The sequence below is a fragment of the Mesorhizobium sp. RCAM 06353 genome, assembly GCF_059683585.1.
This window is the reverse complement of sequence record NZ_CM185031.1, coordinates 5347082-5458637: the sequence shown is the minus strand read 5'-3', so window position 1 is coordinate 5458637 and position 111556 is coordinate 5347082. Positions and strand designations below refer to the sequence as shown.

At 62.8% G+C, this 111556-nt stretch carries 110 protein-coding genes, 1 tRNA gene and 4 pseudogenes (2 of these 115 cut by a window edge); 62 read left to right on the top strand and 53 right to left on the bottom strand.

What is annotated here, in order from left to right; genetic code table 11:
- On the top strand, positions 1-740 hold the 3' portion of the coding sequence (locus AC56QX_RS26555) for a DeoR/GlpR family DNA-binding transcription regulator (protein WP_497111427.1). Its footprint begins 19 nt before the window's first position; 740 of the gene's 759 nt are visible here — the last part of the coding sequence; its start codon lies off the left edge, out of view; its stop codon occupies positions 738-740.
- Positions 741-878: 138 nt separating this feature from the next.
- Positions 879-2669, top strand: coding sequence for an aspartate--tRNA ligase (gene aspS / locus AC56QX_RS26550; protein ID WP_497117908.1), 1791 nt, complete (start codon positions 879-881; stop codon positions 2667-2669).
- A 119-nt stretch (positions 2670-2788) separates the two neighbouring features.
- Here the strand turns inward: aspS and AC56QX_RS26545 are convergent, their stop codons facing one another.
- Positions 2789-3979, bottom strand: a complete 1191-nt coding sequence (locus AC56QX_RS26545; RefSeq protein ID WP_497111426.1) for an aq_1923 C-terminal domain — start codon at positions 3977-3979, stop codon at positions 2789-2791.
- Between the two features lie 347 nt (positions 3980-4326).
- Between AC56QX_RS26545 and parC the strand changes: the two genes are divergently transcribed.
- Positions 4327-6564: a DNA topoisomerase IV subunit A gene (gene parC, locus AC56QX_RS26540; RefSeq protein WP_497111425.1), complete on the top strand. Its 2238-nt coding sequence runs from the start codon at positions 4327-4329 to the stop codon at positions 6562-6564.
- A gap of 247 nt (positions 6565-6811) precedes the next feature.
- On the top strand, positions 6812-8026 hold the full coding sequence (locus AC56QX_RS26535; protein ID WP_497111424.1) for an AI-2E family transporter: 1215 nt from the start codon (positions 6812-6814) through the stop codon (positions 8024-8026).
- A 117-nt stretch (positions 8027-8143) separates the two neighbouring features.
- Here the strand turns inward: AC56QX_RS26535 and AC56QX_RS26530 are convergent, their stop codons facing one another.
- The 3 genes from AC56QX_RS26530 to AC56QX_RS26520 all read right to left on the bottom strand — a co-directional run bounded on the left by AC56QX_RS26530 (position 8144) and on the right by AC56QX_RS26520 (position 10542).
- Positions 8144-9040, bottom strand: coding sequence for a DMT family transporter (locus AC56QX_RS26530; RefSeq protein ID WP_497111423.1), 897 nt, complete (start codon positions 9038-9040; stop codon positions 8144-8146).
- 128 nt (positions 9041-9168) lie between these two features.
- A complete protein-coding gene (locus AC56QX_RS26525; protein WP_010915563.1) occupies positions 9169-9933 on the bottom strand; it encodes an arginyltransferase in 765 nt (254 codons plus the stop codon).
- 138 nt (positions 9934-10071) lie between these two features.
- On the bottom strand, positions 10072-10542 hold the full coding sequence (locus tag AC56QX_RS26520) for an RDD family protein (RefSeq protein WP_497111422.1): 471 nt from the start codon (positions 10540-10542) through the stop codon (positions 10072-10074).
- 214 nt (positions 10543-10756) lie between these two features.
- Here AC56QX_RS26520 and sthA point away from each other — a divergent pair, with 214 nt between their 5' ends.
- Positions 10757-12145: a Si-specific NAD(P)(+) transhydrogenase gene (gene sthA, locus AC56QX_RS26515; RefSeq protein ID WP_497111421.1), complete on the top strand. Its 1389-nt coding sequence runs from the start codon at positions 10757-10759 to the stop codon at positions 12143-12145.
- 3 nt (positions 12146-12148) lie between these two features.
- On the opposite strand, the gene AC56QX_RS26510 is transcribed toward sthA, so the two are convergent.
- The 5 genes from AC56QX_RS26510 to AC56QX_RS26490 form a co-directional block, all read right to left on the bottom strand.
- A complete protein-coding gene (locus AC56QX_RS26510; protein WP_497111420.1) occupies positions 12149-13255 on the bottom strand; it encodes a type 2 periplasmic-binding domain-containing protein in 1107 nt (368 codons plus the stop codon).
- Positions 13255-13872, bottom strand: coding sequence for a 5-bromo-4-chloroindolyl phosphate hydrolysis family protein (locus AC56QX_RS26505; protein ID WP_497111419.1), 618 nt, complete (start codon positions 13870-13872; stop codon positions 13255-13257). Before AC56QX_RS26505 ends, AC56QX_RS26510 begins: the two co-directional genes overlap by 1 nt.
- 14 nt (positions 13873-13886) lie before the next feature.
- Positions 13887-15458 (bottom strand): substrate-binding domain-containing protein, encoded by a 1572-nt coding sequence (locus AC56QX_RS26500; RefSeq protein ID WP_497111418.1) that lies wholly within the window; start codon positions 15456-15458, stop codon positions 13887-13889.
- 11 nt (positions 15459-15469) lie between these two features.
- Positions 15470-16549 carry a toxic anion resistance protein gene (locus tag AC56QX_RS26495; protein WP_497111417.1) on the bottom strand — a complete coding sequence of 360 codons (1080 nt, stop codon included), beginning with the start codon at positions 16547-16549 and terminating at the stop codon, positions 15470-15472.
- Positions 16550-16722: 173 nt separating this feature from the next.
- A complete protein-coding gene (locus AC56QX_RS26490; protein WP_497111416.1) occupies positions 16723-17382 on the bottom strand; it encodes an alpha/beta hydrolase in 660 nt (219 codons plus the stop codon).
- A 231-nt stretch (positions 17383-17613) separates the two neighbouring features.
- Between AC56QX_RS26490 and AC56QX_RS26485 the strand changes: the two genes are divergently transcribed.
- Positions 17614-18825 carry an OpgC family protein gene (locus AC56QX_RS26485; RefSeq protein WP_497111415.1) on the top strand — a complete coding sequence of 404 codons (1212 nt, stop codon included), beginning with the start codon at positions 17614-17616 and terminating at the stop codon, positions 18823-18825.
- 12 nt (positions 18826-18837) lie between these two features.
- Here the strand turns inward: AC56QX_RS26485 and AC56QX_RS26480 are convergent, their stop codons facing one another.
- Positions 18838-19914, bottom strand: a complete 1077-nt coding sequence (locus tag AC56QX_RS26480) for a LacI family DNA-binding transcriptional regulator (protein ID WP_497111414.1) — start codon at positions 19912-19914, stop codon at positions 18838-18840.
- Positions 19915-20274: 360 nt separating this feature from the next.
- Here AC56QX_RS26480 and AC56QX_RS26475 point away from each other — a divergent pair, with 360 nt between their 5' ends.
- Positions 20275-20424, top strand: coding sequence for a hypothetical protein (locus AC56QX_RS26475; protein ID WP_497111413.1), 150 nt, complete (start codon positions 20275-20277; stop codon positions 20422-20424).
- 12 nt (positions 20425-20436) lie between these two features.
- On the opposite strand, the gene AC56QX_RS26470 is transcribed toward AC56QX_RS26475, so the two are convergent.
- The gene (locus tag AC56QX_RS26470; RefSeq protein WP_497111412.1) at positions 20437-20796 is read right to left on the bottom strand and encodes a DUF423 domain-containing protein; all 360 of its coding nucleotides are present in this window, start codon (positions 20794-20796) and stop codon (positions 20437-20439) included.
- 45 nt (positions 20797-20841) lie between these two features.
- Positions 20842-22095: a multidrug efflux MFS transporter gene (locus AC56QX_RS26465; RefSeq protein ID WP_497111411.1), complete on the bottom strand. Its 1254-nt coding sequence runs from the start codon at positions 22093-22095 to the stop codon at positions 20842-20844.
- 117 nt (positions 22096-22212) lie between these two features.
- Here AC56QX_RS26465 and AC56QX_RS26460 point away from each other — a divergent pair, with 117 nt between their 5' ends.
- The gene (locus tag AC56QX_RS26460; protein WP_497117906.1) at positions 22213-22878 is read left to right on the top strand and encodes a GntR family transcriptional regulator; all 666 of its coding nucleotides are present in this window, start codon (positions 22213-22215) and stop codon (positions 22876-22878) included.
- Positions 22879-22985: 107 nt separating this feature from the next.
- A complete protein-coding gene (locus AC56QX_RS26455; RefSeq protein ID WP_497117904.1) occupies positions 22986-23246 on the top strand; it encodes a DUF982 domain-containing protein in 261 nt (86 codons plus the stop codon).
- 54 nt (positions 23247-23300) lie between these two features.
- Here AC56QX_RS26455 and AC56QX_RS26450 read toward each other — a convergent pair whose 3' ends face one another.
- Complete coding sequence (locus tag AC56QX_RS26450) at positions 23301-23447, bottom strand: hypothetical protein (RefSeq protein WP_183458362.1); 147 nt, start codon at positions 23445-23447, stop codon at positions 23301-23303.
- Positions 23448-23644: 197 nt separating this feature from the next.
- On the opposite strand from AC56QX_RS26450, the gene AC56QX_RS26445 reads away from it, so the two are divergent.
- Positions 23645-24616 carry a glycosyl transferase family 90 gene (locus AC56QX_RS26445; protein ID WP_497111410.1) on the top strand — a complete coding sequence of 324 codons (972 nt, stop codon included), beginning with the start codon at positions 23645-23647 and terminating at the stop codon, positions 24614-24616.
- A gap of 67 nt (positions 24617-24683) precedes the next feature.
- Here AC56QX_RS26445 and AC56QX_RS26440 read toward each other — a convergent pair whose 3' ends face one another.
- A complete protein-coding gene (locus AC56QX_RS26440) occupies positions 24684-25727 on the bottom strand; it encodes an aldo/keto reductase (protein ID WP_497111409.1) in 1044 nt (347 codons plus the stop codon).
- A gap of 281 nt (positions 25728-26008) precedes the next feature.
- Here AC56QX_RS26440 and ppk2 point away from each other — a divergent pair, with 281 nt between their 5' ends.
- Positions 26009-26929, top strand: a complete 921-nt coding sequence (ppk2, locus tag AC56QX_RS26435; protein WP_497111408.1) for a polyphosphate kinase 2 — start codon at positions 26009-26011, stop codon at positions 26927-26929.
- Between the two features lie 207 nt (positions 26930-27136).
- Here ppk2 and AC56QX_RS26430 read toward each other — a convergent pair whose 3' ends face one another.
- The 3 genes from AC56QX_RS26430 to AC56QX_RS26420 form a co-directional block, all read right to left on the bottom strand.
- Positions 27137-27784 carry a dihydrofolate reductase family protein gene (locus AC56QX_RS26430; protein ID WP_497111407.1) on the bottom strand — a complete coding sequence of 216 codons (648 nt, stop codon included), beginning with the start codon at positions 27782-27784 and terminating at the stop codon, positions 27137-27139.
- 182 nt (positions 27785-27966) lie between these two features.
- On the bottom strand, positions 27967-28509 hold the full coding sequence (locus AC56QX_RS26425) for a glyoxalase superfamily protein (RefSeq protein ID WP_497111406.1): 543 nt from the start codon (positions 28507-28509) through the stop codon (positions 27967-27969).
- A 259-nt stretch (positions 28510-28768) separates the two neighbouring features.
- Complete coding sequence (locus tag AC56QX_RS26420) at positions 28769-29977, bottom strand: polyhydroxyalkanoate depolymerase (RefSeq protein WP_497111405.1); 1209 nt, start codon at positions 29975-29977, stop codon at positions 28769-28771.
- Between the two features lie 105 nt (positions 29978-30082).
- On the opposite strand from AC56QX_RS26420, the gene AC56QX_RS26415 reads away from it, so the two are divergent.
- Both AC56QX_RS26415 and AC56QX_RS26410 read left to right on the top strand, forming a co-directional pair.
- A complete protein-coding gene (locus AC56QX_RS26415) occupies positions 30083-30793 on the top strand; it encodes a glutathione S-transferase (RefSeq protein ID WP_497111404.1) in 711 nt (236 codons plus the stop codon).
- 134 nt (positions 30794-30927) lie between these two features.
- Positions 30928-31692 carry an imm11 family protein gene (locus tag AC56QX_RS26410; RefSeq protein ID WP_497111403.1) on the top strand — a complete coding sequence of 255 codons (765 nt, stop codon included), beginning with the start codon at positions 30928-30930 and terminating at the stop codon, positions 31690-31692.
- A 3-nt stretch (positions 31693-31695) separates the two neighbouring features.
- Here the strand turns inward: AC56QX_RS26410 and hemB are convergent, their stop codons facing one another.
- Positions 31696-32727, bottom strand: a complete 1032-nt coding sequence (hemB, locus tag AC56QX_RS26405) for a porphobilinogen synthase (protein WP_497111402.1) — start codon at positions 32725-32727, stop codon at positions 31696-31698.
- Positions 32728-33055: 328 nt separating this feature from the next.
- Here hemB and AC56QX_RS26400 point away from each other — a divergent pair.
- From AC56QX_RS26400 to AC56QX_RS26380, 5 genes and pseudogenes are all read left to right on the top strand, one after another.
- Positions 33056-34100: pseudogene (locus tag AC56QX_RS26400) on the top strand (enoyl-CoA hydratase/isomerase family protein).
- Entirely contained in the window at positions 34097-34519 is a 423-nt protein-coding gene (locus AC56QX_RS26395; protein WP_115139495.1) for a DUF6163 family protein, read from the top strand. The pseudogene AC56QX_RS26400 and the gene AC56QX_RS26395 overlap by 4 nt, the downstream one beginning before the upstream one ends.
- A 238-nt stretch (positions 34520-34757) precedes the next feature.
- Positions 34758-35273 (top strand): transcriptional regulator LdtR, encoded by a 516-nt coding sequence (gene ldtR / locus AC56QX_RS26390; RefSeq protein ID WP_013896002.1) that lies wholly within the window; start codon positions 34758-34760, stop codon positions 35271-35273.
- Between the two features lie 300 nt (positions 35274-35573).
- Entirely contained in the window at positions 35574-35894 is a 321-nt protein-coding gene (locus AC56QX_RS26385; RefSeq protein ID WP_497111401.1) for a hypothetical protein, read from the top strand.
- Positions 35895-36238: 344 nt separating this feature from the next.
- Entirely contained in the window at positions 36239-37492 is a 1254-nt protein-coding gene (locus AC56QX_RS26380; protein WP_497111400.1) for a L,D-transpeptidase family protein, read from the top strand.
- Positions 37493-37552: 60 nt separating this feature from the next.
- On the opposite strand, the gene AC56QX_RS26375 is transcribed toward AC56QX_RS26380, so the two are convergent.
- A complete protein-coding gene (locus tag AC56QX_RS26375; RefSeq protein ID WP_497111399.1) occupies positions 37553-38278 on the bottom strand; it encodes a helix-turn-helix transcriptional regulator in 726 nt (241 codons plus the stop codon).
- Positions 38279-38682: 404 nt separating this feature from the next.
- Here AC56QX_RS26375 and AC56QX_RS26370 point away from each other — a divergent pair, with 404 nt between their 5' ends.
- The 15 genes from AC56QX_RS26370 (at position 38683) to AC56QX_RS26300 (ending at position 54160) form a co-directional block, all read left to right on the top strand.
- Positions 38683-40326, top strand: a complete 1644-nt coding sequence (locus AC56QX_RS26370; protein WP_497111398.1) for a Na+/H+ antiporter — start codon at positions 38683-38685, stop codon at positions 40324-40326.
- A 193-nt stretch (positions 40327-40519) separates the two neighbouring features.
- Entirely contained in the window at positions 40520-41833 is a 1314-nt protein-coding gene (gene glyA, locus AC56QX_RS26365; protein ID WP_497111397.1) for a serine hydroxymethyltransferase, read from the top strand.
- Between the two features lie 100 nt (positions 41834-41933).
- Positions 41934-42512 carry an invasion associated locus B family protein gene (locus AC56QX_RS26360; protein WP_497117902.1) on the top strand — a complete coding sequence of 193 codons (579 nt, stop codon included), beginning with the start codon at positions 41934-41936 and terminating at the stop codon, positions 42510-42512.
- A gap of 32 nt (positions 42513-42544) precedes the next feature.
- A complete protein-coding gene (locus AC56QX_RS26355; protein ID WP_497111396.1) occupies positions 42545-42874 on the top strand; it encodes a GlpM family protein in 330 nt (109 codons plus the stop codon).
- An 80-nt stretch (positions 42875-42954) separates the two neighbouring features.
- The gene (nrdR, locus tag AC56QX_RS26350; protein ID WP_477221159.1) at positions 42955-43437 is read left to right on the top strand and encodes a transcriptional regulator NrdR; all 483 of its coding nucleotides are present in this window, start codon (positions 42955-42957) and stop codon (positions 43435-43437) included.
- A 2-nt stretch (positions 43438-43439) separates the two neighbouring features.
- Complete coding sequence (ribD, locus tag AC56QX_RS26345) at positions 43440-44570, top strand: bifunctional diaminohydroxyphosphoribosylaminopyrimidine deaminase/5-amino-6-(5-phosphoribosylamino)uracil reductase RibD (RefSeq protein ID WP_497111395.1); 1131 nt, start codon at positions 43440-43442, stop codon at positions 44568-44570.
- Between the two features lie 68 nt (positions 44571-44638).
- Positions 44639-45256 carry a riboflavin synthase gene (locus tag AC56QX_RS26340; RefSeq protein WP_497111394.1) on the top strand — a complete coding sequence of 206 codons (618 nt, stop codon included), beginning with the start codon at positions 44639-44641 and terminating at the stop codon, positions 45254-45256.
- A 109-nt stretch (positions 45257-45365) separates the two neighbouring features.
- The gene (gene ribH / locus AC56QX_RS26335) at positions 45366-45860 is read left to right on the top strand and encodes a 6,7-dimethyl-8-ribityllumazine synthase (RefSeq protein WP_027042316.1); all 495 of its coding nucleotides are present in this window, start codon (positions 45366-45368) and stop codon (positions 45858-45860) included.
- Positions 45857-46357, top strand: a complete 501-nt coding sequence (gene nusB / locus AC56QX_RS26330) for a transcription antitermination factor NusB (RefSeq protein ID WP_497111393.1) — start codon at positions 45857-45859, stop codon at positions 46355-46357. Before ribH ends, nusB begins: the two co-directional genes overlap by 4 nt.
- Positions 46354-47571, top strand: a complete 1218-nt coding sequence (locus AC56QX_RS26325; protein ID WP_497111392.1) for an MFS transporter — start codon at positions 46354-46356, stop codon at positions 47569-47571. The genes nusB and AC56QX_RS26325 overlap by 4 nt, the downstream gene beginning before the upstream one ends.
- Positions 47572-47751: 180 nt before the next feature.
- Positions 47752-48663 carry a glycine betaine ABC transporter substrate-binding protein OsmF gene (osmF, locus tag AC56QX_RS26320; protein WP_497111391.1) on the top strand — a complete coding sequence of 304 codons (912 nt, stop codon included), beginning with the start codon at positions 47752-47754 and terminating at the stop codon, positions 48661-48663.
- A 246-nt stretch (positions 48664-48909) separates the two neighbouring features.
- A complete protein-coding gene (locus AC56QX_RS26315; RefSeq protein WP_497111390.1) occupies positions 48910-50073 on the top strand; it encodes an ABC transporter permease in 1164 nt (387 codons plus the stop codon).
- Complete coding sequence (locus AC56QX_RS26310) at positions 50070-51008, top strand: ABC transporter ATP-binding protein (RefSeq protein WP_497111389.1); 939 nt, start codon at positions 50070-50072, stop codon at positions 51006-51008. The genes AC56QX_RS26315 and AC56QX_RS26310 overlap by 4 nt, the downstream gene beginning before the upstream one ends.
- The gene (locus AC56QX_RS26305; RefSeq protein WP_497111388.1) at positions 51005-51754 is read left to right on the top strand and encodes an ABC transporter permease; all 750 of its coding nucleotides are present in this window, start codon (positions 51005-51007) and stop codon (positions 51752-51754) included. Before AC56QX_RS26310 ends, AC56QX_RS26305 begins: the two co-directional genes overlap by 4 nt.
- A gap of 264 nt (positions 51755-52018) precedes the next feature.
- Positions 52019-54160: a sodium-translocating pyrophosphatase gene (locus AC56QX_RS26300; RefSeq protein WP_497111387.1), complete on the top strand. Its 2142-nt coding sequence runs from the start codon at positions 52019-52021 to the stop codon at positions 54158-54160.
- 442 nt (positions 54161-54602) lie between these two features.
- Here the strand turns inward: AC56QX_RS26300 and AC56QX_RS26295 are convergent, their stop codons facing one another.
- Complete coding sequence (locus tag AC56QX_RS26295; protein ID WP_497111386.1) at positions 54603-55118, bottom strand: outer membrane protein assembly factor BamE; 516 nt, start codon at positions 55116-55118, stop codon at positions 54603-54605.
- Positions 55119-55232: 114 nt separating this feature from the next.
- Between AC56QX_RS26295 and AC56QX_RS26290 the strand changes: the two genes are divergently transcribed.
- The 7 genes from AC56QX_RS26290 to AC56QX_RS26260 all read left to right on the top strand — a co-directional run bounded on the left by AC56QX_RS26290 (position 55233) and on the right by AC56QX_RS26260 (position 60065).
- Entirely contained in the window at positions 55233-55778 is a 546-nt protein-coding gene (locus tag AC56QX_RS26290; RefSeq protein WP_497111385.1) for a ubiquinol-cytochrome C chaperone family protein, read from the top strand.
- Positions 55778-56326, top strand: coding sequence for a YceD family protein (locus AC56QX_RS26285; RefSeq protein WP_497111384.1), 549 nt, complete (start codon positions 55778-55780; stop codon positions 56324-56326). The genes AC56QX_RS26290 and AC56QX_RS26285 overlap by 1 nt, the downstream gene beginning before the upstream one ends.
- A gap of 114 nt (positions 56327-56440) precedes the next feature.
- Positions 56441-57508, top strand: a complete 1068-nt coding sequence (gene plsX / locus AC56QX_RS26280; RefSeq protein WP_497111383.1) for a phosphate acyltransferase PlsX — start codon at positions 56441-56443, stop codon at positions 57506-57508.
- A 9-nt stretch (positions 57509-57517) separates the two neighbouring features.
- Positions 57518-58489, top strand: a complete 972-nt coding sequence (locus AC56QX_RS26275) for a beta-ketoacyl-ACP synthase III (RefSeq protein ID WP_497111382.1) — start codon at positions 57518-57520, stop codon at positions 58487-58489.
- Positions 58490-58577: 88 nt separating this feature from the next.
- Positions 58578-58913, top strand: coding sequence for an integration host factor subunit alpha (locus AC56QX_RS26270; RefSeq protein ID WP_464610932.1), 336 nt, complete (start codon positions 58578-58580; stop codon positions 58911-58913).
- Between the two features lie 212 nt (positions 58914-59125).
- Positions 59126-59665, top strand: coding sequence for a MerR family transcriptional regulator (locus AC56QX_RS26265; RefSeq protein WP_027042329.1), 540 nt, complete (start codon positions 59126-59128; stop codon positions 59663-59665).
- Between the two features lie 97 nt (positions 59666-59762).
- A complete protein-coding gene (locus AC56QX_RS26260; protein ID WP_497111381.1) occupies positions 59763-60065 on the top strand; it encodes a hypothetical protein in 303 nt (100 codons plus the stop codon).
- A 90-nt stretch (positions 60066-60155) separates the two neighbouring features.
- Here the strand turns inward: AC56QX_RS26260 and AC56QX_RS26255 are convergent, their stop codons facing one another.
- Together AC56QX_RS26255 and AC56QX_RS26250 are read right to left on the bottom strand one after the other, a co-directional pair.
- On the bottom strand, positions 60156-60434 hold the full coding sequence (locus AC56QX_RS26255) for a hypothetical protein (protein WP_497111380.1): 279 nt from the start codon (positions 60432-60434) through the stop codon (positions 60156-60158).
- A gap of 153 nt (positions 60435-60587) precedes the next feature.
- Positions 60588-61592 (bottom strand): ATP-grasp fold amidoligase family protein, encoded by a 1005-nt coding sequence (locus AC56QX_RS26250; RefSeq protein ID WP_497111379.1) that lies wholly within the window; start codon positions 61590-61592, stop codon positions 60588-60590.
- Positions 61593-61718: 126 nt separating this feature from the next.
- Here AC56QX_RS26250 and AC56QX_RS26245 point away from each other — a divergent pair, with 126 nt between their 5' ends.
- Positions 61719-62111, top strand: coding sequence for a hypothetical protein (locus tag AC56QX_RS26245; protein ID WP_497111378.1), 393 nt, complete (start codon positions 61719-61721; stop codon positions 62109-62111).
- Between the two features lie 148 nt (positions 62112-62259).
- Here AC56QX_RS26245 and AC56QX_RS26240 read toward each other — a convergent pair whose 3' ends face one another.
- Positions 62260-62874, bottom strand: coding sequence for a hypothetical protein (locus tag AC56QX_RS26240; RefSeq protein ID WP_497111377.1), 615 nt, complete (start codon positions 62872-62874; stop codon positions 62260-62262).
- Positions 62875-63159: 285 nt separating this feature from the next.
- Here AC56QX_RS26240 and AC56QX_RS26235 point away from each other — a divergent pair, with 285 nt between their 5' ends.
- Complete coding sequence (locus AC56QX_RS26235; RefSeq protein ID WP_497111376.1) at positions 63160-63444, top strand: helix-turn-helix domain-containing protein; 285 nt, start codon at positions 63160-63162, stop codon at positions 63442-63444.
- Between the two features lie 183 nt (positions 63445-63627).
- The gene (locus tag AC56QX_RS26230; RefSeq protein ID WP_497111375.1) at positions 63628-64089 is read left to right on the top strand and encodes a YbaK/EbsC family protein; all 462 of its coding nucleotides are present in this window, start codon (positions 63628-63630) and stop codon (positions 64087-64089) included.
- 105 nt (positions 64090-64194) lie between these two features.
- Here the strand turns inward: AC56QX_RS26230 and AC56QX_RS26225 are convergent.
- The 5 genes from AC56QX_RS26225 to AC56QX_RS26205 form a co-directional block, all read right to left on the bottom strand.
- A tRNA-Pro gene (locus AC56QX_RS26225) sits at positions 64195-64271 on the bottom strand.
- Positions 64272-64325: 54 nt separating this feature from the next.
- On the bottom strand, positions 64326-65585 hold the full coding sequence (locus AC56QX_RS26220) for an O-antigen ligase family protein (protein WP_497111374.1): 1260 nt from the start codon (positions 65583-65585) through the stop codon (positions 64326-64328).
- Positions 65582-67117: an undecaprenyl-phosphate glucose phosphotransferase gene (locus AC56QX_RS26215; protein ID WP_497111373.1), complete on the bottom strand. Its 1536-nt coding sequence runs from the start codon at positions 67115-67117 to the stop codon at positions 65582-65584. The genes AC56QX_RS26220 and AC56QX_RS26215 overlap by 4 nt, the downstream gene beginning before the upstream one ends.
- Before the next feature lie 89 nt (positions 67118-67206).
- Positions 67207-68337, bottom strand: a complete 1131-nt coding sequence (locus tag AC56QX_RS26210) for a glycosyltransferase (protein WP_497111372.1) — start codon at positions 68335-68337, stop codon at positions 67207-67209.
- 10 nt (positions 68338-68347) lie between these two features.
- Positions 68348-68911 (bottom strand): polysaccharide biosynthesis/export family protein, encoded by a 564-nt coding sequence (locus AC56QX_RS26205; protein ID WP_027042340.1) that lies wholly within the window; start codon positions 68909-68911, stop codon positions 68348-68350.
- A gap of 247 nt (positions 68912-69158) precedes the next feature.
- Between AC56QX_RS26205 and AC56QX_RS26200 the strand changes: the two are divergent.
- Positions 69159-71463 (top strand): annotated as a pseudogene (locus AC56QX_RS26200) (GumC family protein).
- A 10-nt stretch (positions 71464-71473) separates the two neighbouring features.
- Here AC56QX_RS26200 and AC56QX_RS26195 read toward each other — a convergent pair.
- The 6 genes and pseudogenes from AC56QX_RS26195 to AC56QX_RS26170 form a co-directional block, all read right to left on the bottom strand.
- A complete protein-coding gene (locus AC56QX_RS26195; protein ID WP_497111371.1) occupies positions 71474-72313 on the bottom strand; it encodes a GNAT family N-acetyltransferase in 840 nt (279 codons plus the stop codon).
- Between the two features lie 5 nt (positions 72314-72318).
- Positions 72319-73065, bottom strand: a complete 747-nt coding sequence (locus AC56QX_RS26190) for an aspartate/glutamate racemase family protein (protein WP_497117900.1) — start codon at positions 73063-73065, stop codon at positions 72319-72321.
- Positions 73066-73067: 2 nt separating this feature from the next.
- Positions 73068-73886, bottom strand: a complete 819-nt coding sequence (locus tag AC56QX_RS26185) for an ABC transporter permease (protein ID WP_497111370.1) — start codon at positions 73884-73886, stop codon at positions 73068-73070.
- A gap of 1 nt (position 73887) precedes the next feature.
- Positions 73888-74799, bottom strand: coding sequence for an ABC transporter permease (locus AC56QX_RS26180; RefSeq protein WP_497111369.1), 912 nt, complete (start codon positions 74797-74799; stop codon positions 73888-73890).
- A 92-nt stretch (positions 74800-74891) separates the two neighbouring features.
- Positions 74892-76180, bottom strand: a pseudogene (locus AC56QX_RS26175) (ABC transporter substrate-binding protein).
- A gap of 34 nt (positions 76181-76214) precedes the next feature.
- Positions 76215-77303 carry an ABC transporter ATP-binding protein gene (locus tag AC56QX_RS26170; protein WP_497111368.1) on the bottom strand — a complete coding sequence of 363 codons (1089 nt, stop codon included), beginning with the start codon at positions 77301-77303 and terminating at the stop codon, positions 76215-76217.
- A gap of 263 nt (positions 77304-77566) precedes the next feature.
- On the opposite strand from AC56QX_RS26170, the gene AC56QX_RS26165 reads away from it, so the two are divergent.
- Positions 77567-78280, top strand: a complete 714-nt coding sequence (locus AC56QX_RS26165; protein WP_497111367.1) for a GntR family transcriptional regulator — start codon at positions 77567-77569, stop codon at positions 78278-78280.
- 3 nt (positions 78281-78283) lie between these two features.
- Here AC56QX_RS26165 and AC56QX_RS26160 read toward each other — a convergent pair whose 3' ends face one another.
- Complete coding sequence (locus AC56QX_RS26160) at positions 78284-79513, bottom strand: GNAT family N-acetyltransferase (RefSeq protein WP_497111366.1); 1230 nt, start codon at positions 79511-79513, stop codon at positions 78284-78286.
- A gap of 91 nt (positions 79514-79604) precedes the next feature.
- Between AC56QX_RS26160 and AC56QX_RS26155 the strand changes: the two genes are divergently transcribed.
- Entirely contained in the window at positions 79605-80663 is a 1059-nt protein-coding gene (locus AC56QX_RS26155) for a polysaccharide deacetylase family protein (RefSeq protein ID WP_497111365.1), read from the top strand.
- Between the two features lie 20 nt (positions 80664-80683).
- Here AC56QX_RS26155 and AC56QX_RS26150 read toward each other — a convergent pair whose 3' ends face one another.
- Positions 80684-80899 (bottom strand): DUF2842 domain-containing protein, encoded by a 216-nt coding sequence (locus AC56QX_RS26150; RefSeq protein WP_258584317.1) that lies wholly within the window; start codon positions 80897-80899, stop codon positions 80684-80686.
- A gap of 152 nt (positions 80900-81051) precedes the next feature.
- Between AC56QX_RS26150 and AC56QX_RS26145 the strand changes: the two genes are divergently transcribed.
- Complete coding sequence (locus tag AC56QX_RS26145) at positions 81052-82143, top strand: COX15/CtaA family protein (RefSeq protein WP_497111364.1); 1092 nt, start codon at positions 81052-81054, stop codon at positions 82141-82143.
- A 21-nt stretch (positions 82144-82164) separates the two neighbouring features.
- On the opposite strand, the gene AC56QX_RS26140 is transcribed toward AC56QX_RS26145, so the two are convergent.
- The 4 genes and pseudogenes from AC56QX_RS26140 to speB form a co-directional block, all read right to left on the bottom strand.
- Positions 82165-82488: a hypothetical protein gene (locus AC56QX_RS26140; RefSeq protein ID WP_258584315.1), complete on the bottom strand. Its 324-nt coding sequence runs from the start codon at positions 82486-82488 to the stop codon at positions 82165-82167.
- A 94-nt stretch (positions 82489-82582) separates the two neighbouring features.
- Positions 82583-82786 (bottom strand): annotated as a pseudogene (locus AC56QX_RS26135) (aminoglycoside phosphotransferase family protein); the annotation flags it as partial.
- Positions 82786-83712: an N-acetyl-gamma-glutamyl-phosphate reductase gene (argC, locus tag AC56QX_RS26130; RefSeq protein ID WP_497111363.1), complete on the bottom strand. Its 927-nt coding sequence runs from the start codon at positions 83710-83712 to the stop codon at positions 82786-82788. The pseudogene AC56QX_RS26135 and the gene argC, both read right to left, overlap by 1 nt.
- Before the next feature lie 30 nt (positions 83713-83742).
- Complete coding sequence (speB, locus tag AC56QX_RS26125; protein ID WP_497111362.1) at positions 83743-84750, bottom strand: agmatinase; 1008 nt, start codon at positions 84748-84750, stop codon at positions 83743-83745.
- Positions 84751-84873: 123 nt separating this feature from the next.
- Here speB and AC56QX_RS26120 point away from each other — a divergent pair, with 123 nt between their 5' ends.
- Entirely contained in the window at positions 84874-86082 is a 1209-nt protein-coding gene (locus AC56QX_RS26120; RefSeq protein ID WP_497111361.1) for an acyltransferase family protein, read from the top strand.
- 96 nt (positions 86083-86178) lie between these two features.
- The gene (locus AC56QX_RS26115) at positions 86179-87237 is read left to right on the top strand and encodes a glycerophosphodiester phosphodiesterase family protein (RefSeq protein WP_497111360.1); all 1059 of its coding nucleotides are present in this window, start codon (positions 86179-86181) and stop codon (positions 87235-87237) included.
- A 105-nt stretch (positions 87238-87342) separates the two neighbouring features.
- Here AC56QX_RS26115 and AC56QX_RS26110 read toward each other — a convergent pair whose 3' ends face one another.
- From AC56QX_RS26110 to AC56QX_RS26095, 4 genes are all read right to left on the bottom strand, one after another.
- A complete protein-coding gene (locus AC56QX_RS26110; protein ID WP_497111359.1) occupies positions 87343-88134 on the bottom strand; it encodes a class I SAM-dependent methyltransferase in 792 nt (263 codons plus the stop codon).
- Between the two features lie 226 nt (positions 88135-88360).
- A complete protein-coding gene (gene rpsI, locus AC56QX_RS26105; protein ID WP_027042360.1) occupies positions 88361-88843 on the bottom strand; it encodes a 30S ribosomal protein S9 in 483 nt (160 codons plus the stop codon).
- Position 88844: 1 nt separating this feature from the next.
- Positions 88845-89309 carry a 50S ribosomal protein L13 gene (gene rplM / locus AC56QX_RS26100; protein WP_010915638.1) on the bottom strand — a complete coding sequence of 155 codons (465 nt, stop codon included), beginning with the start codon at positions 89307-89309 and terminating at the stop codon, positions 88845-88847.
- 215 nt (positions 89310-89524) lie between these two features.
- Positions 89525-89989, bottom strand: a complete 465-nt coding sequence (locus AC56QX_RS26095; RefSeq protein WP_497111358.1) for a PaaI family thioesterase — start codon at positions 89987-89989, stop codon at positions 89525-89527.
- 153 nt (positions 89990-90142) lie between these two features.
- Here AC56QX_RS26095 and AC56QX_RS26090 point away from each other — a divergent pair, with 153 nt between their 5' ends.
- The 6 genes from AC56QX_RS26090 to AC56QX_RS26065 all read left to right on the top strand — a co-directional run bounded on the left by AC56QX_RS26090 (position 90143) and on the right by AC56QX_RS26065 (position 94465).
- Positions 90143-90964, top strand: a complete 822-nt coding sequence (locus AC56QX_RS26090; protein WP_497111357.1) for an enoyl-CoA hydratase — start codon at positions 90143-90145, stop codon at positions 90962-90964.
- Between the two features lie 2 nt (positions 90965-90966).
- Positions 90967-91389, top strand: a complete 423-nt coding sequence (locus AC56QX_RS26085; RefSeq protein ID WP_497117898.1) for a VOC family protein — start codon at positions 90967-90969, stop codon at positions 91387-91389.
- Positions 91389-92171 (top strand): AAA family ATPase, encoded by a 783-nt coding sequence (locus AC56QX_RS26080; protein WP_497111356.1) that lies wholly within the window; start codon positions 91389-91391, stop codon positions 92169-92171. Before AC56QX_RS26085 ends, AC56QX_RS26080 begins: the two co-directional genes overlap by 1 nt.
- Entirely contained in the window at positions 92168-92689 is a 522-nt protein-coding gene (locus AC56QX_RS26075) for a CoA-binding protein (RefSeq protein WP_497111355.1), read from the top strand. The genes AC56QX_RS26080 and AC56QX_RS26075 overlap by 4 nt, the downstream gene beginning before the upstream one ends.
- Positions 92690-92833: 144 nt before the next feature.
- Complete coding sequence (locus tag AC56QX_RS26070; protein ID WP_475451158.1) at positions 92834-94114, top strand: O-acetylhomoserine aminocarboxypropyltransferase; 1281 nt, start codon at positions 92834-92836, stop codon at positions 94112-94114.
- 6 nt (positions 94115-94120) lie between these two features.
- Positions 94121-94465 (top strand): cupin domain-containing protein, encoded by a 345-nt coding sequence (locus AC56QX_RS26065; RefSeq protein WP_497111354.1) that lies wholly within the window; start codon positions 94121-94123, stop codon positions 94463-94465.
- Positions 94466-94577: 112 nt separating this feature from the next.
- On the opposite strand, the gene AC56QX_RS26060 is transcribed toward AC56QX_RS26065, so the two are convergent.
- From AC56QX_RS26060 to AC56QX_RS26050, 3 genes are all read right to left on the bottom strand, one after another.
- Positions 94578-95285, bottom strand: coding sequence for a transporter substrate-binding domain-containing protein (locus AC56QX_RS26060; RefSeq protein WP_497111353.1), 708 nt, complete (start codon positions 95283-95285; stop codon positions 94578-94580).
- 43 nt (positions 95286-95328) lie between these two features.
- A complete protein-coding gene (locus AC56QX_RS26055) occupies positions 95329-96288 on the bottom strand; it encodes a hypothetical protein (RefSeq protein ID WP_497111352.1) in 960 nt (319 codons plus the stop codon).
- Between the two features lie 136 nt (positions 96289-96424).
- A complete protein-coding gene (locus AC56QX_RS26050) occupies positions 96425-97675 on the bottom strand; it encodes a cytochrome P450 (RefSeq protein ID WP_497111351.1) in 1251 nt (416 codons plus the stop codon).
- A gap of 104 nt (positions 97676-97779) precedes the next feature.
- Here AC56QX_RS26050 and AC56QX_RS26045 point away from each other — a divergent pair, with 104 nt between their 5' ends.
- The gene (locus tag AC56QX_RS26045) at positions 97780-98883 is read left to right on the top strand and encodes an NAD(P)/FAD-dependent oxidoreductase (RefSeq protein ID WP_497111350.1); all 1104 of its coding nucleotides are present in this window, start codon (positions 97780-97782) and stop codon (positions 98881-98883) included.
- An 18-nt stretch (positions 98884-98901) separates the two neighbouring features.
- Here the strand turns inward: AC56QX_RS26045 and AC56QX_RS26040 are convergent, their stop codons facing one another.
- On the bottom strand, positions 98902-99492 hold the full coding sequence (locus AC56QX_RS26040; protein ID WP_497111349.1) for a hypothetical protein: 591 nt from the start codon (positions 99490-99492) through the stop codon (positions 98902-98904).
- Between the two features lie 337 nt (positions 99493-99829).
- Here AC56QX_RS26040 and AC56QX_RS26035 point away from each other — a divergent pair, with 337 nt between their 5' ends.
- The 4 genes from AC56QX_RS26035 to AC56QX_RS26020 all read left to right on the top strand — a co-directional run bounded on the left by AC56QX_RS26035 (position 99830) and on the right by AC56QX_RS26020 (position 105286).
- The gene (locus AC56QX_RS26035) at positions 99830-100459 is read left to right on the top strand and encodes an ATP-dependent Clp protease proteolytic subunit (protein WP_027028592.1); all 630 of its coding nucleotides are present in this window, start codon (positions 99830-99832) and stop codon (positions 100457-100459) included.
- Between the two features lie 295 nt (positions 100460-100754).
- On the top strand, positions 100755-102029 hold the full coding sequence (clpX, locus tag AC56QX_RS26030; protein WP_023759839.1) for an ATP-dependent Clp protease ATP-binding subunit ClpX: 1275 nt from the start codon (positions 100755-100757) through the stop codon (positions 102027-102029).
- 273 nt (positions 102030-102302) lie between these two features.
- Positions 102303-104714, top strand: coding sequence for an endopeptidase La (lon, locus tag AC56QX_RS26025; RefSeq protein WP_497111348.1), 2412 nt, complete (start codon positions 102303-102305; stop codon positions 104712-104714).
- A 299-nt stretch (positions 104715-105013) separates the two neighbouring features.
- A complete protein-coding gene (locus AC56QX_RS26020; RefSeq protein WP_023798342.1) occupies positions 105014-105286 on the top strand; it encodes an HU family DNA-binding protein in 273 nt (90 codons plus the stop codon).
- Positions 105287-105366: 80 nt separating this feature from the next.
- On the opposite strand, the gene AC56QX_RS26015 is transcribed toward AC56QX_RS26020, so the two are convergent.
- A complete protein-coding gene (locus AC56QX_RS26015) occupies positions 105367-106389 on the bottom strand; it encodes an aldo/keto reductase (protein ID WP_497111347.1) in 1023 nt (340 codons plus the stop codon).
- Positions 106390-106539: 150 nt separating this feature from the next.
- Here AC56QX_RS26015 and AC56QX_RS26010 point away from each other — a divergent pair, with 150 nt between their 5' ends.
- Entirely contained in the window at positions 106540-107106 is a 567-nt protein-coding gene (locus AC56QX_RS26010; RefSeq protein ID WP_497111346.1) for an SIS domain-containing protein, read from the top strand.
- Positions 107107-107109: 3 nt separating this feature from the next.
- Entirely contained in the window at positions 107110-107853 is a 744-nt protein-coding gene (locus AC56QX_RS26005; protein WP_497111345.1) for a creatininase family protein, read from the top strand.
- On the opposite strand, the gene AC56QX_RS26000 is transcribed toward AC56QX_RS26005, so the two are convergent.
- The 4 genes from AC56QX_RS26000 to AC56QX_RS25985 all read right to left on the bottom strand — a co-directional run.
- The gene (locus tag AC56QX_RS26000) at positions 107850-108164 is read right to left on the bottom strand and encodes a hypothetical protein (RefSeq protein WP_497111344.1); all 315 of its coding nucleotides are present in this window, start codon (positions 108162-108164) and stop codon (positions 107850-107852) included. The genes AC56QX_RS26005 and AC56QX_RS26000 overlap by 4 nt on opposite strands.
- On the bottom strand, positions 108161-109078 hold the full coding sequence (locus AC56QX_RS25995) for a carbohydrate ABC transporter permease (RefSeq protein WP_027042383.1): 918 nt from the start codon (positions 109076-109078) through the stop codon (positions 108161-108163). Before AC56QX_RS25995 ends, AC56QX_RS26000 begins: the two co-directional genes overlap by 4 nt.
- 11 nt (positions 109079-109089) lie before the next feature.
- Positions 109090-110211 (bottom strand): carbohydrate ABC transporter permease, encoded by a 1122-nt coding sequence (locus AC56QX_RS25990; protein WP_477437705.1) that lies wholly within the window; start codon positions 110209-110211, stop codon positions 109090-109092.
- Between the two features lie 98 nt (positions 110212-110309).
- Positions 110310-111556: the 3' portion of an ABC transporter substrate-binding protein gene (locus AC56QX_RS25985; RefSeq protein ID WP_027042385.1), read on the bottom strand. The gene runs 421 nt beyond the window's last position; 1247 of the gene's 1668 nt are visible here — the last part of the coding sequence; its start codon lies off the right edge, out of view; its stop codon occupies positions 110310-110312.

The window sequence follows — 111556 nt, the reverse complement described above, 5'->3', positions numbered from 1 at the left end:
ACCAGCTTATCCGCGACCGTCTTGCGGCAGAGGGAAGCGTGCTGGCCGGCGAACTGGCGAGCCGCTTCGGCGTTTCGGAGGACACGGTGCGCCGCGACCTCAGGGAACTGGCGAAAGCCGGGCAATGTCGCCGGGTCTATGGTGGGGCGGTTGCGGCCGCACCCTTTGCCGCGGCTCCCATTGGTCAGCGCGGCGGCCATGCGGTCGAGGAGAAGGCGCGGCTGGCGAGCGCGGCCGTGGCTTTGCTCTCCGGCAAACAGACCCTGTTCGTCGACGGCGGCAGCACCAACGCTGCCATTGCCAAGGCCATTCCGCGCGACCTCGAACTGACCATTGCCACCAATTCGCTCGGTGTTGCCTCGGCGCTGTCCGACCATCCCCTGGTCGAACTGATCGTGCTCGGCGGCAGGTTTGTCCGCGACCTTGGGACCTGCGTCGGCGCCGACACGCTGGCCGCCATTGCGCAGCTTGGCGCCGATCTATTTTTCCTTGGCTCCTGCGGCCTCGATGCCTCACGCGGTGTGACGGCGTTCGATTCGGCCGAGGCCGAGGTCAAGCGGGCCATGGCCAGGAACAGCGCCGGCATCGTCATCGCCGTCACCAACGACAAGCTCGCCACCGCGGCACCCTATCGCGTCGCCGGGGCCGAAGCGATCCGCCACCTGGTGGTCGAAAAGACCGCGCCGGCCGCGATCCTTGCCGATTTCGAACGCCAGGGCGCCGAAATCCACTTCGCCTGAACGCTCGGCTGCTTGCCGGGCACGGGGATCGCCCGCTTGCCTTGACAAATCCGGCCTCCCATGCGCTTTTCGCGCAAATTTTGGGCCGGGCTTTGATGCTTCGGCCGCAACCCAGCACCCCGGACTTTAGCAATGACCATGCACCGTTACCGCAGCCATACCTGTGCCCAGTTGAGAAAGAGCGATGTCGGCTCTTCCGTTCGCCTGTCGGGCTGGGTGCATCGCGTGCGCGACCATGGCGGCCTGCTGTTCATCGACCTGCGCGACAATTATGGCCTGACCCAGATCGTCGCCGATCCGGATTCGCCGGCCTTCAAGGTTGCCGAGACCGTGCGTGGCGAGTGGGTCATCCGCGTCGACGGCGAGGTCAAGGCACGCTTGCCCGAGACCACGAACGCCAATTTACCGACCGGCGAGATCGAGATATTCGCCCGCGAGATCGAGGTGCTGTCGGCGGCCAAGGAATTGCCGCTGCCGGTGTTCGGCGAGCCGGACTATCCCGAGGACATCCGGCTGAAATACCGTTTCCTCGACCTGCGCCGCGAGACGCTGCACAAGAACATTATTGCTCGGACAAAAATCATCGCCGAAATGCGCAGGCGCATGGGCGAGGTGGGGTTCACCGAATTCTCGACGCCGATCCTGACTGCTTCATCGCCCGAGGGCGCGCGCGACTTCCTGGTGCCGTCGCGAATCCATCCCGGCACCTTCTACGCGCTGCCGCAGGCGCCGCAGCAGTACAAGCAGCTGATCATGGTGTCGGGCTTCGACCGCTATTTCCAGATCGCGCCCTGTTTCCGCGACGAGGACCCGCGCGCCGACCGTCTGCCAGGCGAATTCTACCAGCTCGACCTCGAAATGAGCTTCGTCGAGCAGGACGATGTGCTGTCGACCATGGAACCGGTGATGCGGGGCGTGTTCGAGACCTTCGCCAACGGCAAGCCGGTGACGCAGAAGTTCCAGCGCATCCCCTATGACGTCGCCATGCGCAAATACGGCTCCGACAAGCCGGACCTGCGCAACCCGATCGAGATGCAGGCCGTCTCCGAGCATTTTCGTGATTCCGGCTTCAAGGTGTTTGCCAACATCCTGGCCAACGACCCGAAGGCCGAGGTGTGGGGCATTCCGGCCAAGACCGGCGGCAGCCGTGCCTTCTGCGACCGAATGAATTCATGGGCGCAAGGTGAGGGCCAGCCGGGGCTGGGCTACATCTTCTGGCGCAAGGAGGGCGAAAAGCTCGAAGGCGCCGGCCCACTCGCCAAGAACATCGGCGAGGAGCGCACCGAGGCGATCCGGCAGCAGCTCGGTCTTGCCGACGGCGACGCCGCCTTCTTCGTTGCCGGCGATCCGAAGAAATTCGTTTCCTTCGCCGGTGCGGCGCGCACGCGTGCCGGCGAGGAACTGAACCTCGTCGACCGCGAACGTTTCGAACTCTGCTGGATTGTCGACTTCCCGTTCTTCGAATGGAACGAGGAGGAGAAGAAGATCGACTTCGCCCACAACCCGTTCTCCATGCCGCAGGGCGGCATCGATGCGCTGAACGGCGAGGATCTGCTCGGCATCAAGGCGTTCCAGTACGACATGGTCTGCAATGGATTTGAGATCGCCAGCGGCGGCATCCGCAACCATCTGCCCGAGACCATGGTCAAGGCGTTCGAGACGGTCGGGCTGGACCGTGCGACGGTGGAAGAGCGTTTCGGTGGCCTTTACCGCGCCTTCCAGTATGGCGCGCCGCCGCATGGCGGCATGGCGGCGGGCGTCGACCGCGTCGTCATGCTCTTGGTTGGCGCCAAGAACCTGCGCGAGATCACCATGTTCCCGATGAACCAGCAGGCCTACGATTTGCTGATGAACGCGCCGTCGGAAGCGAGCCCGCAGCAGCTTCGCGAACTGGCGCTGCGCGTTGCACCGACCAAGAAGGACGCCTGATCGCAAGCTTCGGGCGGCGCTTTTAAAGAACCGCCCGAACCGATTCTTTCGATTCGCTAATCCAAACAAAAAAGCCCGGCGTCGCTGCCGGGCTTTTTTCGTATCTTGAGGCCGTTCGATCAGTCTTCGTTGGCCTTGACATGGACGCCGAGCGTCTTCGGCAGGTCGAGCGGGTTGGACATGGCACCCGCCATGATCAGCGCGAACGGCACCGATGCCGGCGGCTCGGCCGAGACTTCGAGGCTCTTCGGATCGTCGAGATACTTGCTGACCGCAGCCGTCACTTCGGCCGTCAGTTCCGGATTGTTGAGCTGCGTCATGCCGAAGGGCACGATCGCCTTGGCCTGGTTGGCGATGTCCTTGGCCGACATGCCTTGCTGCTTGCCAACGTATTCCAACACCTTGCCGGTCAGCGAATCGTCGTCGAAGCGGATCGAGGCGCTATTGAACGACAGCTGCTGCAACAGGCCGAGCATGGCCATGCCTTGCGCCGAATTGTCGGCGCCTTCCGGCTGCGCGGCCATCTTCTTCTGCATTTCCTGCAGCGACTTGATGAAGTCGATCGTGTAGCCGCCGAGGTCGAAGGTCATGCCGAGCGTGCCGGCGTTCTCGACGGAGACGTCGTATTTCGACAGTTCCATCTTGCCATCCGAGGGCTGCCAGGTGCCGGCCATTGCGAAATTGCCGGAGATGTTCTGGTAGCCGAGCGCGTCGATGACTTCCTTGGACTTAGGGTCGTCGACCAGCGACAGATCGGCCGAGAATTTCTCCGTGTTGCCGGTGAATTCCATCGCCTTGCCGTCCGCCGGCGGTGTGATCTGGATGGCAAGCCCGTCCATCGAGAAGGCGGTCTTGTCGGCGACCTTGACCGTCATGTTGGAGAGTTCGGCGGACTTGTACATCATCAGCGAGCCAAGCGGGCCGGTGGAGCCATCGGCCGGGACCGTCATGTCATGGATGATGAAGGGGCTGAGATTGAGAGTGACGCCGTCTTTGCTGTGTTCGAAGGCCGAGGTCGAAACGGTGCCGATGTCGTAGCCGCCATTGGCTTCGGTGACATTCTCGAGCTTGACGTCGCCGATGGTGAGGGCTTCCTTTTCCGCCGCCGGCTTGATGGCAACGCCCTGCAGCACCATGCTGGTGTTGTCACCGGTCACGCCGGTCCAGGAGATGTCGACGCCCTGGGCGCCAAGCGTTGCCTTCAGCCGGTCGGCGACCGCCGCGTCCTGGGCAAGGGCGGCATTCAGCGGCAGTGTGAACAAGAAGGTCGAAAGAGCGAATTTCCGGAGAGTTGAGCGTTTGATTGTCATCGCAAGGTCCCTGAGAGTGTCCTGAAATTGTTTTTCAATTCTTCGCGCCATCACCATTCCGTGACGAACTGGACGGGAAAAAGGCATGTCCCGGCACAATGGTCGAAAATCGCAGTGAAAGGCAAACCCGAACCGTATGCTATTGGAGAATGCAGTGAATTTGGCATGAAGGCCGTCGAGCGTTATCGTGCTTCGCAATAGATGTGGCATGTAACAGATTGATGTTGGCCGGCAAGCTGGACCTTGCGGTTTCCTGTTGCACAACAGCGCGCAAGCCGATTGGTCCGGCACGCGCCTCTTGCCGCGAATCACCCGCTCGGCTAGTCCCAGCCCATGGCAAAAGGGTTTTGCCGCCTCAAGATGGCGGTGGCGATCACATCGAACCGGTCGATCTGAAGAAGGCGCTGGAAGAGCGCTATCTTGCCTATGCGCTGTCGACCATCATGCACCGGGCGCTGCCCGATGTTCGCGACGGGCTGAAGCCGGTTCACCGCCGCATCATGCACGCCATGCGCCTGCTGCGCCTCAATCCCGACCAGGGCTTCGCCAAATGCGCCCGTATCGTCGGCGAGGTGATGGGCAAGTTCCATCCGCATGGCGACCAGTCGATCTATGACGCGCTGGTGCGGCTGGCGCAGGATTTTTCGATGCGCTATCCCCTGGTCGACGGGCAGGGCAATTTCGGCAACATCGACGGCGATAACGCCGCCGCCATGCGCTACACCGAAGCGCGCATGACCGACGTGGCGACCGAGCTGCTGGCCGGCATCACCGAGGATGCCGTCGACTATCGGCCGACCTACAATGAAGAGGACGAGGAGCCGGTGGTGCTCCCCGGCGCCTTCCCGAACCTGCTGGCCAACGGCTCGTCCGGTATCGCGGTCGGCATGGCGACATCGATCCCGCCGCACAATGCGGCCGAACTCTGCGACGCGGCACTGCATCTGATCGAGCATCGGGACGCACCGGTGGCCAAGCTGATGGACTTCGTCCAGGGCCCCGATTTCCCGACCGGCGGCATCATCGTCGACAGCCGCGCCTCTATCCTCGAAGCCTACGAGACTGGGCGCGGCGGTTTTCGCGTGCGCTCGAAGTGGATCCAGGAGGACCAGGGCAGGGGCACCTGGAGCATTGTCATCACCGAAATTCCCTATGGCGTGCAGAAAGCGCGGCTGATCGAGAAGATCGCCGAGCTGTTGATAGCGCGCAAGCTGCCGCTGCTCGAGGACATCAGGGACGAAAGCGCCGAGGATATCCGCGTCGTGCTGGTGCCCAAGAGCCGCTCTGTCGATCCCGGCATCCTGATGGAATCGCTGTTCAAGCTGACCGAGCTTGAAAGCCGTTTCCCGCTCAACATGAATGTGCTGTCGCGCGGCAAGGTGCCCAACGTGCTGTCGCTGAAGGGCGTGCTGCAGGAATGGCTCGACCACCGCCGCGACGTCCTGATCCGCCGCTCGAAACATCGCTTGGGCGAGATCGAAAGACGGCTGGAGATCCTTGCCGGTTACCTGATCGCCTATCTCAACATCGACGAGGTGATCAGGATCATCCGCGAGGAGGATGAGCCCAAGCAGGTCATGATGGCCCGCTGGTCGCTCACCGACACCCAGGCCGAAGCTATCCTCAACATGCGCCTGCGCGCTCTGCGCAAACTGGAAGAATTCGAGATCCGCAAGGAATTCGATGGCCTCACCACCGAGAAGAAACAGATCGAGGCGCTGCTGGCATCCGATGCCAAGCAGTGGGCGACGATCAAGTGGGAAGTCACCAGCATCCGCGACAAGTTCGGCCCGGAAACCGAGCTCGGCAAGCGCCGCACCCAGTTCGCCGATGCGCCCGAGCACGACCTGACCGATATCGCCCACGCCATGATCGAGCGCGAGCCGGTCACCGTGGTGGTTTCGGAAAAGGGCTGGCTGCGGGCGATGAAGGGGCATCTGGCCGATCTATCGACGCTGACCTTCAAGGAAGGCGATAGCTTGAAGCTCGCCTTCCACGCGCAGACCACGGACAAGGTGCTGGTCTTCACCACCGGCGGCAAGTTCTACACCATCGGCGCCGACCGGCTGCCGGGTGGGCGCGGCCATGGCGAGCCTATCCGCATCATCGTCGACATGGACAATGATCAGGACATCGTCACCGCCTTCGTCCACGATCCAAAGCGCAAGCTGCTGTTGGCCTCATATGACGCCAATGGCTTCATCGTGCCGGAGGAGGAAGTGGTCGCCAACACCCGCAAGGGCAAGCAGGTGATGAACGTCAAGGCACCAGACGAAGCCAAACGCTGCATCCCGGTCACTGGCGATCATCTCGCCATCGTCGGCGAGAACCGGAAAATGCTGGTGTTCGCGCTCTCCGAAATCCCGGAGATGGGCCGTGGCAAGGGCGTTCGGCTGCAGAAATACAAGGATGGCGGCCTGCTCGATCTCAAGCCTTTCACCTTGGAGACAGGCCTGTCCTGGCAGGATTCGGCCGACCGCACGTTTACCAGGTCGCGCGAGGAACTCGCCGAATGGATCGGCGCCCGGGCATCGGCAGGGCGTATGGTACCGAAGGGTTTCCCGAGAACGGGCAAGTTCGGGTAGCGTCGAATCTCCCCCTCGAGGGGGAGATGTCGCCGAAGGCGACAGAGGGGGGCGGTTCGACCGGACGCGACCTCCTACTTCGACCTCATACTTTGAACAGAGAACGTGGCGCTCCACGCGGCGACCCCCTCTGGCCTGCCGGCCATCTCCCCCTCGAGGGGGAGATATCCAACCATTTGGAGTATCGTCACGATTGCTGCACTATATCAGTGCATAACGGCGAAGGGTGTTTGGGAGACACGGGCGTTTGAAGGAATCCAAAATCCAGAAACCGGAGCGCCACCAGCGCCTGTTCGGGCTGTCGACGCCGTTGCGGTCGGCTGTCATTCCGCCGCTGTCGGCAGCGCGCTGGCTGCTGGTACTGATCGTCGCCGCTGGCGTCTATTTCTTCCATGGCTTCCTGTTCCCGGTGCTGGCCGCGCTCGTCATTGCCTTCGCCAGCTGGCCGCTCTACCGCCGTCTGCTTGTTGCCGTCGGCGGCAACCGCACCATCGCCGCGACCTTTGCCATCCTGTTCATCCTGGCCTTCCTCGTCATCCCGATCGCGCTCGCCGGCACCTATGCCATCAATGAGGTGCGCGAATGGGTCGGCTGGGCAATCGAGACCAATCGGCATGGTGCCACCACACCGCACTGGATCGCCACGCTGCCTGTCGTGGGCGAGTGGCTGAACGACCAGTGGTCGACCAATATCGGCCATCCTGGCGGCATCGGGGAACTGATCCAGCTGGTCAGTGGCGCCAACATCGGCAGCATCTATCGCGGCGTGCTCGCCGCTGGCGGCAGTGCTTTCGGCCTGCTTCTGACGCTGCTGTTCATGATGATCGCGCTGTTCTTCGCCTATCGCGACGGCGAGCATTTTGCCGGCCAGGTGGATCGTCTTGGCGAGCGCATCCTGCCGACGCGATGGGAGCGGATTTCGCGCGTCGTGCCGGCGACCATTTCCTCGACGGTGACCGGCATGACCGTCATCGCCATCGGCGAAGGGTTGGTACTGGGCATCGCCTACTGGCTGGCCGGCGTGCCGTCGCCGGTGACGCTCGGCGCCCTGACCGGCGTCATGGCGCTCATCCCCGGCGGCGCACCTTTGTCCTTCACCCTTGTCTCGATCTACCTCGCGGCCAGCGGCTCGCCCATGGCAGGCCTGGTGCTGTTCCTGTGGGGCGCGGTCGAACTGTTCATCGTCGACAAGACGCTCCGCCCGAAGCTCGTCGGCGGCCCGATAAAACTGCCCTTCCTGCCGACCTTTTTCGGCCTGATCGGCGGCGTCAAGACCATGGGATTTCTCGGCCTGTTCATCGGCCCGGTGCTGATGGCGTTGCTGGTCGCCATCTGGCGCGAGTGGCTACGCGAGGTGGAACTGGTCGATGAGATGGCCGCCGGCGAGGCGGTCGAAATCGAAGCCGATCCGCAGATCGAAATCCTGCCAAAACCTGGCGCGTCGAAGAAAGCCAGCGCCTGATCCCTGAAGCTTGTTCTGAAGCAATTCCAGGAAAAGTGTGAAGCGGTTTTCCGTACGGAATTGCGCCGAAACAAGCCGCTAGAGCGGCTCGCCGTTTCCCTGAAACGGTGGGCCGTTCTAGACCGGATGGTGCACCGCGAGGTCGCCGCGGTGCTTGCGGCCGTCATGCAGCTGCCATAGCGAATGAGCGACCAGCGTGACGATCAGGATCGCGCCGCCGATCAGGCTGTTGCGGGTTGGTGCCTCGGCAAAGATCATCCACACCCAGACCGGCGCCAGCACGGTTTCGAGCAGGTAGAACATCGCCACTTCCGGCCCCGAAATGTATTTCGGCCCGGCGGCGAGGCAGAAGAACGAGATCGGCATGATGACGGCGCCGTTGAAGATGATCCACCAGGGTGCGTTCACGTGAAAGCCTTCGCCGGACACCATGAAGGCGGCCAGGGCCATCGGCAGAAGGACGCCGACGAGCGAGGTGAAACCCATGTCCTTGCCGCTGGCGCGCGAGATGGTGATGGCCACGGCGATGAAGAAGGCCGAGCAAAGCGCCATGAAATCGCCGAACAGCTTGCCGGTGCCGACCGAGCCGCCGACGATGACCAGCACGCCGAGAATCATGATCAGCATCGCCACGACGGTAGCCAGTTGTGGCCTTTGCCGCAGGAATATCCAGGACAGCAAGCCCGCGAACACGGTGTTGAAGGCCAGGATGAAGACCAGATCGGCGGTCGAGGTATGATAGACGGCGGTGACGAAGGTGATCCCGGTCAGCCCGTAGCAGATCGCCACGATCAGGCCGGACCAGCCGGGGATGAGCGGCGGTGCGTTCCGGCTGAGCGCGCGCCAGACCGACCAGATGACCATGCCCGCGACGAATGTGGTGCCGGTGCGTAGCAGCATGATCGTCCATGCGCCACCGTCGGCGAGGCGGATCAACGGTATGTCGACCGTCAGCGTCAGTCCGCCGAGGGCGGTTATCAAGAGACCCTTCTGGTGATCAAGGTGAGCGGACATGCAGGAACTTTCGCAATGAAATGCAGGCTGGCGGCCGGCCGGTGCAATGGCGCACTTTCTCCAGCCAACCGGCTGAAAGACCAGCATCTCCTGCCTTGAAACAGTTTAAGCGCGGATCGTGGAAAAACTCAGCGTGAAACCGCTTCGTTGGTGTAGCGCTCCCAGCCCTTGGGGCCGAGATGCTCCTGCGGCATGAAGCGCATCTTATAATTCATCTTGCGCGAGCCGTTGACCCAGTAGCCGAGGTAGACATGGGGCAGGCCCATCGCCCTGGCGCGGGCGATGTGGTCGAGGATCATGAACGTGCCGAGCGAACGCTCCTCGAATTCGGGATTGAAGTAGGAATAGACCATCGACAGGCCGTCGGCCATCTTGTCGGTGAGCGCCACAGCGATGAGTTCGCCCTGACCCTTGCCGGTGATGAAGGTATCGGGTCCACGCCGCCGGTATTCGATCACCTTGGTGTCGACATGGGTATCCTCGACCATCATGGCGTAGTCGAGCACCGTCATGTCGGACATGCCGCCGCGGCGGTGGCGGGCATCGAGGTAGCTGCGGAACAGCGAATATTGTTCGGTCGAGGGTTCGGCATTGTGCATGGCGCCGACGAGGTCGGAATTATGCTGCAGCACGCGCTTCATGTTGCGGCTGGCGGTGAATTCCTGGGCGAGGATGCGCACCGAGACACAGGCTCGACACGTCTCGCAGGCCGGCCGGTAGGCAATGTTTTGCGAACGCCGGAAGCCGCCTTGCGTCAAGAGGTCATTCATCTCCGACGCCTTGTCGCCGACCAGATGTGTGAACACCTTGCGCTCGAACTGGCCGTCGAGATAAGGGCACGGCGACGGCGCGGTCAGGAAGAACTGCGGCGACTGGGTCGGATGCTGCGTCATCGAGCCTTGGAAACACTCCTTCGAGTCGCTCTACCTTTGGCGCGGAAAGCGAAAAATTCAACAGGATTGTGAAGGCCCGAGCAAGCTAAGGCCTTCACATTTGCACCGACGAGGCGGGAGCGCTCTCGAAAAACGTCTTTAACGGCCGTTGCGGCTCACCACCGTGCCGAGCAGAAGGTCGTGCAGCGTGCGCTTGCGGTCGGAGAACAAGGTCACCAGCAGGACCAGCGGCGACAGGATGACATTGCCGGCCCAGAACAGCACGGAATGGACAACCGCGGTCAGTCCGTCGATTGGCCGGCCGTCGAGCCGGTCGAGGCGGATGCCCATCATCTTCATGCCCGTGGTGGCCTGGTCGGCGCTGCCCAGCGTGTTCCAGATGTAGAGGATAGCAACGGCCGGCAGCAGGACGCCGAACAGCATCCAGCCGAGACCGAGGGTCAAAAGCCCGAGGAAGAACACCAGTATGGCGAAAGGAATGGTGAGCAGCGCCACGATGATGTAGTCGACCACGAAGGCCAGGATGCGCCTTGTGCGCACGCCTTCATAGGCCCTGACATCGTCAAGCCGGGTGTTGATGATTTCGCCGTCGAGAACGCGCGCGTTCATGTCATTTCCTCGTAACAGGGCCCGACATAGGGTGCGGACCGCTCGATGATGAAATGGTGAAGGCCTGTGTCGGAATCAAGGTCGGGCTTCCGCAGCGCAAGGCTCGAGCGACGCAGGACACGATCCGAATCGGTTGAATTTGCCGCGCGGATGGCATTAGCTTGTTGCGGCGCAACAAAAGCACTCTGAAGCAGAGGCGAGGGGACGGGGAAATATGGACTACGACATGCTGGTCATCGGCAGCGGCCCTTCCGGCCGCCGCGCCGCGGTGCAGTCGGCCAAGCTCGGTAAATCCGTGCTGGTGGTCGATCGTGGCCGGCGTCTCGGCGGCGTCTCCGTGCACACCGGCACCATTCCCTCGAAGACGCTGCGTGAAACCGTGCTCAATCTCTCGGGCTGGCGCGAGCGCGGTTTTTACGGACGCGGCTATAGGGTCAAGCAGGATATTTCGGTCGGCGATCTGGTCGAGCGCCTGCACAAGACGCTCGATCACGAGGTCGAGGTGCTGCAGCACCAGTTCATGCGCAACACGGTCAAGAGCGCGCGTGCGTCGGTAAAATTTCTCGGCCCCAACAAGGTCAGCCTGACAGCCGATAATGGCGATTACAGCGAGGTCGGATTCGCCAACGCGCTGATCGCAGTCGGAACCAGGCCGCATCGGCCGCGCGACGTGCCCTTCGACAAGACCCGCGTCTTCGACAGCGACGAGATGTTGGAGCTCGACCGCCTGCCGCGCACGCTGACGGTGATCGGTGGCGGCGTCATCGGCGTCGAATATGCCACGATCTTTTCCGCCCTTGACGTGCCGGTGACGCTGGTCGAACCGCGCAACACCATTCTCGATTTCGTCGACCGCGAGATCGTCGACGATTTCATCCACCAGATGCGCGATCGCGGCATGACGATTAGGCTGGGCAGCGCGGTGAAGGAAATCCGCTCCAAGCCTGAGACCGCCGAGGTGGAACTCGCCGACGGCCGCACCATCCGTTCCGAGGTCGTGCTCTACGCCGCCGGCCGCACCGGCAATGTCGGCAGCCTGGGTCTCGACGTGGTCGGCATCGACGCAGACTCCCGGGGCCGCATCAAGGTCGACCCGCAGACCTTCCAGACCAGCGTGCCCAACATCTACGCCGCCGGCGATGTCATCGGCTTTCCGAGCCTTGCCTCGACCTCGATGGAGCAGGGCAGGGTGGCCGCCTGCCACGCCTTCGGCGTGCCGCTCCCGCCGCCGCCGGAAACTTTCCCCTATGGCATTTACGCCGTGCCGGAGATCTCCACCGTCGGCCAGTCCGAGGAACAGGTGCGTGAGAGTGGAGCCGCCTACGATGTTGGCGTGGCGCGCTTTCGCGAGACCTCGCGTGGGCACATCATGGGCGTCAATACCGGCTTCCTGAAGCTGTTGTTCTCGATCGAGACGCGCCGCCTGCTTGGCGCGCATATCGTTGGCGAGGGCGCCACCGAGCTCATTCATATCGGCCAGGCGGTCATCAATCTCGGCGGCACGGTCGACTTCTTCGTCAACAACACCTTCAACTACCCGACGCTGGCCGAAGCCTACAAGATCGCCGGACTGGACGCCTGGAACCGGATGGGACGCGGGTAAGCCTCAACCGTCCATCTGGTCGAGCAATGCCAACATGACATCGGCTGAAGGCATCGGCAGCACCGCTTCGATCTCCGCCGGTCTTACGCCGGCGATGGCGTCGGCGTCACCCGCCACGGTGCCGAGCGGTCCGCGGAACCCGTGCTTGGACCAGGCGAGTTGCTGCAGCTTCGGACTGGTCAGCGCCTCCAGCAGCCTGTCGACCGCTGGATCGATGACGATCAACGGGTGTGCGGAATACACAGTCGGTCTGGGGTAGAGGATTTCCGGCTTGGCGCCCATGCCGGCCTGCACCCTTTGCCAGCGTGCCGGGTCGGCGAGTGCCCATTCGACCAACTGGTTTTCATAACCGACCACCATCGGCTCGGCGCCAAGGCCGCCGGCGATATATTGGTCGAACAGTTTTCCCGACGACGATGATTTCAGGCCCATGCTGCGGAAGATCGCCTTTGCTTGGTCGCCATGCTTCGCCAGCAGCTCCTGCGTCGCCACGTCGCCGCTCATCAGGCTGAGCACCAGGCCGGCGAACATGAAGCCGGAATTGGAACGGTTGGGATCGGTGGAGACGATGCGGGCCCGGCCATAAAGCTCGTCAATGCCGAGATCCGACCAGTTCTTGCCGGCCAGAATGGCATCGAGCAAGGCCTTGAGATCGAGCTGATTGTAGCCGCCCTTGGCGGCGACCGTGACCAGCCCGCTCTTCTTCAACCCTTCGACCACCGGCCCCCAGGTGTAGACGACGATCGGCGAGTTCAGCACCACCTGGTCGTTGCGGATCGAAACGCCGCTCTTGCGGGCAAGATCGACCATGATCGAAGAGGATGGCCACAGGAATTGCGGTTTCTGCGACAGAAGGGCTGCTTCCCGCACCATCTCGACCGAGCCAGCGACACGGGCGTCGAGCTCCAGCCCGTAGCCAGCCAGTGCATGAACAACATCCGGATCGGCCAGGAACGCCTGCTTCTCGCCGCCGATGAAGCCGAACAGATGTGCCTTGTTGCCGAGATAGCCGCGGAATTCGGGGCGATCCTTGAGTGTCAGATAGCCGCCGGTGCCGGCGGCGGCGGCACCCAGCAGACCCAGTCCGAAAGCGCGGCGTGAAATGGCCATCAGCGACCAATATCCTCTTTCAGCGACTCCTGAATGAGTCGCAGGTCTACGTCGAGCGTGCCGAGTTCGGAGTCGGCCAGGCTGTCGGCATAATGCGTGAAAGCATCCTGCAGCTTGGTAATGACAGCGCCGATATTGGCGAGCCGCGCCTGGCTTGGCGCGCGCCGGCTGGCCAGCGCCGCATAGCCTTCCGACACCTCGGCCGCCTGCGGCACGTAGTAGGTGAGGAACCGCCGCACGGCGGGCGCGCTGTCGGGCTTGGCCTCGACCCTGGTAATGACATCGGCGGCGATGTCGGACAGGTTCTTCACCTTTGCCGCCATGTCCTTGTCGGAAATGGTCCGCGCGGTTGCCGCCAGGCGGTCCGCCGCCGGCTGGGCTTGCGCCAGCAACTCGCGCGCAAACGCGACCCGGCTGCCACTGAGCGAATTGAGGTCGAGCCCTTCAAACAGCTGGCGTGGCGCCAGGACGAACACAAGTCCGGCAAAGACCAACGCGGCGATGATTGCCGACACCAGGAACGGAAAATGGGTGAGGAGGCTCAGCCCGACCAGCAACGCCGCCGAGACAAGGCCCGCCACGATCCAGTTCCAGTCGTTACCGAACAAGCCACGCATCCTAGCCGCGCATCTCAGTTGTAGCCGCGGGCGGCGCGGAAGGCACCCGCCAGATCGCCGCTGCCATCGAATACGCGCGCCGAAGTCGCCTTGGCAAGGCTGTCGAGCTGGCTCTTGTCGGCGTCGCCGAAGGTGATGCCGAATACCGGCACGCGCACCGGGGCGCTACGCCACTGCTGAAGGAAGAAGTCGGCGCTGCCATCCGTCCTGCCATCGGTCATGATGATGATCGCCGGCAGGTATTTCGGCAGGTCAGGTGTCGCGGTGATTTGCTGCAAAGCCTGCTGGGCACAGGCATACATGTCTGTGCCGCCGCCGGCATGTTGGTCAGCGACGTCCGCCAGCAGCTGGGCTTGCCCGGCAACATCGCCGGTCGCCGCGAAATTGGCACGCACGGCGCTGTCGAACGGCAGCACGAAGATGTGGTCGGACGGCGTCCACTGCACCAGCACCTCGCTCGCCTTTTCCGGCGTGAACAGGAACTGTGCGGCGGCCTGCAGCTGTTTCTCGCCCTGGTCCTCCATCGAGCCGGAGAAGTCGAAGCACAGCGCTGTCAGCGAAGGCTTGCGCAGGGCCTCCTGGTAGAGATCGAGCGCCTTGCGGATCACCGCCGGCTCCGGCATCCGGATCGACGTCACCAGCTTGCCCGGATCGAAATTCCAGTCGGGCTCAGCCGCGGCCTGGATCGCCGAGCCACCAAGCGGCAGCCGCCGGCCTGTGTCGGCAATGCGCTTGCGCACGGCGTCCGATTGCAGATAGGCGAGCAGGTCGGTGAAGAACTTTTCGACCTCCGGGCCGCGTCCATGGTCGATGAAGCCAAGCGGCGAATCGCCGACCGCGACGCCGTCGGCCGGATAGACGGCATAGAGCGGCTCCTTGCCCATCTGCTTCAGTTTGTCGTTGGTCTCCTTCAGCGTCGCCTCATAGTTCCACATCGCGTCATAGACGGTGCCCTTGCTGGCGCTGTCGACATAGAGATCGGCGAGCCAGCCCGACGAGCCGGACGAACGCTCGACGCCTTGCAGCAGGGCGCTTACCGTTTCGCGCACGCTCGGATTGTCGAGATCGCCGGGCTCGATCACTTCCTTGCCGCCGAGCGCGCTGGACAGCATGGCCAGATAGGCACTGGCGCCGGAATTGGACTGTGTCGCCGACGTCATCAGGAATTTGAGCTTGCCGTCTTTCACCGCAGCCAGAATGTCCTTCATGAAAACCGGCTTGCCGATCCAGCCGAGCTCCGTGGCCTTGGATTTACGCACGCCCAGAATGACCGGCATCTGCGCGATCGAGGTCAGGTTGCGCACCTTGCGGCCGGAATCGAATAGATCCACCCACACGCTTGAGGCTGGCCAGACGGCGTCTTGGTCAAGTCCGGTGGGTCGTTGCAGGCCAAGGCCGATGTCGAGCGAGCCTTCATAGGCGAAGCTGCAGGTAGCGCCTTGCTTGTCGCAGAACTCCTGCACGATGGGCTGCAGCACCGTGTTCTCGGAACCGGATACAATCGAGAACTTGACGTTGCTCGAATTGCAAGCCGCCAAAATCATTGCGAGGGCCAGCAGCAGAACGGACGTCAGCGTCTTCGGCATGGCGGTTCCGATCAGCTTTGAGTAAGCGCTTTCTTGAGATCGAGCGTCATCTGGTCCATCTGCTTTTCGGCATCCGCCCGCTTCTGGCGGCCTTCCTGCTGGACCTTCAGCACGCCTTGCACCGTGTCGATGAGGTCGCGATTGGCCTGCGCCAGCGTTTCGACATCGACAATGCCGCGTTGCGCCTGCTCCTCGATCGAGATCGCCTGGTCCTTCATCATCTTGGAGGTCTGGCGGATCATCTCGTTGGTGGCGTCCGTCACCGTCTTTTGCAGTTCGAGCGCCGATTTCTGGTTGGTCAGGCCAAGCAGGATCACCATCTTCTGCTTCCAGGCCGGCACGGTCAGCGCCGAGGTCGCCTGCAAATTCTCGATCAGCGTCTCGTCGCCGGACTGGACGATGCGGATCTGCGGCAATTGCTGGATGCCGAGCTGGCGCGCCTGCACCAGATAGAAGACGCGCTTTTCCAGCCGGTCGAGCGCCTGCACCGCGTCTTGATAGGTTTGCGCTTCCAGCGTACCACCAACATCGCCGCCTCCGGCATCGGCGGCAGCCTTCAGTTTCGGCAGTTCGTTGGCGCGGTAGTCGTCAACGAATTTCTTGCCCGCCTGCACATAGGCATCGAGCTTGAGGATGGAGTCCTTGGTCTGCTCGTGCAAGTCGTCGAGCACGGCGATGTCGCGCCGCAGCGTATCCTTGTGACGGTCGAGCTCCAGGCCGATGCGGTCGATCTGCCCGGCCACATCCTCGTATTTTTCCTTGAAGCGCTCGAGCCGTGCCTTGAACGAGGAAAACAGATTGCTCAAAAACCCCTGATCCTTCAGCGAAGCCGGATCGAGGTTCTTGGCCTTCATGATGATGTCGGTCAGGAGATCGCCCGTGTCGCCGAGATCGCGATTGCGCAGCTGCGACAGGATCTTGTCGGCGTAGTCGCTGACGGATTGCTGGGCGCGGTCGCCGAAAACCGAAATCGCGGCGCGGTCGCGCACGTCGATGCTGTTTTCAATCTTGGCGATTTCAGCCGGATTGGCCGTAATGACAGGCAATTGCGAAGTGTCGTCGAGCAGAGTGATGCTGTTCTTGTCGGTCATGCAGACCTCCCCTCAGTGAACAGTATCTCGATAGGCCGGATGTGACAGACATATGTCGCCGCTGTGGACAATGGAAGGCCCGGGCCATTTCGTTGGTGAATAGTTGCTTTTGTCGCACTTATTCTGGTGATTCCTGCCGCGAAACAGGCTGCCTGACGCTCGGGCGGCTCCGCCTACGCCACGGCAGCCGATCCTGCCAGCCATTGCCTGACGATGGCGGCGTCCGGATCACCGATGTCATGGCCTGATGGGATGATCCGGGCGTCGATCTCGCTGCGGCGTTGGCTGAGCAGTGTGACCAGCGCCGGCGCGAAGGGTCCGTAGGTTTCGTCGACGGCGCCGGCGATGATCAGCGTCCGTGTTCCCGCAAGATCCGTCGCCGGCACGTCGTCAAGCACAGGCATTGGCCTCAGCAGTGCCGCCCTGCGGACGATGCCCGGATGGAGCAGCATCAGGCTGGAAACCAGATTGGCGCCGTTCGAATAGCCGAGAAAAGCAGCGCGGGTGAGATCGAGCCCATGGCGCTTGGCGGCCTCGTTTGCAAATGCCGAGAAGGCAGCCGTTTCGGTGACGATGCTCTTCTGTTCGAAACGCGTCGGGCTTATCCGCTCGAACCAGCGAAAACCGTCCTCCTGGGGGATACGGCCACGCGCCGCCACCAGCACGGCGCCGGGCGCGATCTGTCTTGCCAGCGGCACCAGAGTGGTCTCGTCGACACCCGACCCATGCAGCAGGAACAGGCATTCACGGCTGTCGCCGCCAGCGCCCAGGAGACGGTAGTGAAAGGCTAGATCCGTGAGCAGCGGGCCGCTTTCGACGACGACGCCAGTCATCCCGCATCCTCTTGATTATATGAGGTTCCGCTCAATTTGCCGGCTTCAAAACGCAATATGTTCGTGCTCCGCGAAAGTTGATTGAACCAGGCGCATTCCAGCCCGTTTCTGCGCCGATATACTCCACGTGGGAGGAATCGAAGCGGTGCGCCGGGGGTCGCATTGCTGGACATGAACAACCAGCTTTGAGGCCTTTTGTCGATGACTACCCCTGTTTTGTCGGATCGCAATATGCGTATCCCGGATCGCAATTTGCGTACCCCCGAACGCGACACGCGTATCCCGGATCGCGATACGCGTGTCGATGTGTTGCGCGCGCTTGCGCTCATCATCATTTTCATCGACCACGTGCCGGGCACGGCTTTCGAGGCCTTCACATACAAGAATTTCGGTTTCTCCGACGCGGCCGAGGCATTCGTTTTGATTTCCGGCATCTCGGTCGCGCTTGCCTATGGCAACAAGTTCCGGCCGGGTGGCCAGCTTCTGGCCACATTGAAGATGTGGCGGCGGGCAGGCATGCTCTACGTCGCCCATATTGTCACGACCATGGTGGTGATCGCCCTGTTCTGCGCCGTGGCGGTGTTCGCCAGGCGGCCGGAACTGCTCAAGCTGATCAACATCGAGCCATTGATGAAGAACACGCCGGAAGTGCTGGTCGGCATCGTCACGCTCGGCCATCAGCTCGGCTACAACAACATCCTGCCGGTCTATGCCGCGCTGCTTTTGATGGCGCCGGCCTTCGTCCTGCTGATCAGCTACAGGCCTGTCGCGGCGCTTGCCGCCTCCGGCGCGCTGTGGCTCGTCGCCGGCATCTGGCAGATCGCCCCGCCCAACTATCCCGAACCCGGTTTCTGGTTCCTGAACCCGCTGTCCTGGCAGTTCCTGTTCAACATCGGCTTGGCCAGCATGCTGCATGTCAGGCGCGGCGGCGTCATTCCGGTCAACCGCTGGCTGGTCGGCGCGGCCGCGGCCTATGTGGCGACGGCTCTGGTCTGGGTGCACAGTCCGCTCTGGGGGCAGATAACCTGGTTCAAGCTACCGGTGGTGATCGGTGGCTTCGACAAGACTTTCCTGTCGCTGCCGCGTCTGTTGCATATCCTGGCGGTCAGCTACCTCATCGTCGCCTTGCCGGCGCTGTCAAACCTGTTCCGCACCAGCCCGGACCATCCACTGGCGATACTCGGCAAGCGTTCGCTGCCGGTCTTCATCGCCGGCACGGTGATCGCCATGATCGCGCAGGTGATGAAACTGATCAATCCGGGCGGGCTTGCCTATGACAGCCTGCTGCTGTCGGCCGGCATCGCCATGCAGTTCGCGCTCGCCTTCTATCTCGAATGGCTGTCGACCATCGGCCGCGCGGGCAAGGTCCGTCCGACGCAAAAGGATGTCACGCCGGTCCGTGCGTCTTTCGGCGTCTCGGCCGTGGCACGGGCCAATCGCTGAGAGGGGCGCGGCTCAGCCGCGCGGCGGAGCCGACGAGGCGCGCACGATCAGTTCGACCGGCAGCAACTGCCGGCTGACCTTGCCGTCGTTTTCCAGGATCGCCTTGACGGCAAGGCGGCCCATATCGGCTATCGGCTGGGCGATCGTGGTCAGTGACGGCTCGGATACGGCGGACTCCGGAACACCGTCGAACCCGACGACGGAAACATCGGTGGGGACGTTGAGCTTGCGCGCGCTCAGCCATTCGAGCGTCACCAGGGCTATCTTGTCCGACATCGCCAGAATGGCCGTGGGCGGCTCCTTGGCCGCGAAGATGGTTTCGAGCCCGGCTTTCGCACTGGCCGCATCGTTGGCGGTCTCGTAGATGGGCACTTTGGATGTGTCGATGCCAACCCGCGAAAGCTCCCTGAGATAGCCGGTGAGGCGGTCGCGCGTTCCCGCGTAGGTCGCGGAGCGAACCTGCTCGGGTGAAACGAGACCTGTCCTGCCGTCGGCAAAAGGCAGTGCCAGAACGGCAAAGCGGCGATGTCCGAGATCGGTGAGATGGCGCGCAGCCAGGCTGGCGCCGGCGATGTTGTCGACACCGATCGCCGCGACCGCCCCATCCTCGGAGTCCAGGTCGAGCGCCACGAAGGGCAGTTTGCGCTCACGTGCCAGTTCCACTAGGCGCGAACCACCCTCGACGCAGAAGACGATGAAGCCGTCGACCAGGGCGCTCTGGATGTTCCAGGCAAGCTGTTCGTTGTTGGCGGCTGAAACCAGGGAGATCCCGGCTCCCGTTGCGTCGCAGGCCTGCGAGATGCTGGCCATCATGACCCGCGCGAAGGGATCGTCGAAGAAATAGGAGAGGGGTTCGGCCGTGGCGACGCCGATGGCGTTAACCTTGCCGGCCCGCAGCAGGCGACCTTTGGGATCCGGCCCGCCATAGCCCATCGCCTCGGCTGCGGCCTTGACCCGTTCGCGGACTTCCTCGCGAACGATCTCGGGGCGGCTGAACACATTGGATGCGGTGCCGTGCGAAACCCCGGCGGCCTTGGCGATGTCGGCCAGCCGGACGGGTCTTCGATTGCCTGCGGTGAGTGACGCCATTGTGCGTGCCTCCTGACATGCATTTAGCACGTTCCAGATTTGCATCTAGCACTTTCGTTGGATCGATTCAAATTTTGCTTGACCGAGGATGTGCGAAGACCTACGATTGAATCGATCCAAGAGGCAGATTTGCTCTGCGAAACGACCTAGGGAGGTGCGCCATGCATCCCGTCAATTATCTGTTCGAAGACATCTATCGCAACGACTGGAGTATCGGGTCGGGCGCCAACAGGCCCAGGCGCCGGGGCAGGACCGCCCCATGGATTCGCGACCTTCGCTTCCTTGTGGAGCGCAAGCGGAGCTGATCGGCGCCATTTTTTTGTGCCGATTGGATCGATTCAATTCAAAGGGAGAAAATCCATGCATCGCATCAACCATCTGTTCGAGGACATCTATCGCAACTACTGGGGCATCGCGCCGGCCGCCGAACGGCCGAAGGTGCGACGCCTGACAAAGCCGGCGACGCGCAATCGCGATCTTTGGGTTCGCACCGAACGTCCCCGGGATTGATCCTATTTGGCCTCAGGAGCGCGGGCGTACCAGGGCAGAGAATGCTATCCCCAGCCAGCCGGCGATGAGCAAGGTGCCGCCGATTGGCGCCGACATCGGGAACAGTCTCGATCCAAGGAAATCGCGGGCGAGAAGATCGCCCGCGAAAAGCAGGAGTCCGACAAGCAGGACGACGCTCGCAATCCGCAGGCAGCGATTCGCGCCGATGAGGCCGACGGCGAGGAAGACCGGCGCGTGCATCAACAGGAACGACGCGGCCGTGCCGGTGAAGGCGCCACCGCGATGCGCTGCGGCCGCCGACAGCGCCACACCCGCCGCGCCGACCAGGCCGCCGGCAAACACAAGGATACGGCTGGGTTCGGCGGCATTCATGTCGGCTAGCTCCTTGTTGCGTGAAACGGCGGACCGCTAACCCTTTCAGGACTCACTCGCCTCCAACGCCATATGCCGTGTCCGCCGCGACTGGACAATCCAGTTGTAGACGGCGCCGCCGGCCATCAGCACCGATGTGGCGAGAAACACCGCCCGCATGCCAAAATGGCCGCCGACGAAGCCGCCGGTCAATGGTCCTGCAACCTGCCCGACATATTGCGCCGAGATCGCCAGGCCAAGCACGTTGCCGCCGACGCCATCCGGGATGTTGTGGCGGATGACGCTGGTGATGCAAGGCAGCAGGCCGCCGAGCGCCAGGCCCATCAGGAAGCGCAGGCCGATCAGTTGCCAGCCATTGGTGACGAAAGCCTGCGGGATGAGCAGCAGGGCCGAGACGGCCAGTGCTCCGACGACGACGTTCCAATGGCCGACCCGATCGGCAAGCTTGCCGAGCCATGACGCCGACAGGATCGTGCCAAGGGCCGCCGCCGACATCACCACGCCGGCGACCATGGTCACCTCGCTCTGGTCCTCGATGAGCTGCTGCACATAGACGGTGATGATCGGCTCGATCGACATGGTGGCGAAGGCGAGCAGCATGCCGGTTGTCAGCATGGCCACCACCGGGCGCTTGTCCGGAATCTGCGACCAGCCGCTTTTCGGCTTCACGCATGACGTTGCCTTGGCCGCCTGCGGGCGGGGATTCTCCTTGATCAGGAATGTCGTCGCCAGAAAGGCGAGGAAGATCATGCCGCCCGACAACAGGAAGGTGGTGCGGATGCCGATCAGTGGCGGCAGTGCACCGCCGAGCAGGGGGCCGACCAGCGACCCCGCCGTGATCCCCGCCGACAGGACGCCCAGCGCCCAGCCGGAGCGATCCTTCGGCGTCTGCATCGCCACCAATATGGTCGAACCCGAGGAATAGCCGCCGGCAAAGCCGATCAGCAGGCGCAGCAGCACCAGTTGCCAGACCGTCTCGACCATGCCGGTCAGCGACATGCAGATCGCCATGCCGAAACTGGCGCGCACCAGCATCACCTTGCGGCCGTAGCGGTCGCCCAGCCGTCCCCACAACGGCGCGACCAAGGCCGCGGCGAAGAAGGTGGCGCCATAGGCGATGCCGGACCACTGCACGATCGCCGCATGGCCCTGCGCGCCAAGCTGTTCCACGTAAAGCGGCAGGAAAGGCAACAGCAGCGTCATGGCGATGAGCGTGCTGAACGAGCCCGCGAAACAAACGGCGAGATTGCGCCGCCAGTGGATGTTGTAGCCGCTTTGTTGCGTGTCCTGCTGTGCCATGTCCTGCCTGCCCGATATCAGCGCTTGTTGCGGATACCATTTTGGGATACCAAACCGGTATCCGTCATGAACTCCAACCTAGGCGGTGTCAATGCGGCCTGGGAAAAGGACAGCACAATGTCGCAGATGCAGAATGTCGAACGACAGTTGCGCGAGATGATCCTGGGGCTGGAGATCGGTCCAGGCGAGAAATTGACCGAGCGCTGGATCGAAGCCCGGTTCGGCGCCTCGCGTACGCCGGTCAGGGCGGCACTGCTGCGCCTGGAGACCGAGGGGCTGGTCGGCAGAGATGGCCGCGGCTGGACTGTGTCGCCCATCAACCTCGCCGAGCTCGAGCATATCGCGGTCTACCGCGAAGCGGTCGAGGTCGCGGCTTTGCGGCTGACATGCACGCGCGCCGACGCGAATGCCATCGATGTCATCGAGGCGATGCTCGATTCCTGCGACGAAAACACGCCACGCGAGGAATGGCATCGTGTCGGCATGGATTTTCACATCGAGCTGGCGCGCCTGTCGGGCAACGAATTCCTGTTCAGGGCCGTGCGCGATGCCATGACGCGCCTGTCGCGCGCCCGCTGGCTGGAGGTGCGAGACGAAGCAGCCCTTGGCCGCGCCTGGGCCGAACACCGCGCCATTCTGGCGGCAACGCGCCTTGGCGAGGCCGATGAAGCGGCGCGCCGGCTGTCGGCCCATATCGTCGGCAGCCGCGACCGGCTGGTGACGTCGCTCGCCAACGATCGACGCGGTCTTCGCGCCAGGGGATTTGCCGTCGTCGCCGCTTAGCGCGGTCTATGTGGGGCAGGGGCCTCTGTCGGCCAAAAAAAGGCGGCGTCTGATGCGACGCGCACTTTCGGCCTCGCTTCATGGACGCCGATGGCGTAAGAGCGGCGATGGAAAACAACCGATTTGAAATACCCGTGATCGTCAAGTCCGTCACGGCGGGAAGCACTCAGCTCTTGCGCACGGCTCGCGAAGCTTCCGACTACCTGCTCAACAGCTGGCCCGGCAAGCGCAGTCCCAAGCATCGCGCGGCGCTGCAGGCGTGCCATGACGCGCTGGCTGGTGACAAGCCGGCCATGAACGCCCGGCGCGCCTTCATCGCCGCGGCGCGTGAAGTGGACGTTTTTGTCAGCGACAAGGCGCCCGCCTGACGCAGGGCGACAACCTGGATTGAGGCAAGGCCCGCATATGCGGGCCTTTTGCCGTCATTCCGCGGTTTCGGTCTCGACCTCGCCCTCGGGCTTTGAACGTTCGCGCTGGGCAACCTTGGCCGCCAGCTTCTCGGCCTTCTTCGCCGCCTTCTGCCGGTCGCGTTCCTTGCGTTCCTGATCGTAGTTTGGTGCTCGCGCCATATCGGCTCCTTTTCATCGCCTTGCGGCTCTGACCCTGCCTAGGAGCATTAGCCGTCAAACACAACAGCTGAAGCGACTGTAGGCGGGCGCAACGTTGGAGATCCGCGGGGGGCTTGCCAGATCGGCGCCATAATGATGTAGGAAACGCGGGGCGCCAGCGTGTTGAGAGCTGCTCGTTTGTCTTGATCAAGTGAACCATGGCTACAATTGCGCGGACGTCGGCAAAGGTTTTCTACTATGCGCGAAACGCCGCGCGCGACGTCATCCCACAAGCCCTGTTTCGCCGCAGGCTGGCCGTTCACCTGGAAAAGGCCAGGCTTTGCGACGAGGCGGCGCGCCGACGGTTGAATTATTACAACAAGCTGCAGGATGGTTTCGCGCCAAGCGCCAATGCCATGCGCATCAGCAAGCTGCCCTTCACGCCGACCATGTACTATTACGACCTGAAGGAATTCGCCCGCTACTTCGATCCCGGATTGCTCATCGACATCGAATTCGGCGATGTCAGGAATGTGCCGAAGGTGCCGACGATCGTGAAGGACCGGCCAATCCGTGATGACGACGAGAACGCGGTCATCATGAAGCTCGACAAGTTCCGTCACTTCCAGATGCCGGCTGACGCCACCTCGTTCGCCGACAAGCTGCCGACCGTGGTCTGGCGCGGCGACCTCAACAATCCGATCAGGACACGGTTTCTGCAAGCGGTGCGCGACCTGCCGTTCTGCGATGCCGGCTCGCACAAGCCCAACGCGCCGGCCGAATACGCCAAGCCCTTTCTCAGCATCAGCCAGCACCAGCGCTATCGCTACATCGTCTCGCTTGAGGGCAATGACGTGGCGACCAACCTGAAATGGATACTGAACTCGAAGTCGCTCTGCCTGATGCCGCCGCCGACATACGAGACCTGGTTCGCGGAGCGGCAACTCGAAGCCAATGTGCACTATGTGCCGCTCGATCCGGATTTCGCCGATCTCGGCGAAAAGGTGGCCTATTTCGAACGGAACCCGGCGAAGGCAGAGCGCATCATCGCGGCCGCGAATGGCTATTGCCGGATATTCAACGACGAACAGGCCGAACAGGCGATCTCGCTTCTGGTGCTCTACAAATACTTCGTGCTGAGCGGCCAGATCAAACCTGACGCGGAGGTCTGGCGCTACATTATGGGATGAGCAATTCCCGCGTCAAAAACTGGAGACCGGCGAGCTTGGACCCGCCAGCCTCTCGTCAAACCTGTACCTATACGCCGCTTCGGTCAATCACGAGATCGGCAGCGCCAAAGCGAGCCTTCGCCGTCAATTGCTGGTGCCAATAGGGGTAGAGCAAAGGCGGCCGGCTGACCGCGTCGAGGCGCTGGCGTTCCTCAAGGCTGAGCTCCAGGCTTGCCGCCGCGAGATTGTCCTTGAGTTGGACATCGTTGCGGGCGCCGATCACCAACGAGGAGACGGCGGGGCGGCCGAGCAGCCAGGCAAGCGCCACCTGTGCCGCCGACACCCCGCGGGCCTTGCCGACCTCGACCAGCACGTCGACGATCTGCCAGAGCCGGTCCTCATCGCGGATCGGCGGCTCGGACCAGCCGGCGAGCTGCCGAGCGGTCGGGCTGTCGCGGCGGTATTTGCCGGACAGCAGGCCGCCGGCGAGCGGGCTCCAGACCAGCACGCCCAGCCCCTGGTCGACCGAGATCGGCAGCAGCTCGTATTCGGCTTCGCGGGCCTCTAGCGTGTAGTGGATCTGCTGGGTGACGAAGCGCTGCTGGTGGCGGCTGTCGCTAATCCCGAGCGCCTTCATCACTTGCCAGCCGGACCAGTTGGAGCAGCCGATATAGCGCACCTTGCCCTGGCTGACCAAAGTGTCGAGCGCGGCGACCGTTTCCTCGACCGGGGTAAGGCCGTCCCATTGGTGGACGAAATAGATGTCGATGACGTCGGTCTTCAGCCGCTTCAGGCTCTTTTCGCATTCGCGGATCAGATGGTGGCGGGACAGTCCTTCGTCGTTCGGTCCGCTGCCGATCCGCATGCGCGCCTTGGAGGCGATCAGCACGTCGTTCTTGCGCTTGCCGCCGAGCGCCTCGCCGATGATCTCCTCCGACAGGCCGTTCGAATAGACATTGGCGGTGTCGATGAGGTTGATGCCGGCGTCGATGCACATGTCGATCATCCGCTTGGCTTCAGTAAGATCGCTGTTGCCGACCGCGGCGAATGGCCCGGTGCCACCGAAGGTCATGGTGCCCAGGGTGAGTGTCGAAACCTTCAGGCCGGAACGGCCGAGAGTACGGTATTCCATGTCAGTCCTCGCGATTGTGTTGAATTGGGGCGCCGCCAAAGGGCAGCCCGGAATGCGACCAGGGATTTGTAGGACAATTTGGTCGGCTTGTCGCCATGCCAAGACGACGGATCGATCGTACCTCGCGGGATTGGCGGTGACGGCAATCGCGCTCGGGCTGCAATAAAACCGTCACTGCCGGCCTATATTGAATTCGGCTAAGGTGTTTCCATTCCAGGCCGCAGGCCAGCAGTTTGGGGTGCCGGACAAGAACCGACAGGCTTGCAAGCGGAGCGACCGATATGACCGAGCTGAGACAGAATTCTCCCGCCAAGGACTGGCTTGAAGCCGAACTCGCCGACACGCTCGACGAAGATTATGAGCTCGAAATGTCCGAGCCGGCGCTGTCGATGGAGATCGCCAAGATCTACAAGAACGCGCATCCGCCTTCGATCGACCGCATGCAGTATTTTCGCGACCTGATCAGCCTGCAGTCCGAATTGATCAAGCTGCAGTCCTGGGTCGCCTATCACAAGAAGAAGCTGGTGGTCATTTTCGAGGGCCGCGATTCCGCCGGCAAGGGCGGCGTCATCAAGCGCATCACCCAGCGGCTCAATCCGCGCATCTGCCGCGTCGTGGCGCTGCCGGCGCCGACCGAACGCGAGAAGTCGCAATGGTACTTCCAGCGTTATGTGCCGCATCTGCCGGCGGGTGGCGAGATCGTGCTGTTCGACCGCTCCTGGTACAACCGCTCCGGCGTCGAACGAGTGATGGGATTTGCCGATGGAGGCCAGGTCGAGGAATTTTTCCGCGACGTGCCGGAGTTTGAGCGCATGCTGGTGCGCTCAGGCATCACCGTGGTCAAATACTGGTTCTCGATCACCGACGAGGAACAGCAGATGCGCTTCCTGATGCGCATCCACGACCCGATGAAGCAGTGGAAGCTGTCACCGATGGATTTGCAGTCGCGCGTGCGCTGGGAGCAATACACCAAGGCCAAGGAAGAGACCTTCGCCCGCACCAACATTCCCGAAGCGCCCTGGTTCATCGTCGAGGGCAACGACAAGAAGCGGGCGCGGCTGAACTGCATCGACCATCTGCTCAAGCAGCTGCCATATGAAGAGGTGCCGCACGAGGAGATCACGCTGCCGGAGCGTGTCTTCAATCCCGAATACGAACGCCAGACGCTGCCGCGCGAGCTTTACGTGCCGGAGAAGTATTGAAATTAGCTCCCTTCTCCCCGTTTACGGGGAGAAGGTGCCGGCCGGCGGATGAGGGGCAGCGCGAACCTCGATAGGTTGCCAAATCGCGTTGCGCGAGCCAGACCATATTCCCATCGGCGGTGTTGTCGATAACGCAATCTTCAGCCGTCAGCACCGCCCCTCATTGACCTGCCGGGCATTTCTCCCCGTAGAACGGGGAGAAAGTGGCTAACCCCGCTTGATCACCACATGCGTGGCAAGCGCTGTCGCCACCTGCTCGGTGCACTCGTAGCCCAGCTTCAACATATCCAAACCGGCAAAAAGGTTCTCGCCCTTGCCAAGCAGCACGGGCGAGATTGCCAGATGCATCTCGTCGATCAAGCTCTCCTGCAGATATTGCCGGATGGTGGCGACGCCGCCACCAATCCGCACATCCTTGCCATCAGCTGCCGCCTTTGCCTGCTCGAGCGCCGAATGGATGCCGTCGGTCACGAAATAAAAGGTCGTGCCGCCTTCCATCGTGATGGGCGCCCGCTCGTGGTGCGTCAGCACGAAAACCGGCACATGGTAGGGCGGGTTGTCGCCCCACCAGCCTTTCCAGCTGTCGTCAGGCCATTCGCCGCGGATCGGCCCGAACATATTGCGGCCGAGGATCCAGGCGCCGACATTCTCGAAGCTGCGGGCCGCGAACGCCTCGTTGACGTCGGTGGTGCCGCCATCTTTTCCGAGCACCATCTCACGGAAGGTGCGGGTGTCGACAAACCACTTGTGCAAGGATTGCCCACCAACGCCGAGCGGATTTTGCAAGTCCTGATCGGGACCGGCGCCATAGCCGTCGAGCGATAGGGTGAAGGCGTTGACGCGAAGTTTGGGCATGGAGGCCTCCTAACCAATTATGTCTGCAAGCGGTCTCTTGTAGCAAACCGATTGCAATTCGCAAGCGGTGTTCCCCACGATGCAGACACGTCCTGACAACGTCGCCAAGTGACGTCCGGAATGTTGCGTAGTGATGCGCTGGGATAGTCAGTGGTGGCCGCCGAAGCAGACGCAATATCAGGCTATTCGCCGGTGAGTTCCATGAAGCGGATGTGGTTGCTGAACGGGTCGATGACCTCGACCGTCAGCCGTCCATCCTCCTGTTCCAGACCAGGCTTCATGTAGCGGTAGTGCTTGGCCGCAAGCTCTTTGTGAAAGTCGCGGATGCCTTTCATGTACACAACCATGTTGCCGCCCGGCGTCGCGTCGCCGGCATGTTCGGACAAATGCAGGACAAGGTTGCCGCGCGAGACCTGCGTGTACAGCGGGAAGTTCTCGCCGTAGCGATGCTCCCAGTCCACGGCGAAGCCGAGGTAGCCGAGATAGAATTCGTGCGCCTTGGCAATGTCGAAGATGCGCACGATCGGCGCCGTCCGTTCGAAGACGATTGTCTCCTGCCTGGCTGCGGGCGCATCGATTTTCGCCGACAGGATGTTCCAGGTCGCCAGTCCGAACTGGCGCGCGACGATCTCCAGGGCCTCGCTGTGGCTGATCGTCAGGTCGCGGGCGGCAAGCGCCTCCCGCATGGATTTCGCCATGGTCTTGGCATCACGATAGGCAAGCATGTCCGTTTCCTCGGGTCACGGCGAAGTCTTCGTCAGTGCCCGCATTGCCGACGCCTTCGCCCCGACGGTGAAACGGGTCAGGAAGCATCCTCTGGAGGCGTTCGCCATACCTCTTGGCGAGGTGCGGGCTGCCGGTCGCCTCCGACCGTGCCGCCATCATAGCCGGGTCACGCTGATCTTGTCAGCGCAAAAAATCGGTTGGATTTGCGGAATGTGGCAGGCTCTCGGTGGCAAGGGCCACGTGCCAAGGCGCGAAAAGCTATTCCATCGACAGGATGAGATTGCGCACGACCGGATAGATTTCACGCTCCCAGCGTTTGCCGTTGAAGACGCCATAATGGCCCACATTGGCCTGCAGGTGATGGCGTTTGAGATGCGGACGCAGTGACCGGCACAATTCATGCGCGGCCGAAGTCTGTCCGAGTGCGCAGATATCGTCGCGCCCGCCTTCGACGGTGAGCAGCGCGGTGTTGCGGATCGCGCCCGGATCGACCAGGCTGCCACGGAAAGTGTAGGTCCCGGTGGCGATCTCCGCCTTCTGGAGCACGCGGTCTATGGTCTCGAGATAGAATTCCTCGGTGAGGTCGAGCACCGCCAGATACTCGTCATAGAAAGTCTTGATCTTCTCGGCCTCGGCGGTCTCGCCGGCGGCCAGATGGTCGTGCAGTTTACGGTGCGCTTTCGTGTGCCGGTCCATGTTCATACCCATGAACGCGGCAAGCTGGAGAAAGCCCGGATAGACCCGGCGTCCACCGCCGGCATGGCGCCAGGGCACACCCGAGATGACGGAATTCTGGAACCAGGACAGCGACTTGCTGACGGCGAATTCGTTGACCTTGGTAGGACTTTCTCGTGGATCGATCGGACCCGCCATCAGCGTCATCGAGCGCGGCGTCGCCGGGTGCCTGTCCTCGGACATGACCGCGACGGCAGCAAGCGCCTGAACGCAGGGCTGGCAAACCGCCAGTATATGCGCGCCCGGGCCGATCGCCTGCAGGAAGCGGATGATGTAGTCGACATAGTCGTCCACCCCAAAGCGGCCAGCCGCGAGCGGCACGTCGCGAGCATTGGCCCAGTCGGTGATGTAGACCTCATGGTCAGCCAGAAGCGTTTCCACCGTACCGTGAAGCAGCGTCGAGAAATGCCCCGACAGCGGGGCAATCACCATCACCCGGGGCTGGCGCGTATCCATATCCTTGGCGAAGCGCAGAAGCTTGCCGAACGGCAGGTCGAGCGCCGTCTCGACGCTGACCGGCACGTCACGATTGCCGACCCTGACGGATTTGATGTCGAAATCCGGCCGCGCATGGGTGAGCTTGAAGCGGCCGATCATTTCCAGCCCGGCGGCCAAGCGCTGTTTCACGCCGTCGCCTGAAAACATGCCACCCATCGTCACGCGCATCAGATCGGCAAAAAAGCGCGTCGGACCGATCAGATCGTCCTGTAGCTGGTAGGCCTGGTACAGCATCGAATACGTCCCATTCCCAGCGGCCATGCGGCAGTGCAAAAAATCTAGTGCAAAATTTTGTGCATTGCGAGAGGATTGTTGCAAAGGGCTCGGAGGGTCGACGACATGACGAAGGCGGCCAAGAACAAGGTGGCCACGAGTAAGGCGCCCGTGGCAAAGGCGACCACGGCGACATTGACGATTTCGTCGAAGAACTATTCGTCCTGGTCGCTGCGCGGCTGGCTGCTGTGCCGCATGGCCGGGCTGGAGTTCGAGGAAAAGCGCGTCGACATCGACGATGCCGGGCAGCGGCAGGAGTTGCTGTTGCTGTCGCCATCGGTATTGGTGCCGCGTCTGACCCATGACGGGGTGACGGTGTGGGACACGCTGGCAATCGCCGAATATCTGGCCGAGACCATGCCCGGTGCCGGCCTGCTGCCGGCCGATCGGGTGGCGCGCGCGCACTGCCGCGCGGTATCCGGCGAGATGCATTCAGGCTTTCACAATTTGCGCTCGGCGCTGCCGATGAGCCTGAAAGCCCGGCACAAGAGCTTCAAGATCTTTTCCGGCGCGCGCCCGGATGTGGAGCGGATCAAGACGATCTGGTCTGAATGCCTGGCGACCTATGGCGGTCCCTGGCTGTTCGGTTCCTCGCCGACCGTGGCCGACGCGATGTACGCGCCGGTCTGCACCCGTTTTCGCACCTATTCTGTCGAGCTCGAAGCACCGCTAGCTGGCTATAGCGACATGATCCTCGACTGGCCGCTGATGCAGGAATGGACACAGGACGCGCTGGCCGAACCCGAGGACATCATCGAACTCGACGTGGAGTTTTAAGGCTGGAGCAGGGCAGCCGAAGCGCTGCCTATCCCTTCAGCATCGCCGGCCACCTCGGGCGCGAAGCAGGTGGACGGGTATTCTCAAGCGATTTAGTCTTGGACTAGAAGTCGGTAAACTGAGCAGGCGCGCACGTGACCATTATTTCACTCATTGCAAAACTGTTTGCCAACCGGAATCGTCCGCAGGCTAGGCTAGCTCAGGTCCCAGAGCGGGTTTCCCGCAAAGAGAAGAAATTCAAGAAACTTGGAAAATTCTTCCAGATCGGACCGACATATCGCGGCGGGTCCCATTGTCTTCAGCTGGAAAACGCCCAAGTTTTGGTGACGCCACCCAACCTACTGCTCGGGCCGCCGGGGTTTGAGGGATACGGCTTTCCTGAGTATCCGGAGACGCCCAGGCTGCGGCCTGAAGCGACAGACTATTGCAGGCCACCAAAAGACCTGGAAGATTTTCATTGTTACTGGCTTGTTTCCGAGCGCTTGAAGGACGTTCTGCAGTCAGTCGACCCGGATGGGGTCGTATTTAACGACTGCGACGTGTTCTATTTGAGCGGGAAGCCGATCGAACCAAAGCACTACCTTTGCGACATCGTTCGCAAGATTGATGCCGTGGATCTCGAATCGTCGAAGTTTAGGCTTTTGATCGGCGAGAATGGAGGCGTGTACTACGACAGGGCCGGAGGCGCCTGCTTCTATTTCAAGGAGGAGATTGTTGGCGATGCACACATCTTCAGACAGAAGAATATGGGCATCGTCATTTGCACCGCCAAATTGAGAGAAGCCTGTGTCGAAGCGGGCATCAAGAATCCCGATTTGTTCGAAGATATGTCGGTTTACGGGAGCGGTCGGCTGGATTTCGAAACAAGACATGTCAAAAAGAGTTTTGTGCTGGAGTGAAATTTAACCCTTCAGCATCTGCGCCACCTCGGGCGCGAAGTAAGTCAGAATGCCGTCGCAGCCGGCGCGCTTGAAGGCGAGCAGGCTCTCCAGCATCGCCTTCTCGCCGTCGATCCAGCCATTGGCGGCGGCGGCCTTGATCATCGAATATTCGCCCGACACCTGGTAGGCGAAGGTCGGCATCTGAAATTCGTCCTTCAGCCTGCGGATGATGTCGAGATAGGGCAGGCCGGGCTTGACCATCAACATGTCGGCGCCTTCGGCGATGTCCTGCTCGGCCTCTCGCACCGCCTCATCCGAATTGGCGTGGTCGATGTAATAGGTCTTCTTGTCGCCCTTGAGCAGGCCGGCTGTGCCGACCGCTTCGCGATAGGGGCCGTAGAAGGCCGAGGCGAACTTCGTCGCGTAGGACATGATCGCCACGTCCTGAAAGCCGTTGGCGTCGAGCGCGTCGCGGATGGCGCCGATGCGGCCGTCCATCATGTCGGACGGCGCGATGATGTCGGCGCCCGCCGCCGCCTGGATGACGGCCGCCGCCGCGACCTGTTCCACCGTTTCGTCGTTGACGATGATGCCGTCGCGCAGGATGCCGTCATGGCCGTGGCTGGTGAACGGGTCGAGCGCGGCGTCGGTGATGATGCCGATCCCGGGCACCGCGTCCTTGATGGCGCGGGTGGCGCGGTTGATGATGTTTTCCGGATCGAGGATGTGCGAGCCGGTCTGGTCGCGTAAGGCCAGTTCGACATTGGGGAAGGTGGCCAACGCCGGAATGCCGAGCTTGGCCGCGCGTTCGGCCTCCTTGACGGCAAGGTCGACAGACAGGCGGAAGACGCCGGGCATGGCCGCGATCGGCTCGCGCACATCTTTGCCCTCTACGACGAAGATCGGCCAGATCAAGTCATCGACGGTGAGCCGGTTCTCCTGCACCAGGCGGCGCGACCAGTCGGCCTTGCGCATGCGGCGCAGGCGGCGGCTGCCGGTGATGTCGTCGACGCTGCGCGCGCCGGCTGGCTTGGTCGGGGTGAATTTGTTCATTGCCAAAACTCTCGGCCAAAACTCTGGTTCGGCGGCTTTTACCACGAGCCCTTGCCACTGACCAATGCGACACGATTGTGCCAGCTTTCCTTCGGCGATCACAAGCCCGACCGTCAAAAGCCCGGCACGAACAGATCCGGACATGGCCACTGCCCCCCGAGGCCGTAAGCGCCGCAATATCGACGCTTCGCCTGCAACGGCGGCGATCTTCGTAGCATCGGCCACGGCCGCCCGCCAACACCGCGGGAACAGACTGCTGCCATTGACGCACCCATGCGCCGCCTTTAGCACTTCAGTCCCGCAGGCGCGGGGGAGGGATTCTCTGGCGATGGATTTTGGCGGCGGCGACGAAATCCGCTTCGAGCGGCTGGGCCGGGCCGGCGTCATCACGCTGACGCGGCCGAAGGCGCTCAATGCCATCACGCACAACATGGTCAAGGCGCTCGGCAAGGCGCTCGATGCCTGGGAGCAGGATCGGACCGTCAACGTCGTCATCGTCAAGGCGGAGGGCAGGGCGTTTTCCGCCGGCGGCGATATCCTGCAGGTCTACGAGGGTGGCCGCGCCGGCAAGCCGCAGGTCGATTTCTTCGCTGATGAATACAGGCTCAACGCCCGCATCGCGCGCTTCAAGAAGCCCTATGTCGCGCTGATCGACGGCATCGTCATGGGCGGCGGCGTCGGCATCTCCTTCCATGGCTCACACCGCATAATGACCGAGAATGCGCAGTTCGCCATGCCCGAGGTCGGCATCGGCTTCTTCCCCGATGTCGGTGCCAGCCACCTGCTTCCGGATCTTGGCGGCAGCTTTGGCATGTATCTCGGCTTGACAGGAGCGCGTATCCGTTATGGCGATGCGCTGTGGTCCGGCCTTGCCACGCACACGATCAAGGCCGACGATCAGGCAGGGCTGCTCGATGAGCTGGTAACCAGCAATGACCCGAACGCCGAGTTGCGCGATTTCTTCGTCCCCGCCAAACGCGAGACGGAACGGCAGGACCTCGATCTCGATCGCGCGCCATTTTTCGCAAGGCACGCTCGCCGGCATCATCGCCAGTCTTGAGGACGCAGCCGGCGGTGATGCCTTTGCCGAGAAGACGCTGGCGATGATCAGAAGCCGCTCGCCGACCAGCCTTCACATTGCCTGGCGCGAGATCGGTGCCGGCCAGACGCTGTCGATGGATGAATGCATGAAGATGGAGTTCCGCATTCTCAACCGCATGCTCGCCGGCCATGATTTCTACGAGGGCATCCGCGCCGCCATCATCGACAAAGGCTCGACCCCGCAATGGCGGCCGGCGAAGCTGGATGCAGTGAGCGCGGCCGATATCGATGCCTATTTCGCCCCACTCGGTGAACGGGAACTCTCGCTATGAGCGAGGTGACGTCGAGACGGGTAGTACTTCAGCCCTCGACGGTCGAGGTGATCTTCGCCTGGTTCCAGCGTGTCATCGCGGGCTACTGCCTGCTGTTCGGCATCCTGTACTGGATCAAGCTGATCGGCTTCTATCCGGGCTCGCTCTGGCGCTTCGACCTGATGCCGGTGCACTGGCAGGTGGCGGCGGTTATGCTCGCCGTGTTTTTCCCCTTTGCCGCGGCGGGGCTGTGGATGCTGGCCTCCTGGGGGCCGGTGATCTGGTTCATCTGCGCGGTCACCGAGACCGTCATGTATGCCGGTTTTCCCGAGCTTTTCGGTCATCGGCTGCTGATCGTCGTCTCGCATGCGGCGGTGGCGCTGCTCTACATCGTCTTTCGCGTCGTCATCTGGCTGCAGAAACGCCCTGTCCGGCACTAAGCCGTTGACGGCATTGGCGACTTGGCAAACGCCCGGATTGAGCCCTACGATAACTGCCTAAGCCTTTAGGTTAATTATCCTTGCTCGGGTGACCGTTCGTTAAGCCTCTTTCGAAACCTCTTACCGGTAAGCTCTTGTTAGCCCTAGCGTTTAAGTCGAATTTTATGAGTATTCGATAGTGTCGCGATCAAGGTGAAAAACAAAAAATCACCAGGGCGACAAACGAGAGGCAAAGACAATGATCAATTCGCGTCCGGCGGCGAAGACCGCCAACGTATCCGACGATCGCCGCGAGGCTATCCGTTCCCTGTACATGGAATCGCTGCAGCTGGTCGAGCGGCTGCACCGCCGCCTGCTTGACGTCATCAAGGACGAATTCGACCGCAACGGTCGTTCCGACATCAATGCCATCCAGGCGCTGCTGCTCTTCAACATCGGCAATTCCGAGCTGACCGCCGGCGAGCTGCGTTCGCGTGGCTATTATCTCGGCTCGAACGTGTCCTACAATCTGAAGAAGCTGGTCGATCTCGGCTTTATCAACCACCAGCGCTCGCGCATCGACCGCCGTTCGGTCCGCGTCTCGCTGACCCCGAAGGGCAACGAGGTGGCCGACGTCGTCGCCGGTCTCTATGAGCGCCATGTCGGCTCGATCGAGCAGGTCGGCGGCATCAACACCGACGAGTTCAAGCAGATGAATCGTGCCTTGCAGCGGCTCGACCGCTTCTGGAACGACACCATCGCCTACCGGATGTAAGCCATCCGCAGCAGATCTGGCCCGCGCCATAGAAGCGCGGCCGACATAGCGACCTTCAGTCACGGGCCGGTGCCGAAAAGCACTGGTCCTTTTTCTGATCATGGATAGCCAGCCGGGAGTTGAGCGAGCCGTCACTCGACGATTCCTGTTGCACCTGGATTGGCAGCCCTCGACTTCTGCCGCACGCTTTGCTTTCGTCACCACAATGCCTAATGTCGCCGCCCAAGGGGGGGCATGATGGGTCGAAGGAACTGCTTCAAGATCTGTTCGGTCGCAACGGTGCTCTTGCTGGCGCCGGAAATGGCCTTTGCAGAGGAATGGTGGAAAGATTCCTTCGCCACGGAAGGCAGCAGCTCGTGTGAAGGCAATGATTCCAGAGTGACGTTCACCGACAAGTCGGTGGAAATGTGGGAAGTTTGGTGCACGCTCAACAGGGTCCAGAAACTCAGAGGCCTGGATGCGATCGTCCTGGATATGACCTGCTCGGACGATGAGCAGAGTGTCGACAAGCGGCGCGCGCTATTGCTCAAGCTCGATGACAACAAAATATTGCGGTATCCCGAGTACCAGGTGCTGCAACGGTGTTCGGAGCTCGAGGCCAAGACCGGCCCACAGCCCTAGCTGTCTTTTGCTGTTCCCGCGCGCTGCATCCGGCCCTGACAACGACGGTGACGTGGGTTCGGTACCGAAAAACCACGCCCCTTTCATTTCGCCACTCTGGGTGGACCCAAATTGGGCGCAAGGCCACGTTGCCGCCATATTCCAATGGAACCGAGGGTGGCAGTGATGCTGTCGTGAAGACCATGCGTCCACCCGCAACCGTATCGCGCCTCGTGCGTTTCTCGCCAACGTGATACGGGCCATGGTTGGCTAATTGTTAAGATTGCCAATTTTAGAGTGCGGGCGAGATCGCCCGATGATCGACGCAGCAAGTGATCGAACCGTTACCTATGTCTGGAACGTCCATGAGAACCAGCCGCCGTTTTTTCCTTTCCGGAGCCTCCGCGCTCGCTGCCGCCGTGGTGGCCGGCCGTGTGAACGCGCAGGATGTGATCGGGGATATCCTGAAATCCTCGGCCCGCGGCAATTGGGATGACCAGTTCGACGCCCGCGCCAGCGAAGGCGGCAAGGTGGCTTCGACGCTACCGATCTTCAGCCCGCAGACCGTTGCGTTCACGGAGCAGGCGGTCGCGCAATATCAGAACATCGTCGGGCAGGGTGGCTGGGTAGACGTTCCCGCGACCAAGAAACTGCAACTCGGCGTCGATGACCCGGATGTGGTGCCGCTGCGCAAGCGCCTGATGATTGCAGGCGACCTGTCGCAGAGCGCCGGCATTTCGACGGCCTTCGATTCCTATGTCGACTCGGCGGTCAAGCGCTTCCAGTTGCGCCATGGTCTGCCCGCTGACGGCTCGATGGGCAAATATACCTACGCCGCGATGAACGTTTCGGCGCAAATCCGGCTCGGCCAGTTGCAGACCAATCTGCAACGGTTGAAGGAGAAGGCGGGCACGTTGGGCAACCGCTATGTGCTGGTCGACATTCCGGCGGCGCAGGTCGAAGCTGTCGAGAACGACCGCGTCGTGCTTCGCCACACGGCTATCGTCGGCAAGATCGATCGCCAGACCCCGATCGTCAATTCCAAGATCAACGAGATCATCGTCAATCCGTACTGGAACGCGCCGGTCTCAATCGTGCGCAAGGACATCATTCCGCTGATGCGGAAGGATCCCAATTATCTCAAGAACAGCCACATTCGCCTGTTCGCGCCGGATGGCAGCGAAGTCGATCCGATGAACGTGGACTGGTCGACCGACGACGCCGCCAAGTACCGGTTCCGCCAGGATCCTGGTTCGGAAAACGCCATGGCGTCGGTCAAGATCAATTTCCCGAGCCCCGATGGCGTCTACATGCACGACACGCCGCAGCAGAGCCTGTTCGGCAAGATGTTGCGCTTCGATTCCTCGGGCTGCGTGCGCGTCCAAAACGTGCGCGACCTCGTTACCTGGATCCTGCGCGACACGCCCGGCTGGGACCGCCAGCATTTCGAGGCGGCGATCAAGACCGGCGAAAACACGCCGATCCAGGTCACCAACCCGGTGCCGGTACACTTCCTCTATCTCTCGGCCTGGTCGACCGGACCCGGCGTCGTGCAGTTCCGCGACGACGTCTACGCGTTGGACGGCGCCAGCGAACTGCAGATCACTTCTTCGCTCTAAGCATCTGATAATTCTAGCGAAAAGGCCGCTCAAAGGGCGGCCTTTTTGTTTGCGGGAGCGTTAAATCAGCCGCTGATTGACCAGCCGCGCCACCGCTTGCGCGCGGTTGACGGCGCCGAGCTTGCGCCTGGCATTGTCGACATGGAAGCGCACCGTCGCTTCGGCAATGCCGAGAATAACCGAGATTTCCCAATCCGTTTTGCCTTCGGCCACCAGCGCCAGGCTGTCGCGTTCGCGCACCGTCAGCCGAACGGCTGCGGCGGGCGGTGGCGTCGTCAGGACCATCAGCCGTTCCGTCAGCACGAGACCGGCCATCTGGATGGCAAAGCTTTCGTCGGCCGTGAAGTCGCGTTCGTGAAAGCCGAGATGCAGCGAGGCTATGGCGCCGTCGGCGCCATAGGAGGTGGAACACAGCGCGTCGTTGATCCCGGCCTCGCCGAGCGCCTCCCAATAGACGCCGAACTCAGCGCGGTCGCGCGGGGCAAAATCAGAGAAGCGGTAGCGCGTGCGGCTTTCGCGGATAGCGCCGAGCAGCGGGTTGCACTCGAAGCAGACATAGTCGAAGGCCGGGCTGCCCGGCCAGTTCGCCGGCGCCAGCCGCGTGATGAAGCCGCCGGCCGCCCAATGGCTGGCGGAGGTCAGCGTTGCTGACGGCCTTCGATAGAGGCGGGTCTGCAGATAGGAAGCGCCGAAGGTTTCCATCGCCGCAAAATAAGCGGTGCTTGCGCCCTCGGCCGTTGCCGACGCCAAGGCCGGTTCGGCATGTGCCATGATCCGTGACAGCATCGATCGAACCCCCGCTCGTGAGCCGTAACGCAGCGTCGCACAGCCGAGTATGACCCGCAAGGCTGCCAGCCGGTGACAGCCATCTGTCAACCCCGCGCTATCGGGAGGTTGATGCTGGGCTATGCTCGCGTATCCAGAAAAGCGGCGGCGTTGGCTTCCGGAATTCACGTCCGATCTTCGGGCATCGGCGCTCTGCATACGCATGTCGACCGGGGGGCCGGCGTGCGGCCGGCCACCTGGTGCCCCTAGGCAGCCTTGCGCTGACGCCAGGTGCCGGCCTTTTTCCGACATAGGCAGCCGCTGGCCACTCTGTCTGCTGTCCCTCTCGGCCATCGCTCCGCCAGCGCTGTCTGGACGCAACGGCGATGATTGCGCATGGTCCCGCAAACAGCCGGAATCGAGCCATGCAAACCGCCATCTTCATCCTCGTCGTCCTCGTCTTCGTAGCTGTTTCCGGCGCGCTGGTGCGGCTGGTGCGGGTGCCGCTGCCGGTGCTGCAGATCGCTATAGGCGCCGCGCTCGCCTGGCCGGTGGGCGGCATCCATGTCGAGATCGATCCGGAACTGTTCCTGCTGGTGTTCATTCCGCCGCTGCTGTTCAGCGACGCTTTCGGCGCGCCCAAGCGTGAGTTGATTGCGCTGCGCGGGCCGATCCTCGACCTTGCCATCGGCCTCGTCTTCTTCACCATCGTCGGCTTCGGCTATGCCTTGCACTGGCTGGTGCCGAGCATTCCGCTAGTCGTTGCCTTCGCGCTCGCGGCGGTGCTGTCGCCGACCGATGCGGTGGCCGTGTCCTCGATCATCGACAGGAACGTCGTTCCGGCGCGGCTGATGCACATTCTGGAAGGCGAGTCGCTGCTCAACGATGCGTCGGGCCTGGTCATGTTCCGCTTTGCCGTAGCGGCGGCGTTGACCGGCAGCTTTTCCTTTGCTGCCGCTTCGCTGAGTTTCCTCTATGCCGTGGCGGTCGGCATCCTGGCCGGCGTGGCGGCCTTGTTCGTCGCCGCCAAGGCGCTGCAACTCTTGAACCGCATCGGCGGCGTGCCGGCCGAGGCGCAGGTGCTGATCACCATCCTGCTGCCCTTCGTCGCCTATCTCGGCGCTGAGCATTTCGGGGCCTCGGGCATCCTGGCTGCGGTGACCGCCGGTCTGTTGACCGGCAGCACCGGTATATTCCGCTTCCTCGGCGTCTCGGCGCGCATGCAGACGATCTCCTTGTGGACGACGTTTTCCTTCGTCTTCAACGGCGCGCTGTTCATCGTGCTCGGCCTGCAGCTACCCGAAATCATCCGCAAGGTGCCGCCGGAACTCACAGGCCACTATCCGATCATCCAGCCGGTGCTGACCGTGGTGGCGCTGACGTTCTGCCTGATCGCGCTCCGCTTCGTCTGGATCTGGGTTGGCGACATCGCGGCGACGGTTGCAGCGCGGCTCGGCAAGCGCGAAGCCGAGCCGTTCGGCCTGCGCGTGCGGCTCGCCGGATCGGTGGCGGGTGTGCGTGGCGCGATCACGCTGGCCGGCATATTATCGCTACCGCTGGCTCTGCGGGACGGCTCGCCGTTCCCCGCGCGGGACCTGGTCATCTTCCTCGCCGCCGGCGTCATCATCTGTTCCCTGCTGATCGCCAGCCTTGCCTTGCCGGTGATTGCGCAAGGCCTGGTCGAGCCGGGCGAGGATGCAGGTGCTGCCGAGGAGCGCCGGGCGCGTGTCGGCGCAGCCAATGCGGCAATCGCTCGCATCGAGAGCATGGCGGGCAGCAGCGACGACGACGGCGAGGTGCCCAGCGCCAGACTTGCCGCCGCCGAAAATATCGTCGCCGGCTACCGGCGCCGCATCGCCACCTCCGACGAGGCCGATGAAGCCAGAGCCGAGGCGCGCGAGGCCGGGCGGGTGGAGCTCGAAATGCGACTTGCCGGCATTGAGGCAGAACGCACTGCCGTGCGCGCCATGCTTCAGCGCGGCGAGATCAATGATCACACGGCGCGAGCGCTGTTCACAGAGATCACCCTGACGGAGGCCCTTTTGAACGGCAGGCAGGCGCGGAAATAGAATCGGCGATGCCCAGGGGCTGTGGATTTGCAGGCTCTGCCGCAAACCGGCCAGCAAATTTCGCGCTGCAAACGTGGCGGGTCGAAAACAACTGTGTTAATGGCGCGGCAATGCATGTCGCCCAAAGCTGTGCAGCGGTTTTGGGGCAACGATATGCATAAGCAAATTGCCCCCGAACCGAGGATTTCAGGCCATGGCAACAGCAGCGGCAGTGTCGAACAAATTCGAATCCTTCTTCGAAACCACGCTGGAAGACGCCGATCCGGAGATTTTCGGCGCCATCCGCAACGAGCTGGGTCGCCAGCGCCACGAGATCGAGCTGATCGCCTCGGAAAACATCGTTTCCCGCGCGGTGCTCGAGGCGCAGGGGTCGATCATGACCAACAAATATGCCGAGGGCTATCCGGGCAAGCGCTACTATGGCGGCTGCCAGTTCGTCGACGTGGCGGAGGAATTGGCCATCGAACGGGCGAAAAAGCTGTTCGGCTGCAATTTCGCCAACGTCCAGCCGAACTCCGGCAGCCAGATGAACCAGGCGGTGTTCCTGGCGCTGCTGCAGCCCGGCGACACGTTCATGGGCCTCGACCTCAATTCCGGTGGCCATCTCACCCACGGCTCGCCGGTCAACATGAGCGGCAAGTGGTTCAAGGTCGTCTCCTATGGCGTGCGCAAGGAAGACCATCTGCTCGACATGGACGCGATCGAGAAGACCGCGCATGAGACCAAGCCGAAGCTGATCCTGGCCGGCGGCACCGCCTATTCGCGCATCTGGGACTGGAAGCGCTTTCGCGAGATCGCCGATGCGGTCGGCGCCTATCTGATGGTCGACATGGCGCACATTGCGGGCCTCGTCGCCGGCGGCGTGCATCCGTCGCCGCTGCCGCACGCGCATGTGGTGACGACCACCACGCACAAGTCGCTGCGCGGCCCGCGCGGCGGCATGATCCTGTGCAATGACGAGGACATCGCCAAGAAGATGAACTCGGCCGTGTTCCCCGGCCTGCAGGGCGGTCCGCTGATGCATGTCATCGCCGCCAAGGCGGTGGCCTTCGGCGAAGCGCTGAAGCCAAGCTTCAAGGTCTATGCGGAGAGTGTGGCCGCCAATGCCAAGGCGCTGGCTTCGAGCCTCAAGGAGACGGGCCTCGACATCGTCTCCGGCGGCACCGACAACCATCTGATGCTGGTTGATCTGCGCCCCAAGAACGCCACCGGCAAGCGCGCCGAGGCAGCCCTTGGCCGCGCCAACATCACCTGCAACAAGAACGGCATCCCCTTCGACCCGGAAAAGCCCTTCGTCACCTCGGGCGTGCGCCTCGGCACGCCGGCCGGCACCACGCGTGGCTTCGGCCGGGCCGAGTTCCGCGAGATCGGCAAGCTGATCGCCGAAGTGCTGGATGGTCTCAAGGTCGCCAATTCGGACGAGGGCAATGCCGCGGTCGAAGCGGCGGTCAAGGCCAAGGTCGTGGCGCTGACCGATCGTTTTCCGCTCTATCCTTATCTCGGTTGACCGTCCCTAATCTCGATTGACCAGGCGCGAAGCGTCATCTCTTATTCGCCGGCGGTGCGTCACCCCTGAACGGGTGACGCATGGAACTGGAGACTTGATGATGCGCAATTTTCGTCCCGCCTCACTCGGCGTCGTCGGCTGGCTGGCCGTTTGCGGGTCCGCTTTGGCGCAGACCCAGCCCGCCCCGGACACGCCTGCCACCAGCACCTTCGGCAAATGGACAACCATCGTCGATGTGCTCGATACCGGCCAGGATGCGAGCAAGACCTGTGCGGCTTCGACGGCGTTCTTCGATGCGAGCGGCAATTCGGGCACGCTGACCTTGTCGATCTCGACCGGCGATGCGCTGCCGCCTGATGCCTATCCGGCCATCATGCTTACCGTTGACAACAAGCAACTGCCGACCGGCAAGAAGATCGCGGCGACGTTCGGCGATCCCGGCGTCAAGGTTTCGACGACGGTATACTCCAACGATGCCGTCATCGGCCGTCCGAGCTGGACGGTCGACAATCAGGCCAAGACCAGTCTCGCCCTGCTGCGAGCCATGCGCCAGGTCATCTCGCTCGATGTGACTTTCGGCAAGAACGTTGTCGCCAGCATCCCGATGGATGGCTTCACCAAGGCCTACCGCAGCCTCGGAACGTCCTGCGGCTTTCCGACCAAGGACGTCGCGCCGTGACGCGGACGGCCGGATCGGCATAGGCGGCGCGGATGGACATTGTCTGGAAGGGCGTGGTCGGCGGGCTGGTGACGGCGCTGATCGTCTGGGCGTCCAAGAGTGGCAATGTGCTGCCTGGGATACTGCCGCTGGCGCCGACCTTTGCCATCATAGCCTTGCTCGCCGTGGGCGCCAAGGGTGATCCGGGCGGCTTTCGCGATGCCTGCCTTGCCGGTATGAAGACAATTCCCGCCTATCTTGCCTTCCTCGGTGCCTGCTGGTTGTTCATCGACAAGGTTGACTATCGCCTGGCTGTCGCCGGCGGCATCGCCGTCTGGCTGGTGGCCGCGCTGGCAATCTTCCTCGCGCCTCGCTATCTCTGAAGAAACGGAACCGCTTCAATCCCGATCGGAAAGGCTCTAAGCCTTTCGCCTCACCAGATCTCGCGAACCCAAGGCTTTTCATGCGCTGTCCCTATTGCCAGTCCGAAGATACGCAGGTGAAGGATTCGCGTCCCGCCGAGGACGGCGCAGCGATCCGCAGAAGGCGTGTCTGCCCCGATTGCGGCGGCCGCTTCACCACCTTCGAGCGCGTCCAGTTGCGTGATCTGGTGGTGGTCAAGAAGTCGGGCCGGAAAGTGCCGTTCGACCGCGACAAGCTGCTGCGCTCGGTCGAGATCGCGGTGCGCAAGCGCAATGTCGACCCCGAGCGCATCGACCGCGCCGTGACCGGCATCGTGCGTCAGCTCGAAAGCTCCGGTGAGACGGAAGTGGCTTCCGGCGAGGTCGGCAAGCTGGTCATGGAAGCGCTGAAATCGCTCGACGACGTCGCCTATGTGCGCTTTGCCTCGGTCTACCGCAATTTCCGCGAGGCCAAGGACTTCCATGAACTGCTGGGCGAACTGAAGGGCGACGAAGACAAGAGCAATGAAGAGGAAGCCGGCTGAGCATGGCAGGATCGCAACGCAGCGAGGCTGAACAGGCAGCCCTTGATCGCCGTTTCATGGCCGCCGCGCTGCGGCTGTCGCGCCGCAATGCCGGCAGGACCTCGACCAACCCTTCCGTCGGCACGGTGATCGTGCGCGACGATGGCGCTGGGCCGATGATCGTCGGCACTGGTGTCACCGCCGTCGGCGGCCGACCGCATGCCGAGACCGAGGCGTTGGCCGAGGCCGGCGAACTCGCTCGGGGCGCTACGGCTTACGTCACTTTGGAGCCCTGCGCTCATCACGGCCGCACCCCGCCTTGCGCCAATGCGCTGGTCAATGCCGGCATTGCGCGCGTCGTGGGGGCTGCCAGCGATCCCGATCCGCGCGTCTCCGGCAAGGGCTATGCCATCCTGCGCGCCGCCGGTATCGAGGTGGTCGAAAAGGTGCTGGCCGGCGAAGCCGCCGAGCAGATGGCAGGTTATCTCATTCGGTCGCTCAGGAAGCGCCCGGAAGTGATTCTGAAGCTTGCGCTTTCGAGTGATGGCAAGATCGGTAGGCAAGGCGCCGGCCAGGTCGCGATAACAGGCGATATCGCCCGCCGCGAAGTCTACCTGATGCGGGCCGAGGCTGACGGCATCCTGGTCGGCATCGGCACGGCGCTGGAGGATGACCCGGCGCTGACGGTGCGGCTGCCGGGGCTGGAGAACCGATCGCCGGCCCGCATCGTGCTTGACCGGCAGATCAGGCTGCCGGAGTCCTCGAAACTGGCCTCGGGCGTGGATCGCGTGCCGCTCTACGTCGCCGCTTGCCTGGAGGCTGATCCGCACCGCCGGGCGGCGCTCGAGCGCGCCGGCGTGCGCTTCATCGGCACCGAAACGCATGAAGGCGGCGTGGCATTGCCGGAATTGCTCGAGGATCTGGCGGCACTCGGCATGGCAAGCGTGCTGGTCGAGGGCGGCGCCAAGGTGGCCAGCGCCTTCCTGGCCGATGGGCTGGTCGATCGTATCGTGCTGTTCCAGGGACCGGAAGCGATCGGTGATGACGGCATTGCATCGCCGATCGACGCCGACCATATCCCGGCAGGCTTTCGCAAGCTGCGCGAGATGCGCTTTGGTGAAGACAGTTACGCCGAGTGGGTACGAGACCTCTAGACCATGATCCCGAAAAGTGGGACCCGGTTTTCGGACAAGGTCATGGTCAAAACGGGAAGATAGCATCGATGTTTACCGGAATTGTCACCGATATCGGCACCGTCGCGGCCGTCAAGCCACTGAGCGAAGGCGTCGGCTTGCGCATCGATACCGCTTACAATCCCGAGACCATCGCCATTGGCGCCTCGATCTCCTGCGGCGGCGTCTGCCTGACAGTCACGGCTTTGCCTGACCATGGCTCCAACGCCCGCTGGTTCGAGGTCGAGGCTTGGGAAGAGGCCTTGCGGCTGACCACGGCCTCGAGCTGGAAATCCGGCACCAAGGTCAATCTCGAGCGGGCGCTGAAGATCGGCGACGAACTCGGCGGCCACATCGTTTCGGGCCATGTCGACGGCACCGCCGAGATCGTTGAGCGCAAGGATGAGGGCGACGCGGTGCGCTTCACGCTGGAGGCGCCGCGCCATCTGGCAAAATTCATCGCGCCGAAAGGCTCCGTCGCGCTCGACGGCACCTCGCTCACCGTCAACAAGGTCGAGGGCACCCGCTTCGACGTGCTGCTGATCCACCACTCGCTGACGGTCACCACCTGGGGCGAGCGCAAGGCCGGCGACCGCGTCAATCTCGAGATCGACACCATGGCCCGCTACGCCGCGCGGCTGGCGGAGGCGGCGAAAGAGGGGCTCTAGAAGTCTGCCGGACCGGCCGGTCCAAGGCGTCTCATGTACTTCCAGCAATCTTCCGCTTGCGATCAATCCGGCTTCGGCCTAAGTCACCGGCAACCCCCCGGAGATTTTTATGGCAGGCACATCCCAACACGGCAAAGCCTTCATTCGTCCGAAGGCGAAGGCGCATCTGCTGATTGTCGAAGCGCGCTTCCATGACGACCTTGCCGACGCGCTGCTCGACGGCGCGACAAACGCGCTCGATGAAGCGGGCGCGACTTACGACGTCGTCACCGTTCCAGGTTCGCTCGAAATTCCCGCCGTGATCACCTTCGCGCTGGACGGCGCGGCGGAAGGCGGCACCAACTACGACGGCTTCGTTGCGCTCGGCACCGTCGTTCGCGGCGACACCTATCATTTCGACATCGTCGCCAATGAATCCAGCCGCGCACTCATGGACTTGTCCGTGCAGGACTCGGTCTGCATCGGCAACGGCATCCTGACCACCGAGAACGACGCACAGGCATGGACGCGGGCCAAGCGCTCGGAAGGCGACAAGGGCGGCTTTGCCGCGCGTGCGGCGCTGACCATGATCGCGCTCAAGGAACAATTGGGAGCGCGATCGTGAGCGAACCCGCTTCGCCCGGACAGCCCGCGGTGCGCCACGCCAACAAGCGCGGCGCCGCCCGTCTGGCGGCCGTGCAGGCGCTCTATCAGATGGATGTGGCCGGCAGCGGCGTCTTCGAGACCACCGCCGAATATGAGGCGTTTCGCCTTGGCAAGGAAGTTGACGGCGCGCTCTACCGCGAGGCGGATGCCCAATGGTTCCGCGCCATCCTGACCGGCGTCGTCGAGAACCAGAAGACCATCGATCCGGTCATCCGCCAGGCGCTGACCGATGATTGGCCGCTGTCTCGGCTCGATTCGACGCTGCGCGCCATTATGCGCGCCGGCGTCTATGAATTGATGAAGCGCGAAGACGTGCCGGTGGCGGTGATCGTTTCGGAATATGTCGACATCGCCAAGGCCTTCTACGAGGAAGACGAGCCGAAGCTGGTCAATGCCGTGCTCGACCGCGTGTCACGCCGGGTGCGTGGCGAGGGGCGCGGCAAGGACGCATCGTGACGGCCATCGCCGTCGCGGCGGGCAGGGATGCGCGGCGCACCGCGCTGATCCTCGCCGCCTCGCAGGCGATCATCGGCTCGGCGGCACCCATCGCCATTTCCATGGGCGCACTGGCCGGGCAATACCTGCTCGGTGCCGACAAATCGCTGGCGACGGCGCCGATCACCGGCTTCAACCTTGGCGTCGCACTCGGCGCCTTGCCGGCCGCGGCCATCATCCGTTGGCTCGGCCAGCGCGGCGGCTTCATGACCGGAAGCGTCGTCACCGCGCTTGGCGGCCTGATTGCAACGCTGGCGCTTTTCCACGGCAGTTTCTGGCTGTTCGCGTTCGCACTGCTGGTGATCGGCATCGGTGGTGCCTTCGTCCAGCAGTTCCGCTTTGCCGCCGCCGACAATGCGCCGCCGGAGTTCAAGGCGCGCGCCATCTCCTTCGTGCTGGCCGGCGGCATCATCACCGCTATTCTGGGGCCGCAGATCGTCATCTTCACCCGCGAACTGTTCGCGCCGGTGATGTTTGCCGGGTCGTTCGTCTCCATCCTGCCGCTGGCAGCCGTGGGCGCCATCATCCTGTCGTTTCTGCGCCTGCCGGCGAAGGCCGTGAGCAAGGTCGACATTACCGAAGGCGATGCCAGACCGCTGTCCGAAATCGTCACCAAGCCGCGCTTCGTCGCGGCGCTGTTTTGTGCCGTCGGCAGCTATGCGCTGATGAGCTTCGTCATGACCGGCGCGCCGCTGGCCATGGTCGGCTGCGGCCTGTCGGAGGATGATGCGACGCTGGGCATCTCCTGGCACGTCATGGCGATGTTCGCGCCGAGCTTCTTCACCGGCTCGCTGATCCATCGCTTCGGCGCCGAGCGCATTGTCGCCGCCGGCCTGATCTTGCTCATCGGCTGCGCCATTGTCGCTCTGTCGGGCCTTGCGCTGTGGCAATTCTGGACGTCGCTGATCCTGCTCGGCCTTGGCTGGAATTTCAGCTTCATCGGCGCCACCGCCATGGTAGCGGCAAGCTACCGGCCGTCGGAAAAGGGCAAGGTGCAGGGTTTTCACGACTTCGTCCTGTTCGGCTCGGTCGCCTGTGCGTCGCTGCTGTCGGGCATGGTCTACAACGCCTTCGGCTGGGAGATGCTGAACTGGATGATCTTTCCGGTCACCGTACTGTGCTTCGTCGCACTCGGCGCGCTCAAGATGACGGCTCTGCGCAAGGCAAGCACCTGATCCCCAAATCTCTGCTAACCTGACATGATGTTGTCAGGATTGCTTCGGCTGAATTTGCCGCGCCGAAACAAAATTATTGCGTCTGTACCGATTGTTATGAAACCGTATGCCCCGACTGGCCGTTGAAGCCATGCTCATATGCGGCCACCGCATTCCGGTTCACAGCAAGGGATTTTCACAATGTTTTCAGTCAAGGTTTTCGCCGGCGCGGCATTGGCGCTGGCCATCTCGGCGGCTTCCGCCAGTGCTCAGGTGGTTGTCTCCTCCAAGATCGACACCGAGGGCGGCGTGCTCGGCAACATCATCCAGCTCGTTCTCAACGCCAACAACATCAAGACCACCGACCGCATCCAGCTCGGCGGCACTCCGGTGGTGCGCAAGGCGATCACCGCTGGCGAGATCGACATCTATCCCGAATACACCGGCAACGCCGCCTTCTTCTTCGAGAAGGCCGATGACCCGGTCTGGAAGGATGCCGCCAAGGCCTATGAAACGGCCAAGAAGCTCGACTATGACGCCAACAAGATCGTCTGGCTGGCGCCGGCGCCGGCCAACAACACCTGGGCGATCGCGCTGCGCAAGGAAGTGACTGATACCAACAAGCTCGCCACGCTTTCCGACTTCGGCAAGTATGTGGCCGGCGGCGGCCAGGTGGTGCTGGCGGCCTCTGCCGAGTTCGTCAATTCGGCGGCGGCCCTGCCGGCCTTCCAGACCACCTATGGCTTCAAGCTGAAGCCTGAGCAGTTGATCACGCTCTCCGGTGGCGACACGGCGGCCACCATTGCGGCGGCGGCCAATCAGACCAGCGGTGCCAACGCCGCCATGGTCTACGGCACCGACGGCGGCATTGCGCCGTCTGGCCTGGTCGTGCTTGAGGACGACAAGGGCGTTCAGCCGGTCTACCAGCCGGCGCCGATCATCCGCGAATCCGTGCTCAAGGAACATCCGGAGATCGAGACGCTGCTGAAGCCGGTCTTCGCCAAGCTCGATCTCGTCACGCTGCAGGATCTGAACGGCCGCGTGCAGGTCGGCGGCGAGCCGGTCAAGGGCGTCGCCGAGGACTTTTTGAAGAAGAATGGCTTCCTGAAGTAGTCAGCGCACCGAAAGGTGACGCTGGTGCGAAGCACCCCCTCTGTCCTGCCGGACATCTCCCCCTCCACGGGGGAGATTGGCAGCTTCTGCGCAGCGCTTATTTCTCCGGCGTTGGAAATTGGCGAAAGCCATTGCGAGATCTGATCTCCCCCTTGAGGGGGAGATGGCCGGCAGGCCAGAGGGGGGCGCCTCGCGCAAAACTCTCAATCCTGCAACAGCGCACACCGCTCGGCACGGGCTCGCCTCATGACCGTCCGCTTCGACAAGCTCGGCGTGGTCATCGCGGCGATCGCGGCCTATGCGGCGTTCCTCGCCCCTTTTGCGACGTTCCGCGCCAACCGCATCGTTCCGGGTCAGGCACGTTCGATTCTCGAGGCGTTGCCGGCAACCACAGGATGGTTGCTGCTCGCTATCATCGTCGCCGCAGCGCTCATAGCGCTGTTCAGGACACCGCTCGTGCTGCGCCTCGCCGCCGGCGTCGTCGCGCTTGCAGCGCTGGCGCTCCTCATCGGCGTCGCCGGCACATTCTTGACGCCGGCCGGCAACACCTTCGCCAGAGTGTCTCCGGCTTACGGTTTCTGGATTCTCATCTTTGCCTTCACGCTTGTGCTGGCCGACCTGCTGACAAGGCTGAACCTGTCGCCCCTGGCGCGAGTTGGCGTGCTTTTCGTCGCGGCTTTGGCGATCGGTCTGCTGTTGATGTCGGGAAGCTGGGACAATCTGTCGATCCTGAAAGAGTATTTCAATCGTGCCGACAGTTTCTGGGCCGAAGGCTCCAAGCATGTGACGCTGGCGCTCGGTTCGCTGGCTGCCGCGGTCATCGTCGGCCTGCCGCTCGGCATCCTGTGCCACCGCGTCGAAAGGCTGCGGGCCGGCGTGCTCAACGTGCTCAACATCATCCAGACCATTCCGTCGATCGCGCTGTTCGGCCTGCTGATCGCGCCGCTCGGCTGGGTCGCCACGCATGTGCCGGGGGCGGCTGCGCTCGGCATTCGCGGCATTGGCACCGCACCTGCCTTCGTCGCCCTGTTTCTCTATTCGCTGCTGCCGGTTGTAGCCAACACCGTCGTCGGCCTTGCCGGCGTGCCGCGTGCGGCCAATGACGCGGCGCGCGGCATGGGCATGACCAACCGTCAGCGCCTGTTCGGTGTCGAGTTTCCGCTGGCCTTCCCGGTGATCCTCACCGGCATCCGCATCGTGCTGGTGCAGAATATCGGCCTTGCCACCATTGCAGCGCTTATCGGCGGCGGCGGCTTCGGCGTGTTCGTCTTCCAGGGTGTCGGCCAGACGGCGATGGATCTGGTGCTGCTCGGCGCCGTGCCGACGGTCGCGCTCGCCTTCGCTGCCGCCATCATCCTCGATGCGGTGATCGAAATGACTGCCACAAAGCGCAGGGTTGAAACGGCATGATCGAGATCGAAGGCATTACCAAGGTTTACGACGCGACAACGGTGGTCGACGACGTATCGATGGTCATCGAGCCGCGCACGGTATGCGTCATCGTCGGCACATCCGGTTCGGGCAAGACGACGCTGCTGCGCATGATCAACCGGCTGGTCGAGCCGACATCAGGCATCGTCAAGCTCGACGGCGCCGACAATCGTTCCGTGCCCGGTTACGAACTGCGCCGCAGCATTGGCTATGCCATCCAGGGCCACGGCCTGTTTCCGCATCGCACCGTGGCGCAGAACATCGCCACCGTGCCCGTGCTGCTCGGCTGGGACAGGGACCGCATCAACGCCCGCGTCCACGAGCTGATGACGCTCTACCAGCTCGATCCGCAAGCTTATGGGCCGCGCTACCCGCACGAACTGTCCGGCGGCCAGCAACAGCGCGTCGGCGTCGCCCGCGCGCTCGCCGCCGAGCCCAACGTGCTATTGATGGACGAACCGTTCGGCGCGCTCGACCCGATCATCCGCACCAAGGCGCAGGAAGACCTGCTGGCGATCCAGAAGCGCTTCGGCACCACCATCATCCTTGTCACCCACGACATGGAAGAGGCCGTGCATATGGGCGACAAGATCGCGGTGATGGATGCCGGCAAGCTCGTGCAATACGCCAAACCCGCCGAGATCCTGGCAAACCCGGCCAGCAGCTTCGTCGAGACCCTGGTCGGCGCCAGCGAAAGACCCTTCAGGTTGCTGTCGCTCGGACGTGTTCGCGACGCGGTCGAGAAAGGCACCGCCGAGGGCGAGGCGATTCCCGGCGAAGCCAGCCAGCGCGACGCGTTGGCCGAGCTGTTGTGGTCGGGCCGGCCGGCGCTGCCGGTAAAAGACGCCGACGGCAAGCCGCTCGGCCGGGTCACGGTGGACGGGCTGGTCAAGCGCGCGGCGAGGCCGACATGAAAGTCTGGCTGCCGGCGCTGCTGCGACTTGCCCTTGCAGTGCTGCTCGTCGCCTTCCTCACCAACCCCGGCTGGTTCGAGCCGTTGCTGAAACCGTTGACAGAGAACAATGCGCCGGTGATCTACAATCAGGGCAGCCTGCTGACCTTGACGCTGTTGCACCTGGGCACCGTGCTGATCGCCACTGTGGCTGCAACCATCGTTGCCGTCGCGCTTGCCATCCTGGTCACGAGGCCCGCTGGAGCGGAATTCCTGCCGCTGTCGCGTAGCTTGGTCAACATTGGCCAGACCTTTCCGCCGGTGGCGGTGCTGGCACTTGCCGTTCCGGCAGTAGGCTTCGGCGAATGGCCGACGCTGATCGCGCTGTTTCTCTATGGCCTGCTGCCGATCTTCGAGAACGCGCTGACCGGGCTGACGACGCTGCCGGCCAATGTGATGGAGGCTGCACGTGGCGCCGGCATGACCGGCTGGCAAAGGCTCACCAAGGTCGAGTTACCGCTCAGCGCACCGATCATCCTTGGCGGTATCAGGCTCTCAGTGGTGATCAGCCTGGCCACCGCGACCATCGGCTCGACCGTGGCTGCCAAGACGCTGGGCGAGGTGATTATCGCCGGCCTGCTGTCCAACAATCTTGCCTTCATCCTGCAGGGCGGCCTGATCGTGGCGGCCCTTGCCGTGCTGATCTATGACGGGCTGTCGGCGGTTGAGCGCTACGCGGCGCGGCGGATGGGGCGCGAGGCGGAGTAGTCCCCTTGGGGGAGCTGGTGGTCTTGTTGGCATGATCTCCCGCGTCATTTCAATCGATCTAAATGAAGGACCATGCCGGCGGGGTCGGCGCGGCCTTTGTCTTTTGGGCGAAAGCCGGGCAAAAACCGAACAATATCTTGACGTTCCGAGCCCTGTTTCGCATACACCGATGCGAAGAGGTGGATTCCGTGCGCGGATTCCGGTCTTTGTCTCAACGGCCCAGGGAGGGGTTCTTTTGGGCCAGCAATCGAGGAAAATTCGGCAATGACCATACTTTACGCCGTCATCGCCTGCGGCTTGCTTTCTGTCCTTTACGCCATCTGGGCGACACGTTCGGTTCTCGCGGCCGATCAGGGCAATGCACGCATGCAGGAAATCTCCGCCGCCATCCGCGAAGGCGCGCAAGCCTATCTGGCGCGCCAGTACACCACCATCGCCATCGTCGGCGTGGTCGTGCTCGTGCTCGCCTGGTGGCTGCTTTCCATCACCGCCGCAATCGGCTTCCTGATCGGCGCTGTCCTGTCGGGCGCCGCCGGCTTCATCGGCATGCACGTTTCGGTGCGGGCCAATGTGCGCACCGCACAGGCGGCCTCCAACAGCCTCGCCGCCGGTCTCGACATCGCCTTCAAGTCGGGCGCCATCACCGGCATGCTGGTGGCTGGCCTGGCGCTGCTCGGCGTCTCGATCTACTTCCTGATCCTGACCGGTCCGATGGGCCTGCAGCCTAATGATCGCATCGTTATCGACTCGCTGGTCTCGCTCGGTTTCGGCGCCTCGCTGATCTCGATCTTCGCTCGTCTCGGCGGCGGCATCTTCACCAAGGGCGCCGACGTCGGCGGCGATCTGGTCGGCAAGGTCGAAGCCGGTATCCCGGAAGACGATCCGCGCAACCCGGCCACCATCGCCGACAATGTCGGCGACAATGTCGGCGACTGCGCCGGAATGGCCGCCGACCTGTTCGAGACCTATGCGGTGACGGTCGTCGCCACCATGGTGCTCGGCGCCATCTTCTTTGGCGGTACCGCGGTTCTGCAGACTGCGATGCTGTATCCGCTCGCCATCTGCGGCGCCTGCATCCTGACCTCGATCGTCGGCACCTTCTTCGTCAAGCTCGGCTCGAACGGCTCGATCATGGGCGCGCTCTACAAGGGCCTGATCGTCACCGGCCTGCTGTCGATCGTCGGCCTCGCCGTCGCCACCTCTGCTACGGTCGGCTGGGGTGAGGTTGGCACCGTTGCCGGCATGATCATCACCGGCAAGAACCTGTTCATCTGCGGCCTGGTCGGCCTCGTGGTGACCGGCCTCATCGTGGTGATCACCGAGTACTACACCGGCACCAACAAGCGTCCGGTCAATTCGATCGCCCAGGCCTCGGTGACCGGCCACGGCACCAACGTCATCCAGGGCCTTGCGGTCTCGCTGGAATCGACGGCACTGCCGGCCATCGTCATCGTCGGCGGCATCATCTCGACCTACCAGCTCGCCGGCCTTTTCGGCACGGCGATCGCGGTGACCACCATGCTCGGCCTCGCCGGCATGATCGTTGCGCTCGACGCCTTCGGCCCGGTTACCGACAATGCTGGCGGCATTGCCGAAATGGCCGGCCTGCCCAAGGAAGTGCGCCACTCCACCGACGCGCTCGACGCGGTCGGCAACACCACCAAGGCGGTGACCAAGGGCTATGCCATCGGCTCGGCCGGTCTCGGCGCGTTGGTGCTGTTCGCCGCCTACTCGAACGACCTGAAGTTCTTTGCCGCCAATGGCGACAAATATCCCTACTTCCAGGGCATGGGCGAGATCTCCTTTGATCTCTCCAACCCCTACGTCGTCGCCGGCCTGATCTTCGGCGGCCTGATCCCGTATCTGTTCGGCGGCATCGCCATGACGGCCGTCGGCCGCGCGGCGGGCGCCATTGTCGAGGAGGTGCGCAAGCAGTTCCGCGAGGATCCGGGCATCATGGCCGGTACCTCCAAGCCGAACTATGCGCGTGCGGTCGACCTTCTCACCAAGGCGGCGATCCGGGAAATGATCATCCCGTCGCTGCTGCCGGTGCTGGCGCCGCTCGTCGTCTATTTCGGCGTGCTGTTGATCTCGGGGTCGAAGGCCTCGGCCTTCGCGGCCCTCGGCGCCTCGCTGCTCGGCGTCATCGTCAACGGACTGTTCGTCGCCATCTCGATGACCTCGGGCGGCGGCGCCTGGGACAACGCGAAAAAGTCGTTCGAGGACGGTTTCGTCGACAAGGACGGCGTCAAGCACCTGAAGGGCTCCGAGGCGCACAAGGCTTCGGTGACCGGCGACACGGTGGGCGATCCCTACAAGGACACGGCTGGTCCAGCGGTCAACCCGGCGATCAAGATCACCAACATCGTGGCGCTCCTGCTGCTGGCCGTGCTTGCGCACGGCTGAGAGAGCGGTCGAAAAACAAAGCCCGCAGGGAGCGATCCCCGCGGGTTTTTGTTTGGTACGTCAGTCTCGACGGGGATTCATCTGCCGTTGGCGTCCGTGTCCAAGCGGCCGCGATAGAGCACCCGAATCTGCCGCACGCGCGGCTCGCGCTCAGGCATTGGTGGGCAGGCCACGAATCTTGCGCAGCCGGGAGACGAATCCGCCAGGTCTGTGTCGGTGGCGGAAGGACCGAGCCGTGGGGTGGATGCCGCAGGCTGCCAAAAATCTTGCGCCTAAGGCAGGTATATCTGCTCAAGTGGGGCGCCTCGGCTGCGGCAGTCTTGCCCCATTGCTGACAAGCCGGGCCTGCCTTGGCCAAACAAAAACCCGTGAGATCGCTCCCACGGGTTTTCGGTCGCCTGAGATATTGTCGCTTTCCCCGTGGGGAAGCAGGGTCTGATGATCAGGGAGTGCCGCCGCCGGGGATGCCGGGCGCCAGCTTGCTGGCGCCGTTGATGATCTGGCCGAGGAAGTTCTGGTCCTTGCCGCCAGTCGGCGTGGTGCGCGAGATGAAGTCGAAAATCTTGCCGTCCTTCAAGCCGTAATTGGCGATCTGGGTGACGCGGCCATCGGCGCCGAAATAGACAGCGAGCACCTTCTGGTCGACAAGCCTGGGCTTGTCGAAGGCGACATAGCGCTTGCGCGTTTGCGAAATGTAATAAAACGCCTCGTTGTCGAAAGTCGCCGTGGTCGACGGCGTGCCAAGCGCCAGAAGCACCTGCTCGCGGCTGGAGCCGACGGGCACCGAATCGACGGCCTGCTGGTCGTAGACATAGCCTTGCGTGAGCGTCTCGCTCGGACTGAGGTCGCCGAACATCTTGTTGGTATGACATGCCGAGAGCGCCGATATGACGAGCAGCAGCGAGATCGCGCCGGCGGGCCTGGACGAGAAGGTCGACTTGAAATTCAGCGCGCGCAACAACAATTCTCCATTATATCGCCGCAACTTGCGCTGGGCCGCAAAACCGGTAAACCAGCTTGCTTGCCGATGCAACAAGGCCAATTCAACAAACGGTCCCCGGAGACCATCCCCATGTTCCAGCGCCTTTTTGGTCGCGAACGCCACGCCAACCGCGCCATCACGGACGCGCTTTACGCACAAATCGTGGCGGCGGCGCGGCAGAGTGTATTTTATTCCCACTGGAATGTGCCGGACACGCCGCTCGGCCGTTTCGAGATGCTTTCGTTGCATATGTTCCTCTTCCAGCATCGCTTGCGCGGCGAGGACGGTGTGGCGCAGGAGATCGCCCAGGTGCTGATCGACGAGTTCTTCCTCGACGTCGACCATTCGCTGCGTGAGCTGGGCATTGGTGACGTCGGCGTGCCCAAGCGTATGAAGAAACTGGCGAAGATGTTTTATGGCCGCACCGCCGCCTATGATGATGCGCTTGAAAGAAGCGATCGCGACGGGCTGACCGCGGCTCTTGCCCGCAATGTCCGGCCCGATTCCGGCACGTGGCCGGAGGCGCAGAATTTGGCCGACTATGTCGCCGATGCCTGCCGGCAGCTGGCCGCGCAGCCGTCCGAATCAATCGTTTCCGGCAAGGCGGCGTTTCCGCTCGCCAAGGGAGGTGCTTGATGAAACATGCTGATCCGCAGAGCCCGGTTGCCTTTTTCGCGAACGTCGCCCGTCTGCCGCAGAAGGGCCTGCCCGTGGTGATCGAGGCCGACGCCGCCCAGCGAGCCGCGCTCGCCGAAGAGCACGGACTGCTGTCGGTCGAAGCCTATCGCGCCGAACTCCTTGTGGCCTCCTGGAAACGCAATGGCGTAAAGGTCAGCGGTCGTGTCCAGGCCGATATCACGCAGGCCTGCATCGTCACGCTCGATCCCGTCGCTGCACATATCGACGAGCCATTCGAGGCGTTGCTGCTGCCCGAGGATTCCAAGCTTGGACGGCAGGGGTTCGACGGCGGCGGCGAGATCCTGCTCGACGCGGATGGCCCTGACAGTCCCGAAACATTCTCCGGTGACATCATCGATGTCGGGGCGCTTGCCGAACAGTTCTTCGGACTGGCGATCGACCCCTATCCGCGCAAATCGGGCGCGTTGCTCGATGCCGGCGGCGAGACCGAAGCGGCGGAGAATGAATTTCAGCAAAAACTGCGATCCTTGCTGGGAAAATCCTGAAAACCTCGCCCGCGATGGAAAAGTCGGTTGTGTGAAAAGCCAAAACCGCTATTTTCGCCGAACCTTCGCGACCACTAAAGCGACCTGCCGCCTAACCCGTGAGATGAATACCGCGTGATCAGGATTTCCATCGATGCCATGGGCGGCGATCACGGACCAGCCGTGGTCATTCCGGCGCTCATGACGGTCGCCACCCGCCGTCCCGACATCCGCTTCGTCATCTACGGGCGTGAGGAGCTCGTGCGCCCCGAACTGGCCAAGTTTCCCAAACTGGCCGAGGTGAGCGAATTCTTCCACTGCGAGATCGCGGTCAGGATGGACGATAAGCCGAGCCAGGCGCTGCGCCATGGCCGCTGGAAGTCATCGATGTGGAAGGCTGTCGAAGCGGTCAAGTCGGGCGCCGCGGACGCCTGCATCTCCGCCGGCAACACCGGCGCGTTGATGGCGATGTCGAAATTCTGCCTGCGCACCATGGCCACCATCGATCGCCCGGCGATTGCTGCATTGTGGCCGACATTGCGCGGCGAAAGCGTGGTTCTAGACGTCGGCGCCACCATCGGCGCCGATGCGCACCAGCTCATTGATTTTGCCATTCTCGGCACCGGCATGGCGCGCTCCGTCTTCGGCATCGCCCGGCCCACCGTCGGCCTGCTCAATGTCGGCGTCGAAGAGATCAAGGGCCAGGAAGAGGTCAAGGAAGCGGGACGCATGCTGCGCGAGGCCAATATGGCCTCGATGAACTATCATGGCTTCGTCGAAGGCGACGATATCGGCAAGGGCACGGTCGACGTGGTGGTGACGGAAGGCTTTGCCGGCAACATCGCGCTGAAGACGGCCGAAGGCACCGCGCGCCAGATCGCCGGTTACCTGCGCGCCGCGATGAGCCGCACGCTGATGGCCAAGATCGGCTATGTCTTCGCCAAGGGCGCCTTCGATCGCCTGCGCGAAAAGATGGATGTCGGTCGCTCCAACGGCGGCGTGTTCCTGGGGCTGAACGGCATCGTCGTCAAAAGCCACGGCGGTGCTGACTCGGACGGTTTCGCCGCCGCGATCGAGCTTGGTTACGACATGGTGCGCAACAATCTGCTTGACCGCATCGAGGCCGACCTGGACCTGTTTCATGCGCGCAACCCGCATGCCCTGTCATCCCGGAAATCCGACGGTACCGACGCGAAGGAATAGGAAACAATTTTGATCAGATCAGTCGTGCGCGGCACTGGCGCCGCGCTGCCCCGCCGCATCATGAAGAATGCCGATTTCGAAGGCATGGTCGAGACCTCGGACGAGTGGATCGCCCAGCGCACCGGCATCCGCCAGCGTCATATCGCGGCCGACGACGAGACGACGGCTTCGCTGGGCGAGGCCGCGGCCCGGGCCGCCCTTGCCAATGCCGGGCTGACGCCTGACGATATCGACCTGATCGTGCTGGCGACGTCGACCCCCAACAACACATTCCCGGCGACCGCGGTCGAGATCCAGAACCGCCTCGGCATGCATCACGGCTTTGCCTTCGACATGCAGGCGGTGTGCTCGGGCTTTGTCTATGCGGTGACGACAGCCGATCTCTACATCCGCGGCGGCCTGGCCAAACGCGTGCTGGTGATCGGTTCGGAAACATTCTCCCGCATCCTCGACTGGAGCGACCGCTCGACCTGCGTGCTGTTCGGCGACGGCGCCGGCGCACTGGTCCTGGAAGCAGGCGAGGGGGCTGGCACGATTGCCGATCACGGCGTTCTGGCCGCCAGCCTGCGCTCAGACGGTGCGCACAAGGACAAGCTTTTTGTCGACGGCGGACCATCCACGACAGGAACCGTCGGCCACCTCAGGATGGAAGGCCGCGAAGTCTTCAAGCATGCGGTCGGCATGATCACCGATGTCATCGAGGCGACCTTCTCGGCCGCCGGCATCACCGCCGACGATCTCGACTGGTTCGTGCCGCACCAGGCCAATAAACGAATTATTGACGCTTCGGCCAAGAAGCTCGGGATTGCAGAACAAAAGGTGGTGGTTACGGTCGATTTGCACGGTAACACCTCGGCTGCTTCCGTGCCGCTGGCGCTGTCGGTGGCTGTCGCCGACGGCCGCATCAAGAAGGGCGACCTCGTCCTCCTGGAAGCGATGGGCGGCGGCTTCACCTGGGGCGCCGTTCTGGTTCGCTGGTAAGTGCCGAACGGTCCGGTTTCGGTCCTTGACCTTGCCGGATCAATTACTTAGGCTCAGCCGTTGTTGTGCCGATTTTATGTTTGAACTGATGGGACGGTCGCATGGGGGAAAGACACTTACGCGTGCCGACCTAGCGGAGGCCGTCTACCGAAAGGTCGGTCTGTCGCGCACTGAATCCGCCGAACTGGTCGAAGCGGTGCTGGACGAAATCTGCGAAGCCATCGTGCGTGGCGAGACGGTCAAGCTGTCGTCTTTCGCGACATTCCACGTCCGCTCCAAGAACGAGCGCATTGGGCGCAATCCCAAGACCGGTGAAGAGGTGCCGATCCTGCCGCGGCGGGTGATGACCTTCAAGTCGTCGAACGTGTTGAAGAACCGTATCTTGCGTTCCCACCAGAACAGCAAGGCCAAGGGCGGCAAATAGCCTCCATTGTACGGTTGAAAACCGGCCTCGCCATGACGCCGGGCTTGAATATTGCTTCACAAACCGCTGAAATAAGGCCCGATTCGGTAGCATGGCCGGATTGGTGTTCAGCGTATGATCATTCGGCGCAAACGGAATGACTATCTCCTTCGTTGAGCCTGATCTCGTCTGAAGACCGTTCCGGATCACGCTCCAGCGTGAGGATTTCGCCCATGGACAAGAGCCCTGACGCCTTCCGTACCATCAGCGAGGTCGCCGAAGATCTCGACCTGCCGCAGCATGTGCTGCGCTTCTGGGAAACGCGCTTCAACCAGATCAAGCCGATGAAGCGCGGCGGCGGCCGTCGCTACTACCGGCCGCAGGATGTCGAGCTGATCAAGGGCATCCGCCACATGCTCTACGACCAGGGCTACACCATCAAGGGCGTGCAGAAGCTGCTGCGCGAGAATGGCAACCATTTTCTCGTCGCCATCGGCAATGGCGACATGGCCGCCGTCGAGGCGATCTCGCAGCGAAAGCAGGCCGATCAGGTGCCGCTGACGCCGGCAGCACAGCCGCGCGGCGGCGATGATGAACTGGTTGGCCAGCCAAGGGTCAAGCCCAGCCGCCGCTTTTTCGGCCTGGGCAAGAGCGACGAGGAAGGTCCGGTTCAGCCGGACGCGTCGAAACTCTCGCGCGACAATCGCGCGCTGCTGCAGGAGGCGCTGTTCGACCTCTTGGAATGCAAGCGCCTGCTTGACCAGGTGCGCTGACCGCCGCACCAATCGCTCGAGACCGGAACCCGCCGAGGGGTGAGGCGTTACGTTTCCTTCTGCAAGACTTTCCTGCAGCAAGACAAGGAAACTCATGATGGCAACATTTTCGACCCTTTCCGACATCGACCTCGAAAAGCAGGTCGCGGCCCTCTCGAGGGAACTCGCGGCGTTGCGCAAGGCCGTGTCGAAGCGGGGTGGCGCTTACTATGAAGATGGCCGCGATGCCGCTCTCGACACATATTCCGACCTTGCCGGACGTCTACGCGATGCCATGCCGGCAATCCGCAAGCAGGGCAGGGTAATGGAGAAATCGGCCCGTGATCACCCGGCGGCGGCCGCCGCCGTTGGCCTTGTGGTGCTCGGCCTGGTCGCCAGCCTGCTGTTCAGCCGGCGCTGAGGGAGCCCTCGGTCATAAGACAGGAATTCAGTTGAGAAAATGGCGGCCGACCCTGAGGGGTGAGCCGCCATTCTCATTGCCGTCAGGTGGTTACTTCGCGAGCTTGATCTTGGCCTGCGGCGAAACCTGCGCGGTCTGGCTGCATTTGCCATAGACCGTGCCATTCTTGTCGGTGGCGTCGGTATAGGTGCCCTTGCACTCGATCGAGAGCACGAGACAGTGGCCTGCGCCCTTGCAAACCGCGCCGCCGTCACCGGTGGGGTGCGTGCCGTTGGCGAAAGCCGAATTCGTCATCGACATCGAGCCGATCGCCGAGATGGCGACGGCGGCAGCGAGCGAGAGGCGCTTGAAGTTCGAGATGTTGGTCATTGAGCATTTCCTTCTGTTCGATTGCGGATCGCCTTGCCGGCGTCCATCTGGTTGGGGATCGCCTTGCTGGCGTCCATGCAGGCTTAGTGCTGCCCTCGAAGGAAAGGTTCATGCGGTGGTTGCGGAAAAAACGCGCTGCCGATCCCGGCGGCTTCATCCGGAGTGCTGCGTGACCCCAGCCTGGTCACTTGCGATGCCGCTCCGGTATCTGGCGCGGAGCGCGTCGGCATAGAGGCGCACAGCCCCTTTGTGGGAGCGGCGCAGGAATGCGGATTGGTCGAGCCGCCAGAGCCGTTCGATTTCGCCGGCGAAGGCCGGATTGGTGGTGGTGCCATAGCCGGCGCCGGGATAGACGACGATCTCGCCGGCGTAGAGACAATGGTCGGTGACCAGGAAGTCGATGCGGATGTAGTCGAGCTTGCCGGCGATAACAGGGGCGATCGATACCGCCTGACGGACATAGTCGAGAAGCCGCGTATTGACGGGCACCGCCTGATCCTCGCGGGGATAGTCCGGATCGCGCCCGGGCAATGGATTGGCGTCCCGGTCCAACAGCAGTGAACGCCCGGCTTCCTTGTCCTCGACCCAGGCATGCGTTACCACGCCGCCGCAGACATGCACTTTGATGTCGGTTGCGATCCTTGCGCCCGAGAGCGCCAGCCGCTCTTCCACGAAGACGGTGGGAATGACAGGCCAATAGGCCCATTCGCCATTGCGGCGGCCGTAGCGTTTTCTCAGCCAGTGCCTCGTCTTGGCGACGATGAGGCCATGATTGGGGTGGCCATTGGCAACGAATATGTTCATCGCGCAGCCGTGGTTTGTCTTGACGATGATATTGCCGGCCAGCAGGTTCGCAGGGATGTCGGCCGCGTCGCGTCCGCACCAAAGCGTTTTCGGCACGGCGATCTCGGGGCAGGCGTCTCGAATATAGGCCTTGGCCGCGAGCTTGTCGGTCAGCGTCACGAACAGCGGATTGCGGTCGAGAATCTTTCGCCAGAGCAGCAGCTCGTGGTAGCGCACGGGCGCGGCCGGATTGGGCAGATAGCCCAGTTTCAGGAAGAATCGCACGACAAGGGCGGGGTGGCGAAGCGTGAGCCACAATCGGGCGGCCGACAGGAAAAGCCGGTCTGTCCGGGAGATATCGGCCTTGGCCGTCATCGGGGATACCTGGTCCTGTTCGCGAACGCCCGATCCAGCGCCATACACCGGGTCAGCAACATTCCTGCCGTATCGCGATTTGGCGCCGTGTGAAAGATTTTGCTTGCCGTCGCGGGATCATGGGTGGTGCCGAAAATCCTGGACCAGCAGGATCGTCAGGCGAAATTTGATAGGCCCGGTTTGATGTCGGGCTTGGCATTGCACAACCACGAGAAGACCAACCTTGAACAAGAAGCCAAGGCCGGTCTTCTCGTTGGCAGTCTGGTATGCTTAGTAGGTCTTCTTTGCCATCTTCTTCATGTGGTGGTGATGATGATGGTAGTGATGATGGCGGTGATGATAACGATGATGGTGATGATGACGATGATGCTTTGCCATCGGGGCCGCGTCCGCGCTCGTCGCACCGACCACGGGCGCCGTGAAAGCCAATGCAACTGCAAGCCCGAGGGCCGAGAGGAGGGACTTCTTCATGGGATCGTTTCCTTTTGTTTCGCCGGCAGGTATGACTCGGATCGATAGCCCGGCTGCCGCGGATGGGATTACGCTCCCGATTTTTTTCGTCAGTATTTCCCGATTGTAGAATTTTGTTTCTGGACTGTTTCCAAGGAAGCCGGCTTCACGTCACATCTTTGCGAGCGCCGAAAAGCCGGCTTTGCCGCTTGTTTGGCTACATCGGCGGGATCACGCCATTGTTTCCCACTACGACGCGGCTGGAACTCAGCGTGCCGTCTGCCTCACGCTGGGCGTTGACGAAGACCGTTGCGCCTGGCTTGAGATCGGTAGGCATGGCCGGGGCGAAGGTCACGACGGGCGTGCTTTCGGGGATCGAAATCTTCTTGGTCTGGCCGTTGTCATAGGTCAGCGTCACGGCGCGCCCGTTTATGTCGGTGACGTCGGCCACGGTGCCGTTGGTCATGCGGCTGTTCGGCTGCAGGTCCCACGGACGGTCGCCCTCGCCAGTGCCTTTCAAGGCGGCTGGGAAAATCACCACTTCCAGCGCCCCACTGCCGCCATCCGCCTTCGAGACCGATGCGATGCCAAGGAAATCGCCCTGCTTGATGTCCTTTTCGGAGGCGCTGGCGACGCCGGAGATCTTCCAGCCGGTATTGAGCTTGATCGCCGAGGTATCGCCCTGGCGGGTTTTCACGGTGAGCAGCGATGGCTCGAAACTGACCACCGTGCCGCGCACGCGCAGTGCGTCCGCCGCCTGGGCGCCGCTGACAGCGGCAACGGAAAGGCTGGAGATCGCGCCGAGCACGACCATGAATGTCTTGAAGTTCATTGCAGAGATCCTTCTGGGAACGGGCCGGCTGGAACCGGATGGTTTCCACGCCAGCGCATCAGAACAACGAACAGGTGGGCTGAAACCTCCGAGCAAAAAGGTGCCGGGGTGTTCAAAAGAACTTGATGGCGCCGATATGCGTGCAACCGCATCGCGGGCCAGAGGTTCACGATAGCGTGACAGCCTTTGGCTCTTGGCAAATCGCCGGCGAGCGGGCATGTTCCTGCTCGTCTCAGGCAACACTCCATTTTTTGATCAAAACGCTTTCAGCCACCGGAGTTGCCAATGCCCAACAATGCAAAAAGCCATGCCCTCTCCGAACCGTTAGCCAGTGAGATCGGGCACGATTACAGCACCCTCAGAGCAATGCGGGAAACCCGCGGATACAGCGTGGAAGAGCTTTCCCTGACCTGCGGCCTGTCGGTCGGCGAGATTGAGGATATCGAGAACGGCCGGGCGGCCGATCCGTCGAAGCTGCGTCGTATTGCGTCCGCGCTTCGCATGCCTCAGGACGCCATCATGGCGCCCGCCGCGCCGACGCCGGCCGCACAAGGCCGACCCCTGGTATAGACCAGTACCGAGCATGCAAGAGAACCCGCCAAGGCCGCTTGGCGGGTTTCTTGTTGAAGCCACGGCGTTCCCAGGCAGGCCGGGCTTGCCGATTGACAGATCGCGCGTGTTTATACCTGCGGCATACAAATCTGCGCCAATCGCGTTTGCCGTGCATCGGCTTTGAATCGTGGGTTTTCTGATATGAGCCTGGACTCTGTTCGCGCCTTCTTCGCCGCTCATGCGCCCGATATCGAGGTCATCGTCACGCAAGCAAGTTCGGCGACGGTCACGCTGGCGGCGGAAGCGCATGGCGTCCTGCCGGCGCAGATCGCCAAGACCATCTGCCTGCGCGTCGGCGAGCGCACCATGCTGGTCGTGACCAGCGGCATCGCCAGGCTGGACAACCGCAAGTTCAAGGACCAGTTCGCCGGCAAGCCGCGCATGCTGGACGCAGAGGAAGTTGTCGCCGCCACGAGCCATCCGGTCGGCGGTGTCTGTCCGTTCGGCCTACCGGCGCCACTGCCGGTCTACTGCGACGTGTCGCTGCGCGAATTCGACGAGGTGGTGCCGGCTGCCGGTGCTACCAACGCGGCTGTGCGGATTGCACCGCAGAGGATGGTTGAGCTTACTGGCGCTGAGTGGGTGGATGTGTGCCAGGCTTAGAGGCCGGGTCCGATCCAGAGCTGAGACCAGCACGACAAGGGAAGGGGCGATTCGAGGATCGGCCGATCTGGCTGGGGGACTTCGGGGGCAAGTCCTTGTTTAAAATGGTCGGAGTGGCCGGATTCGAACCGACGACCCCTTGACCCCCAGTCAAGTGCGCTACCGGGCTGCGCTACACTCCGGACCGGTCGCGATGTATCGTGATAACCCTGTTCGGGTCAACCGAAATTCGGCGTCTATCGTGCGATCGCCGACTCGCCTGGAAATGCCGGCCGCAACAGCCGCTGATGGCGGTATTCCAGCGCGATGGCGCCCCAGATCAGGCCGAGCAGCAGATACATGTGGCGCCAGTGGTCGATGTCGATGAAGGTGCCGAGCCCGATATTGCCGATGAAGGCGACATAGGCGCACAGGAGATAGGGCTGCCATGGCCGGTCGCGCAGCAGGATTCGAAAACCGGCTGTGATGGTCCAGACGACAAGGGTCAGGAACGACACGAAACCCAACCAGCCATAATCCATCAGCATTTTCAGCCAGATGTCGTGCGTGTCTTCGCCGAACATCTTGCCGAAAACCAGCGGCCCGATGCCGAACGGACGCTCCATCGCCATCTGGAAGCCAATCGCATAGCGGGCGAAGCGGCCGAGGCGGGCGGTGTCATAGCTCTGTTCGAGGTGGGCACGGTTGGAGAACATCTCCGACACGCCGGGCAATTGCAGGATGACGATGATGGCGATCGTCAGCAGTGACAGCGCGGCGATGGTCATGATCACCACGCGCAGCCGGAACTTGCCGCTGGCGCTCTGCAGGAACAGGCAGCCGGTAAGCAGCACCGCCGAGACGGCGAACATGCCCCAGGCGCCACGCGAGAAGGAGAAGAAGATGCCCAATGTGATGATCAGCAGCGGCACCGCCAGCAGCGGCATGCGCGAGACCGAACCGGTCAGGATCAGATAAAGCAGATAGATCCCGGGCAGCACCAGGAACGGTCCGAAGACGTTCGGGTCCTGGAAGGCGCCGGCCGCGCGGTCGTATTTGGTGAACATTTCGGCGCCGGGAAAGGCGTGGAAATAGCCGGCTATGCCGAGCAGCGACGTCGCCACCGCCGAGACGACATAGGCATTGAAGATCAGCCGGTAGAGGCCTGGCTGTGTCGCTGTCACGGAGGCGAAGAACACCGCGCTGAAAGCGAGAAACAGCGATACGGAGAGATAGAGCGGCGTGAAGGCGAGGTCCGCCATCTGCGTCATCGAGATCATGCCGCCGATGTTCATCGTCACCAGCAGCACCAGCAGCGGCATGGCCGCACGCGAAATCCGCAGGCCGAACAGAGCCCAGATGGCGATCAGCCCGGCCATGTAGATTTCGTAGGGCGCCGGCTCGCTGATGACAAAGCCGGACAGAAGGATACCGACCACCACCGCAGCGGAAGAAATCAGCGCGATCAGCTTGGCGTTGACCGCGCTCGGCGGCAGCTCATGGGAAATCGCGCTCAATAGGCGTTTTCCGTGTTGAGCAGCCGGATCGGTGTCAGGAACAGAATCCGCAGATCGAACAGCAGCGACCAGTTCTCGATGTAGTAGAGGTCGTATTCCGTCCGCATGCGGATCTTCTCGTTGGTGTCCATCTCGCCGCGCCAGCCATTGATCTGCGCCCAGCCGGTGACGCCGGGCTTGACCTTGTGGCGGGCGAAATAGCCGTCGACCACTTCGTTGTAGAGAAGGTTGTGCGACTGCGCGGCAATCGCATGCGGGCGTGGGCCGATCAGCGACAGCGAGCCCAGCAGCGAATTGACGAACTGCGGCAGTTCGTCGATCGACGTCTTGCGGATGAAGCGGCCGACGCGGGTGACGCGCGGATCGTTCTTGGTCACCGTCTGCTTGGCGGTCGGATCCGACCGGTCCGTGTACATCGAGCGGAACTTGTAGACCTCGATGATCTCGTTGTTGAAGCCATGCCGCTTCTGCTTGAACAGCACCGGTCCCTTGCTGTCGAGCTTGATGGCGATCGCGGTCGCCAACATCACCGGCGAGAAGACGATGATGCCGACCAGCGAAAAAATGATGTCGAAGGCGCGCTTGGCGACGGAATCCCAGTCGTTGATCGGCTTGTCGAAGATGTCGAGCATCGGCACCGAGCCGATGAAGGAATAGGCGCGTGGGCGGAACTGCAGCGCGTTGGAATGCGCCGAAAGCCGGATATCAACCGGCAGCACCCACAGCTTCTTCAACAGCTGCAGCACACGCGTTTCGGCGGTCAGCGGCAGCGATACAATCAGCATGTCGATGCGGGCGATACGGGCGAACTCGATCAGTTCCGAAATGGTGCCGAGCTTGGGATAGCCGGCGACGATCGGCGGCGAGCGCTTGTCTGAGCGGTCATCGAAGATGCCACAGATGCGGATGTCGTTGTAAGGCTGCTTTTCGACCGAGCGGATCAGGACTTCCGCCGCCTTGCCGCCACCGACGATGACGGCGCGCCGCTCCATGCGGCCATCGCGTGCCCAGCGCCGGATCAGTCTCGACATCACCAGCCTGAGGCCAAAGAGGAGGACGAAGCCGACGACAAACCAGGTGCCGAACAGAAGCCGCGAATAGTCTTCCGACATCTTCATGGCGAAGGCCGTCAACGCCATCAGCGCGAAGGTGCCGGCCCAGACCAGCAGGATGCGGCCAAGATTGGCGATCGGCCGCATCAGGGAAACGACCTGGTAGCAGTCGGTGACATCGAGCAGCACCACGGCGAGGAACGACGCGGCGGCAATCGTCACCGGATATTGCCAGGCGAGATAGTTGAAGAAACCGACAAAGTAGAAATAAACGCAGAGCCCCGAAACGAACAGGATCCCGAACTCGACCATGCGCAGGACGCCGCTGACCATGATCGGCGACATCGTATCGCGTCGGTATTGCGACGCGACCTGCCGGGCAACGTCATTCATTCCGCCGGGCACATCACCCTCAGCTGGGCCGTCGAATTTACGCACCGCTTCAGGTGAAAAGCGGCGCGCTGGGTCGATCTCGTTCATGGGGCTTTCCGCAAGCTTCCCCTCGGTCAATAGCAAAAGAGAGCTAAGAAACCCTTGAAACAACGCATGGCTTTGGAAACGCTTGGGCGTTACCTGTCGAGCGCGGCGAAATAGGCCTTCTCGATTTCGGTGGCCATGACGTCGGCGCCGAAGCGCGCCCTGAGGCTGGCGCCGTCGGGCATGAGTTTGCTGTAGGCGGCCATATCCGCCAGCGCCGCGCTCATCTTGTCGGCGAGTTCAACCGGATCGGGCCGGATCAGGGCAGGGGAGCCGGTACCGAAAATCTCCGGTATGCCGCCGACGGCGGTGGCGATCATGGGTCTTGCCGCTGCCAGTGTCTCCAGCACGATATAGGGCATGGCTTCCGCGCGCGATGGAACGACCACCAGCGCCGCCAGCGCGAAGGCCTGCCTGGCCGGCATTGGCGGCAGGAAGCGAACATGGCCTTGCAGCCCCAGGCGCTCTACCTGCGCATGGTAGCGCGGCAGGTCGTCGCCGTTGCCGACCATCACCGCGCTCAGCGCCCGGCCAAGCCGGGGACCGGCGGCTGCCAGGGCATCGATGAAGATGTCGGGCCCCTTCAGGTCCCGCATCATGCCGATATAGAGCAGATCAGCCGCATCGGATGCGATGATCACCGGTTCGAATTCGGCGGCGCGCAGTCCGTTGTAGACCAGCGTGTTCGGGATCGGCGGCTCGCCGACCTTCCTGCGATAGGTCCGCCGCTCGTAGTCGGAGACGAACAGTAGGCAATCGGTGAAGCGCGCCATGATGCGCTCCAGCGCGAAGAACAGCTTTCCGGTGGCTGTTGTTTCGTCATAGTGGAGGGAGCCGCCATGCGGCGAATAAAGGCGGGCTACGCGAGACCTTGATACCCGCAACAATGAGCCGAACAGACGGGCATAAGCGCCACCCTTGGCGCCGTGCCCGTGCAACACGTCCGGCCGCAATTCCTTGATGATCTTGTAGGTGCGCCGGGCCGAGGCGAGATCGCCCGGCCCGACATGGCGCTGCATCGGCGTGCGATGGATGCCGAGCGCCAGCATGTCCTTCATCTGCTCGAACAGGCGCTCCTCGAATTCGCCGCCGGTGGTCGAATCGCAGACGATGCCGACCATATGACCGGCGGCGACCTGCGCTTCCGTCAGGTCGCGCACATGCCGGAAAATTCCTCCGACGGGTGAACGAAAGCAGTGGACGATCCTGAGCTTGTCCGCCACGTGGTGTCTGTCAGAACAGGCGTTCGCGGACGTAGACGGTGTCTCCGGGCAGCAGTGGATCGGATGTGACCACGCGGCCGGTCATCACCTTGCCATTGATGTCGCGGGTGATGTCGACGCTTTCCTGGTTGGCGCGCGGCGAGAAGCCACCGGCAATGGCGATGGCCTTCTGCACGGTCAGGCCGGGCACATAGGAATACTGACCGGCGGCACCCACTTCGCCCATGACGAAGATCGGCCGGTAGCGATCGATCTCGACCGAGACGTCGGGGTCGCGCAGATAGCCTTGCCGCAATTTGTCGGCGATCTCCTTTTCCATCTGCTGCGCGGTGTGGCCACGCGCCGGTATGGCGCCGACAAGCGGGAAGGAGAGGTAGCCGGACTGATCGACACTGTAAGTGTTGGTCAGGCCGTCCTGCTCGAACACGGTGACGCGGATGCGGTCGCCGGCGCCGAGACGATAGGGCTGGTCAAGGACCTCGTGGAAGGCCGCCGGCGTCGGCCGGTAGCTGGAGCAGCCGGCGAGCATCGATACGGCAAGCAGAGCGCGAAAGAGGGAGGCAGTGCTTTTCATGACCGGATACGTACCTTCGACTGGCCGCTGCGGCGTCGCAGCAAACATCTGGGATCGGGTCCGTTATCATCCTGTTAGGGTTAATGGCCGGTAAAGGAGCCGGTCGAGAGCGCTCACGGTTTTGGTATTTTTATCGTTTTTCTTGCGGCTCACCAGTAATCCCTAACGGAGTATTGCCGCGATCTTAACGGCTGAGTTACCATAGTTGTTTACGGTACATCCTGACCCAGTTTCGGAGTAGGGATGCATGTCCGTTCAGTCCGCGGCCGCAGATGTCGACGTTGACCTCAGGCAGCTCTTCGCCAGCCTGGCGAGGAACTGGCTGCGCATAGTGCTTTTCGTCCTGGTGGTGACGGGCCTGGCGTTTGCCTTCGCATCATTCGCGACAAAGCATTACAAGGCCCAGACGCAGATCGAAATCGCCCCGCGCGAATCCGTCTACACCCGCCCGGCCGGCAGCAACAATGACGGCGACAAGCCGATCCTCGACGAGCAAGGGGTCGCCACCCAGGTCCAGATCATTTCGTCCAACGAAATCCTCAAGCAGGTGGCGCAGAAACTTGGCCTGTCGCGACTGCGCGAGTTCGACGAAACGATCAACATGTCGTCCGTGAGCCGCGTGCTGATCCTGCTTGGGCTGAAGAACGACCCGATGGATGTTCCGGCCGACGAACGCGTGTTGAAGAAGATGCGCGAAAAGCTCAACGTCTTCGGCGTTGAAAAGACCCGCATCATTGCCATCGAGTTCTCCTCTGAGGATCCCAAGCTGGCAGCCGCCATCCCCGATGCCATTGCCGCGGCCTATATTGCCGGGCAGGGCGCGGCCAAGAGCGAGATCGAACACCGCCGCCGCGGACTTCCTGGCGCCCGAGATTGCCGACCTGTCGAAGCAGGTCAGGGATGCCGAGGCCAAGGTCGCGGCCTACCGCGGCCAGTCCGACCTGCTGATGGGCGGCAACAATGCCACCCTGGCCACGCAGCAGCTGGCCGAGCTCTCGACTGAATTGTCACGGGTGCGGGCCAACCGCGCCGCGGCCGAAGGCACCGCCGACAGCGTGCGCAAGGCGCTGCAGAATGGCGGCTCGCTCGACTCGCTGCCGGAAGTGCTGTCGTCCGACCTGATCCAGCGTTTGCGGGAGCGGCAGGCCGAGTTGCGCGCCAACATCGCCGATCTGTCGACGACGATGCTCGACAATCATCCACGCGTTCGCGCCGCGAAATCACAGCTGGCCGATCTCGATGCGCAGATCCGCAACGAGGCCCAGAAGATCATGAAGGGCCTTGTGATGCAGGCCGATGCCGCCAAGGCGCGTGAAAGCCAGCTCATCGCCGACGTCAATCAACTGAAGGCAGCATCGGCGCAGGCCGGCAACGAGCAGGTCGGTCTCGACGCGCTGCAGCGCGATGCCGCCGCCAAGCGCCAGCAGCTGGAACTCTATCTGACCAATTACCGCGAGGCAGCTTCACGTCAGGACCGCAACTACGTGCCGGTCGACGCCCGTGTCTCCTCACCGGCTTCGGTGCCCGCCGAGCCGTATTTCCCCAAGGTCGGGCCGATCGTTGGCGCTGCCGCCGCGGCTTCCCTTCTGCTGGCCGCGGTATACACGCTGCTCAAGGAACTCTTCTCGGGCCGCGCCATGCGCCCGGCCACCGGCGCGCGTTTCGCGCCGATCAACGAAGTGGCGATGCCGGCAACTGCCCGCCAGGAGCCTGCCGCTCCTCTGGAGCCATATGCACGCGTGGAGCCGGCTGTCGCCAGCGAATTCGCCAATCGTGCCGCCGAGACGCCTTGGCCAGAAGCGGCCACGGAACCGGTCATGGGGTCGGAGATGCTGGCGCAGCCGCAGCCGCAGCCTGTTGCCGCAGCCGAAGCTGTGGCCAAGGCTGAGCCTGTCGCGGAAGCCGAATCGGTCGCCGAGCCGGAGCCTGTTGAGGAGGCCCAGCGGCCACGCTCGGTGCTCGGTGAGATCGACATCGAGAAGGCCGCGGAAAAGCTGATCGCCAGCGGCGCCGCGCGCGCCATATTCGTGTCGCCCGAAGGCGACGAGGCGGCCGCATCGGCGATCCTGGTGGCGCGCGAGGTGTCCGACGCCGGCCTGCGCGTGCTGCTGCTCGACCTCACCGCCTCGGGCGCCGCCTCGCGGCCGATGCTGGACAGCGGGCTTTTCCCTGGCATCACCGATCTGCTCGCTTCGCAGGCGCAGTTCAGCGACGTGATCCATGCCGATCTTTATTCCGACTGCCACGTCATTCCCGTCGGCACCGCCGATCCGGTCCGCGCCATGCGTGCCGCCGACCGGCTGCCGATCATCATGCAATCGCTGACCACCGCCTATGACCTGGTGGTGGTCGAATGCGGGCCGGCTGACGCGCAAGGCATCAGCCGCCTCGGCGGCGATGCCACTGAAGTGTTCCTGTCCATGCTCGAGCCGGACGACGAGGTGACGCAGGCGGCGGTCAAGCTGATCGAGAGCGGTTACCCCGACCTGACGCTGGTGACGCCGCTTGGCCACGAGCCGCCGGGCACGCCGGGCCGGCGCTCCGCCGCCTGAAAGCGGCGGCCTATCCCAGCTCCAGCGTCGTCACGCCGAATACCCTGTCGGCATCGAGCTTCGGGGGCGTGCCTTTGTACATGCGCGTGGTGCTGAAGGTCGCTGAGAAGCCTGCTGCCTCGAGCGCCGCGATGAAATCCACCTGGGTGGCCGGGACGTCGATGTTCAGTTCGCTACCATCGCATGCGCTCGCCAGTTCCCCGACCAATTCGAGTGCGGTCTGCGCGTCGTCGGCGAAGAGCGGGCCGATCTTGAAGCCGCTGCGGCAGGATCGCGCCACCGCATAGCCGGCCGTTCCCCGTGATGTGACCGCCGCCAGGGCACGGTGTGGCGGCTGCAGCCATTGCTGCAGGAAAGAATGCCGGGGCGCGGGAAAGCAAAGCGCGTCATATCCGATGATGTCGGGCACCGGCTGCGCAGCCACCACGATACGAGACCTCCCAGCGCCGACGGGCAGGGCCGCGGGCCGCCCGCTGTAACGGATCGTCTCGTAGACCGGCCTCAACCCCTTGCTCCGGTAGTTGGCCTGCTGCTCTTCGACGCCATCGAGGCCGACGGTGCGCCCAGCCAGCCTGTCCATACCCGCGGTCCACACCGCCTTGCCATAGCCCTTGCCGCGCATGTCCGGACGGCAGATGTAGAGGCCGATGAAACCAAAATCGCGCCCATAGGCCACGGCCGAGATCGCGGCGACCATGTCGTTGCCGACAAAGGCGCCAATGAAACCCTCCGGATCCGCCGCCTGGAACCTCGCCGCGTCGTCAAGGCCGGGGTTCCAGCCCTCGACCGCCGCCCAGTCGATGAGGTCGGCCAATTCCGCCAGCGACAGCGTGCGGATGATCGGTTGCATGGTGCTCACTCCGCGGCGACTGCTCCGGGCGAGAATGATTTCAGCATACCACGATAGGGCTTGGCCAGCGGACTGGCATAGGCGCCGCGCTTCGATGTCGACAGGCCGAGCGCAATCAACGCTTCGGCCTGCTTGATCGCGGCGCCGACACCGTCGATGACAGGCAGTCCGAAATCCGCCTGCAACTGATGAGCAAGGTCCGCCATGCCGGCGCAGCCAAGCACGATGGCTTCGGCACGGTCCTCCTCCACGGCCCGGGCGATCTCGTCGCGCAGCTTGCCGACCGCTCCTGATGCCGGGTCCTCGAGTGCCAGCACTGGAATGTCGGCAGCCCGCACGCGCGCCCGTCCCGACATGCCGTAGCGTTGCACCAACCCCTCCACCGGCACGCGCGAGCGTTCGGTGGTGGTGACGACGGTGAAACGCTGGGCGATGAAGGAGGCCATGCTGAGTGCGGCCTCGCAGATGCCGATGACGGGAATGGCGGCCATGGCACGCGCGGCGTCCAGCCCAGTGTCGTCGAAACAGGCGATGATCGCCGCCTGCGCGCCGCGGCGTTCGCCGGCGGCGATCTCCATCAGCAGGCCGGGCACGGCCAGCGCCTCGTCATAATAGCCCTCGATCGAGGCTGGTCCCGTGGACGAGGTGACGGCGACGATTTCGGTCCGGACGCCGGCGACGCCGCGCGCGGCAGCCGCGATCGTCTCGGTCATGCTCGCCGTCGTGTTGGGGTTCACCACAAGGATCTGCACGATCACGCTCTCGCCCGGCGGCGGCCGACATAGAGGATGGCGCCCAGCGTTGCCAGGATCACCAGGAAGGAGAACACGGTGGTCACCGTGCCCAGCGCGTAGAGCACCGGCGTTGTGACATTGGTGGTCATGCCATAGATCTCGAGCGGCAGCGTGTTGAAGGTTCCCGATGTCATCAACGTGCGGGCGAACTCGTCATAGGAGAGCGTGAAGCCGAACAGGCCGACGCCGATCAGGCTCGGCGCGATCATCGGCAGCACGACATGGGCGAAGGTCTGCCAGGAGGTGGCGCCAAGGTCGCGCGCGGCTTCCTCATAGGCTGGCGAGAAGCGGTTGAAGACGGCGAACATGATCAGCACGCCGAACGGCAAGGTCCATGTCAAATGCGCGCCGAAGGCCGACGTATACCAGGCCGGGCGCAAGCCGACCTGCTGGAAAACCACGCCGATGCCGAGCGAAATGATGATCGAGGGCACGACGAGGCTGGCGACCGCCAGATAGAACAGTGCGGTGGCGCCGCGAAATTTCTGGCGGAAGGCAAGGCCGGCGAGCAGCGAGACGATGACGGTGACGACCATCACCATCAGGCCGAGCACCAGAGAGCGCTTGAAGCTGCCGCCGAAATCGCCAACTGCCTGGCGCTCGAACAGATTGGCGAACCAGTGCAGCGACACGCCGTTGAGCGGGAAGGTGAGGCCGCCGGTCTCACCCTGGAAGGAGAGGATCAGGATCGCCGACAGCGGGCCGTAGAGGAACAGCACGAACAGCGCGAAGAAGGCGGCGAGCACGTAAAATTCGAGGGTGCGTTTTTCGTGGCTCACGTCAAAGCTCCCGGCGGATGTCGACGATGCGCAGGATGCCGGCGACCATCAAGAGCACCAGGACCAAAAGCACCACCGCGTTGGCGGCCGCGGCCGGATATTGCAGCAGCGACATCTGGTTCTTCATCATCAGCGCCACCGACGCGCTCTGGCCGCCAGACATCACCTGCACGGTGGAGAAATCGGCCATGACCAGCGTGACGACGAAGATCGTGCCGATCGCCATGCCTGGCTTGGCCAGTGGGATGATGACGTTCCACAGCACCTGCCAGCCGGAGGCGCCGGCGTCGCGCGCGGCCTCGACCAGCGAGCGGTCGATGCGCATCAGCGTGTTGAAGATCGGCGTCACCATGAACAACGTGTAGAGATGTACCATGGCCAGCACGACCGCGAATTCGGAATAAAGCAGCCATTCGATGGGTTTTGGCACCAGCCCCATATGCACCAGCGTCGAGTTGATCAGCCCGTTGCGGCCGAGCACCGGGATCCACGAGATCATGCGGATGATGTTGGAGGTCAGGAACGGCACGGTGCAGACCAGGAACAGCACCATCTGCATGGCCGTCGTGCGGATGTGGAAGGCGAGGAAATAGGCGACCCAGAAGCCGATAAACAAGGTCAGCGCCCAGACGATGGCCGCGAATTTTATGGTGTTGAGATAGGTCTTCCAGGTGACCCACGAGCCCAGCACATCGGAATAGTTGGTGGTGAGAAAGTCAGGATACATGGCGGCGAAGTCGTAGTCCCAGAAGGACACGACGACGATCATGATGATCGGCAAAAGCAGGAACGCGCCGAGGATCAGCGCCAGCGGCGCCGACTGCAGATAGGGCGTGATGGCGCCGAGCGAGAATCGGCGGCGTCGGACTGGTTTCGCGGCGGCGATTGCGGGGCGTTCGAGCGCGACTGTCATCTAGGCTCTCGGTTTTGGCGATGCGGGCGGAGCCGCGTTACCCCTTCTCCCTGCAAGGGGAGAAGGGGTAGAGGAGAGGGGCGCTTGTTCCCTTACGCCGCGATGAACTCGTTCCAGCGCTTCACCATGTAGCGGTCCTCGTCCATCACCGAGTTCCAGCAGGCGACCTTGCCCATGCGCTCCTCGAAGGAGCCGCCATCGCGCACGGCGCCGGCCTTTTCCATGACGGTGCCGTCCGGCGCTTTGATCTCGCCCTTGGCCGGCTTGCCCTCGATCCAGTAGCCCCACTCGTCCTCGGTCATGAACTTCTTGGCCGAGACCATGTTGGCCGAATAGTAGCCCTGGCGGTTGAGATAGCCGCCAACCCAGCCCGACGTGTACCAGTTGATGTATTCATAGGCCGCGTCGAGTTCGGCGCCTTTGAGGTGGGCGGCGAGGCCAAGGCCGCCGCCCCAGGAACGGTAGCCTTCCTTGAGCGGCTGGAAGCGGCAGGCAATGCCCTTGGAGCGCACGGCGGCGACGGCCGGCGACCACATGGACTGGATGACCACTTCGCCCGATGCCATCAGGTTGACGCTCTCGTCGAAGGACTTCCAGAAGGCGCGGAACTGGCCGGCCTGCTTGGCCTTGATCAGGAAGTCGATCGTCTTGTCGATCTCGTCCTTGGTCATGTTGCCCTTGTCGGCATATTTGATGTTGCCGGTGGCTTCCATGATCATGGCGGCGTCCATGATGCCGATGGGGGGATGTTGAGGATGGCGGTCTTGCCCTTGAAGGCCGGGTCCATGATGTCGGCCCAGGTGGTGATGTCGCGGCCGACGAGGTCGGGGCGAATGCCCAGCGTGTCGGCGTTGTAGATGGTCGGCACCATGGTGAACCAGTTGGTCGGCGCCTTGGCGAAGGTCTTGGAGTCCTGTGCCTCGACGAAGCCGACGGTATGCGGCGCGGTGCCCTGGGCAATGACGCTGTCGGGAGTGAGTTTGCCGGTTTTGAACAGCGGCACCAGCTCGTCATAATATTTCAGCTTGCTGACATCCATCGGCTGCAGCACGCCGGTGGGGAACACCTTCTTGCAGATCCAGTATTCGATATCGGCGATGTCGTAGCTGTCGGGCTGGGTCACGGCGCGCTGGGCGGCGGCGTCGGAATCGGTCGCCGTCATCTCCAGCGTGATGCCGAGGTCGGCCTTGCACTTGTCGGCGATGGCGTTGAGGTTCGACACGCCGGTGCCGAACTGGCGCAGCGTGATGTTGGACTGCGCCCAGATGGTCGGGAAGCCGGTGATGACGCCGGAGCCAGCGGCGAGGCCGACGGCGGCCGCACCTGTCTTGAGCAGCGAGCGGCGCGAAATGCCAGTCTTGGTTTGTATGGTGTCTGTCATGTCTATTCCCCTGTCTTGTTTTGCTTGGTTGGAGTCATGAATTGAGGCGGCCGAGGACGATCGCGTCTTGCGGATCCCAGGCGAGCGGTACGGCGTCGCCGATGGCGACAGGTTTGGCGAAGAAGTCGGAATCGTCGACGATGACGGTGAAATCGTCGATGCCGGCGCCGGTGACGGAAAGCTTCACCGTGGCGCCGCGATATTCGATGTTGGAGACGATGCCGGTGAAGCCGAGCCCGGGCGCGGGTGCTTCGCCAATGCGCACATGGTCGGTGCGGATGGCGATGTCGATCGGCGCGCCCGGCTCTTGGCGGTTGCCGCTGGCGGCGAGCGAACCGCCGCCATTGACGTCGAAGACGACCATGCCGTCGCGCGCGCCGGTTACCCGGCCCGAGATGACATTGTGGTCGCCCATGAAGCGCGCGACGAAGGCTGTGGCTGGCCGCTCGAACACGTCGCGCGGAGGTGCCGCCTGTTCGATGCGGCCGTCATTCATCACCACGATCAGGTCCGCCAAGGCCATGGCTTCCTCCTGGCTGTGGGTGACGTGAACGAAGGTGATGCCGAGCGAGGTCTGCAATTTCTTCAGCTCGGCGCGCATGCGGATCTTCAGGAACGGGTCGAGCGCCGACAGCGGCTCGTCGAGCAGCAGTGCCTCGGGATCGGTGATCAAAGCGCGGGCCAGTGCGACGCGCTGCTGCTGGCCGCCGGAGAGCTGTGCCGGACGGCGCGTCGCATAGGCCTCCATCTGCATCAGCTTGAGCATGTCGAGCGCCTTGGCGCGGCGCTGTTCCCTGTCGACGCCCTTCATCTTCAGGCTGAAGGCGACATTGTCGATAAGGTCGAGGTGCGGGAACAGCGCATAGGACTGGAACATCATCGCCGTGCCGCGCTTGGCCGGGGGCAGGTCGGTGACGACGGTGTTGCCGAGACGGACATCACCGGACGAAATGCTTTCGTGGCCGGCAATCATGCGCAGCGTCGAGGTCTTGCCGCAGCCGGAGGGGCCGAGCAGGCAGCAATAAGTGCCCGCCGGTATCTTCAGGCTGATGTCCTCGACGGCGGTCGTCGCTCCATAGACTTTCGAAACGGACACGATGTCGATCTCGGCGGCTTTGGACATTCAGGCTTCCCCGTTTGGTCGCATTAACCAAAGCATCATGCGTGCCAAATGGGATGTGCTGGTCCAACCGATTGAATTGTCAGAGAAATCAGGATTCTCGCCTGCTGCTCATGCAACGAGCCATCTTGTGCATTGCACAAATAATGGGCGATTGTGCGCGATCTGCACAAGAATCGTATGCAATCTTTTTTGGCTTCGTGTTCACTTTGCCTCTCGTGCGGGGAGGACGAGTCGCGTTAGAAGAGGGCGGGAACGCCATCGCCATGAATATCGCCGATCAGATCTATTCCGCCACCGACAGCGCCAATCAGGATCGCGCTCAGGCGATCCGCGACAATCTGCGCGACGCCATTGTCGACCGTCGGCTGGCGCCGGGCACCAAGCTGTCGGAAGGCGAGGTCGGCACGCTGTTTGATGTGTCGCGCACGGTGGCACGCGCTGCCTTGCAGATGCTGTCCTTCGAAGGCCTGGTGCGCACCGAGCGCAACCGCGGCGCCTTCGTCGCCAACCCGTCACCCGAGGAAGCACGCCAGGTGTTCGCCTCGCGCCGGTTGATCGAACCCGGCATTGCCATTGCCGCCTGCGGGCGCGTCACATCAGCCGACATCGTCGCCTTCAGGGCGCAACTCGACGAGGAGGGCCGCTTCATCGCCGAGCGCGGTCCGACCGCGCGGCGTTCCGAAATCAAGGCTTCAGGCGATTTCCATCTGCTGCTGGCCTCCGTCGCAGGCAATGCCATCCTGCAGCGCTTCATGGAGGAGCTGGTCGCGCGCTCCTCGCTTGTCATTGCGCTTTACGGACGGTCCGGCGTGTCAGCCTGCGGGCACAGCGAGCACACGGAAATTGTCGGCGCGCTGGAAAACAGCGATTGCGAGCGGGCAAGCCGCTTGATGCTGCACCATATCGATCACATCGAAGCCGATCTCGATCTGCGCGTCAGGGCCGGCCCAGCGCTCAAGGAAGCTCTGAATTTCTGAAAGTTAGCTATCGTCCTCGCCGGTAGTGGGTGCAGCCTGTCCGGCTGCCTTGCGGCGCAGCATCTTGGTCAGCTTCCAGATCGTCGGGCTGTTCTTGACGAAAGCCTTCAGCCGCGCGCCCTGGCGAAGTGTCTGCGCCAGCGCGCGGCCCTTCAGCGTCAGCGGCACCAGCACCTCGAAATGCCGGGTTTCGATATCGCACCACTGCCGTTTGTAGGGCTCGTCGCCGACGGAGAAATCATAGACCGCAAAACCCGTCTCGCAGGCTTCCTGGATGTTGTCGAAGAACAGGAAATCGCCGGGACTGCTGTGCGCGAGATCGTCCTCGGCAATCGCTCCGAACTCACAGATCAGGCGCTTGCCGGAGCGGCTCGACCCGGTGACGGCGCGCAGCTTGCCGGCAACCTCCAGCCCGTGCAGCGCGAAAGAAGGCTTGTCCTCGGCCAGGGCTTGGGTGAACAGCCCCCGGAAAAAGGCGCGTGTCTGGTCGTCGCCGAAGACGTTGGCAATGCCCATCTTGCGGAAGCGCTGCTCCTTCATCTCGAAGAAGGCGTCGAGCAACCTGTCCACCTCGTCCGGTGTGCGTGCCTCGATGCGCCGGTGGCTGCCGACTGCCCCGAATTTTCGCGTCTGCGAACGATGCTTCTTGCGTTTGCGCTTGCCGCTGGCGCGCAGCAGCAGCGCATCGAAGCCACCGGCAAGGTCGACGGCCAGCGAAAGATTGGGACTGGCGAAATGGTCAAGCGATGCGAGCGGATTGGCGATGCCGTCGAAATCGGGCAGCAACCGTTCCAGTGCGATGACATCGATGTCGGGGCGGGCTCTGGCGATGGCGGCAAACATCGAGCGGATGGCCGTGATATCAGCCCTGGCCAGCCATTGCGGGCCGGCGGCGGCGAAATTGCCGTTGGCGTGGCGGCCGCCCATGAAACGGGCAACCCGGAACGGTCCCTGGCTTACGACCTCCAGCGCCAAAGCGAAGACCGGCTCGCCTTCGCGAGAGAGCGTTGCGACGAGCAGATCGGGTTTGAGCTCAGCGGCCCAGTTCAGGATCCATATCGCGCCCTGCGCCGGCGCGCAGAGCGCCGAGCGGCAAAACCCCGCATAGGTCGTGAGCCCTTCGGCCGCGGTAACGGAAACAGACAGTTGCGCTGCATCCTTCGGCGGGGCGCGCGGCGAAGCCTCGGTCGCCGCGAGCCGATTGCCGTCAAATGACGCCATTGCGTCAACCATACCTCAATCCTTAAGGCGTATTGATCCCGATTTGGGGGAGCGCTCAGGCGTGTTCCGTGCTTGGATCAGCCTAGGCGCAAAAGGTGAATGAATGATCGACGGTGGGGAGGCAATCCGGAAACTGGCGCTCAATTTCGCGCGCTATACCGGCCTCGCACCGCTGGCCAGGCCGTTTGTCGGCGGCATCGGCGCCATCCTGATGCTGCATCGCGTGACGGCGACACCGGAGAAGCCAAACAGCGTCAACCGTCACCTCAACATCGCGCCCAGTTTCCTCGACGCCGTGATCGCTGGCATGAAGGCGGACGGCTATGCCTTCGTCTCGATGGACGAGGCCGTGGAGCGCATCAAGGCAGGCGGCAAGGGCGGCCGCTTCGCCACCATCACCGCCGATGATGCCTATCGTGACAACATGACCGAGGCCCTGCCGGTGCTGGAAAAGCACGGCGCGCCGATCACCATCTATGTCGCGCCCGGCCTGATCGACGGCACCGCCGATCTGTGGTGGGATGTGGCCGAGGACATCGTCAATGCGTGCGACCGCCTGACGCTGGCGACCCCGAACGGTCCGGCGGTGATCGATTGCGCGACCCCCGCCAGGAAACACCAGGCGATAGCCCGACTGCACGCCTACCTCGCCAACGAGGTTCGCGAGGAAGATTTGCGGACCGTGCTGCGCGATCTGGCCGCTTCAAATGGCGTCGACGCGGACGTTCCGCGCCTGCGGACACTGATGAACTGGGATGAGATTCGGACCGTCGCCGCGCATCCGCTGGTGACCATCGGCGCCCATACGATCAACCATGCCAATCTCAAGCGGCTTTCCGAGGCCGATGCGCGCCACGAAATCGGTGCCGTAAAGGACATGTTGCGGGCCGAGCTTGGCAGGGAGCCGCACCATTTCGCCTATCCCTATGGCTATGCAAGCGCCGTCGGCTGCCGCGAAGTCGGCTTTGTCCGTGACGCCGGCTATACCTCCGCCGTGACGACCCGCCATGGCGTGCTGCGCGCCGAACATGCCGGCTTCCTGCAGGCCTTGCCGCGCATTTCGATCAATGGCCGCTACCAGAACCTTGCCCACATTCGCACCATGCTGTCGGGTGTGACGACGCCGCTCGCCAATGCCGGCAAGATGCTCGTCACGATCTGATTGCGACGGGCAGCCGGGCGTCAGCGCTTCACCCGTGGCTCCAGCATCAGCCATTTGATGATGCCCATCGCCGGCAGCACCCAGAGCAGGCCGCTGAACAGGAAGAACAGGAATTGCACCAACGGACCCGACTCCGACAGCCGGGCGACAGCGAAGATCGATGCGACCAGCGCATAGATGATGACCAGCGCCACCAGCAGGAACATTCCGATCAGCTTTTTCAGGCGAATGGGCATAGCTCGGCCTCGTTGATTGCTATCGCTTAGGCCGAACGCAGGACACGCGCAACCCGCGGCGGACGGCGCGACGGCGTGCCGCGCCGGATGGCCTTGCCAGCACGGGTGCGATGGTTCACCAATCCGCCACCTCAACCTGCCGGGACAAGATCATGGCTGCCATATCAGCCGCCGCGCCATACGCCGCCCGCGACCGCGACCTGCACAACCGCGCGCTCGTGCGCGGCTGGCTCTATGTCGTGCTTCTGGTGCTGTTTGCGCTGGTGCTGGTCGGCGGCGCCACGCGGCTCACCGAGTCCGGCCTCTCGATCACCGAATGGCAGCCGATCCACGGCGTCATCCCGCCGCTCAACGACGCCGAGTGGCAAGAGGAATTCCAGCGCTACCAGCAGATCCCGCAATACACCGAGCTCAACAAGGGCATGACCATCGAGGCGTTCAAGTCGATCTTCTGGTGGGAGTGGGCGCACCGTCTGCTGGCGCGCAGTGTCGGCCTGGTTTTCGCCTTGCCGCTGCTGGTCTTCTGGGTGAGCCGCCGCATCGAGCGCGGCCTTGGGCCAAAGCTCGTCGGCATTCTGCTTCTGGGTGGCCTGCAAGGCACCATCGGCTGGTGGATGGTGGCCTCCGGCCTGGTCGACCGGGTTTCCGTCAGCCAGTACCGGCTGGCGACGCACCTGACGCTGGCGGCGCTGATCTTCACCGCCACCATGGTCGTGGCCCGAGGGCTGGCGCCGCATTCGGAGCCCGCCGCCGATCGCTCGACGCAGCGCCTGGCCGGCGTCATCGTGCTTCTGGCGCTGATCCAGATCTACCTCGGCGGGCTGGTCGCCGGGCTCGACGCCGGTCTGAGCTACAACACCTGGCCGCTGATGGACGGCAAGATCATCCCCGGCGATCTGCTGATCCTCGAGCCGGCATGGCGCAATTTCTTCGAGAGCCCGAAGACGGTGCAGTTCGTGCATCGGCTCGGCGCCTATACGGTCTTCGCCGTCGCGCTCTGGCACATGATCGCCACGCATCGGCGGCTGCCGGGCTCAACCCATGCGCGCCGTGCGACGCTGTTGTTTGCGCTGGTGCTGGTGCAGGCCTCGATCGGTATCGGCACGCTGCTCATGCATGTGCCGTTGCATATGGCGCTCACCCATCAGGGTTTCGCAATGATCGTGCTGGGCTTTGCTGCCGCGCATTGGCGCGGTACCAAGGGTGCTTACCCCTTGCCGCACCAGATCGCGCTCAGGAGCTGATCCCTAGAGCCGGTCGGCTGGTTACATCCAGAATTCGTTGGACTGCGTGGTTTTCTCGCCGTCGAATTCGGCCTGACGCACAGCGGCGGCGGACGGCGTTGATTGGCTTTGGGCGGCTTTCGCTGCCTTGTCGGCGTCGGCGGCCCTGAGCGCGTCCAGCTTGGCCTGGGCGACGGCGATATCCTGCCGCACCTGGGCAGCCTTGACCTCATCCGTGATCGCCTTGGCCTGGTCTTCCAGATCCTGGATCTGCTTTTCGAGCGCGGCCTCCTGGGCTGCATTGCTCGAGGAACTGGAGGAGGAATACTGGGTTGCGGAGGAGGAACCCGAGATCGCGCTGACCATGACAGATCCTTGGGTGGGAGCCAGGACATGGTCTGTAGCCGATCATGGTGAACAATCGATTACTTCAGCCGTCCTCTTGGCGTCAGAAATGCGCCCGCACCGCACCTTCGCCGCGCCGCCAGGCAAGGAAATGCTCACCGCGCAATTCGTCGGCGACATCGTCGAAAGGCTTGAGCGCCTTGACGACGGCCGGCGAGCCATCCTCGCGAACAACCTTCCAGATGCGGCTCGAAAAAGTCTCGGCAATAAGTTCGGGCGCGCTGATTTTCCAGCGCGCCGGGAAGGCTGGTGCGTCCATCAGAGCCCGAGCATCAGGTCCATATTCTGGACGGCGGCACCCGAGGCACCCTTGCCGAGATTGTCGTAGACCGCCAGCAGCAACGCCTGGGCGCGTTTGTCGTTGGCAAAGACATAGACCTTCATGCGGTTGGTGCCGTTGTAGATCTCGGGATCGATGTCCGGCATGCGCTCCAGATGCGCATAGGGCGCCACTTCGACCACGCCGCCCTTGATGGCGGCGAAATGGTCGGCAATGGCCGCATGAAGCTCCGCACCCGTCGGCACATGGCCGAGGCCACCGAGCTGCAGCGGCACCACCGTGATCATGCCTTGGGCGAAATTGCCGACCGCAGGCTGCATGATCGGATCATGCGACAGTTTTGCATAGGCCCGCAGCTCCGGCACATGCTTGTGCTGCAGGGTGAGGCCATAGGGCAGGAACTCCGAGGCGTCCTCGCCCTTGGCGACATAATCCTCGATCATCGGGCGTCCGCCGCCCGAATAGCCCGAAATACCGTTGACGGTGATCGGAAAATCGGCCGGCAGAAGGCCAGCGGTGACCAGCGGCCGCAGCGTTGCGATCGGTCCTTGCGGCCAGCAGCCGGGATTGGCGATGCGCTTGGCCGAGGCGATCGTCTTTGCCTGATCCTTGTCCATTTCGGCGAAGCCGTACGCCCAGCCTTCGGCGACGCGATGCGCCGTCGACGCATCGATGACCTTGGTGGTGTCGTTGGCAATCAGCGAGACGCTTTCCTTCGCCGCATCGTCCGGCAGGCACAGGATCGCGACATCGGCGGCATTGAGGAGTTCGGCGCGCGCCGCCGTTTCCTTGCGGCGCTCGGTGGGAATGGAAATGATCTCCAGGTCGCCACGCTCGGCAAGCAGCGCCCGGATTTGCAGGCCGGTGGTGCCGTGCTCGCCGTCGATGAAGATTTTCGGTTTCATGACCTGATCAAATTCCCTGATATTTCAACACTATATGCCGTTGCCGTGATTCACCGCGGCACCGTTGTGGTTGCCGTTGTTCATCTCTACCTGCCGTGCCTTCCGCTCCGCCAGCAGGCCGAGATACTGCATAGCCACCATCGAGCCGGCAATCGCTGTTATATCGGCGTGATCATAGGCCGGCGCAACCTCCACGACATCGGCGCCGACAATATCGATCTGGTTGAGCTGCCGCAGCGTCGACAGGATCTTCGCCGAGGACGGTCCGCCGGCCACCGGCGTACCGGTTCCCGGCGCATAGGCCGGGTCGAGGCAATCGATGTCGAAGGTGAGGTACGTCTTCTTGCCGCCGGTGCGGTCGACGATGGCGTAGGCGATGTCGGACGCACGCATCTCCTCGATTTCGTGACCGTAGAGGATCTTGATGCCGAACGTATCGGGCGCGTGCGTCCGGATGCCGATCTGGATCGACCGGTCGGGGTCGATGATGCCTTCCTTGACCGCGCGGCCGACGAAGGATCCGTGGTCGATGCGCTTGCCGTCATCTTCCCACGTGTCCTGATGCGCGTCGAACTGCACCAGAGCGAGCGGCCCGTGGATGGCGGCATGCGCCTTGAGCAGTGGCCAGGTGACGAAATGATCGCCGCCCAGCGTCAAAAGGAAAGCGCCTGACTTCAGGATCTTGGCCGCTTCGCGCTCGATCGTGCCGGGCGTCTTCTGGTGGTTGCCGGAGTCGAGCAGGCAATCGCCATAGTCGACCACCGCGAGATGCTCGAACAGATCGCGCGAGAACGGGTATTGCGGGTCATTGTCGAGGATCGCCGAGGCGCGGCGTATAGCCTGCGGCCCGAAACGGGCGCCGGGCCGGTTGGTGACGGCGGCGTCGAAGGGAATGCCCCACACCACCGCATCCGCGCCCTTCACGTCCTTGGTGTATTTGCGCCGCATGAACGACAGCGCGCCGGAATAGGTCGGCTCAAGGGCGCCGCCCGTTTTGGAGCGAGCGGTGAAGGCATGGTCGATGTTCTTGGTCGCCATTACTGGTCCTCGTTTTCATCGGGGTGCAACAACTACAGAACCGGCACGGAAGATGCCAGTCACAGCTTGGCGAGACGAAATCGCGCCGCACGGGTGCCACGGCAAGACAGGATTTGTATCATCATGACGCAGACCGCGTTTCTTAATCCGTCCGATGCCGTGGTGTCGACCCACACCGGCACGATCGCCGGTGAACGCTTCCAGGTTCTCGATTCGTGGCGCGGCATCTGCGCGCTGCTGGTGGCGCTGTTCCATTTCCCGACCGCTTCCGCGATCTCGCAGAGCAGATTCATCGGTTCGTCCTATCTTTTCGTCGACTTCTTCTTCGTCCTTTCCGGCTTCGTCATCGCCAGCAGCTATGGCAACAGGCTGAACCAGCCTGACCAGGTCGCTCGCTTCGCCCTGGTGCGGTTCGGTCGCATCTATCCGCTGCATCTCTTCATGCTTGCCGCCTTTGCGGGATTCGAGCTGCTGCGGTTGGTGCTGCCGCAACTGCATGGCACTGGCGCTGCCCCCTTCACCGGCGGTTTTGACTTGAAGAGCCTGCTGGCCAATCTGCTTCTGCTGCAAGGGATGGGCTTCGAGGATCATCTGACCTGGAATGCACCGAGCTGGAGCATTTCGGCGGAGTTCTTCGCCTATCTCATGTTCGCGGGCGTGGTCTTCATCGCCGGCGCGCGCGCCTGTATATGGTTCGTCGCCGCCGCCGTCACTGCGCCGTTGTTCCTGCTCGGCTTCTCCACGCATCATATGGATGTGTCCTACGATTTCGGCTTCATCCGCTGCCTCTATGGCTTCTCGCTCGGCGCCCTGCTGGCCTGGTTTCAGCATGATTCCATTGCAGGGGCGCGACAGCTCCTCGCCAGGAGCGGCCCGGGGCTGAGCTGGACACTTGCCGAAATCGTCATGGTGGCGGTCATCGTGCTTTTCGTCTCGCTGGCGGGCAGCAATGATTTCGGCATCGCCGCACCCCTTGTGTTCGCGCTGGCGCTGTTTCTGTTCGCCCATGAGGGCGGCTGGATCAGCGCTGTGCTGAGGACGCCGTTGATGCTGACGCTCGGCGCGCTGTCCTACTCGATCTACATGGTCCACATCTTCGTCCAGGCGCGCCTGATCAACGTTGCCGGGCTCGTCGAGCACAAGCTTGGCCTGGGCCTCGTCGGCGACATCGTGCTGCGCGGCTCGCCGGCGACCGGCTTCGGTGCCGGCTGGGCTGGAACGGTGGCGATCATCCTGATGCTCGTCGCCACCATCGCAGCGTCCTGGATCACCTGGCGCTTCGTCGAGATGCCGACCCTTGCATGGTTCCGCCGGCTCGCGAAACGCATCTGACGCCTCATATTGCGAACATCCGCTAGCCGGCTTCGTTCACCTCCCTGTCACGAGCATCGCCTATCCCGGCTTCGATCCGGCAAGGAGCGATTCTCGATGCGGACCATCTGGCTGAGCCTTCTGCTTTCCACGGCACTCGCGGTTGCCTCCGGCCAGGCTTTGGCCGGCGAAAGCCGCGCCAGGCAGATCCTCGACCGCTTCGAGCATGCCAACCAGTGGCGCGACCATGTCATGGTGGCCGCGCACCGGGCCGGCAGCATGCAAGCCGGCAAGACGCTCTACGCGGAAAATTCGCTCGCTGCCGTCGAAGGCTCGATCGCCATGGGCGCCGAGATCGTCGAGGTCGATATCAGGCGTTCCAAGGACGGCGAGCTCGTCGTCATGCATGACAGCTGGCTCGACCGCACCACGACCTGCAAGGGCGAGGTGGTCAAATACACGCTGGGCGAACTGAAGGCATGCCGGCTGGTGGTCGAGGGAACCCGTGCCGTCACCAACGAGAGGGTCTCGACGCTGCGTGAGATGCTGCTGGCGACCAGGGACCGGATCCTCATCAATCTCGACAACAAGCTCGAAGTCGGCGACCTCCCGGGCATGATCGCGGTGGCGCGCGATCTCGGCATGGCCGATCAGGTCATCGTTAAGGAGAACCTCTGGAACCAGAGCAGGATTGCAACTGTGAAGGCCGCGATGGCTGCCATCGGCGGCGGCTTCCAGTTCATGCCGATCATCGCCGATGACGCGGTGCATGATGCCGGATTCGCCGAAACGGTCGACCACGCTCTTGCGCCACGCGCGATCGAACTGATCAACTGGCGGGCGGGCGCCGAAACGCTGACCGCAACCGGTGGACCGCTGTTCAGCACACGCATGCGTGCGGCGGCGGTGCGGGGCAACTGGCACATCTGGGCCGACACCTACGCCATCGTCAACAAGCCGGGCGGTTTTCTGGCCGGCGGCCGTGGCGACGAACTGGCGGTGCAGGCCAGCCTGCCGCGCGAAGCCTGGGGTTTCTGGGCCGATCGTGGCGCCACCATCATCCAGACCGACGAGCCGAAGGCGGCCATCGACTGGCTGGCAGCGAACGGCTATCGCGTGCCTTATGCCGGGACGGGCGAACGCATCGAGCCTGCCGCGACCGCCAGCATCAATTGACCCAGAGCTACCAGCGCATGGTGCTGCTGTTCAACGGCGACGATCCGGACGCACTTGCCTTGGCCCGCAGCACCTGGACGTATTGCAAGACGCGCGGATGTGAGATCACCTATTTGCCTTTCGCCCCTTGATCGCCGTCGACCAGGCGTGAACCGTGATCGCTCCCGTGGCGCTTGCCGGCAGTCTGTCCTTTAGTCGGCGTTTCAGCTCCGCGCTCTCCGCATCCGAAAGCTTCCCGACGATTCCGCTCGGGCTGCTCACGACCATGGATAGCCAATAATCGTCGAAGTCAGCGAAGGTGCGTTCGACGACAAGCTCGCGCGTCTCGACATCGCGGATGCCGAGCTCCGCCCAAAGCGCCTTCAGCGCCGCGAAACGCGAGACCTCCGCGCTCGGCGGACGTGCGGCCGGTTTGCCCATCGCGTCCATCTCCTCCCACAAATGCTGGGTAGGGGTGCCGCCGCGCATGACGTCCCAGGTGTAGGACGCGACAATGCCGCCGGGCTTGGTGACGCGGAGCATTTCCGAGGCGCCCTTGCGCGGGTCGGTGACGAAGAACAGCACCAGCGCCATCACCGCGACCTCGAAGCGGTTGGCGTCGTAGGGAAGGGCCATCGCATCACCAATCGACAGCTCGAGCTGCTTTGCCGAGATTTTTTGCCGAGCAGTCGCAATCTGCGCGTCGGAGGGATCGATCGCGCAAACGGACGAAGGGGCGGACTTCGCTAGAATGAGCTCAGTGAACGCGCCGTTGCCGGCACCGACATCAACCCAGGCCCGTCCGGGGTCCGGCGCCAGCCAGTCGAGGAACAAAGCCCCGGCGGATCGGCTCCAGGGGGCCATGAAGCGCTCGTAAGCCGCGCCGTCGGTGAATTTGATCGGTTCGGGTGACGACATCTGAGATCTCCCCCAAGAATTTCCTATCCAGATATCCTTTGGACCGAACAGGCCGATCCCCCTTTCGTAGCATTGTGCCGCACCGCGCGCGACGGGCCGCAGCAAATCTGCCGAGCCTGACATTTTCCGGATGTGCAACACGGCTTGCATTCCGCCGGATAGGGATGCGCCATGCAAAAAGGCCGCCCGGAGGCGGCCTTTTCGATTGTCGAAAACTGCGGAGCGCTTAGCGCTTGGAAAACTGGAAGGAACGGCGGGCCTTCGCCTTGCCGTACTTCTTGCGCTCGACGACGCGGCTGTCGCGGGTCAGGAAGCCGCCCTTCTTGAGCACGGCGCGCAGTGCCGGCTCGTAGTAGGTCAGCGCCTTGGAGATGCCGTGACGAACCGCACCTGCCTGGCCGGACAGGCCGCCGCCGACGACGGTGGCGACGATGTCGTACTGGCCGGCACGGTTGGAGGCGATGATCGGCTGGTTGAGGATCATCTGCAGGACCGGACGCGCGAAATAGGTCGCGAATTCCTTGTCGTTGACGACGATCTTGCCGGAACCCGGCTTCACCCAGACGCGTGCAATGGCGTTCTTGCGCTTGCCGGTGGCATAGGCGCGGCCCGACTTGTCGAGCTTCTGGACGTGGACGGGGGCTGCCGGCTGGGTATTCGTGTTGCCGGTGGCGGCGCCCAGTTCTGCGAGCGAGGAAAGCTCAGCCATCTTATGCGACCTTCTTGTTCTTGGAATTCAGCTTGGCCACGTCGAGGACTTCTGGCTGCTGGGCGACATGCGGATGCTCGGCACCTGCATAGACGCGCAGGTTCTTCATCTGGCGACGGCCGAGCGGGCCACGCGGGACCATGCGCTCAACGGCCTTCTCGACGACACGCTCGGGGAAACGGCCCTCGAGCAGCTGGCGAGCGGTGCGCTCCTTGATGCCGCCGGGGTGGCCGGTGTGCCAGTAATAGACCTTGTCGGTGAACTTCTTGCCGGTGAACACCACCTTGTCGGCATTGATGACGATGACATTGTCGCCGTCGTCGACATGCGGGGTGAAGGTCGGCTTGTGCTTGCCGCGAAGATGATTGGCGATGACAGTGGCGAGACGACCAACGACGAGACCTTCGGCGTCGATCAGGATCCACTTCTTCACCACATCCGCAGGCTTCTGCGAAAAGGTTGTCATGTTTTCTGCTCTCGGTTCTGACCTTCAAAGCGAAGGCGTTTCTTGTTGCTTGGATTGGCGATGAGACGCTTGCCCGCCGCCAATAACAAAACGGCGGCCTTTGCGGGCCGCTGCTTCGTGAGGGCTTATAGGCGAGGGGGGACTGCGCGTCAAGCCGATCAAAAAGCTTTCCAGGGAAGAAACGATAGCAAAAACAACGATCTAGGTAAAAGGTATTATTTTACCACATCACCGTTCCGCTTCGGCGGGATCGAATAGGTGCCCGTCGCGTGCGCGATCGTGTGCCCGTCCGGCCCGGCGACGATGTCGATGTCGAACACCATCAGGCTCTTTCCCAGCTTCAGGATGCGGCAATGGCCATCGATCGGCCCGGCCTCGGCCTTGCGCACGAAGTTGATGTTGAGGTTGGTGGTGACCGAGAGGGCATCCGGCCCGGCATGCGAGAGCACACAAACATAGCCGCCAATGTCGGCCAGCGTGAACAGGGCAGGGCCCGACACCGTTCCGCCGGGACGCAGATGCCGCTCATTGGCATTGAGCCGCACAATGCAGCCCCCGGGAAACACGTCGATCGCCTCATAGGCGGCGGAACTCTCGTTGAGCTGCGGAAACACAGTCGCCATCAGCGCATTGATTTGCGCTGCGGTCAGCACCGGTTTGAGATTGGTCTGGGCGGGCATGTCGGTCTCTCGTTTGCGACAAGCCTGTATGGGCGCAGCCGGGTGTTTCTGGCAACATCTTCATCCTCCTGGCGCAAGCGATGGGTGTTGGATGAAACCCGATCCGATATTAGATAGTCTGCCAACCCGACCGGAATCGTGGAGACCTTAGCCATGGCCGAAATCCTTGCCATCAAGCCTGCTGCAGTTGAAGGTCCGGTTGTCGCACAACTGGGCAAGGGCGTGCTGCGCCTGACGATCGCCAATCCCCCCGCCAATGCCCTGTCGCTGGCAGTGATGGCTGCGCTGACGGCGGAACTCGAACGCGCCAAGGCCGACAAGGCTGTTCGTGTCATCGTGCTGTCGGCGGCGGGAAAAGTGTTCTGCGCCGGCCATGATCTCAAGGAGATGACCGCGCGGCGTGCCGACGCCGATCGCGGCAAGGCCTTCTTCGAAGAGACCTTCGCCGCTTGCGCCAAGCTGATGCAGGCGATCGTGCGCCATCCGTTGCCTGTCATCGCCGAAGTCGACGGTCTGGCGACCGCCGCCGGGCTTCAATTGGTCGCGAGCTGCGATCTGGCGATTGCCTCGCATGAGGCGACCTTCTGCACGCCGGGCGTCAATATCGGCCTGTTCTGCTCGACGCCGATGGTGGCGCTGTCGCGCAACGTTTCACGCAAGCAGGCGATGGAGATGCTCCTGACCGGCGAGACGATCGACGCGGCAACCGCCAAGGACTTCGGCCTAGTCAACCGCGTCGTGCCGCGCGAATACCTGAATCAGATCGTCACCAAATACGCGCAAACCATTGCTTCCAAATCATCTTTGGTGGTCAAGACCGGCAAGGAAGCCTTTTACGCACAGGCCGAAATGGGGCTGGCGGACGCCTATGCCTATACCGGCCGCGTCATGGTCGAGAACATGCTGGCGCGTGACGCCGAAGAAGGCATCGGCGCCTTCATCGGCAAGCGCAAGCCGGAATGGACGGACGAATAGTCGTGGAGCCGCGCATCTCCATCATCACGATCGCGACCGACGATCTCGATCGCGCGGTACGCTTCTACGAGGCGATGGGCCTGAAACGGCATGCCGGCATCACCGACGGCGTCGCCTTCTTCCAGATGGGCGGTTCCATTCTTGGCCTGTTTCCGCGCGCCAGTGCCGAGGAGGATGCGGGGCTTGCCTTTGCCAACGCGCCTTCCGCTGTCTATCTCGCCTACAACACCCGCTCCGATGCCGAGGTCGATGAAGTGCTCGCCATGGCGGAAAAGGCAGGCGGCCGCATCGTCAAGCCGGCCGGCCGCGCCTTCTGGGGCGGCTGGTACGGCTACTTCGCCGATGCCGACGGCCATATCTGGGAAGTGGCGCACAATCCGGCCTTTCCGATCGCGGAAGACGGCACGATTTCGCTGCCCGGTTGATGGCCTACCGCAAGCAGCTGACGCGGCTCAAGGCGCCCTATCTCAAACGCATCCTGCTCGATCCCGAGCGGGTGGCGGACTGGGAAAAATACCCCTGGAACCTGCCGCTGTTTCGCGGCCGCGAATTCGAACTCGAATTCACCACGCCAATCACCATCATCGTCGGCGAGAGCGGCACCGGCAAATCCACGCTTCTCGAGGCGATCGGCACGCTGGCCGGCTATGACGAGGCCGGCGGCGGCAAAGGCTACCGCCCGGTCGACCATTCCAGCGCCATCGACCAGAGCGGAGCCGCGCTGGCCAACACGTTCCGTGGCCACTGGCTGCCAAAAGTCACCACCGGCTGGTTCTTTCGCGCCGAATCCTTCTATTCCGTCGCCCGCTACCTCGATCAAGCGGCGCTGGAAGATCCTTTCGGGCCACCGCCGCCGGATTTCCTGTCCTGGTCGCATGGCGAGGGTTTCATCCGTTTCTTCGAGGAGCGCTGCCGCAGGCAAGGCATCTACATCCTTGACGAGCCGGAAAGCGCGCTGTCGCCGTCGCGCCAGATCGAACTGCTGAAAATGCTGCGGCGCATGGATCAGTCGGGCACCGCGCAGGTGATCATGGCCACGCATTCGCCGCTGCTCATGGCCTGTCCTGGCGCGCAGCTGTTCCGCATCAGCCGGTTCGGGCTCGAGCCCGCCGACTTTCGAGATACGGACCACTTCCGCATGTTGCGCGATTTCAGCAATGACCCGGATGGTTTTCTCGCCGAGGCGTTGTATGAGGACGAGGCATGAATCACGATAGCTACGACAACACCTATATCGCCGGCATCCTCAATTCGGTGAAGACCATCGCCATGGTCGGCGCGTCGGCCAACGACGTCAGGCCGAGCTTTTTCGTGCTGAAATACCTGCTGGCCAAGGGCTTTTCGGTGATCCCGATCAACCCGGGACAGGCCGGCAAGGAAATTCTTGGCCGGATGACCTATGCCAGCCTCGCCGATATTCCTGAGCCGATCGATATGGTCGATATTTTTCGCGCCGCGACAGCGGTGCCCGGCATCGTCGACGAGGTGTTGCGGCTCGATCCCTTGCCCAAAGTCATCTGGATGCAGCTTGGCGTGCGCCATGACGAGGCAGCTGCACGCGCCGAGGCGGCCGGCATCAAGGTGGTGATGAACCGCTGCCCCAAGATCGAGTACGGCAAGCTGTCCGGCGAAATTGGTTGGACTGGCGTCAATTCTGGCGTGCTGTCGTCGAAGAAGCCACTGATGCGCCAGGGCTTCCAGAGTTTTGGCGTGCGCCAGAAATAGGCGCAAAATTATTCCGGGAATAAATGGATTTTCTGGCGCGTTCGTCGCAGAACGTCCGCCGAAAGGTATTTTCTTCTTTGCATTCGCGCGCGGCCTTCGCCAAGAATGCGCGGCCAATTCGAGAAGGTTCAAAGGGAGGTTTCAGTGACCCGTTCGCCCGGTTTCAACACGCTCGCCGTCCATGCCGGCGCCAAGCCCGATCCGGCCACCGGCGCGCGCGCCACGCCGATCTACCAGACGACCTCCTTCGTCTTCGACGATGCCGATCACGCCGCATCGCTGTTCGGCCTCAAGGCCTTCGGCAACATCTACACCCGCATCATGAACCCGACCCAGGCGGTGCTCGAAGAGCGCGTCGCGGCACTCGAGGGCGGCACCGCCGCCCTGGCAGTCGCATCCGGCCACGCCGCGCAGGTGATCGTGTTCCACAATCTGATGCAGCCGGGCGACAATTTCGTTGCCGCGACCAGACTTTATGGCGGCTCGATCAACCAGTTCGGCCACGCCTTCAAGAACTATGGCTGGGAGGTGCGCTGGGCCGACACCAACGACATCTCGACCTTCGAAAGCCAGATCGACGACAGGACCAAGGCGATCTTCATCGAGAGCCTGGCCAATCCGGGCGGCACCTTCGTCGATATCGAAAAGATCGGCGACATCGCCCGCAAGCACGGCCTGCCGCTGATCGTCGATAACACTTTGGCCTCACCCTATCTGATCCGGCCGATCGAGCATGGCGCCGACATCGTCGTCCATTCGCTGACCAAGTTCATCGGCGGCCATGGCAATTCGATCGGCGGCGTCATTGTCGACGGCGGCACCTTCGACTGGTCGAAGTCGGGCAAGTACCCGATGCTGTCGGAGCCGCGCCCGGAATATGGCGGCCTCGTCCTGCACGAAACCTTCGGCAATTTCGCCTTCGCCATCGCCGCGCGCGTGCTCGGCCTGCGCGATCTCGGCCCGGCAATCTCGCCATTCAACGCCTTCCTCATCCTGACCGGCCTCGAAACGTTGCCGCTGCGCATGCAGCGCCATTGCGACAATGCGGTCACGGTCGCCGGCTGGCTGTCCAACCACCCCAAGGTCGCCTGGGTAAACTATCCCGGCCTGCCCAGCGACAAGAACAACGCGCTGCAGAAGAAATATTCGCCGCTCGGCGCCGGCGCCGTGTTCACCTTCGGCCTCAAGGGCGGCTACGAGGCCGGCGTCAAATTCGTCGAGGCGCTGGAACTGTTTTCGCACCTCGCCAATGTCGGCGACACCAAGTCGCTGGTCATCCACCCGGCCTCGACCACGCACCGCCAGCTTTCCGACGAGCAGAAGGTCAAGGCCGGCGCCGGCCCGGACACCGTGCGGCTTTCAATCGGCATCGAGGACGTCACCGATATCGTCGCCGACCTCGAACAGGCGCTCGCCAAGGTCTGATCGGGGATGGCTGCGTTTCTTTGTGTCGACACCAAAAGCGTCGAACCCGAATCCGGCGCACCGGCGCCGGATCGGCTGATCTCGGGCGATCCGAAATTCCGCACCTGGAATGTCGAGGAGCGGGACGGCGGCCTTTACGCCGGCATCTGGGAATCGACCCCCGGCAAGTGGCGCATCGTCTATGACGAGTGGGAGTTCTGCCACATCCTGTCCGGCGTTTCGGTGATCGCGGAGGACGGTGGGCAAGCGCGCACCGTCAAGTCCGGCGACAGTTTCGTGCTGAGGCCGGGCTTCAAGGGCAGCTGGGAAGTGCTTGAAACGACTCGCAAGGAGTATGTGATCAAGCTTTGATGCATGTCGCCCAAAAGTGGCCCCGGTTTTGGGAGAACGACATGCATAAAGACAAGGACCTAAAGCGCATCGCGTGAATCCGATCAAACGTGACGCGCTTTCGGCATCCGGGTCAGACGACGCGATCGATGTCGCTGTCTGAAAATCCGTATCGGGCCATCATCCGCCGATGCCATTCGCTGCCGAGCAGTTCATCGAGGCAATCGTCGATGCGCCGGAGCAGGTCGGCATTCTCCTTGGCGATCGCGAAGGCGCCGGCCGATGGCTGTTTTTCAGCCGCGGCAACCTCGACAAGCCCAAGCGGCATTTCGGGTCGCCGCGCCAGATAACCTCGGTGCGCCATGGCAACGCTGGCATAAGCATGCACCGTGCCGTCGGCAACAGCCCGCGCTGCGTCCGCCTGTGTCGCGAACAGCCTGATCTGGCTGGGCGAGACGCCATTCCGCAACGCCGTGAGATGCTGGACCTGATCGGTGATGACGCCGATCAATGCAGTCGGGTCCTTCGCGATCGATTGGTATCCGCTAAAGCCGCGCGGATTGCCTCGCCTCACCAGCAACCCATCCTGCAAAGACCAGATCGGTCGGGTGAAGTCGACAATCCGCCTGCGCTCATCGGAGACGAACAGCCCGGTCGTCATGGTCCAGCGGTTGTCGACCAGCCCCGGCAGCAATTCGGCGAATTTGGTACCCAGCGTTGTGAAGCCTGCAAAGCCCAGCATGTCGCTGATCCCCCGCGCAAGCTCGACGTCGCAACCCGAAACCTCGCCCGATGCGTCGGTGAAACAGAAGGGCGGCTCTTCCAGGAAAGCGAATTTCATTTCGATCATTGGTTCCGGCAGCCAGACGTCATGTCAAGGCGATCTACTTCGCGGGGAACTGGCTGAGACATGCTTCGGACGCCTTGTCGTGCGCCGTCAGCAAATCGGCATCCTGCGCTTCGAGATCGGCGTCAGAAATCTCATCGCGATAATATTGCGCCAAGAGGTCGAGCCCCTGCTGGCTGACGCCATAGGTCGGGATTTCGCGGGCGAGGCAACCGCAAAGCGCGAGTGCGCGATCGGGCGAACCGGTCTTGTGGTTGGTCAGGATGAAGTCCTGTGCCGGGCAAGCGTCGAGAAATGCGCCGAAGTTCAGTTTCTGCTGCGGCTGGTCGCCATGGTTGAAATAGGCCGGCGGCCATTGGCTTTTGCCGCTCGCGACATCACAGCCGGTAGCGGCGTCCTGAGCGCTTTTCGACAAGGCGAGCCAGGCGTCCTCCTTGTCGCCTATTGGATACTCGACTTCCTGCCCGGCAATCGAAGCCGTATAGGCGTCAAGGTCGGCCTGTTTGAAGCCGACGACCTGAAATCGGTTGAACTGGCATTGGCATGCCGTGGCCGCCTGTTCCGCTTCGCCCTCGGCCGGCTGCTCGCCCAACTTGCTTTTCTGGCAGGCGGCGACGAAGGCGGCGCCATCGAGCGTCGAAGCTGGAAAGGCGGAAGCGTCGATATAGCGCGTTCCATCCCAACCGATCGTCATTGTGTCGGACTGGATGTCGAAAAAGCCGTGCCGCTTGAAGGGACTGAGCGAGATCTTGTCCTGCGGCACCAGCCTGGCACCGGGAATGTCGCCCAGAACCTCATGATAGCTGTCGCCTTCCAGGACGAACAGGAAGTTGCCGCATGTTGTGCCGTCACAGCCCGGAGCGTAGCGGTAGGCGAAGATTTCCGGGATGCCGTCGAGATCGAGGTCGACCTCTATGGCGAAGGACGCCAGCGGCAGGCCTTTCGATCCGGTCTGCCGCTCCAGAAGGCCCAGCGCCATTTTCTGGGCGATGGCCATGCTATTTTCCCAGGGGATGTTCTCCGGTTGCTGCTGGGCACGCGCCGCTCCCAGGCAGGCGCATAGCAACGCCAATGCGAACGCCGTCGCCGGTCTCCAAAACAGTGTCATCGCGCAGCCCCAGGCCCGCGATCGTTCAGAAGCCGACAGCGAGCGTTTCCAGCCCATGGAAGTGGTAAGTGTCGCGGAAGCGCGGCTGTTCGGCAAGATGCAGTTGCGGGTGCCGTTCGAACAAAGTCTTCAGCGACACCTGCAGTTCGAGCCGGGCCAGCGGCGCGCCGATGCAGAAATGAATGCCGGCGCCGAAAGAGACGTTCTTCTGGTCGGTCCGGTCCGGCCGAAAGGCCTGCGGTTCGGCGAAGGCGCGCGGATCATGATTGGCCATGCCGAGTAGAAGCCCGATCGTCTGGCCCGGCTGCACGACGATGCCAGGCGCAATCTCGATCTCCTGATAGGCGTAGCGCATGAACATGTGCAGCGGTGCGTCGAAGCGCAGGCATTCCTCGACGGTTGCCGCGGTCGCTTCCGCCGAGGTGAAGAAGCGTCGGGGATCGCCGCCTTGCGCCAGGATCGAGCGCACCGCATTGCCGGTTTGATGCACGGTCGCTTCATGGCCGGCATTGAGCAGCAGGATGGCCGAGGACACCATCTCGTCCTCCGACAGCTTTTGGCCGTCCTCCTGCGCCGAAATCAGCAGCGACAAGAGGTCGTCGCCGGGGTTGTTGCGCCGCTCGGTGACGTAGCCACGCAGGAAATCGGCAAATTGGCTTGCGGCGCGATTGGCCGTCTCTTCGGTTTCGCGGGTGCGGTCATGGATGTACATGGCGACCATCTGATGTGACCAGTCGAGCAGTTGCGGCCCCATCTCGACCGGCACACCAAGCATTTCGGCGATGATGGTGATCGGCAAGGGCGCCGCGAAGGCGGGCAGAAGGTCGACGGGGCCGGTCGGATCAAAGCGGTCAATCAGTTCGTTGGCGAGCACCTCGACACGTGGCCGCAGCCGCTCGACCTGGCGCGAGACGAAGGCACGGTTGACCAGTGTCCTCAGCCGCGTGTGCACCGGTGGTTCCAGCTCGAGCATGGAATTGGCTTCGATGCCGTCGAATGCCTTGAGATGGCTTCTGTCCTTCCCCATTCCGCGACTGTCGGGAATGCCGGCGGGGTTCTGGCGGCCGAAGCGGCGGTCGCGCAGCAGCCGGTTGACATCGTCGAAGCCGCCAAAGCACCAGAAGCCGAATTCCTCCCAGAAGAAGGCATTCGCCACGCCATGCAGCGAGGCATAGGCCTCGTACGGGTTCAGGAAGAAAGCCGGCTCGTGCGGGTCGAGCCTCAGCTGGCGGGTGGCTGGATCAAAGGCCAGATAGGGCAGCGTCGATTTGGTCATGCCAGACCCATAGCGCGGCTTGCCAGCCCGTTTCCAGACCGTATGTTGGCGCGCGATACCCGATGAGTTGATCCAGCCAATGCGGCTGCGGAAGGTCTGAACGGATGAATGTGATCGTCGTCGGCGCGGGCATTGCCGGTCTCTCCACGGCATGGTCGCTGGTCAAGGCCGGCCACAGCGTCTCGATCGTCGAACAGGGGCCGATCCCCAATCCGCTGGCGGCGTCGGGCGACCATCATCGCGTCATCCGCCGCGCCTACCGCGCCGGAAGCGGCTATGGCCGGCTGATCACCGAGGCCTATCAGGCCTGGGACGAGATGTGGGCCGATCTCGGCGAAAGCCACCTCGATGCGCGCGGGTTTGTCTGCATTTCGCGTGAGCCTGGCGACGAGGCAGAGGAGTACCGCGAGGGGCTGGAAGCGGGGAATTTCCCTTTTGAATTGCTGGAACCGGACGCAGCCGTGAAACGCTGGCCATTTTTGCAAGCCGGCTCGTTCCGCTATGCCTATTTCTCGACCGAGGGCGGCGCACTGCATTGCCGCAAGATCGCGGCGGGACTGGCCAAATGGCTGCGCGCCAACGGTGCCAATGTCTACGAGCACAGCAAGGTGACGCAGGTCGATGCCGAGGCCGGCCATATCGTGCTCGAAAGCGGCGAGACCATGCAGGCCGACCGCATTGTCGTTTCCGCCGGCGCCTGGGTGCTAAAGCTGTTTCCGGAGCTGGACGGCGAGCTGAAGACCTATCGGACCGCGCTCGCCTATGTCGAACCGCCGGCCGACTTGAAGGCGGCCTGGCAGGTGGCGCCGGTCGTCCTCGACATCGGCGGCGCGGTTGACGGCTACGCGATCCCGATCTCCGGCGGCGCCGGCATGAAATTCGGCTCAGGTCTCCACAAGGTACCGACCAGCGACGCCGACTGGAACCGCGACCCGGTGCCGGGCGAGGGCGAGGCGATCCGCAACCTGTTTTCGCCACCGATCGCCCGGATCGAGGAATATGAGGTGACCGAGGTCGTCACCTGCGCTTACACGTTCACCGCCGACGAGAAATTCATGGCGCACGAAAAGGGCAGGTGCCTGATCGTCTCGGCCTGCTCCGGCCATGGCTATAAATTCGGCGCGGCGGTTGGCAGGCGTGTTGCAGCGGCCGTCGGCGACGGCGATATCGCTGGCCTGAAGCAATGGTTGCGGGCGGAGGTGGCCTGAACGTCCGCCGAACCTGAATTAATCCTGGCAATGCCTGGGAATATGCACGCGCCGCCAGCCGGACGAGCCTTCCCTGACCACCACGCGCCGCGCGACGGTCTGGTAGGAGGCCGGCACATCGATGATGCGCCTTTGCTCCGGCTGTATCAGCACTTCCTCGGCAATCTTGTCGTACTGCGCCGGAGAAACGACGCGTCTCGTCCGCTCCGGCTGGATCACCACCGTCTCGGCGACGCGTTCATAACGTGCCTTGTGCCAGGTCTTGCACAGTACCCGACGGCCATGGATGACGCGCCACTCCCAGGAATAGCCGCCATCATCGACTTGCACCGTATTGTACACGGTGCGGGTAATGGCTGGCACGATCTCGTAGCTCACCTGCGCCGGAACGGTCATCACCACGCGTTCGCGCGTGCCGTAGATGGGCGGGGTGTAGTCGACTTGCTGGCCGGGCGGACTGACCATCACGTCTTCATAGACCGTGTCGTAAACGGCCGGCGTGCGGACCGGTTCGTAGCATTCGACGGCGCGGCCGCCGGCCGCGGTCTGCGAAGTTGTGCCGAGCATGGCCAGCCCGGCAACGGCGAAGGATGCGCTTCTCCTGAACATGACACTCCCCCTGTTTCAACTCCACACACAAGTTCAACGTTGAATTGTAGGGCAAGCCGTTGCGGAGAAAAGCGGTTTTGCCGCATTTCGTTAAGTGACGCGGTTAAGAAACTGCTACGCTGCTGACCGTACCCGCTGCCCCAGACCGACGCAGGCGTCCGGCGATGCGAATCCTTGGCCGTAAAGCTTGATTCGACTTACCCAGATGGCTAGGACGGGGCGGCCTTGCACAAGGATGAGCCGGCATCCTATCTACAGAATAACGATCCAGTCCCGATTCTGCCCGATCTGCCGGCATTCCTGGCGCCGGAATCCCACCGCGAGATAAGAGATAACGATGAAGAACCCCGTCGAAACCTACATGAACCTCGTTCCGATGGTGGTCGAACAGACCAATCGCGGCGAGCGGGCCTACGACATTTTCTCGCGCCTCCTCAAGGAGCGCATCATTTTCATCACCGGTCCGGTCGAGGACGGCATGGCGACGCTGGTCTGTGCGCAGCTTTTGTTCCTCGAAGCCGAGAATCCGAAGAAGGAAATCAACCTCTACATCAATTCGCCGGGTGGCGTCGTCACCTCGGGCATGGCGATCTATGACACCATGCAGTTCATCAAGCCGGCGGTGTCGACGCTCTGCATCGGCCAGGCCGCCTCGATGGGCTCGCTGCTCCTGACCGCCGGCCACAAGGACATGCGCTTCGCCACGCCGAACGCCCGCATCATGGTTCACCAGCCGTCGGGCGGCTTCCAGGGCCAGGCCTCCGACATCGAGCGCCACGCCATGGATATCGTCAAACTGAAGCGCCGTCTCAACGAGGTCTACGTCAAGCACACCGGCAAGACCTACGAGGAGATTGAACGCACGCTCGACCGCGACCATTTCATGACCGCCGACGAAGCCAAGGATTTCGGCCTCATCGACAAGGTCATTTCGTCGCGCGAGCCGCCTGAAGGCGCCGTGGCATAAGGGCTAGGTGGCAGTTGGATGGCACCATCACGCGCTTTTGGCGCGTCTTGCGGCATTTCGGCCACAATTGGCTGTTCCCTCGACGGTCAGGATTGCCTACGTTAAGGCTATGTTGATTTTCGACGGCTTAGCTTTGTGTAGGGTTGCTGCGAATCATTGCCACGTTTTCTGATTTGTGTTTCGTACGGAATACGTTGCGGGAGCCGGGACACTGGCGGCGGCGGATTCCCGCGATAGATAGAATATGCGCCCTTTCAGCCAGACCATCGGCGGGCGGCCATGAAAGGACAGGAAAATGAGCAAGGTCGGCAACAACAGCGGTGACTCTAAGAATACGCTTTATTGCTCGTTTTGCGGCAAAAGCCAGCACGAGGTGCGCAAGCTGATCGCCGGTCCGACGGTCTTCATCTGCGACGAATGCGTCGAACTCTGCATGGACATCATCCGCGAGGAGAACAAAACCTCGATGGTGAAGTCGCGCGAGGGCGTGCCGACACCGCAGGAGATCCTCAAGGTTCTCGACGATTACGTCATCGGCCAGCCCTACGCCAAGCGCGTGCTGTCGGTGGCCGTCCACAACCACTACAAGCGCCTCGCGCATGCCGGCAAGAACAACGATGTCGAGCTGGCGAAGTCGAACATCCTGCTGATCGGCCCGACCGGTTGCGGCAAGACGCTGCTTGCGCAGACGCTGGCCCGCATCATCGACGTGCCCTTCACCATGGCTGACGCCACGACGCTGACCGAAGCCGGTTATGTCGGCGAGGACGTCGAGAACATCATCCTGAAGCTGCTGCAGTCGGCCGACTACAATGTCGAACGCGCCCAGCGCGGCATCGTCTACATCGACGAGATCGACAAGATTTCGCGCAAGTCCGACAATCCCTCGATCACCCGCGACGTGTCGGGCGAGGGCGTGCAGCAGGCGCTGCTGAAGATCATGGAAGGCACGGTCGCCTCCGTGCCGCCGCAGGGCGGCAGGAAGCATCCGCAGCAGGAATTCCTGCAGGTCGACACCGCCAACATCCTGTTCATCTGTGGCGGCGCCTTCGCTGGCCTGGACAAGATCATCTCGGATCGCGGCAGAAAAACCTCGATCGGCTTCGGCGCCATCGTCGCTTCGCCGGAGGATCGTCGCACCGGCGATGTCTTCCGACTGGTCGAGCCCGAGGATCTGTTGAAGTTCGGCCTCATTCCGGAGTTTGTCGGCCGTCTGCCGGTTCTGGCGACGCTGGAAGACCTTGACGAGCCGGCGCTGATCCAGATCCTGACCGAGCCGAAGAACGCGCTGGTCAAGCAGTATCAGCGGCTGTTCGAGATGGAGAATGTCGACCTGACGTTCCACGAGAATGCGCTGTCGGCGATCGCCAAGCGCGCCATCGAGCGCAAGACCGGCGCCCGCGGCCTGCGTTCGATCATGGAAGCGATCCTGCTCGACACCATGTTCGAACTGCCCGCGCTCGAAGGCGTGCGCGAAGTGGTGATTTCGGAAGAGGTGGTGACCGGCAGTGCCCGGCCGCTCTACATCTACTCCGAACAGAAGGAAAAGAAGGGGAATGTCAGCGCCTGATATGGCACTCGACCCCATATTTTTGTGGAACGGCGCCGTTGCGGCGCCGTTTTGCTGTGAAGGGCGCCCGAACTCGATGATGGAGTGGATTTGCCAGCGATGTTAACTCTTGATCTTTGCCCCGCGTGCATCCACCTAACACTGGAAGGCCGAGGTGCCGAATTCTGTGCTGTAAAACTCCCGTCACAAACGGTGGTAGGCGGAACGATCCCCGGTCGTTAATATGAGATCCGCGGTTGGCCTGATGGTGGCCGCGACATGAAAGGTTGGACAATGGCCAAAATATCCAAGGCTCCCAGCGACGGCGTCTTCGCAGTCCTCCCACTGCGCGACATCGTGGTGTTCCCGCACATGATCGTTCCGCTCTTTGTCGGGCGCGAAAAGTCGATCAAGGCGCTGGAAGAGGTGATGGGTCAGGAGAAGCAGATCCTGCTTGCCACCCAGATGAATGCCGCCGATGACGATCCCGAGCCCGATGCCATCTTCGACATCGGCACCCTCGCCAATGTGCTGCAATTGCTGAAGCTGCCCGACGGCACCGTCAAGGTTCTGGTCGAGGGCGCTTCGCGCGCGAAAATCGTTTCCTTCACCGACCGTCCCGACTTCCACGAAGCCCGCGCCACGGCGTTGGTCGAGCCGGAAGAGGAAGAGGTCGAGGTCGAGGCGCTCGCCCGTTCGGTCGTCACCGACTTCGAGAACTACGTCAAGCTGAACAAGAAGATCTCGCCCGAAGTGGTGGGTGCCGCCAGCCAGATCGACGACTATTCCAAGCTCGCCGATACGGTTGCCTCGCATCTCGCCATCAAGATTCCTGAAAAGCAGGAAATGCTGGCCACGCTCTCGGTCAAGGAGCGGCTGGAAAAGGCGATGGGCTTCATGGAAGCCGAAATCTCCGTCCTGCAGGTGGAGAAGCGCATCCGCTCGCGCGTCAAGCGCCAGATGGAGAAGACGCAGCGCGAATACTACCTCAACGAGCAGATGAAGGCGATCCAGAAGGAGCTCGGCGAAGGCGAGGACGGCCGCGACGAGGCGGCCGAGATCGAGGCGCGCATCAAGAAGACCAAGCTCTCCAAGGAGGCCCGCGAAAAGGCGGAAGCCGAACTGAAGAAGCTGCGGACGATGTCGCCGATGTCGGCGGAATCGACCGTCGTGCGCAACTATCTCGATTGGCTGCTGTCGATCCCGTGGGGCAAGAACTCCAAGGTCAAGCAGGACCTGGCCTACGCCCAGAACGTGCTCGACACCGATCACTTCGGCCTCGACAAGGTCAAGGACCGCATCGTCGAGTATCTGGCCGTGCAGAGCCGTCAGAAGAAGCTGAAGGGGCCGATCCTGTGCCTCGTCGGCCCTCCCGGCGTCGGCAAGACCTCGCTCGGCAAGTCGATCGCCAAGGCGACCGGTCGCGAATTCATCCGCATGGCGCTGGGCGGCGTGCGTGACGAGGCCGAGATCCGTGGCCATCGGCGCACCTATATCGGCTCGATGCCCGGCAAGGTCATCCAGTCGATGAAGAAGGCGAAGAAGTCCAATCCGCTCTTCCTGCTCGACGAGATCGACAAGATGGGCCAGGACTTCCGTGGCGATCCGTCATCGGCGCTGCTCGAGGTGCTCGACCCCGAACAGAACTCGACGTTCATGGACCATTACCTCGAGGTCGAATATGACCTGTCGAGCGTGATGTTCGTGACGACGGCGAACACGCTGAACATCCCTGCGCCCTTGATGGACCGCATGGAGATCATCCGTATCGCCGGCTACACCGAGGACGAGAAGATCGAAATCGCCAAGCGGCACCTGATGCCGAAGGTGATCCGCGATCACGCGCTGCAGCCGAAGGAGTTCTCCGTCGGCGAGGATGCGATCCGCGCCATTATCCAGACCTACACCCGTGAAGCGGGCGTCCGGAGTCTGGAGCGCGAGCTGATGAAGCTCGGGCGTAAGGCGGTGACCGAGATCCTGAAGACGAAGAAGAAGACGGTGAGCATCACGGCGGCGAACCTCGCCGATTACCTCGGTGTTCAGCGCTTTCGCTTCGGCCAGGTCGAGGCTGACGATCAGGTCGGTGTCGTCACCGGTCTTGCGTGGACGGAAGTGGGCGGCGAGCTGCTGACGGTCGAAGGCGTCATGATGCCCGGCAAGGGCCGCATGACGGTGACCGGCAATCTGCGCGACGTGATGAAGGAATCGATTTCGGCGGCGGCCTCCTATGTCCGCTCGCGCGCCATCGATTTCGGTATCGAACCGCCGCTGTTCGACAAGCGCGACATCCACGTCCACTTGCCGGAAGGCGCCACGCCGAAGGACGGCCCGTCTGCGGGTGCTGCCATGGCGACAGCCATTGTGTCGGTGCTGACGGGTATTCCGGTCCGCGCTGATGTGGCGATGACTGGTGAGATAACGCTTCGCGGCCGCATCTTGCCGATCGGCGGCCTTAAGGAAAAGCTGCTTGCCGCATTGCGCGGCGGCATCAAGAAGGTGCTGATCCCGGAAGACAACGCCAAGGATCTGGCGGAGATTCCGGACAATGTGAAGAACGGCATGGAAATCATCCCGGTCTCGCGTGTCGGCGAGGTGTTGCGGCACGCGCTGGTGCGTATGCCGGAGCCGATCGAATGGGTCGAACCGGTCAATCCGCCGGCCACGACCGACAGCGTCGACGACGCTGGAAAGTCGCTTGCGCATTAGAGCGCCGCGCGTCCAATTGGACGCGCAAAGGACGCTCTAACACTTGGGACTAATGCATGGTCCTTTCCGAAAACCGACATCGGTTTTCGGGGCCATGCATTAACATTTGCTAAAGTTGCACTGCACAAACGGAAAGCCGGGCCTCGCGCCCGGCTTTTTCATGTGAAGAACCCACCATTTCCGGGCTTTTTCCGCTTTTTTCCCGCCTTTTCGACTTGGTTGCGGGAACGCTTCTTTCTAAAGTCCGTTTCCTGCCGGATGAGTCGTTAGTTCCGGTGTTCTCATGGAAGGGAATTTTTATGAACAAGAACGAACTGGTGTCCGCTGTCGCCGACGCCGCGAGCATTTCGAAGGGTGACGCGCAGTCGGCGGTCGATGCGGTATTTTCCGTCATCACCGGCGAACTGAAGAAGGGCGGCGATGTCCGGCTTGTCGGCTTTGGCAATTTCACCGTGTCAAAGCGTGCGGCCTCGACCGGCCGCAACCCGCAGACCGGTGCCGAAGTGCAGATCCCGGCACGCACCGTGCCGAAGTTTTCGGCCGGCAAGGGCCTCAAGGACGCAGTCAACTAAACGCGTTTTTCTTTTTCAGAGACAGAAAAGCCGGGCTCGCCCGGCTTTTCATTTTTTGTGCCTAACTCCGACGCGTGGGGTTATGCGGTCGGCGCATCCGTGCGCAGCAAGCCTTCCTTCTTGAGGTCGGCCCAAAGGGCCGCCGGCAGATCTGCGTCGAGCAGTGACCGGTTGCTTTCGACCTCCGCCGGCCGCTGGCCGCCAGGGATCACCGACACCACCGAAGGATGCTGCAGCGGGAACTGCAACGCAGCCTCGATCAGGCGCACGCTGTGGCGCGTGCAGACCGCCTCGATGCGTGCCACCCGCTCGAGCACGTCCTGCGGCGCCTCGGAATAATTGTAGTAGGCGCCAGGCTTCGGCCCCGTCGCCAGGATGCCGGAATTGTAGGGGCCGCCCAGCACGATGCCGATGCCGCGCTTCTGGCAAAGCGGCAGGAAGGAAGTCAGCGCTTCCTGTTCCAGCAGCGTGTAGCGCCCGGCAAGCAGGAACAGGTCGAAATCGCCGCGCTCGGCCAGCGTCTGGGCAACCTGCCATTCGTTGATGCCGCCGCCGAACGCCTTGATGACGCCCTGGTCGCGCAGCGACAGCAGCCCGTAATAGCCCGAGCGCATGAATTCTTCGATGCGCTGGTCGGACGCCTCCTTGCTGCCATGGGTGAAGATGTCGACATCGTGCACGAACAGGATGTCAATCCGGTCGACGCCAAGCCGCTCGAGCGAGGCTTCGAAAGAGCGCATGACGCCGTCATAGCTGTAGTCGTAGACTTCCCTGCGCGACGGCGTGTCGAAGAACTTGCCGATGCCCGTGCGCTGCTCCGGAGGGCAGGCGCGCATGAGACGGCCGACCTTGCTCGACAGCACATGGTCGTCGCGCTTCTTGCCGCGCAGGAACGGGTTGAGCCGTGTTTCCGACAGGCCGAGCCCATAGAGCGGCGCGGTGTCGTAGTAGCGGCAGCCGGTCGCCCAGGCGGCATCGAGCGTGGCATTGGCATCCTCGTCGGAGACGGCGCGGTAGAGATTGCCGAGCGGCGCCGTGCCGAAGCCGAGCTCGGTAAAGGTGATGCCGCCATTGCCAATGCGGTCGAAATGCCGTGTCTTCATGTCCTGGTGTGTCCTGGCTTGATTTGTCTGACATGACACTATCATGCCTGTGATCAGGCAAAAGCGCTGCGCAGTGTTGGACACGCATTTTCGCGGTTGCTAGCATGAACGAAATCAAGCTGTTCGTGGACATTCGAGGGCAGGTTTGCGGTGAGCGACAAGAACGAAAACCTGTTTGGAACCGCGCTCGACGAACTCGGCGCCGTGCTGGCGCGCGTAGATGAGAGCCGCATCGATGCCGCCTGCAAGCTGTTGGCCGAAGCCAAACAGATCGTCGTCTATGGCTGCGGTCGCGAGGCCTTGCAGGTCAAGGGTTTCGCCATGCGGCTCTATCATCTCGGCCTGCCGGTTTCGGTGGTCGGCGACATGACCACGCCGCCGCTGGGCCCAGGCGACGTCTTCCTCGCCAGTTCTGGACCGGGAGAAACCTCGACGGTGCTGACCTTGATGCAGGTCGCGCACGATGCCGGCGCGACCAATATGCTTTTGACCGCTCAGGCCGAAGGCAGCGCAGCGAAGCGGGCTGACTTCACGCTGCTCATCCCGGCGCAGACCATGGCCAATGACCTGGGGCCGCAAAAGACTTCGGTGCTGCCGATGGGCTCGGTGTTCGAAGGCGCGCTGTTCCTGCTGTTAGAGGTGATGGTGCTGAAGCTCAAATCGCTGACCGGTGCGTCGCCCGAAGCCATGCGCGCCCGCCACACCAACATGGAATAGACCATGCGCTATGAGCTGATGCTGCCGCACCAGATCCGCAAGGCGATCGCGCAGAATTGGCCGGTCGCGCTGCCGCTCGGCGTGCTCGAATACCATGGCGAGCACATGGCCGTCGGCATGGACACGCTGGCCGTCATCAAGACGCTGGAGCTGTTCGAGAAGGAGAGGGATATCGTCATCCTGCCGCCCTTCTACTACGGCGCGGCGAGCTACGCGGTGGCGGCGCCTGAAGGCACAGGCTCGGTGCAGGTCGGCGGCAATCAGCTGGCGCCGTTCGGCGAGGCGCTGTTCTACAGCCTGCTGCGCATCGGCTTCCGCAACATCCACGCCATCATCCATCACCAGACGGAAAATTTCGCCGCCGGCATGCCCACCGATCTCGCCTTCAAGACCGCCGGCAGGCAGGCGATCTTCCGCTTCCTCGAGAAGCAGCGCGGCGAGGGTTGGTGGGGCTCCGAGACGATGGCCGACTATTATGCCGGACATGCCGCGGGGGAGAATTTCTTCAACTGGGTGCAGGTGCATCCGCTGATGCCGGCCGCCATGACCGGCAAATACCCATTCGACCATGCCGGCATCGGCGAGACATCGCTGATGCTGGCGCTATGTCCGGAGGCGGTCGATGCCGCCCGCTTCGCCGACAATACGGGCTGGTACACAGCTGATGCCAAGGACGCATCGGCGGAACTCGGCCAAAAGGGCGTCGCCATGATCATGGATCACCTGCGGGCGATCCTGAAGGCCTAACCCCGGCTTTTCAACCGCTCCGCCCGATAGTCGGCGATCGACTTGTCCGGATCGCTCTTGGTGGCCACGGCCCAGATGAAGGTGCCGGCGCCGGCTATCGCCAGAATGACGTAGAGGGCTATGCCAAGCGCCAGGTGATTGGCGTAAAAGCCCACCAGGGCCATGAGCAGGCCGCCGCAGACCATCGCCAGCACAAAGCCGGCGATGACGGCTCGACCTTGCCAGGCGATAGGCATGACGCCCTTGCCATAGCGGTCGTAGCCTTTGTAGCCCACGCGGGTGTTGCGCGCGAACCAGTATTGGCTCGTCACTTCACGGCTCCCGCCGTCATGCCCATGATCAGATAGCGTTCCAGCGCGATGCCGATGACCGCCAGCGGCGCTATGGCCGCGGTGGCAAGCGCTGCCATCGACCACCAGTTGATGCCTTGCGAGCCGGTCTGGCTCGCCACCATGACGGGAATGGTCTTGGCATCGGTCGAGGTCAAAAGGGCGGCGAAGAAATACTCGTTCCAGCACAGCACCATGGCCAGGATGAAGGCGGCAACCATGCCCGGCAGCGCGATCGGCATGACGATGCGGAAAAAGGCGCCCCAGATCGACAGGCCATCGACGAGGGCTGCTTCCTCAAGCTCGACCGGGATGGAATTGAACTGGTCGCGCATGATCCAGATGACGATCGGCAGCACCATCAGCGTGTAGAGCAGGATCAGCCCGATGCGCGTGTCGAGCAGCCCAACCTCCCGGTAGAGCACCAGGAAGGGCAGTGCCAGCACCACCGGCGGCAGGATCAGCTGCGACAGGAAGAAGAACGAGATGTCCTCGTTCTTGAACCAGGCGAACTTGTAGCGGTAGCGCGTGAGGCCGTAGGCGGCAAGGCTGCCGATGACGATGGCAAGGCTCGACGCGCCGACCGAGGTGATGACCGAATTCATGAAGCGCTTGAAGAACTCATCGCGCACCGTGGACGTCTGGAAGATCGAATCCGGCGACAGGCCGAGCGAACGCCAGCCCTTCCAGTCCGGCTGGAAGTCGACGAAGGGGATCAGGTGGCCTTGCGTCACATCGACCGCCGATTTGAACGAGGTCGTTAGTGTCCAGTAGATCGGGAACAGGCAGATGAAGGCCCAGAACACCAGCGCGCCATAGATGAAGACACGGCTGGTGATGAAGCTCGCCGGCGAGCGGATTTCGGAAACGGTGTACTCGGTGGTTTGAACGCTCATGATTCCACCGCTCAGTTGACGTTGCGCACGAAGCGGTTGGCGAATTTCAGCAGCCAGGTCACGAACACGACGATGATGACCAGATAGGCCATCGCCAGCATGGTGCCGTAACCGACATTCGAGCGGTCGCGATATTCGCGGTAGATGAAACTGGAGACGGAATCGGTGGCGCCGCCGGGCCCGCCCGAGGTCACGGTGATGATGATGTCGGCCAGCTTCAGCTTGAAGATGATGCGCAGGATGACCGCCGTCACCGACACCGGCAGCATCAGCGGGAAAGTGACCTGCCAGAAGGTTTGCCACGCATTGGCGCCGTCGACCCGCGCCGCTTCGAGGATTTCGCGTGACATCGCCTGCAAGCCGGCGAGCAGCATGATCATCATGAACGGGATGAAGGTCCAGGCATCCAGCACCATGATCGAGATGCGGGCGATGATCGGATCCGAGAAGAAGGCCGGGTTTTCCCAGCCGAGATGACGCGCCAGTGTCGCCGCCGGGCCGAAGCGATATTCCATCAGCGACTTGCCGACCATCCACGACACCGCCACCGGCGACAGCATCAGCGGCATCAGGAAGACGACGCGGAAGAACTTTCGCGCCCGGATCTGCGCGTTGAGCAACAGCGCCAGGCCGAAGGCGATGACATATTCGACCAGCACGGCGAGCACGTAGAGCACCATGTTGAACAGCGCATTGCGATAGTAGGGATCGGCCAGCATCTGCCAGAAATTGTCGAGCCCGTTGAACCTGCGGCCGCTGAAGGAACTTAGGTTCCAGTCGGTCAGCGCGATGTAGAAGCCGAACAGCGTCGGAAAGATCACCATGGCGATGGTAAACAGCAGCGCCGGCAACAGGAACAGCGCGCGCTGGCCGTCCTCGCCGCGCGTCAGCACCTGGCCGATGCCGATCGCCACGCCCCACAGCACATAGGCGTAGACGACGGGACGCCAAGTCTCGAAGCCGATCGTGTCGACCTCGCTCTTGTAGAGGATCTGAACAAGGATTGTTGCCAGCAGGCCGAGCGTTGCAGCGGCCATCAGCGCCCAGCCGAGCCGTTTGCGGCCTGGCGGGATGAGATCGGATGGGACGGCGTTTGCCGGCCAATCATTGGTGGGCAAAGTCTGGTTAGCCACGCGTCTCGTCCGTTTGCAAAAGGCACTTCGCGACCGGCCACGCCGGTCAGGACGGGGTCCGGCGGCTCTCGCCGCCGGACCCCAGGTTCACGCTACGATCAGGCCAGGCCGAGCGAGGCCTTGTAGAGCTTGACCTGCTTTTCGCGGCCGATCTGGTCGGTGAGCTTTTCCCAGGCCGCGGCGATGGCATCGGCGCCTTCCTGTGCCTTCATCTTGCCGGCGAAGGTGTTGGCCAAAATATCCTCGGCGGCGGAATAGTACTGGAAGATGCCGGGGATGCGTGGCTCGATCGCCGCGTTCGGATGATTGTAGGAATCGCCTTCCGACTTGAGGTAGGAAGTGATGAAGGCCTCGTCGTAGCCGGCCGCCACCCATTCCGGAATATCGAAATGCGAGTTGCGGTAGGGCTGGAAGCCGGACGGATACATCGCCGTCCAGATCGACAGGTCCTTGCCGCCGAGATGGGCAGCGGCGGACCAGGCCGCCTTCTTCTTCTTCTCGTCGGCGTCGACGCGGGCCATGACATAGACGCCCCAGCCGAGATAGGCGCAGTTCGGCGAATAGTTCGGCCCGCTGGCGAGCTTCTCCCAGGCGCCTGTCTTGGAATTGTAGACATCGTCCGAACCCGGGAGGATCGAGAAGCCGGTGACGTCGCCGATGACCGAGGAATCGTTGGTCTTGACGTTGGAGCCGATGTCGCCCCACCAGGGGATCATCGAACCGGTGCCGGCCAGGAACTGTTGGAAGCCGGTGGTGTTCGGATCGGCGTTGATCTGGTCCGCCGGTTCGGAGGGCAGCGCGTCGATCACGTCCTGGATGGCGCGCACCCAGGCCGGATTGTTGATGCGCGGCTTCATCGTATCGGCGTCGAACAGCCATGCCTTGTCATCGGGATGCTTGGCATAGGCGGTGGCGCGGCTGCCGAGGAAGTAGAAGCCGAACCCGCCCCATGGCTTGGGCGCATCGAGATAGCCATAGACGTCCTGGCCCTTGAACTTCTTGCCCTTGAGGAACTTGGTGACGGCCTGCACCTGCTGCCAGGTCTTCGGCACGCCCCATTCGCCCGCCCCGCCCCCGTCCTTCCACTGCTTGGCGAGGTCGGCATCGGCGAACACGTCGGTGCGGTAGTTGAAATTGTGCGTGTCGCCGTCGATGGTCACGCGATACTGCTTGCCATCCCAGGTGCCGACCGGCGGCTTCAGATAATTGACCAGGTCGTCGAAATCGATCTGCTTCTTGACCCAGTCGGGCATCTCTGACGTCAGGCCCTTGCCGCAGACATCGCCTTCGAACGGCGCGCCCATCTCGATGATGTCGAAGTCGACGGTGCCGGTGGCGATCGACT

Excerpts from the sequence above, each read along its gene's own strand:
- aspS (WP_497117908.1), top strand. The coding sequence starts at position 879 with ATGCACCGTTACCGCAGCCATACCTGTGCCCAGTTGAGAAAGAGCGAT.
- AC56QX_RS26545 (WP_497111426.1), bottom strand. The coding sequence starts at position 3,979 with ATGACAATCAAACGCTCAACTCTCCGGAAATTCGCTCTTTCGACCTTC.
- AC56QX_RS26530 (WP_497111423.1), bottom strand. The coding sequence starts at position 9,040 with ATGTCCGCTCACCTTGATCACCAGAAGGGTCTCTTGATAACCGCCCTC.
- AC56QX_RS26525 (WP_010915563.1), bottom strand. The coding sequence starts at position 9,933 with ATGACGCAGCATCCGACCCAGTCGCCGCAGTTCTTCCTGACCGCGCCG.
- AC56QX_RS26520 (WP_497111422.1), bottom strand. The coding sequence starts at position 10,542 with ATGAACGCGCGCGTTCTCGACGGCGAAATCATCAACACCCGGCTTGAC.
- sthA (WP_497111421.1), top strand. The coding sequence starts at position 10,757 with ATGGACTACGACATGCTGGTCATCGGCAGCGGCCCTTCCGGCCGCCGC.
- AC56QX_RS26510 (WP_497111420.1), bottom strand. The coding sequence starts at position 13,255 with ATGGCCATTTCACGCCGCGCTTTCGGACTGGGTCTGCTGGGTGCCGCC.
- AC56QX_RS26505 (WP_497111419.1), bottom strand. The coding sequence starts at position 13,872 with ATGCGTGGCTTGTTCGGTAACGACTGGAACTGGATCGTGGCGGGCCTT.
- AC56QX_RS26500 (WP_497111418.1), bottom strand. The coding sequence starts at position 15,458 with ATGCCGAAGACGCTGACGTCCGTTCTGCTGCTGGCCCTCGCAATGATT.
- AC56QX_RS26495 (WP_497111417.1), bottom strand. The coding sequence starts at position 16,549 with ATGACCGACAAGAACAGCATCACTCTGCTCGACGACACTTCGCAATTG.
- AC56QX_RS26490 (WP_497111416.1), bottom strand. The coding sequence starts at position 17,382 with ATGACTGGCGTCGTCGTCGAAAGCGGCCCGCTGCTCACGGATCTAGCC.
- AC56QX_RS26485 (WP_497111415.1), top strand. The coding sequence starts at position 17,614 with ATGCGTATCCCGGATCGCAATTTGCGTACCCCCGAACGCGACACGCGT.
- AC56QX_RS26480 (WP_497111414.1), bottom strand. The coding sequence starts at position 19,914 with ATGGCGTCACTCACCGCAGGCAATCGAAGACCCGTCCGGCTGGCCGAC.
- AC56QX_RS26475 (WP_497111413.1), top strand. The coding sequence starts at position 20,275 with ATGCATCGCATCAACCATCTGTTCGAGGACATCTATCGCAACTACTGG.
- AC56QX_RS26470 (WP_497111412.1), bottom strand. The coding sequence starts at position 20,796 with ATGAATGCCGCCGAACCCAGCCGTATCCTTGTGTTTGCCGGCGGCCTG.
- AC56QX_RS26465 (WP_497111411.1), bottom strand. The coding sequence starts at position 22,095 with ATGGCACAGCAGGACACGCAACAAAGCGGCTACAACATCCACTGGCGG.
- AC56QX_RS26460 (WP_497117906.1), top strand. The coding sequence starts at position 22,213 with ATGTCGCAGATGCAGAATGTCGAACGACAGTTGCGCGAGATGATCCTG.
- AC56QX_RS26455 (WP_497117904.1), top strand. The coding sequence starts at position 22,986 with ATGGAAAACAACCGATTTGAAATACCCGTGATCGTCAAGTCCGTCACG.
- AC56QX_RS26450 (WP_183458362.1), bottom strand. The coding sequence starts at position 23,447 with ATGGCGCGAGCACCAAACTACGATCAGGAACGCAAGGAACGCGACCGG.
- AC56QX_RS26445 (WP_497111410.1), top strand. The coding sequence starts at position 23,645 with ATGGCTACAATTGCGCGGACGTCGGCAAAGGTTTTCTACTATGCGCGA.
- AC56QX_RS26440 (WP_497111409.1), bottom strand. The coding sequence starts at position 25,727 with ATGGAATACCGTACTCTCGGCCGTTCCGGCCTGAAGGTTTCGACACTC.
- ppk2 (WP_497111408.1), top strand. The coding sequence starts at position 26,009 with ATGACCGAGCTGAGACAGAATTCTCCCGCCAAGGACTGGCTTGAAGCC.
- AC56QX_RS26430 (WP_497111407.1), bottom strand. The coding sequence starts at position 27,784 with ATGCCCAAACTTCGCGTCAACGCCTTCACCCTATCGCTCGACGGCTAT.
- AC56QX_RS26425 (WP_497111406.1), bottom strand. The coding sequence starts at position 28,509 with ATGCTTGCCTATCGTGATGCCAAGACCATGGCGAAATCCATGCGGGAG.
- AC56QX_RS26420 (WP_497111405.1), bottom strand. The coding sequence starts at position 29,977 with ATGCTGTACCAGGCCTACCAGCTACAGGACGATCTGATCGGTCCGACG.
- AC56QX_RS26415 (WP_497111404.1), top strand. The coding sequence starts at position 30,083 with ATGACGAAGGCGGCCAAGAACAAGGTGGCCACGAGTAAGGCGCCCGTG.
- hemB (WP_497111402.1), bottom strand. The coding sequence starts at position 32,727 with ATGAACAAATTCACCCCGACCAAGCCAGCCGGCGCGCGCAGCGTCGAC.
- AC56QX_RS26395 (WP_115139495.1), top strand. The coding sequence starts at position 34,097 with ATGAGCGAGGTGACGTCGAGACGGGTAGTACTTCAGCCCTCGACGGTC.
- ldtR (WP_013896002.1), top strand. The coding sequence starts at position 34,758 with ATGATCAATTCGCGTCCGGCGGCGAAGACCGCCAACGTATCCGACGAT.
- AC56QX_RS26385 (WP_497111401.1), top strand. The coding sequence starts at position 35,574 with ATGGCCTTTGCAGAGGAATGGTGGAAAGATTCCTTCGCCACGGAAGGC.
- AC56QX_RS26380 (WP_497111400.1), top strand. The coding sequence starts at position 36,239 with ATGAGAACCAGCCGCCGTTTTTTCCTTTCCGGAGCCTCCGCGCTCGCT.
- AC56QX_RS26375 (WP_497111399.1), bottom strand. The coding sequence starts at position 38,278 with ATGCTGTCACGGATCATGGCACATGCCGAACCGGCCTTGGCGTCGGCA.
- AC56QX_RS26370 (WP_497111398.1), top strand. The coding sequence starts at position 38,683 with ATGCAAACCGCCATCTTCATCCTCGTCGTCCTCGTCTTCGTAGCTGTT.
- glyA (WP_497111397.1), top strand. The coding sequence starts at position 40,520 with ATGGCAACAGCAGCGGCAGTGTCGAACAAATTCGAATCCTTCTTCGAA.
- AC56QX_RS26360 (WP_497117902.1), top strand. The coding sequence starts at position 41,934 with ATGCGCAATTTTCGTCCCGCCTCACTCGGCGTCGTCGGCTGGCTGGCC.
- AC56QX_RS26355 (WP_497111396.1), top strand. The coding sequence starts at position 42,545 with ATGGACATTGTCTGGAAGGGCGTGGTCGGCGGGCTGGTGACGGCGCTG.
- nrdR (WP_477221159.1), top strand. The coding sequence starts at position 42,955 with ATGCGCTGTCCCTATTGCCAGTCCGAAGATACGCAGGTGAAGGATTCG.
- ribD (WP_497111395.1), top strand. The coding sequence starts at position 43,440 with ATGGCAGGATCGCAACGCAGCGAGGCTGAACAGGCAGCCCTTGATCGC.
- AC56QX_RS26340 (WP_497111394.1), top strand. The coding sequence starts at position 44,639 with ATGTTTACCGGAATTGTCACCGATATCGGCACCGTCGCGGCCGTCAAG.
- ribH (WP_027042316.1), top strand. The coding sequence starts at position 45,366 with ATGGCAGGCACATCCCAACACGGCAAAGCCTTCATTCGTCCGAAGGCG.
- osmF (WP_497111391.1), top strand. The coding sequence starts at position 47,752 with ATGTTTTCAGTCAAGGTTTTCGCCGGCGCGGCATTGGCGCTGGCCATC.
- AC56QX_RS26315 (WP_497111390.1), top strand. The coding sequence starts at position 48,910 with ATGACCGTCCGCTTCGACAAGCTCGGCGTGGTCATCGCGGCGATCGCG.
- AC56QX_RS26310 (WP_497111389.1), top strand. The coding sequence starts at position 50,070 with ATGATCGAGATCGAAGGCATTACCAAGGTTTACGACGCGACAACGGTG.
- AC56QX_RS26305 (WP_497111388.1), top strand. The coding sequence starts at position 51,005 with ATGAAAGTCTGGCTGCCGGCGCTGCTGCGACTTGCCCTTGCAGTGCTG.
- AC56QX_RS26300 (WP_497111387.1), top strand. The coding sequence starts at position 52,019 with ATGACCATACTTTACGCCGTCATCGCCTGCGGCTTGCTTTCTGTCCTT.
- AC56QX_RS26290 (WP_497111385.1), top strand. The coding sequence starts at position 55,233 with ATGTTCCAGCGCCTTTTTGGTCGCGAACGCCACGCCAACCGCGCCATC.
- AC56QX_RS26285 (WP_497111384.1), top strand. The coding sequence starts at position 55,778 with ATGAAACATGCTGATCCGCAGAGCCCGGTTGCCTTTTTCGCGAACGTC.
- AC56QX_RS26270 (WP_464610932.1), top strand. The coding sequence starts at position 58,578 with ATGGGACGGTCGCATGGGGGAAAGACACTTACGCGTGCCGACCTAGCG.
- AC56QX_RS26265 (WP_027042329.1), top strand. The coding sequence starts at position 59,126 with ATGGACAAGAGCCCTGACGCCTTCCGTACCATCAGCGAGGTCGCCGAA.
- AC56QX_RS26260 (WP_497111381.1), top strand. The coding sequence starts at position 59,763 with ATGGCAACATTTTCGACCCTTTCCGACATCGACCTCGAAAAGCAGGTC.
- AC56QX_RS26255 (WP_497111380.1), bottom strand. The coding sequence starts at position 60,434 with ATGACCAACATCTCGAACTTCAAGCGCCTCTCGCTCGCTGCCGCCGTC.
- AC56QX_RS26250 (WP_497111379.1), bottom strand. The coding sequence starts at position 61,592 with ATGACGGCCAAGGCCGATATCTCCCGGACAGACCGGCTTTTCCTGTCG.
- AC56QX_RS26240 (WP_497111377.1), bottom strand. The coding sequence starts at position 62,874 with ATGAACTTCAAGACATTCATGGTCGTGCTCGGCGCGATCTCCAGCCTT.
- AC56QX_RS26235 (WP_497111376.1), top strand. The coding sequence starts at position 63,160 with ATGCCCAACAATGCAAAAAGCCATGCCCTCTCCGAACCGTTAGCCAGT.
- AC56QX_RS26230 (WP_497111375.1), top strand. The coding sequence starts at position 63,628 with ATGAGCCTGGACTCTGTTCGCGCCTTCTTCGCCGCTCATGCGCCCGAT.
- AC56QX_RS26215 (WP_497111373.1), bottom strand. The coding sequence starts at position 67,117 with ATGAACGAGATCGACCCAGCGCGCCGCTTTTCACCTGAAGCGGTGCGT.
- AC56QX_RS26205 (WP_027042340.1), bottom strand. The coding sequence starts at position 68,911 with ATGAAAAGCACTGCCTCCCTCTTTCGCGCTCTGCTTGCCGTATCGATG.
- AC56QX_RS26195 (WP_497111371.1), bottom strand. The coding sequence starts at position 72,313 with ATGCAACCGATCATCCGCACGCTGTCGCTGGCGGAATTGGCCGACCTC.
- AC56QX_RS26180 (WP_497111369.1), bottom strand. The coding sequence starts at position 74,799 with ATGACAGTCGCGCTCGAACGCCCCGCAATCGCCGCCGCGAAACCAGTC.
- AC56QX_RS26170 (WP_497111368.1), bottom strand. The coding sequence starts at position 77,303 with ATGTCCAAAGCCGCCGAGATCGACATCGTGTCCGTTTCGAAAGTCTAT.
- AC56QX_RS26165 (WP_497111367.1), top strand. The coding sequence starts at position 77,567 with ATGAATATCGCCGATCAGATCTATTCCGCCACCGACAGCGCCAATCAG.
- AC56QX_RS26160 (WP_497111366.1), bottom strand. The coding sequence starts at position 79,513 with ATGGTTGACGCAATGGCGTCATTTGACGGCAATCGGCTCGCGGCGACC.
- AC56QX_RS26155 (WP_497111365.1), top strand. The coding sequence starts at position 79,605 with ATGATCGACGGTGGGGAGGCAATCCGGAAACTGGCGCTCAATTTCGCG.
- AC56QX_RS26150 (WP_258584317.1), bottom strand. The coding sequence starts at position 80,899 with ATGCCCATTCGCCTGAAAAAGCTGATCGGAATGTTCCTGCTGGTGGCG.
- AC56QX_RS26145 (WP_497111364.1), top strand. The coding sequence starts at position 81,052 with ATGGCTGCCATATCAGCCGCCGCGCCATACGCCGCCCGCGACCGCGAC.
- AC56QX_RS26140 (WP_258584315.1), bottom strand. The coding sequence starts at position 82,488 with ATGGTCAGCGCGATCTCGGGTTCCTCCTCCGCAACCCAGTATTCCTCC.
- argC (WP_497111363.1), bottom strand. The coding sequence starts at position 83,712 with ATGAAACCGAAAATCTTCATCGACGGCGAGCACGGCACCACCGGCCTG.
- speB (WP_497111362.1), bottom strand. The coding sequence starts at position 84,750 with ATGGCGACCAAGAACATCGACCATGCCTTCACCGCTCGCTCCAAAACG.
- AC56QX_RS26120 (WP_497111361.1), top strand. The coding sequence starts at position 84,874 with ATGACGCAGACCGCGTTTCTTAATCCGTCCGATGCCGTGGTGTCGACC.
- AC56QX_RS26115 (WP_497111360.1), top strand. The coding sequence starts at position 86,179 with ATGCGGACCATCTGGCTGAGCCTTCTGCTTTCCACGGCACTCGCGGTT.
- AC56QX_RS26110 (WP_497111359.1), bottom strand. The coding sequence starts at position 88,134 with ATGTCGTCACCCGAACCGATCAAATTCACCGACGGCGCGGCTTACGAG.
- rpsI (WP_027042360.1), bottom strand. The coding sequence starts at position 88,843 with ATGGCTGAGCTTTCCTCGCTCGCAGAACTGGGCGCCGCCACCGGCAAC.
- rplM (WP_010915638.1), bottom strand. The coding sequence starts at position 89,309 with ATGACAACCTTTTCGCAGAAGCCTGCGGATGTGGTGAAGAAGTGGATC.
- AC56QX_RS26095 (WP_497111358.1), bottom strand. The coding sequence starts at position 89,989 with ATGCCCGCCCAGACCAATCTCAAACCGGTGCTGACCGCAGCGCAAATC.
- AC56QX_RS26090 (WP_497111357.1), top strand. The coding sequence starts at position 90,143 with ATGGCCGAAATCCTTGCCATCAAGCCTGCTGCAGTTGAAGGTCCGGTT.
- AC56QX_RS26080 (WP_497111356.1), top strand. The coding sequence starts at position 91,389 with ATGGCCTACCGCAAGCAGCTGACGCGGCTCAAGGCGCCCTATCTCAAA.
- AC56QX_RS26075 (WP_497111355.1), top strand. The coding sequence starts at position 92,168 with ATGAATCACGATAGCTACGACAACACCTATATCGCCGGCATCCTCAAT.
- AC56QX_RS26065 (WP_497111354.1), top strand. The coding sequence starts at position 94,121 with ATGGCTGCGTTTCTTTGTGTCGACACCAAAAGCGTCGAACCCGAATCC.
- AC56QX_RS26060 (WP_497111353.1), bottom strand. The coding sequence starts at position 95,285 with ATGAAATTCGCTTTCCTGGAAGAGCCGCCCTTCTGTTTCACCGACGCA.
- AC56QX_RS26055 (WP_497111352.1), bottom strand. The coding sequence starts at position 96,288 with ATGGCCATCGCCCAGAAAATGGCGCTGGGCCTTCTGGAGCGGCAGACC.
- AC56QX_RS26050 (WP_497111351.1), bottom strand. The coding sequence starts at position 97,675 with ATGACCAAATCGACGCTGCCCTATCTGGCCTTTGATCCAGCCACCCGC.
- AC56QX_RS26045 (WP_497111350.1), top strand. The coding sequence starts at position 97,780 with ATGAATGTGATCGTCGTCGGCGCGGGCATTGCCGGTCTCTCCACGGCA.
- AC56QX_RS26040 (WP_497111349.1), bottom strand. The coding sequence starts at position 99,492 with ATGTTCAGGAGAAGCGCATCCTTCGCCGTTGCCGGGCTGGCCATGCTC.
- AC56QX_RS26035 (WP_027028592.1), top strand. The coding sequence starts at position 99,830 with ATGAAGAACCCCGTCGAAACCTACATGAACCTCGTTCCGATGGTGGTC.
- clpX (WP_023759839.1), top strand. The coding sequence starts at position 100,755 with ATGAGCAAGGTCGGCAACAACAGCGGTGACTCTAAGAATACGCTTTAT.
- lon (WP_497111348.1), top strand. The coding sequence starts at position 102,303 with ATGGCCAAAATATCCAAGGCTCCCAGCGACGGCGTCTTCGCAGTCCTC.
- AC56QX_RS26020 (WP_023798342.1), top strand. The coding sequence starts at position 105,014 with ATGAACAAGAACGAACTGGTGTCCGCTGTCGCCGACGCCGCGAGCATT.
- AC56QX_RS26015 (WP_497111347.1), bottom strand. The coding sequence starts at position 106,389 with ATGAAGACACGGCATTTCGACCGCATTGGCAATGGCGGCATCACCTTT.
- AC56QX_RS26005 (WP_497111345.1), top strand. The coding sequence starts at position 107,110 with ATGCGCTATGAGCTGATGCTGCCGCACCAGATCCGCAAGGCGATCGCG.
- AC56QX_RS25995 (WP_027042383.1), bottom strand. The coding sequence starts at position 109,078 with ATGAGCGTTCAAACCACCGAGTACACCGTTTCCGAAATCCGCTCGCCG.